Origin of the sequence: Pontibacter roseus DSM 17521, assembly GCF_000373265.1 — a bacterium.
GTDB classification, from domain to species: domain Bacteria; phylum Bacteroidota; class Bacteroidia; order Cytophagales; family Hymenobacteraceae; genus Pontibacter; species Pontibacter roseus.
In genome coordinates this window covers 1-115,343 of record NZ_KB890762.1, presented here as the reverse complement: position 1 = coordinate 115,343, position 115,343 = coordinate 1, and the positions used below count along the sequence as shown (strand labels likewise).

109 protein-coding genes, 1 tRNA gene and 2 other RNA genes (1 of these 112 running past the window's edge) are annotated in these 115,343 nt (G+C 51.5%); 48 read left to right on the top strand and 64 right to left on the bottom strand.

The window, feature by feature from the left end:
* From B051_RS0106975 to B051_RS0106940, 8 genes are all read right to left on the bottom strand, one after another.
* Window positions 1–50: the 5' end (the start) of a HigA family addiction module antitoxin gene (locus B051_RS0106975; RefSeq protein ID WP_018477469.1), read on the bottom strand. 250 nt of this gene lie to the left of the window's left edge; 50 of the gene's 300 nt are visible here — the first part of the coding sequence; the start codon lies at window positions 48–50; its stop codon lies off the left edge, out of view.
* A gap of 10 nt (window positions 51–60) precedes the next feature.
* Entirely contained in the window at window positions 61–342 is a 282-nt protein-coding gene (locus B051_RS0106970) for a type II toxin-antitoxin system RelE/ParE family toxin (RefSeq protein ID WP_018477468.1), read from the bottom strand.
* A 164-nt stretch (window positions 343–506) separates the two neighbouring features.
* A complete protein-coding gene (locus B051_RS0106965; RefSeq protein ID WP_026236237.1) occupies window positions 507–830 on the bottom strand; it encodes a type II toxin-antitoxin system PemK/MazF family toxin in 324 nt (107 codons plus the stop codon).
* On the bottom strand, window positions 821–1,066 hold the full coding sequence (locus B051_RS0106960) for an AbrB/MazE/SpoVT family DNA-binding domain-containing protein (protein WP_018477466.1): 246 nt from the start codon (window positions 1,064–1,066) through the stop codon (window positions 821–823). The genes B051_RS0106965 and B051_RS0106960 overlap by 10 nt, the downstream gene beginning before the upstream one ends.
* A gap of 210 nt (window positions 1,067–1,276) precedes the next feature.
* Complete coding sequence (locus B051_RS21940; RefSeq protein WP_157578671.1) at window positions 1,277–2,113, bottom strand: toxin-antitoxin system YwqK family antitoxin; 837 nt, start codon at window positions 2,111–2,113, stop codon at window positions 1,277–1,279.
* 60 nt (window positions 2,114–2,173) lie between these two features.
* Entirely contained in the window at window positions 2,174–2,725 is a 552-nt protein-coding gene (locus B051_RS0106950; protein WP_018477464.1) for a hypothetical protein, read from the bottom strand.
* A 112-nt stretch (window positions 2,726–2,837) separates the two neighbouring features.
* On the bottom strand, window positions 2,838–3,236 hold the full coding sequence (locus tag B051_RS0106945) for a hypothetical protein (protein WP_018477463.1): 399 nt from the start codon (window positions 3,234–3,236) through the stop codon (window positions 2,838–2,840).
* A gap of 164 nt (window positions 3,237–3,400) precedes the next feature.
* Complete coding sequence (locus B051_RS0106940) at window positions 3,401–4,852, bottom strand: tyrosine-type recombinase/integrase (RefSeq protein ID WP_018477462.1); 1,452 nt, start codon at window positions 4,850–4,852, stop codon at window positions 3,401–3,403.
* A 134-nt stretch (window positions 4,853–4,986) separates the two neighbouring features.
* Between B051_RS0106940 and B051_RS0106935 the strand changes: the two genes are divergently transcribed.
* A complete protein-coding gene (locus B051_RS0106935) occupies window positions 4,987–5,373 on the top strand; it encodes a hypothetical protein (RefSeq protein WP_018477461.1) in 387 nt (128 codons plus the stop codon).
* Between the two features lie 58 nt (window positions 5,374–5,431).
* Here B051_RS0106935 and rpsA read toward each other — a convergent pair whose 3' ends face one another.
* The 6 genes from rpsA to tsaD all read right to left on the bottom strand — a co-directional run bounded on the left by rpsA (window position 5,432) and on the right by tsaD (window position 11,684).
* Window positions 5,432–7,318, bottom strand: coding sequence for a 30S ribosomal protein S1 (gene rpsA / locus B051_RS0106930; protein WP_018477460.1), 1,887 nt, complete (start codon window positions 7,316–7,318; stop codon window positions 5,432–5,434).
* 908 nt (window positions 7,319–8,226) lie between these two features.
* Window positions 8,227–8,733: an HNH endonuclease gene (locus B051_RS0106925; protein ID WP_018477459.1), complete on the bottom strand. Its 507-nt coding sequence runs from the start codon at window positions 8,731–8,733 to the stop codon at window positions 8,227–8,229.
* Window positions 8,734–8,815: 82 nt separating this feature from the next.
* Window positions 8,816–9,592: a C40 family peptidase gene (locus B051_RS0106920; protein WP_245539596.1), complete on the bottom strand. Its 777-nt coding sequence runs from the start codon at window positions 9,590–9,592 to the stop codon at window positions 8,816–8,818.
* A gap of 106 nt (window positions 9,593–9,698) precedes the next feature.
* Window positions 9,699–10,166 (bottom strand): SsrA-binding protein SmpB, encoded by a 468-nt coding sequence (smpB, locus tag B051_RS0106915; protein WP_018477457.1) that lies wholly within the window; start codon window positions 10,164–10,166, stop codon window positions 9,699–9,701.
* A gap of 2 nt (window positions 10,167–10,168) precedes the next feature.
* Entirely contained in the window at window positions 10,169–10,561 is a 393-nt protein-coding gene (locus B051_RS0106910) for a thioesterase family protein (RefSeq protein ID WP_018477456.1), read from the bottom strand.
* Between the two features lie 115 nt (window positions 10,562–10,676).
* Window positions 10,677–11,684, bottom strand: coding sequence for a tRNA (adenosine(37)-N6)-threonylcarbamoyltransferase complex transferase subunit TsaD (gene tsaD / locus B051_RS0106905; RefSeq protein WP_018477455.1), 1,008 nt, complete (start codon window positions 11,682–11,684; stop codon window positions 10,677–10,679).
* A gap of 3 nt (window positions 11,685–11,687) precedes the next feature.
* Between tsaD and B051_RS0106900 the strand changes: the two genes are divergently transcribed.
* From B051_RS0106900 to B051_RS0106860, 9 genes are all read left to right on the top strand, one after another.
* Entirely contained in the window at window positions 11,688–16,226 is a 4,539-nt protein-coding gene (locus B051_RS0106900) for a translocation/assembly module TamB domain-containing protein (protein ID WP_018477454.1), read from the top strand.
* 103 nt (window positions 16,227–16,329) lie between these two features.
* A complete protein-coding gene (locus B051_RS0106895) occupies window positions 16,330–17,229 on the top strand; it encodes a cell division protein FtsX (RefSeq protein WP_018477453.1) in 900 nt (299 codons plus the stop codon).
* Window position 17,230: 1 nt separating this feature from the next.
* Window positions 17,231–17,446: a DUF3098 domain-containing protein gene (locus tag B051_RS0106890; protein ID WP_018477452.1), complete on the top strand. Its 216-nt coding sequence runs from the start codon at window positions 17,231–17,233 to the stop codon at window positions 17,444–17,446.
* 4 nt (window positions 17,447–17,450) lie between these two features.
* Entirely contained in the window at window positions 17,451–18,284 is an 834-nt protein-coding gene (locus B051_RS0106885) for an undecaprenyl-diphosphate phosphatase (protein WP_018477451.1), read from the top strand.
* 1 nt (window position 18,285) lies between these two features.
* Window positions 18,286–18,981: a tRNA pseudouridine(55) synthase TruB gene (gene truB / locus B051_RS0106880; protein ID WP_018477450.1), complete on the top strand. Its 696-nt coding sequence runs from the start codon at window positions 18,286–18,288 to the stop codon at window positions 18,979–18,981.
* Window positions 18,965–19,894: a bifunctional riboflavin kinase/FAD synthetase gene (locus tag B051_RS0106875; RefSeq protein WP_018477449.1), complete on the top strand. Its 930-nt coding sequence runs from the start codon at window positions 18,965–18,967 to the stop codon at window positions 19,892–19,894. Before truB ends, B051_RS0106875 begins: the two co-directional genes overlap by 17 nt.
* Before the next feature lie 172 nt (window positions 19,895–20,066).
* The gene (locus B051_RS0106870; protein ID WP_018477448.1) at window positions 20,067–20,765 is read left to right on the top strand and encodes a CoA transferase subunit A; all 699 of its coding nucleotides are present in this window, start codon (window positions 20,067–20,069) and stop codon (window positions 20,763–20,765) included.
* A gap of 11 nt (window positions 20,766–20,776) precedes the next feature.
* Entirely contained in the window at window positions 20,777–21,433 is a 657-nt protein-coding gene (locus B051_RS0106865; RefSeq protein WP_026236236.1) for a 3-oxoacid CoA-transferase subunit B, read from the top strand.
* A 157-nt stretch (window positions 21,434–21,590) separates the two neighbouring features.
* The gene (locus tag B051_RS0106860) at window positions 21,591–23,141 is read left to right on the top strand and encodes a bifunctional GNAT family N-acetyltransferase/carbon-nitrogen hydrolase family protein (protein ID WP_018477446.1); all 1,551 of its coding nucleotides are present in this window, start codon (window positions 21,591–21,593) and stop codon (window positions 23,139–23,141) included.
* Window positions 23,142–23,222: 81 nt separating this feature from the next.
* Here B051_RS0106860 and B051_RS0106855 read toward each other — a convergent pair whose 3' ends face one another.
* From B051_RS0106855 to B051_RS0106825, 7 genes are all read right to left on the bottom strand, one after another.
* Window positions 23,223–24,140 carry a hypothetical protein gene (locus B051_RS0106855; protein ID WP_018477445.1) on the bottom strand — a complete coding sequence of 306 codons (918 nt, stop codon included), beginning with the start codon at window positions 24,138–24,140 and terminating at the stop codon, window positions 23,223–23,225.
* Between the two features lie 196 nt (window positions 24,141–24,336).
* Window positions 24,337–25,617: an O-antigen ligase family protein gene (locus B051_RS0106850; protein WP_018477444.1), complete on the bottom strand. Its 1,281-nt coding sequence runs from the start codon at window positions 25,615–25,617 to the stop codon at window positions 24,337–24,339.
* A 2-nt stretch (window positions 25,618–25,619) separates the two neighbouring features.
* Window positions 25,620–26,888, bottom strand: a complete 1,269-nt coding sequence (locus B051_RS0106845; RefSeq protein WP_018477443.1) for an O-antigen ligase family protein — start codon at window positions 26,886–26,888, stop codon at window positions 25,620–25,622.
* Window positions 26,881–27,969, bottom strand: coding sequence for a glycosyltransferase family 4 protein (locus B051_RS0106840; protein ID WP_169336203.1), 1,089 nt, complete (start codon window positions 27,967–27,969; stop codon window positions 26,881–26,883). Before B051_RS0106840 ends, B051_RS0106845 begins: the two co-directional genes overlap by 8 nt.
* Before the next feature lie 32 nt (window positions 27,970–28,001).
* The gene (locus tag B051_RS0106835) at window positions 28,002–29,150 is read right to left on the bottom strand and encodes a glycosyltransferase family 4 protein (protein ID WP_157578667.1); all 1,149 of its coding nucleotides are present in this window, start codon (window positions 29,148–29,150) and stop codon (window positions 28,002–28,004) included.
* Window positions 29,134–30,066, bottom strand: coding sequence for a hypothetical protein (locus B051_RS0106830; protein WP_018477440.1), 933 nt, complete (start codon window positions 30,064–30,066; stop codon window positions 29,134–29,136). Before B051_RS0106830 ends, B051_RS0106835 begins: the two co-directional genes overlap by 17 nt.
* A 91-nt stretch (window positions 30,067–30,157) precedes the next feature.
* Complete coding sequence (locus B051_RS0106825; RefSeq protein ID WP_018477439.1) at window positions 30,158–31,438, bottom strand: flippase; 1,281 nt, start codon at window positions 31,436–31,438, stop codon at window positions 30,158–30,160.
* Between the two features lie 394 nt (window positions 31,439–31,832).
* Here B051_RS0106825 and B051_RS0106820 point away from each other — a divergent pair, with 394 nt between their 5' ends.
* From B051_RS0106820 to B051_RS0106785, 8 genes are all read left to right on the top strand, one after another.
* On the top strand, window positions 31,833–32,975 hold the full coding sequence (locus B051_RS0106820) for a glycosyltransferase family 4 protein (protein ID WP_033316753.1): 1,143 nt from the start codon (window positions 31,833–31,835) through the stop codon (window positions 32,973–32,975).
* Between the two features lie 103 nt (window positions 32,976–33,078).
* Window positions 33,079–34,455 (top strand): undecaprenyl-phosphate glucose phosphotransferase, encoded by a 1,377-nt coding sequence (locus tag B051_RS0106815; protein WP_083919432.1) that lies wholly within the window; start codon window positions 33,079–33,081, stop codon window positions 34,453–34,455.
* Window positions 34,456–34,511: 56 nt separating this feature from the next.
* Window positions 34,512–35,912 (top strand): histidine--tRNA ligase, encoded by a 1,401-nt coding sequence (hisS, locus tag B051_RS0106810; RefSeq protein WP_018477436.1) that lies wholly within the window; start codon window positions 34,512–34,514, stop codon window positions 35,910–35,912.
* 6 nt (window positions 35,913–35,918) lie between these two features.
* Entirely contained in the window at window positions 35,919–37,430 is a 1,512-nt protein-coding gene (gene hutH / locus B051_RS0106805) for a histidine ammonia-lyase (RefSeq protein ID WP_018477435.1), read from the top strand.
* 193 nt (window positions 37,431–37,623) lie between these two features.
* Window positions 37,624–39,570, top strand: coding sequence for a T9SS type B sorting domain-containing protein (locus B051_RS0106800; protein ID WP_018477434.1), 1,947 nt, complete (start codon window positions 37,624–37,626; stop codon window positions 39,568–39,570).
* 12 nt (window positions 39,571–39,582) lie between these two features.
* Window positions 39,583–39,957: a nuclear transport factor 2 family protein gene (locus B051_RS0106795; RefSeq protein ID WP_018477433.1), complete on the top strand. Its 375-nt coding sequence runs from the start codon at window positions 39,583–39,585 to the stop codon at window positions 39,955–39,957.
* 151 nt (window positions 39,958–40,108) lie between these two features.
* Complete coding sequence (locus tag B051_RS0106790; protein ID WP_018477432.1) at window positions 40,109–40,444, top strand: YbaB/EbfC family nucleoid-associated protein; 336 nt, start codon at window positions 40,109–40,111, stop codon at window positions 40,442–40,444.
* Window positions 40,434–41,456 (top strand): glycosyltransferase family 2 protein, encoded by a 1,023-nt coding sequence (locus B051_RS0106785; RefSeq protein WP_018477431.1) that lies wholly within the window; start codon window positions 40,434–40,436, stop codon window positions 41,454–41,456. The genes B051_RS0106790 and B051_RS0106785 overlap by 11 nt, the downstream gene beginning before the upstream one ends.
* Here B051_RS0106785 and B051_RS0106780 read toward each other — a convergent pair.
* On the bottom strand, window positions 41,451–41,669 hold the full coding sequence (locus tag B051_RS0106780; protein ID WP_026236233.1) for a PspC domain-containing protein: 219 nt from the start codon (window positions 41,667–41,669) through the stop codon (window positions 41,451–41,453). The two genes, B051_RS0106785 and B051_RS0106780, sit on opposite strands and share 6 nt — an antisense overlap.
* Window positions 41,670–41,800: 131 nt before the next feature.
* Here B051_RS0106780 and B051_RS0106775 point away from each other — a divergent pair, with 131 nt between their 5' ends.
* Window positions 41,801–43,582, top strand: coding sequence for a tetratricopeptide repeat protein (locus B051_RS0106775; protein ID WP_018477429.1), 1,782 nt, complete (start codon window positions 41,801–41,803; stop codon window positions 43,580–43,582).
* Window positions 43,583–43,667: 85 nt separating this feature from the next.
* Window positions 43,668–44,651: a pyruvate dehydrogenase complex E1 component subunit beta gene (locus tag B051_RS0106770; protein WP_026236232.1), complete on the top strand. Its 984-nt coding sequence runs from the start codon at window positions 43,668–43,670 to the stop codon at window positions 44,649–44,651.
* Window positions 44,652–44,737: 86 nt separating this feature from the next.
* On the opposite strand, the gene B051_RS0106765 is transcribed toward B051_RS0106770, so the two are convergent.
* From B051_RS0106765 to B051_RS0106750, 4 genes are all read right to left on the bottom strand, one after another.
* Window positions 44,738–45,226 carry a DUF2231 domain-containing protein gene (locus B051_RS0106765; protein WP_018477427.1) on the bottom strand — a complete coding sequence of 163 codons (489 nt, stop codon included), beginning with the start codon at window positions 45,224–45,226 and terminating at the stop codon, window positions 44,738–44,740.
* 4 nt (window positions 45,227–45,230) lie between these two features.
* Complete coding sequence (locus B051_RS0106760; protein WP_018477426.1) at window positions 45,231–45,545, bottom strand: hypothetical protein; 315 nt, start codon at window positions 45,543–45,545, stop codon at window positions 45,231–45,233.
* Between the two features lie 199 nt (window positions 45,546–45,744).
* Window positions 45,745–46,695 carry a YihY/virulence factor BrkB family protein gene (locus B051_RS0106755; RefSeq protein ID WP_018477425.1) on the bottom strand — a complete coding sequence of 317 codons (951 nt, stop codon included), beginning with the start codon at window positions 46,693–46,695 and terminating at the stop codon, window positions 45,745–45,747.
* 156 nt (window positions 46,696–46,851) lie between these two features.
* Window positions 46,852–47,574 carry a class I SAM-dependent methyltransferase gene (locus B051_RS0106750; RefSeq protein ID WP_018477424.1) on the bottom strand — a complete coding sequence of 241 codons (723 nt, stop codon included), beginning with the start codon at window positions 47,572–47,574 and terminating at the stop codon, window positions 46,852–46,854.
* 211 nt (window positions 47,575–47,785) lie between these two features.
* On the opposite strand from B051_RS0106750, the gene B051_RS0106745 reads away from it, so the two are divergent.
* Window positions 47,786–48,352 carry a DinB family protein gene (locus B051_RS0106745; RefSeq protein ID WP_245539595.1) on the top strand — a complete coding sequence of 189 codons (567 nt, stop codon included), beginning with the start codon at window positions 47,786–47,788 and terminating at the stop codon, window positions 48,350–48,352.
* Between the two features lie 26 nt (window positions 48,353–48,378).
* On the opposite strand, the gene B051_RS0106740 is transcribed toward B051_RS0106745, so the two are convergent.
* From B051_RS0106740 to B051_RS0106730, 3 genes are all read right to left on the bottom strand, one after another.
* A complete protein-coding gene (locus B051_RS0106740; RefSeq protein WP_018477422.1) occupies window positions 48,379–49,284 on the bottom strand; it encodes a PhzF family phenazine biosynthesis protein in 906 nt (301 codons plus the stop codon).
* A gap of 238 nt (window positions 49,285–49,522) precedes the next feature.
* Window positions 49,523–50,131: a hypothetical protein gene (locus B051_RS0106735; protein ID WP_018477421.1), complete on the bottom strand. Its 609-nt coding sequence runs from the start codon at window positions 50,129–50,131 to the stop codon at window positions 49,523–49,525.
* Between the two features lie 362 nt (window positions 50,132–50,493).
* A complete protein-coding gene (locus B051_RS0106730; protein WP_157578663.1) occupies window positions 50,494–50,973 on the bottom strand; it encodes a hypothetical protein in 480 nt (159 codons plus the stop codon).
* A gap of 129 nt (window positions 50,974–51,102) precedes the next feature.
* Here B051_RS0106730 and B051_RS0106725 point away from each other — a divergent pair, with 129 nt between their 5' ends.
* Window positions 51,103–51,579: a nucleoside deaminase gene (locus B051_RS0106725; protein ID WP_018477419.1), complete on the top strand. Its 477-nt coding sequence runs from the start codon at window positions 51,103–51,105 to the stop codon at window positions 51,577–51,579.
* A 693-nt stretch (window positions 51,580–52,272) separates the two neighbouring features.
* Here the strand turns inward: B051_RS0106725 and ffh are convergent.
* On the bottom strand, window positions 52,273–53,610 hold the full coding sequence (gene ffh / locus B051_RS0106720) for a signal recognition particle protein (RefSeq protein ID WP_018477418.1): 1,338 nt from the start codon (window positions 53,608–53,610) through the stop codon (window positions 52,273–52,275).
* A 214-nt stretch (window positions 53,611–53,824) separates the two neighbouring features.
* Here ffh and B051_RS0106715 point away from each other — a divergent pair, with 214 nt between their 5' ends.
* Window positions 53,825–55,147, top strand: coding sequence for a glycosyltransferase family 4 protein (locus B051_RS0106715; protein ID WP_018477417.1), 1,323 nt, complete (start codon window positions 53,825–53,827; stop codon window positions 55,145–55,147).
* A 6-nt stretch (window positions 55,148–55,153) separates the two neighbouring features.
* On the opposite strand, the gene B051_RS0106710 is transcribed toward B051_RS0106715, so the two are convergent.
* From B051_RS0106710 to B051_RS0106690, 5 genes are all read right to left on the bottom strand, one after another.
* Window positions 55,154–55,765 (bottom strand): class I SAM-dependent methyltransferase, encoded by a 612-nt coding sequence (locus B051_RS0106710; RefSeq protein ID WP_018477416.1) that lies wholly within the window; start codon window positions 55,763–55,765, stop codon window positions 55,154–55,156.
* Window positions 55,766–55,881: 116 nt separating this feature from the next.
* Window positions 55,882–56,367 (bottom strand): hypothetical protein, encoded by a 486-nt coding sequence (locus B051_RS0106705; RefSeq protein ID WP_018477415.1) that lies wholly within the window; start codon window positions 56,365–56,367, stop codon window positions 55,882–55,884.
* A 171-nt stretch (window positions 56,368–56,538) separates the two neighbouring features.
* A complete protein-coding gene (locus B051_RS0106700) occupies window positions 56,539–56,880 on the bottom strand; it encodes a zinc ribbon domain-containing protein YjdM (protein ID WP_018477414.1) in 342 nt (113 codons plus the stop codon).
* Between the two features lie 71 nt (window positions 56,881–56,951).
* The gene (locus B051_RS0106695; RefSeq protein WP_033316783.1) at window positions 56,952–57,497 is read right to left on the bottom strand and encodes an RBBP9/YdeN family alpha/beta hydrolase; all 546 of its coding nucleotides are present in this window, start codon (window positions 57,495–57,497) and stop codon (window positions 56,952–56,954) included.
* A gap of 96 nt (window positions 57,498–57,593) precedes the next feature.
* Complete coding sequence (locus tag B051_RS0106690) at window positions 57,594–58,691, bottom strand: glycosyltransferase family 61 protein (protein ID WP_018477412.1); 1,098 nt, start codon at window positions 58,689–58,691, stop codon at window positions 57,594–57,596.
* A gap of 241 nt (window positions 58,692–58,932) precedes the next feature.
* Here B051_RS0106690 and pseB point away from each other — a divergent pair, with 241 nt between their 5' ends.
* The 7 genes from pseB to B051_RS0106655 all read left to right on the top strand — a co-directional run bounded on the left by pseB (window position 58,933) and on the right by B051_RS0106655 (window position 67,416).
* A complete protein-coding gene (gene pseB / locus B051_RS0106685; protein ID WP_018477411.1) occupies window positions 58,933–59,952 on the top strand; it encodes a UDP-N-acetylglucosamine 4,6-dehydratase (inverting) in 1,020 nt (339 codons plus the stop codon).
* A gap of 81 nt (window positions 59,953–60,033) precedes the next feature.
* On the top strand, window positions 60,034–61,233 hold the full coding sequence (gene pseC, locus B051_RS0106680) for a UDP-4-amino-4,6-dideoxy-N-acetyl-beta-L-altrosamine transaminase (RefSeq protein ID WP_018477410.1): 1,200 nt from the start codon (window positions 60,034–60,036) through the stop codon (window positions 61,231–61,233).
* Window positions 61,223–61,960 (top strand): cytidylyltransferase domain-containing protein, encoded by a 738-nt coding sequence (locus tag B051_RS0106675; RefSeq protein ID WP_018477409.1) that lies wholly within the window; start codon window positions 61,223–61,225, stop codon window positions 61,958–61,960. Before pseC ends, B051_RS0106675 begins: the two co-directional genes overlap by 11 nt.
* A gap of 74 nt (window positions 61,961–62,034) precedes the next feature.
* Entirely contained in the window at window positions 62,035–63,516 is a 1,482-nt protein-coding gene (gene pseG / locus B051_RS0106670) for a UDP-2,4-diacetamido-2,4,6-trideoxy-beta-L-altropyranose hydrolase (protein WP_018477408.1), read from the top strand.
* Window positions 63,517–63,534: 18 nt separating this feature from the next.
* Window positions 63,535–64,578 (top strand): pseudaminic acid synthase, encoded by a 1,044-nt coding sequence (gene pseI, locus B051_RS0106665; RefSeq protein ID WP_018477407.1) that lies wholly within the window; start codon window positions 63,535–63,537, stop codon window positions 64,576–64,578.
* Between the two features lie 3 nt (window positions 64,579–64,581).
* The gene (locus B051_RS22810; protein WP_018477406.1) at window positions 64,582–65,895 is read left to right on the top strand and encodes a glycosyltransferase family protein; all 1,314 of its coding nucleotides are present in this window, start codon (window positions 64,582–64,584) and stop codon (window positions 65,893–65,895) included.
* Window positions 65,896–65,940: 45 nt separating this feature from the next.
* On the top strand, window positions 65,941–67,416 hold the full coding sequence (locus B051_RS0106655; protein ID WP_018477405.1) for a lipopolysaccharide biosynthesis protein: 1,476 nt from the start codon (window positions 65,941–65,943) through the stop codon (window positions 67,414–67,416).
* A 435-nt stretch (window positions 67,417–67,851) separates the two neighbouring features.
* Here the strand turns inward: B051_RS0106655 and B051_RS0106650 are convergent, their stop codons facing one another.
* The 4 genes from B051_RS0106650 to ffs all read right to left on the bottom strand — a co-directional run bounded on the left by B051_RS0106650 (window position 67,852) and on the right by ffs (window position 69,866).
* Window positions 67,852–68,565, bottom strand: coding sequence for a cell division ATP-binding protein FtsE (locus tag B051_RS0106650; protein ID WP_018477404.1), 714 nt, complete (start codon window positions 68,563–68,565; stop codon window positions 67,852–67,854).
* Window positions 68,566–68,571: 6 nt separating this feature from the next.
* Window positions 68,572–68,775 carry a hypothetical protein gene (locus B051_RS0106645; RefSeq protein ID WP_018477403.1) on the bottom strand — a complete coding sequence of 68 codons (204 nt, stop codon included), beginning with the start codon at window positions 68,773–68,775 and terminating at the stop codon, window positions 68,572–68,574.
* A gap of 106 nt (window positions 68,776–68,881) precedes the next feature.
* A complete protein-coding gene (gene fsa, locus B051_RS0106640; RefSeq protein WP_018477402.1) occupies window positions 68,882–69,538 on the bottom strand; it encodes a fructose-6-phosphate aldolase in 657 nt (218 codons plus the stop codon).
* 226 nt (window positions 69,539–69,764) lie between these two features.
* An RNA gene (gene ffs / locus B051_RS22155) (signal recognition particle sRNA small type) lies at window positions 69,765–69,866 on the bottom strand.
* 662 nt (window positions 69,867–70,528) lie between these two features.
* Between ffs and guaA the strand changes: the two genes are divergently transcribed.
* The 5 genes from guaA to B051_RS0106610 all read left to right on the top strand — a co-directional run bounded on the left by guaA (window position 70,529) and on the right by B051_RS0106610 (window position 76,637).
* Complete coding sequence (guaA, locus tag B051_RS0106630; RefSeq protein WP_018477400.1) at window positions 70,529–72,058, top strand: glutamine-hydrolyzing GMP synthase; 1,530 nt, start codon at window positions 70,529–70,531, stop codon at window positions 72,056–72,058.
* Between the two features lie 107 nt (window positions 72,059–72,165).
* Entirely contained in the window at window positions 72,166–73,863 is a 1,698-nt protein-coding gene (locus B051_RS0106625; RefSeq protein ID WP_071594859.1) for an ABC transporter substrate-binding protein, read from the top strand.
* Between the two features lie 68 nt (window positions 73,864–73,931).
* A complete protein-coding gene (gene hemL, locus B051_RS0106620; RefSeq protein ID WP_018477398.1) occupies window positions 73,932–75,227 on the top strand; it encodes a glutamate-1-semialdehyde 2,1-aminomutase in 1,296 nt (431 codons plus the stop codon).
* 216 nt (window positions 75,228–75,443) lie between these two features.
* Entirely contained in the window at window positions 75,444–75,980 is a 537-nt protein-coding gene (dcd, locus tag B051_RS0106615; RefSeq protein ID WP_018477397.1) for a dCTP deaminase, read from the top strand.
* 201 nt (window positions 75,981–76,181) lie between these two features.
* Complete coding sequence (locus tag B051_RS0106610; RefSeq protein WP_018477396.1) at window positions 76,182–76,637, top strand: hypothetical protein; 456 nt, start codon at window positions 76,182–76,184, stop codon at window positions 76,635–76,637.
* A gap of 72 nt (window positions 76,638–76,709) precedes the next feature.
* On the opposite strand, the gene gldC is transcribed toward B051_RS0106610, so the two are convergent.
* Entirely contained in the window at window positions 76,710–77,051 is a 342-nt protein-coding gene (gene gldC, locus B051_RS0106605) for a gliding motility protein GldC (protein ID WP_018477395.1), read from the bottom strand.
* Between the two features lie 122 nt (window positions 77,052–77,173).
* Here gldC and B051_RS0106600 point away from each other — a divergent pair, with 122 nt between their 5' ends.
* Window positions 77,174–78,172: an endonuclease/exonuclease/phosphatase family protein gene (locus B051_RS0106600; protein WP_071594874.1), complete on the top strand. Its 999-nt coding sequence runs from the start codon at window positions 77,174–77,176 to the stop codon at window positions 78,170–78,172.
* An 86-nt stretch (window positions 78,173–78,258) separates the two neighbouring features.
* Here the strand turns inward: B051_RS0106600 and dnaN are convergent, their stop codons facing one another.
* The 7 genes from dnaN to B051_RS0106565 all read right to left on the bottom strand — a co-directional run bounded on the left by dnaN (window position 78,259) and on the right by B051_RS0106565 (window position 85,301).
* Window positions 78,259–79,383 (bottom strand): DNA polymerase III subunit beta, encoded by a 1,125-nt coding sequence (dnaN, locus tag B051_RS0106595; RefSeq protein ID WP_018477393.1) that lies wholly within the window; start codon window positions 79,381–79,383, stop codon window positions 78,259–78,261.
* Window positions 79,384–79,489: 106 nt separating this feature from the next.
* A complete protein-coding gene (gene gldG / locus B051_RS0106590; RefSeq protein WP_018477392.1) occupies window positions 79,490–81,190 on the bottom strand; it encodes a gliding motility-associated ABC transporter substrate-binding protein GldG in 1,701 nt (566 codons plus the stop codon).
* Complete coding sequence (gene gldF, locus B051_RS0106585) at window positions 81,184–81,912, bottom strand: gliding motility-associated ABC transporter permease subunit GldF (RefSeq protein WP_018477391.1); 729 nt, start codon at window positions 81,910–81,912, stop codon at window positions 81,184–81,186. Before gldF ends, gldG begins: the two co-directional genes overlap by 7 nt.
* Window positions 81,913–81,993: 81 nt before the next feature.
* Window positions 81,994–82,908: a gliding motility-associated ABC transporter ATP-binding subunit GldA gene (gene gldA / locus B051_RS0106580; protein ID WP_018477390.1), complete on the bottom strand. Its 915-nt coding sequence runs from the start codon at window positions 82,906–82,908 to the stop codon at window positions 81,994–81,996.
* Between the two features lie 120 nt (window positions 82,909–83,028).
* Window positions 83,029–83,733 (bottom strand): SDR family oxidoreductase, encoded by a 705-nt coding sequence (locus tag B051_RS0106575; protein WP_018477389.1) that lies wholly within the window; start codon window positions 83,731–83,733, stop codon window positions 83,029–83,031.
* A 71-nt stretch (window positions 83,734–83,804) separates the two neighbouring features.
* Window positions 83,805–84,521: an outer membrane beta-barrel protein gene (locus B051_RS0106570; protein WP_018477388.1), complete on the bottom strand. Its 717-nt coding sequence runs from the start codon at window positions 84,519–84,521 to the stop codon at window positions 83,805–83,807.
* Window positions 84,522–84,593: 72 nt separating this feature from the next.
* The gene (locus B051_RS0106565; RefSeq protein ID WP_026236229.1) at window positions 84,594–85,301 is read right to left on the bottom strand and encodes an SDR family oxidoreductase; all 708 of its coding nucleotides are present in this window, start codon (window positions 85,299–85,301) and stop codon (window positions 84,594–84,596) included.
* 120 nt (window positions 85,302–85,421) lie between these two features.
* Here B051_RS0106565 and B051_RS0106560 point away from each other — a divergent pair, with 120 nt between their 5' ends.
* Window positions 85,422–86,153 carry an MlaE family ABC transporter permease gene (locus B051_RS0106560; RefSeq protein ID WP_018477386.1) on the top strand — a complete coding sequence of 244 codons (732 nt, stop codon included), beginning with the start codon at window positions 85,422–85,424 and terminating at the stop codon, window positions 86,151–86,153.
* A gap of 67 nt (window positions 86,154–86,220) precedes the next feature.
* Complete coding sequence (locus tag B051_RS0106555) at window positions 86,221–87,042, top strand: ABC transporter ATP-binding protein (RefSeq protein ID WP_018477385.1); 822 nt, start codon at window positions 86,221–86,223, stop codon at window positions 87,040–87,042.
* Between the two features lie 75 nt (window positions 87,043–87,117).
* Here the strand turns inward: B051_RS0106555 and B051_RS0106550 are convergent, their stop codons facing one another.
* From B051_RS0106550 to B051_RS0106535, 4 genes are all read right to left on the bottom strand, one after another.
* Window positions 87,118–88,425 carry a NupC/NupG family nucleoside CNT transporter gene (locus B051_RS0106550; protein ID WP_018477384.1) on the bottom strand — a complete coding sequence of 436 codons (1,308 nt, stop codon included), beginning with the start codon at window positions 88,423–88,425 and terminating at the stop codon, window positions 87,118–87,120.
* A 105-nt stretch (window positions 88,426–88,530) separates the two neighbouring features.
* Window positions 88,531–89,139 carry a bifunctional nuclease family protein gene (locus B051_RS0106545; protein WP_018477383.1) on the bottom strand — a complete coding sequence of 203 codons (609 nt, stop codon included), beginning with the start codon at window positions 89,137–89,139 and terminating at the stop codon, window positions 88,531–88,533.
* An 18-nt stretch (window positions 89,140–89,157) separates the two neighbouring features.
* The gene (locus B051_RS0106540) at window positions 89,158–90,138 is read right to left on the bottom strand and encodes an electron transfer flavoprotein subunit alpha/FixB family protein (protein ID WP_018477382.1); all 981 of its coding nucleotides are present in this window, start codon (window positions 90,136–90,138) and stop codon (window positions 89,158–89,160) included.
* Between the two features lies 1 nt (window position 90,139).
* The gene (locus B051_RS0106535; protein ID WP_018477381.1) at window positions 90,140–90,880 is read right to left on the bottom strand and encodes an electron transfer flavoprotein subunit beta/FixA family protein; all 741 of its coding nucleotides are present in this window, start codon (window positions 90,878–90,880) and stop codon (window positions 90,140–90,142) included.
* A gap of 68 nt (window positions 90,881–90,948) precedes the next feature.
* On the opposite strand from B051_RS0106535, the gene B051_RS0106530 reads away from it, so the two are divergent.
* Window positions 90,949–91,281, top strand: coding sequence for a tetratricopeptide repeat protein (locus tag B051_RS0106530; protein ID WP_018477380.1), 333 nt, complete (start codon window positions 90,949–90,951; stop codon window positions 91,279–91,281).
* 189 nt (window positions 91,282–91,470) lie between these two features.
* Here the strand turns inward: B051_RS0106530 and B051_RS0106525 are convergent, their stop codons facing one another.
* On the bottom strand, window positions 91,471–94,914 hold the full coding sequence (locus tag B051_RS0106525) for a pyruvate carboxylase (protein ID WP_018477379.1): 3,444 nt from the start codon (window positions 94,912–94,914) through the stop codon (window positions 91,471–91,473).
* A gap of 419 nt (window positions 94,915–95,333) precedes the next feature.
* Here B051_RS0106525 and B051_RS0106520 point away from each other — a divergent pair, with 419 nt between their 5' ends.
* The 5 genes from B051_RS0106520 to B051_RS0106510 all read left to right on the top strand — a co-directional run bounded on the left by B051_RS0106520 (window position 95,334) and on the right by B051_RS0106510 (window position 99,758).
* Window positions 95,334–96,251 carry a DUF2279 domain-containing protein gene (locus tag B051_RS0106520; RefSeq protein ID WP_018477378.1) on the top strand — a complete coding sequence of 306 codons (918 nt, stop codon included), beginning with the start codon at window positions 95,334–95,336 and terminating at the stop codon, window positions 96,249–96,251.
* A gap of 223 nt (window positions 96,252–96,474) precedes the next feature.
* A complete protein-coding gene (locus B051_RS0106515) occupies window positions 96,475–97,431 on the top strand; it encodes a Smr/MutS family protein (protein WP_018477377.1) in 957 nt (318 codons plus the stop codon).
* 190 nt (window positions 97,432–97,621) lie between these two features.
* An RNA gene (gene rnpB, locus B051_RS22000) (RNase P RNA component class A) lies at window positions 97,622–98,012 on the top strand.
* A 181-nt stretch (window positions 98,013–98,193) separates the two neighbouring features.
* Window positions 98,194–98,466, top strand: coding sequence for a hypothetical protein (locus B051_RS22695; RefSeq protein WP_211214322.1), 273 nt, complete (start codon window positions 98,194–98,196; stop codon window positions 98,464–98,466).
* 290 nt (window positions 98,467–98,756) lie between these two features.
* Window positions 98,757–99,758 (top strand): hypothetical protein, encoded by a 1,002-nt coding sequence (locus B051_RS0106510; protein WP_018477376.1) that lies wholly within the window; start codon window positions 98,757–98,759, stop codon window positions 99,756–99,758.
* 89 nt (window positions 99,759–99,847) lie between these two features.
* On the opposite strand, the gene B051_RS0106505 is transcribed toward B051_RS0106510, so the two are convergent.
* The 3 genes from B051_RS0106505 to B051_RS0106495 all read right to left on the bottom strand — a co-directional run bounded on the left by B051_RS0106505 (window position 99,848) and on the right by B051_RS0106495 (window position 101,407).
* The gene (locus B051_RS0106505; RefSeq protein WP_018477375.1) at window positions 99,848–100,564 is read right to left on the bottom strand and encodes an SIMPL domain-containing protein; all 717 of its coding nucleotides are present in this window, start codon (window positions 100,562–100,564) and stop codon (window positions 99,848–99,850) included.
* Window positions 100,565–100,730: 166 nt separating this feature from the next.
* Window positions 100,731–101,054 carry a hypothetical protein gene (locus tag B051_RS0106500; protein WP_018477374.1) on the bottom strand — a complete coding sequence of 108 codons (324 nt, stop codon included), beginning with the start codon at window positions 101,052–101,054 and terminating at the stop codon, window positions 100,731–100,733.
* 77 nt (window positions 101,055–101,131) lie between these two features.
* Window positions 101,132–101,407 carry a hypothetical protein gene (locus B051_RS0106495; protein ID WP_018477373.1) on the bottom strand — a complete coding sequence of 92 codons (276 nt, stop codon included), beginning with the start codon at window positions 101,405–101,407 and terminating at the stop codon, window positions 101,132–101,134.
* Window positions 101,408–101,589: 182 nt separating this feature from the next.
* Between B051_RS0106495 and B051_RS0106490 the strand changes: the two genes are divergently transcribed.
* Window positions 101,590–101,661 (top strand) — tRNA-Glu (locus B051_RS0106490).
* A gap of 322 nt (window positions 101,662–101,983) precedes the next feature.
* Here B051_RS0106490 and B051_RS0106485 read toward each other — a convergent pair.
* Window positions 101,984–103,165, bottom strand: coding sequence for a hypothetical protein (locus B051_RS0106485; RefSeq protein WP_018477372.1), 1,182 nt, complete (start codon window positions 103,163–103,165; stop codon window positions 101,984–101,986).
* Between the two features lie 1,089 nt (window positions 103,166–104,254).
* Here B051_RS0106485 and B051_RS0106480 point away from each other — a divergent pair.
* A complete protein-coding gene (locus tag B051_RS0106480) occupies window positions 104,255–107,317 on the top strand; it encodes an Ig-like domain-containing protein (protein ID WP_018477371.1) in 3,063 nt (1,020 codons plus the stop codon).
* A gap of 379 nt (window positions 107,318–107,696) precedes the next feature.
* On the opposite strand, the gene B051_RS0106475 is transcribed toward B051_RS0106480, so the two are convergent.
* The 8 genes from B051_RS0106475 to B051_RS20995 form a co-directional block, all read right to left on the bottom strand.
* Entirely contained in the window at window positions 107,697–108,134 is a 438-nt protein-coding gene (locus B051_RS0106475) for an RrF2 family transcriptional regulator (RefSeq protein ID WP_018477370.1), read from the bottom strand.
* A gap of 152 nt (window positions 108,135–108,286) precedes the next feature.
* Window positions 108,287–108,571, bottom strand: coding sequence for a cupin domain-containing protein (locus B051_RS0106470; RefSeq protein ID WP_018477369.1), 285 nt, complete (start codon window positions 108,569–108,571; stop codon window positions 108,287–108,289).
* Between the two features lie 49 nt (window positions 108,572–108,620).
* Window positions 108,621–109,016, bottom strand: coding sequence for a group III truncated hemoglobin (locus B051_RS0106465; RefSeq protein WP_018477368.1), 396 nt, complete (start codon window positions 109,014–109,016; stop codon window positions 108,621–108,623).
* A gap of 2 nt (window positions 109,017–109,018) precedes the next feature.
* Window positions 109,019–109,420, bottom strand: a complete 402-nt coding sequence (locus tag B051_RS0106460; protein ID WP_018477367.1) for a hypothetical protein — start codon at window positions 109,418–109,420, stop codon at window positions 109,019–109,021.
* Window positions 109,421–109,424: 4 nt separating this feature from the next.
* Window positions 109,425–109,682, bottom strand: coding sequence for a hypothetical protein (locus tag B051_RS0106455; RefSeq protein ID WP_018477366.1), 258 nt, complete (start codon window positions 109,680–109,682; stop codon window positions 109,425–109,427).
* A gap of 14 nt (window positions 109,683–109,696) precedes the next feature.
* Entirely contained in the window at window positions 109,697–109,942 is a 246-nt protein-coding gene (locus B051_RS0106450) for a hexameric tyrosine-coordinated heme protein (protein ID WP_018477365.1), read from the bottom strand.
* Between the two features lie 38 nt (window positions 109,943–109,980).
* Complete coding sequence (locus B051_RS0106445; RefSeq protein ID WP_018477364.1) at window positions 109,981–110,994, bottom strand: cbb3-type cytochrome c oxidase subunit II; 1,014 nt, start codon at window positions 110,992–110,994, stop codon at window positions 109,981–109,983.
* 60 nt (window positions 110,995–111,054) lie between these two features.
* Window positions 111,055–112,929, bottom strand: a complete 1,875-nt coding sequence (locus tag B051_RS20995; protein ID WP_051080645.1) for a cbb3-type cytochrome c oxidase subunit I — start codon at window positions 112,927–112,929, stop codon at window positions 111,055–111,057.
* A gap of 509 nt (window positions 112,930–113,438) precedes the next feature.
* Between B051_RS20995 and B051_RS0106435 the strand changes: the two genes are divergently transcribed.
* Both B051_RS0106435 and B051_RS0106430 read left to right on the top strand, forming a co-directional pair.
* Window positions 113,439–114,311 carry an AraC family transcriptional regulator gene (locus B051_RS0106435; protein WP_026236226.1) on the top strand — a complete coding sequence of 291 codons (873 nt, stop codon included), beginning with the start codon at window positions 113,439–113,441 and terminating at the stop codon, window positions 114,309–114,311.
* Between the two features lie 108 nt (window positions 114,312–114,419).
* Window positions 114,420–115,253 (top strand): MBL fold metallo-hydrolase, encoded by an 834-nt coding sequence (locus B051_RS0106430; RefSeq protein ID WP_018477361.1) that lies wholly within the window; start codon window positions 114,420–114,422, stop codon window positions 115,251–115,253.
* The last annotated feature ends 90 nt before the right edge of the window (window positions 115,254–115,343 follow it).

The window sequence follows — 115,343 nt, the reverse complement described above, 5'->3', positions numbered from 1 at the left end:
AACTCTTCCTGCAGTATTTCTCCTGGATGAATATTGGGTAATCGTTCCATTTGTTTCTTCTTAGTGGTAATCTATAATTTCTACTTCTGATGCTTGGCCATTACTCCATTGGAAGATGATTCTCCACTGGCTGTTTATTCTGATACTGTAGAACTCTTTTAGGTTTCCCGCTAACTTCTCTAGTCTGTTGGAGGGAGGAATGCGAAGGTCAGCAATGTCTTGAGAGTTATGAAGCATTCTTAATTTACGTCTGCCAACTGTCTGGATTTCCATAGGCAGCTTCGCTACCCTTTCCCCATTCCAGATTTTTTCAGTTTCCTTTGACCCGAAAGATATAATCATACTTATTCATTGCGTTACTAACGCCAAAAGTAAGTATTAAGTTTAACACTAAAAAGTTTTGTAATTTTATTCTTTGAAATGCAGCCTAACGGATTTGTGCAGCCGAAGCCCTAAGCATAGCGAAGGGTTACGGCTGCACCGTGTTACCTATGGTGGTTTTTTTATTAGTCCACAAAAGTTTCTTTTATCACACTTTTGCAGGAAGCTACTTCTGAGGGGTTCAGGTTTCCTAACACTTTAACAATGCGGACTTTATCAATAGTCCGTATCTGGTCAATCACTACCCACCCCACTTGGTTGTTGTGCTTCACTTTCACACGGGTAGGATAGTTACGGCTCTTGGTGGTCATCGGCGCGATGACCACTGTTCTTAGGTTATGATTAATCTCATCAGGGGATATCACGACACATGGCCTTGTTTTCTGTATTTCACTTCCTACAGTAGGGTCCAGATTCACCAGGACTATTTCATATTGACTTATTTCCATTCGTCAAAGCTTTCATCGCCAAACACATCATCGAGTAAAAGCTGGTCATCACCGTTCTCGTGCATTTTCCTGAAAGCCTTGTCCCAGCCTTTCCTTGGCTGCTCAACTGGCTTTAGGATAATCTGCCCCTTTTCCAGTATTAGCTCAACTTTATCCTTGATGTTATACCTGTCTAGAATAGACTTAGTCAACCGTAGTCCCTTGGAATTTCCTATTTGAATGATTGATACTTCCATAGCACTTTTTTATTTAATGTAATTACAAAGTTATTACATTAACGCTTATTTACAAGACAAAGTTCTATAGATTACTATGATAGGTAACGGATTAGGACAGGCTGAGAACAAGGCGAAGCCGAGTTTGGAGCCTGTGCCGTGTTATGTGCATTAGTTTTACTTTTTTAGTTGATTTGATTTGGCCTGCTCAGACCTTTACATCTAGAATGGCTACCTCACATAAAACTCTCTTGTAAAGTAGATATAGACACTCTCTGTTACATTTCCTATCTCCTCGGGATTCTCTACTTCCACCTTAAACCTCTTCTTCGCTTCTTCAGCACTTATCTGCTCGACTTTATAGTCCTCCAAACGCCCTTGCACCACATGCTTTCCCTTTTTTTTCGGAAGAACGACAAACTCCGCTGTCAATCCATCACCATTGACTGTATCGGTCGCTGCAGGGTTTATAAGTCTGTACGTCTCGTCAAAGCCACCGATGTGCAGTCGCACCTGACTTTTGCTCCCATAGAAGGGGGCCTCCAATTTGAAGTGCAGTCTTATCTCTTCCCCTAAAGATATAGTATCTCCGTTACTGGAAACTGTCATGTAGTGGCTGCTGTCAGCTATAATTTTTTCAGATTCATCATACCTTATTCTTTGATTGCCTATGTAGTCGTCCTTAAACCTGATATATTCATATGCTGCTTGCTTCTTACCATTCTCCCTGTACTCGTAACCCCATCCAGCTGGCATCCCTTCAGAATAGTATGTTTTCTCTTTCTGTTTACCGTTCGGATAAAAAGCTTTATAAACCCCGTCTAAGACACCATTCCGGTAAACACTTGTTTCTTCAATACTGCCGCTTTCGTAATAGTGAGTAAATTCTCCGTGCTCTTTGCCCTCTTTGAAAAAGCCCCTGGCTCTTACTTTTCCATCCGGATAGTATTCAATCCGTTCTGTTAAACCTGTTTCGCTATTATACCTTTCATCAAACTCTCTGTTACTGTTGCAGGCGACCAACAGCAACAGAAAAGGCAAAAACCGAAACATCGAAGGTAAATTCATCTATTATTCTCTATTGCACATAACGGTTAGTACAGGCTAAGGTAAGGCGTCAGCCGAGACTTAAGCCTGTGCCATGTTATGTGTTTTGCTTTTTCTTCTGTAATACCACAACAATAGTAGAGGGAAAGCACCTATTAAAGTGGTCCATATTAATCCAATAATTCCATCATCCCATGAATAGCTATTGGTATCGTAGCTATCGGTCCACGAATAGTAATACTCCCACCAATCCCCACGCCACACACCTATAGCAAAGTCCTTATCCCAATCAGCTTGTTTAAATTTCTGTAGGTCATCACTGGCTATATCGCTATTATTCCTAATGTACTGTACCCTTCCTAAACCAGCCACTAATGAATCAGCGTCTTGGTTCAGGTCACTTGAATAGTCGTTATAGTAGTCCCTTTCCCAAGTATAAAATTCTCGGTTAGAAGGAAGTCTATTATTTTCTTTCTTGAAGCTTTTCACAAAACTAACAGCTGGTCTTAATTCTTCTTCTACAAAGATTTTATCCTTTTCTATTTGTTCTGGTGTGTAGAGAAACATCCAAAATCCTATGAGAAGCACGAAAGCTGCCCACATTAGAGCCATCACCAACAGTAAAGTTCTCATTAGATTGCCTTCTTTTTTCTATTGTTTAAAGTGACACATAACGGCTCGTATAAACGACGCGCAAGGCCGTCGGCCGAAGGGTGACTTTTATGCATTGTTAGGCGGCGACTTTTTATTTAACACATTCACCAAGTCCATTTTTCCAACTGTAATACAAGCCCTGGTTGCAAATGCTTTTGATATTCACGTGACTTATCCACGGATACAAGGCAGTTAATTCATTTTCAAATTCCGCCTTTAAATCCTTTTCTTTGATTATTTCTCCCTTGTCGGTCAATTTTTCTAAAGTCGCTCTTATTATATTAAATCCAGCCGTTAGGACTTCTTTGCTCTTAATGTTTAATTCATCTAATTCATTTGTTGTCAAGAAAGGAAGCTTTTTAGTTAGCCTTTCTTGAATCGGCTGGTTCCAGTTCTGTCCCCACTCAAGCGCTATGGCAACAGATAGATTGAGAATCTCTTCCTGAGTCATTATTTTCTTTTTTAAAAATCTACTAAAGAGCTGATTCATTTTTCTATAGTTGCCGCCTAACTACCTCGAAAGCGTGAACATACGGTTATTGGCACTATGTGCAAAGGAGGAATTCGCCTTTTTTGGCATCTTCATGCATCCTTTACGACCGACTCTCACTTCTTTCATAGATTAATATTTTCATCAGCTAATATATATTAATTCTACAGACAATCTAGCGGGCTCGTGATTTTATCCAGGGCGTAGCTCGTCACGTGGGTGTAAATCTCGGTGGTCCTGCTGGAGCGGTGCCCGAGCAGCGTCTGGATGTAGCGCAGGTCCGTTCCCTGCTCCAGCAGGTGCGTGGCAAAAGAGTGCCGGAGCGTGTGCGGCGTGGCCTTTGTCTTCACCCCCGCCTTTTCCATGCTGGCCCTGAACACACCGCGGATGCTCTCCACCGTGTACTGCCCGCCCGTCTGCCCCTCAAATAGCCACACCTTGGGGCGGTACTGCTTGTAATAGGCCCTCAGGTTCTCCAGCAGCTTCTGGGAGAGCAGCGTGGTACGGTCCTTCTTGCCCTTGCCGCCCCTGATGAAGAGCAGATTGCGGTCTGACTGCACGTCGCTAATCCTCAGATTGATGACCTCGCTGATGCGAAGCCCGCCCGCGTAGAGCAGCTGCAGCAGGCAGCGGTGCTTCAGGTTTTCGGTGACGGAGAGAATGCGCTGCACCTCCTGCTTGCTGAGCACCTGCGGCAGGCGGCTGGGCTTCTCCGGGCGCTCCACCTCCTCGAGTCGCACGCTGTGGCGGCCCAGCACCCGCTGGAAATAGAACTTGACAGCGTTGATACTCTGGCTCACGGTGGAGTGGGAATACCTCTGGCTCTGCACCATGCCCCGGTGGTAACGGTTGACCTCCTCTGCCGAGAAGGCGTCTATCTGCTGCAGCCCGTTTTCGCTATGCCCGTTGAGGAAGCGCAGCAGCAGCGCGTGGTAGGTGCGGATGGTGTTCATGGAGTAGTTGAGCAGGAAGAGCTTCTCTATGAATGGCAGTGGGCAGGGGATGTAGCCCGTCCCCTTCACATAGCCCTGCTCCCAGAGCCGCGCCTGCAGCGGCAAATCACGAATCTTGAGCGTCTGGGCCAGCCATACCTGCGCCGTGCCCTCCAGCGCGTCCAGCAGCTCGTGGAACACGCGGCTCTCGTTGGGCATGGCAAAACACTTGAGCTCCTTGAGCCAGGTGCAGCCGCCGAAGCGCCAAAGGCAGGTATAGATGTCTTTGCTATACTGGAAGGAGAGCTGGATGAGCGTCCTGCCCTCGTGCTCGAGCGGCTGCAGGCGCACTACGGGCAGGACAGTCATCCGCGGCAGCGGGTCGGAGGCGTGCCCTGCGGCCAGAACGGTGGCTCCCTCAGCAGGGCGGAGCCGCTTGGGCCTGTCCAGGTAGCGGGCGTCCACTTTGGCCAGCCCCTCGAAGTGCTGATGCAGCTTCTCGATGCACTGGTCGGTCCGGTGCATCACGAAGCACTTGTAGGTTTTGCTGAACTTTACCCAATCGGCCTCCTTCAGGCGCCTGGCGATGAAGGGGTTCGCCTTAAACCACAGGCGGATGAAGCGTTTTCCCTCATGCTCAAGGGCGTTCAGGTACAAAGCAGGATGGGAGCTGGCGTTTGTCATGGTACATGGTAGCTGATACAGGCACCAAATTCGGGCATTGGGCGCACTTAAGCGCAGATTGTGCGCATAAGTGCGCTTATAAACGTATATAACGACTTAAAACGTTTACGTGCGTTTACAACAGCATACAGCCTATGGACTACACGAAAAGGAACTGTGAAGCCTGTGACCAGCCGCTGGTGGGCAGGGCCGGGAAACGGTACTGCTCCAACCAGTGCCGGGCGGCGGCCAGCAACCGCCGCCGCTCCGAGGACGCGGGCGAGCGCCTGATGAAGGAGACCAACCTCAAACTGCGGCACAACCGCTTTGTGCTGCAGCGCTTCAGCCCCGAGGGCAAGACCACCCTCAAGCGGGAGGTGCTGCAAGTGGCCGGCTTCGACTTCCGCCACTTCACCCACCTCTACCGCACCAGGCAGGGCAACACCTACCACTTCTGCTACGACTACGGCTACCTGCTGCTCGAGGAGGAGAAGGTGCTCATCGTCAACTGGCAGCCGTACATGGAGAAGAACAAGGTATAGCACAACAAAAAAGGCCCCGGATTGCTCCGGGGCCTTTCATTATAGGACAAGCTTAGTACTAAGCGTTGTTCTCTTCCTCAGAAGACTCTTCGTCAGAACCTTTAGACTTCTTTGCAGCAGCCTCCAGTTTCTTCACGCCAGCTTCTTTCTCATTTTCCATCATCTGCTCTTTCAGGGCAGAAAGGGCATCCAGGTCACCAAGGGTAGAGCGGTCTGCTTCTTTCTGTACTTTAGGAGCTTTCGCTTCTTTCTTCTCTCCACCACCGGCTGGAGCAGCTTTCTTCGTAGCTTTTGCTACGCGGGCAGCGTCTGCCGTCTCCGTGTGAGTAGATGTGTGCGAAAGGATGATTTTACGGTCGTCTTTAGAGAACTCAGTTACTCGGAAGTCAAGCGACTCGCCTGCCTCTACCTGAGAACCGTCTTCTTTCGTCAGACCTTTCGGGAAAGCGAAACCTTCGATGCCGTATGGCAGCTCCAGTGTGGCGCCACGCTCAGATTTCTCCAGAACAGTAGCTCTGTGCACAGAACCGATGTTGAACACGGACTCAAACGTATCCCAAGGGTTCTCCTCCAGTTGCTTGTGACCAAGGGCCAGTCTTCTGTTAGCTACGTCCAGCTCCAGAACAACCACGTCCAGGTTCTCACCAACTTTCACGAACTCAGATGGGTGCTTGATTTTCTTAGTCCAAGACAGGTCAGATACGTGTACCAGACCGTCAACACCTTCTTCCAACTCCAGGAACAGACCGAAGTTTGTCAGGTTACGAACTACGCCTGTGTGCTTAGAGCCTATTGCGTATTTCGTAATCACGTCTTCTTTCGTCCAAGGATCTTCAGTCAGCTGCTTGATGCCAAGTGACATCTTGCGCTCGTCGCGGTCAAGCGTTAACACAACCGCCTCTACTTCGTCGTTCTGCTTGATGAAGTCCTGTGGGTTGCGCAGGTGCTGTGACCAGCTCATTTCAGAAACGTGGATCAGGCCTTCAACACCTGGCATAAGCTCCAGGAATGCGCCGTAATCCGCCACGTTCACGATTCTACCCTTCACGCGTGAGCCAACCTCAATTTCAGCTGGCAATGCATCCCATGGGTGCGGAGTAAGCTGCTTCATGCCAAGAGAGATACGCTTCTTGTCATCGTCGAAGTCAAGCACTACCACGTTCACCTTCTGATCCAGGTTCAATACTTCTTCTGGGTGGTTAATACGTCCCCAAGAGATATCTGTGATGTGAAGCAGACCGTCTACGCCACCAAGATCGATGAACACACCGAAGTTTGTCATGTTCTTGATAACACCTTCCAGAACCTGTCCTTTTTCCAGGTTGTTCAGGATGGCTGCACGCTGCTGCTCGAGGTCTTTCTCGATAAGTACTTTGTGAGATACTACCACGTTGTCGAAAGCGGCGTTGATTTTCACAACTTTCACTTCCATCTTCTTGCCTACGAACACGTCGAAGTCACGGATTGGCTTCACGTCAATCTGAGAACCTGGCAAGAAGGCTTCAACACCGTAGAGGTCCATGATAAGACCACCTTTGGTTCTTCTCTTCACCACGCCTTCCAGAACGTTATCGTTCTCGAGTGCGTCATAGATACGAGCCCAGGCGCTAACGATTTTCGCCTTCTTGCGGGACAAGATAAGCTGACCGTTCGGGTCTTCCTGGTCTTCAATAAACACTTCCACCTCGTCACCCACTTTCAGCTCAGGAAGGTCTCTGAATTCTGAAACTGGCACCAGGCCGTCAGATTTGAAACCGATGTTCAGAATCACGTCACGATCAGTGATGCCTACCACGGTTCCTTTAACAACCTCCTGCTCCTGTACGGTAGTCAGGGTGTCGTCATACATTTTTTCCATTTCAGCGCGCTCGTCTTTGCTGTAGCCGCCACCGAAACCTTGGGATTCAAACTTGTCCCAATCAAAATTGTCTGGAGAATTACTCATATTATTCTGCTGCTCTGGATAGCCACCGACCTAGAGCAATGAGCCGGTTTGGATAGATTTTACATTCCCCGGGTTCAGCCAGGGTCCATTCACTCGAATGAAGGGACAAAAGTAAGGAATACTTTAAACTTATGAAAGCAAACAGTCTATAAGTTTAGCAGACTGCAGCACCCTGTAAGTGACTGTATTAGAGCACCCTTGCCATTCATCTCGTTTGAAGTCGCTATTTGGCTCTTGCTATACCTATTATAAGAAGGTTTTGGGCATAAAGGTAGGTGCTGCCAGGTATAGGTGTGTTAAGCATTCACAAGTCTATAAGGTATAGGTATAGCCGGGTCCAACCACCCCTGCCTCTCCTTGTCTATGGAGGAGAGCCTGTCTTTATTATTCGGCCGGTATAGGCTTTATGGCTGCAGCATTTAGCTATACCTTTTCCTTAACCCACCCCTCATTAGAAATGAATCGGGAACGATTGACATCCCCCTGCCCCCTTCGAAGGGGGACTTTCTGCCGTTACTGTACGTGACATTGAAGCGCTGTAGCACAGGACACTGGCAGGTATAGCAAGACATACTTACAACAGCAACTACGGAGCAGCGGCTTGGGCCAGGTGCACTTGATGGTGCTCCACTGTTCGAGCGGTTAGCGAGTTTGGAGCATCTTGACTTTTTTGCCTACTTTTTGTGTCAAGACAAAAAGTAGGTGCCCGCCGCACAGGCGAGACTATAGAACAATTTAGGTAGAAGAACGGGGAAGCTCTAGCTACAATGTATAGGTAATGGGCATAAAAACTGGAGTAACACCATACAAATACATAATCACACCTTTACTTCATATCAGCAACAAATACCATTTGGTTATAAACCATTTACATAACACAAGCTAAATATTTTAGCAGAAGAATAATACTACTTATTTTTCACGTTGAGGTATAAGCTCCAGTCTTCGTTGTTGGTGTTGAGGTGCAGTTGCAGGAAGGTTAACAGGGAGGGTTTGGATGGTTTTCGGAGGAGCTTCAGACCGGCCTCTTCGGGGGTACGGTCGCCTTTGCGGGAGTTGCACCTGGAGCAGGCCGTCACCAGGTTGAGCCAGTTGGTCTCCCCTCCCCTGGAGCGTGGCAACAGGTGGTCCAGCGTCAGGTTCTTGTTGGTGCCGCAGTACTGGCAAAGGAAGTTGTCGCGGCGGAGCACGTTGTGCCGGCTAAGGGCAATGCCATAGTAGGGCACTTTGACATAGCGCTGCAACCGAATAACTGAAGGTATAGGAAAGGAGGCGCTCACTGTGCGCAATACGGCACCGTTGGCCTTTGACACCATCTCGGCCTTCTGAAGGTACACCAGTAAAAAGGCTTTGTGCACTGTGCAAATGGCAATGGCACTAAAGTCCTGGTTCAATATAAGCACCTTGTCTCTCATAGACTTTCCTCGAACTTATGCTATGCTTCTACGAGATTTAACCGACTCGTTATAGCCTATGTTCGAAGAAAAATGCTGAGAATCAGGAAAAAATACGCTTAATGATGCGGAGATTATGAGAATAACGCTTGCGATCGGCGTTGTATATGCCGTTATGGTCCAGCGTATCAATTCTGACCTCGCCATGGGCGTGCATGATTTGCTGGTTCTCCAGCAGGAGGCCCACATGGGTGATGCGCCCCTCCTCATTGGCAAAGTAAGCTAGGTCGCCGGGCTGTGTCTGGGTCGCGAAATGCACCTCCTCGCCTACCGCCACCTGCTGGCTCGCATCGCGTGGTAGTTGGAAGCCACACAATCCATATACCTGCTGCGTAAAGCCGGAACAGTCGATACCAAACATCGACTTGCCTCCCCATAAGTAGGGCGCCTTAATAAAACCTAGGGCCAGTTTGGTGATTTGTGCGGGGGTAACTGGCATATCAGGGTTCGTAGCCCGACCGGTGTATTGGTAGTTTTCCTCTCCAACCCGGATGCTCATCCCGTCGAAGAAAGGCAGGTATGCCCCAATGCCCACAGGTATGCGCACCTCCGCGTTGCTCACCACCTGCACGATATCAAGCGCTCGTGGGTGCTGCGCCGCTTTCCATTCCTGATAATAGCCAGCCGTCACCGGCTGGTACTGCTTGTAATCTATCCAGCCCTGGTATTCGTCGGTAGCCAGTTGCACCTTTACCCAGTTGCCCTGCCTGCTGATGACCTCCAGGCATTCCCCAAAGAGTACCTGTGTCACCATTTCTGCCTTGTCAGAGGGCTCAGCGCGCATGGGCACCAGGCTGAGCATACATATTCCGTAGTCCACTTTTTTTGAAATTAGAAGATGTGAAGATTGTGAAATTATGGCAAATCAGGAAATGAAATTTTAGTGAGAAGCATACTCAAATCTACAATATCTCTAATCTAGAAATTTAAAAACCGCTCCTGTCCAGCTCGCGTTTCACGTCCTTGGCTTTGATGTCTTCGCGCTTGTCGTGCAGCTTCTTACCACGCGCCAGTGCAACCTCTACTTTAGCAAAGCCCCTGTCGTTGATGAACACCCGGATGGGTATGACCGTAACCCCCTGCTCCTGCAGCCCCTTCTCCAGTTTCTTCAGTTCGCTCTTGTTGAGCAGCAGCTTTCGCGTCCGCATGGGCTCGTGGTTGTAGTGGGTGCCTTCGGTGTAAGTGGAGATGTGCACGTTGTGGAGCCACATCTCTCCGTTGTGGATGACACAGTAGCCGTCCTGCATGTTCACCTTGCCTTCCCTGATGGATTTTATCTCAGTGCCTTTGAGCATGACACCGGCTGTATACTTGTCCAGGAACTGGTATTCAAAAGAAGCCCTGCGGTTCACGATGTTGACGTGCTTCTTGATTCGGTCTTTCTCTTTCGCCATTCTTATTTCGTTGGAGCCAGTATCCTGGCCAGTTTCTCCTTCTTTAAAATCTTCTGCCCCGTCTCGCCTTCCGCCACCAATCGCTCGCTCACATAGGCTTCAAAGCTGCATATTACCTCGTTACCTTTTTGGGACTTGAGATAAGCGGCAATCACCAGCTCCTCCCCTGCAAAAGCAGGCGCTTTATGATTGATACTCAGAAAGGTGCCTATACCTTCTTCATCTTCTTCTTTCATCTCCAGCACAAATAACCGGCCCGCCCACTCCGCCGCCTGTGCCAGCGAGAACGTAGAGCAGACCGCGTGTACCAGCCCATCCTCAAAACGGGCAAAGTCCGCTTCGGTCACCGTTTTGCGGTATACCTTGTAGTCACCAGGTTGGAAGATACGCTTCATGAGTCGCTTTGGTGATTGTTAGCTAGTGGATGGCTTAGTTGCTAGTAGGCTCAACGATCAATCCTCTTCTGGCTTCTAAACCCTTACCTCTTATACTTCCTGACTCCCAAACTCGCTAAAACTTCATCCTTGGGTCAGGGCTGGCGTATTGGTCCGCGAAGTCTCCTTTAAGGTACTGGAAATGAGCCGCCATCGCAATCATACCTGCATTATCGGTGCAATACTGAAAAGCGGGGATATACACGTTCCAGCCATACCTGGTAGCATACTCCTGAAGCGCCTGCCTCAGACCTGAATTGGCCGATACACCTCCGGCTATGGCCACTTCCTTGATGCCTAAGTCCTTCGTGGCCTGCACCACCTTCTTGAGCAAGGTCTTGATTAAGGTATGCTGCACGCTGGCGCAAATATCAGTCAGGTTCTCCTGTACGAAGTTTGGGTTGTTTTTCGTTTTATCTTTCAGGAAGTAAAGCACGGAAGTCTTTATGCCGCTGAACGAGAAGTCGTAGCCGGGCATGTTGCCTACCGGGAAAGCAAAGGCCTCCGGATTGCCCTGAGCGGCCGTTTTGTCCAGCATGGGCCCACCCGGGTATGGCAGGCCTAGCATCTTGGCTGTTTTGTCAAAGGCCTCCCCCACAGCATCGTCTGTGGTTTGGCCTATGATTTCCATGTCCAGATGGTCTTTCACGAGCACAATCTGGGTATGGCCGCCGCTTACTGTGAGGCAGAGGAACGGGAAGGAAGGCTTCGGCTCCTCGATGAAATGCGCCAGAATGTGCGCCTGCATGTGGTTTACCTCTATCAGCGGGATGTTGAGCCCAAGGGCAAAGGACTTAGCGAAAGAGCAGCCAACCAGCAGAGCGCCCAATAGTCCGGGGCCACGGGTAAAAGCCACTGCACTTAACTCATTTTTAGTTACATTTGCTGCACTCAAGGCCTGCGCCACCACCGGTATGATGTTTTGCTGATGGGCTCTGGAAGCCAGCTCCGGCACAACGCCACCATATTGCTCGTGAACGGCCTGAGTAGCAATGATATTCGACAGCACCTTGCCGCCCCGAATGACGGCAGCCGAGGTTTCGTCGCAGGAAGATTCTATCGCTAATATTGTAGGTTCGGTCATCTTTTGGAAAAAGAACAGTCCATAAATTACTTCAAAGTTATAGGAAAAGCCATTCTAAAAATAGTATTGGCCCTAATCCTGTTGCTTTTGGTGGTGTTTGGGGTCTTTTTTGTGGCCATACGCTACCCAGGCGTGCAGACGAAGATGGCCCAGAAAGCGGCCGACTACATCTCCCGCACCATCGGCCACGACGTAACCATCGGGCGCGTGGACATCGAGTTCTTCAGCAACGTGATCCTGGAGCGGGTGCGGGTGCTTGATTATCGGGGTGAGGAGATGTTCTACGTAGGGCGGGCCGAGGCAGACATCAGCGTCTTTTCCATCTTCCAGCCCAACACCCTGAGTATCGCCACCCTGGAACTGCAGGAGCCGCGGGCCAATCTGGTGAAGTACGCCGGCACCGATTCCCTCAACCTGACCACCTTCCTGACCTCGCTCGGGGACCTGATTACCAAAGACACCACCAAGCCCGCTCAACCCTTCAGCTTCTCCATCGAGGAACTGGTCCTGAAAAACGGCAGCTTCACCTACGACGATTTCAACAAGCCCCGTGCGGACTACGGCATCGATTACTTCCACATGGCCATCGACAGTGTCTCTGGGCGCTTCACCGAGTTTGAGCCGGGCGACACGCTGAAGGTACGGGTGACGGACCTGACAGCCAATGAGAAGCCCTCTGGTATTCAGCTTCACAACCTGGACGTGCGCATGACCTACGCTCCTACCTTCTGGGAGTGGGATGAGCTCGACTTAAGGGTCAACCGCAGCAACCTGCAGCACTTCGTCCGCTTTGACTACAGCCGCTTCGGGAACTTCTCTTACTTTATGGACAGCGTGAATGTCACCGCTAACCTCCACGAAACGCAGGTATACTCCAAGGACATCGCCCTCTTTGCCCCTCCCCTCAAAGAATACGACGAGAATGCCTACATCGCCTCGGCGGAGGTAGAGGGGACCGTAGCCGATTTTATAGCTAACAACCTGGACGTTCGTTATGGCCAGCATACCCATATTGTGGGCAATATGTCTGTGGACGGCCTACCCAACTGGGGTGAGGTTTTTGCCAATGTACGTCTACGCCCTTCCACTTTGAGTGCAGAGGACCTAAAGCAGTTCCTACCGAAGGAGGCCTATACCATCGCCGCAAGGCTGGGCACTGTCAAGGTTGACGGCAGGTTCCTGGGCTTCTACAACGACTTTGTGGCCAATGGCAGTTTTGCCACAGCGCTGGGCAACCTGCAATCTGATATCAACATGAAGATTGACAGGACCACCAAAGCCTCCTCCTACCGTGGCCGCCTGAAAACGCAGAACTTCAACCTGGGTCGGCTGGTGGGCAACACAGACCTCGTCAAGACCATCACCATGGATGGCAGCGTGGTGGGCTCTGGATTTAACTTGGGAAGTGCCCGCCTGGATATAAAGGCCGACATCGCCCAACTGCACCTGCTCGACTACAACTACCGCAACATCCGGACAGATGGTACCCTCAGCCGTCAGAAGTTCGTAGGGAAGGTTTCTATCAAAGACCCTAACCTGGTGTTCACCGCAGACGGGGAAGTCAGTCTGGACCAACGCAGCCAAGCCTTCAACATGCGGGCAGACCTGGAGAAGATTGACCTGAAGGCGCTGCGGCTCACAGACAAATCAATCGTGGTGAGCGCCGACGCCGACCTCAACTTCCGGGGCCTCCGCCTCGACGACTTTGAAGGAACCGCCCGCTTCGACAGCGCCACCATTGTGTATGAGGGGCAGCGGGTGGCACTCGATACTATGCTTGTGGAGTCAACTATTGGAGCGGGCCAGCGCAGTCTCCGGTTCAACTCCGATGCATTGGCGCTGGGGGTGCGCGGTGATTTCGATTACTCCGTCCTGCTGGCAGACCTCAAGCAGTTGGTGCAGGAGTATAAACTCAATTTCGAGAGCAACGATGCCGTGACCACAGCTTACTACAACCGCAAACGAGCCTCTCCCGCCCCTGAGTATAGCCTGGACTACGACGTATACCTGCGGCACGTCAACCCGTTGCTGCAACTCTTCGTGCCACAGTTAGCAATCTCAGATTTCTCAAAGCTGGAGGGCTCTTTCCGCCACGGCAATACGGTCATCCTTACGTCCTATGCAAACATTGACACTATCCTGTACGATGATGTGACGCTCTACCAGAACAACCTGGAACTGAGTACCTCTAAGATACAAGATAGCCCTGAGGTGTTGGCAAGTGCCCTTTTCACCTCTGAGAAACAGCTGCTTCCCTCCGTTGGCGAGACGGAACGGCTGCTGCTGGAGGGCATCTGGAACGAGCGCACCATTGCCTTCTATACCAACCTGCTGCAGCCAGCCTATAATAACCAGGCCACTGTGGTCGGGGATATCAACTTCTTGCAGGACCGCCTGCAGGTGGTGTTCGGCAGGTCCAACATCACGCTACGCGAAACTCCCTGGGCCTTTCGCCCTGGCAGTATGGTCTACATCAGCGAGGCTGGCAAACGCCTTGACTTCGAAGAATTCGTCTTCTCCAATCAGAACCAGATTATTCAAATCGATGGCGCCATTGGACAGGACCCAAGCAGCACGCTGCGGGCGAACGTGCAGAATTTTGACCTCCGGAACCTGAACACACTCATGCCACAGACCATCAGTGGCACCCTCAACGCAGAGCTGACGGCACAGGACATCTACAACGATGCCGTGCTCAATGCCTCCATGCGCGTCGACTCCTTTTACATGGACGGCGTCCTGATTGGCAACATCAACGGCAAAGGGGATTGGGTGAATGCCCAGCAGCAGATGGTGGTGAACGTGGACATTGACCGCGGCAACAAGAAAGTATTGACGCTGACTGGCAACTACTACCCCAGAGCTGAGGAAGAACAGTTGGATATGCTGGCTGTGATGGATGAAACGCACATCAAGATTGTGGAGCCCTTGCTGAAGCCCATCATGTCGGAGATGGAGGGGACCATGGAAGGCCGCATCCGGGTGCTGGGCAGGCTGAGCGCCCCTATTCTCACGGGTTCTGTGATGGTGACCGGCGGCCAGTTCCGATTTGACTACCTAGGCACGACCTACCGTTTTTCTGACCGGGTTTACTTTGGCGCCAACAGCATCAGCTTCCGGAATGCACAACTCCGCGACCTGTATGGCAACGTCGGTTACGTGACCGGAGGTATAGCACACGATGGGTTTCAGAACATGGTGCTCGACCTGAACGCCCGTTTCCGTAACCTGATGATTCTCAACACGACCTATGAGCAGAATGAGCTGTACTATGGTACTGCTTTTGGCACCGGCACCGCCAGCGTGCTGGGTCCGGTGGAGAACCTAAAGATAGATGTGAAGGCCCGCAGCAACGCGAACACCCGCATTGTGGTTCCGCTGGACAACCAGACCGACCTGGCCCGAAAGGACTTCATCCGCTTCGTGAACCGCAACGTGTCCGACTCTACAGGTATAGCCGTGGCTGTGGAAGAGCAAAAAGTGGACCTCTCAGGCATCAACCTAAACTTTGACCTGGATGTGACCGACGATGCCTACTTTGAAATCATCATTGATAGGCAGACGGGTGACGTTATCCGGGGTTCGGGCAGCGGGCAGATACAGATGACCATCGACACGCGCGGGGAGTTCAACATGTATGGCAACTTTGAGATTGCCAACGGTGCCTACAACCTGAACCTGCTTGAGGGGGTGGTGTCCAGGGAGTTTCAGGTGGTACCGGGCGGCACGCTCTCCTGGAACGGAGACCCCTTGAATGGCGTGATGGATATCCGGGCTACCTATGTGCAGAACACCGACATCAGTGTGGTGGCCCCCAGCACGTCAGGCAGGTATCCTGTTACCGCCATCGTGGACCTGCAGGGGCCCATCCTGACGCCTGAAATTAGGCTGGGTCTTGACTTTGAAAACATGCCTGCCAGCGCTAGACTGAACCTGGAGCCCTTCATCGCCAATGTGCGCAACGACGAGAACGAGCTGAACAGGCAGGTGTTCAGCCTGCTCGTGCTCCGCAGGCTGGTGACGCCCGGCACCTTTGGTGAGAACGCAGGCGCGGCGGCGGTGGGCGGCAGCTTGGGTAGCCTGCTGACGGGGCAGCTGAGCGGCTTCCTCAACTCCATTGACAGCAACCTGGAAATCGACATCGGTCTGGACGGCATCAGCCAGGACGCCTTGTCCACGCTCCAACTCAGGTTGAGCTATTCCTTCTTCCAGGGCAGGTTGCGCGTGAGCAGCCAGACAGGTATAGGCGGCAACACAACCGCCGGTGGCAGTAACCGGAGTTCCTCCTACCAGGGCAACTGGTCCATTGAGTACTATATAACTAAGAGTGGCGAACTGCGGGGCAGGCTGGAGTACAACACCATACCGGAGACCTATAGGACCCGGGTCACCAACACCCAGCGCGTCAGCTTGCTGCACACCAAACGCTTCGATACGCTTCAGGAACTCTTTGGCAGGGACCGGGAGTCAAGGCGGGAGCGCAGGCGCGAGCAACTGCAGGAGCCCGTCATTCTGGATTCTGACCCACGCCTGAAACTGTAGCGCGAGAAGCCCGGCCCCTGGCAGCCGGGCTTTTCTCTTTCCTAGGGGCTTATTCTTCCCCATTGTTAAATAATATTTCTATTTTTGCGTGGAAGCGACGCGTATGGCAAAAATCAATACCAAGACTGTAAAGAAGAAAAAGCTCGGCAACTACCCGCATGCCATGGTGGTTTTCTCCATTTCCCTGGCCCTCTTCGTGATTGGGCTGTTCGGGATGCTGCTGATTCATGCGGGAAAACTGTCTGAGATTGTGAAGGAGAGCATCGAGATGCAGGTATACCTGCAGCGTGACCTGACACTGGTGCAGCTCGACCGTCTGCAGAAAACCTTTGCCGCCAAAGAGTACATCGCCTACAAGGCAGATACAGCCCAAGTGCGCTATATCTCCAAGGAAGAAGGCGCCAAGGCCTTTCTGGACGAGACCGGGGAAGACTTCATGGCCTTTCTGGGTGACAACCCGCTGCGCGACGCCTACGTGCTTCGTATTGATGCCGAGCATTCTACTTCTGCCCAACTTAAAGGTATAAAAAACGACCTGGAAGGTATAGACGGCGTGTATGAAGTGCAGTATGTCGAGAGCCTGATAGAGTCCATCAATAGCAACATCCAGAAAATCAGCATTTTGCTGCTTGGCTTTGCAGCCATTCTGGTGCTGGTGGTCATCATCCTGATAAACAACACGCTGAAACTGGCGTTATATTCCCAGCGCTTCCTCATCCGGAGCATGCAGCTGGTGGGGGCCACCTCGTTTTTCATTCAGCGTCCGTTCCTGAACCGAGCCGCCTGGCAGGGCATTGTGAGTGGCATCATCGCATCGGCGCTCCTGTTCGGGTTGATGCAGTACGCGTACCACGAGGTGACGGAGCTGAGCCTACTTAAGGATGAGGAACAAATGTACATGTTGATGATAGCCCTGATAGTGATTGGCTGCGTCATCGGCTTCCTGAGCTCCTACCGCGCCATCCGGAAGTACCTGCGCATGTCTTTAGACGAACTATACTAATATGGAAAATAGAAATAAGCTTGCCTTTGGCAGAAAAAACTACATCCTGATGCTGGTGGGCATTGTCCTGCTGGCAGTAGGTTTTATCATCATGACGCTTGACAAGGAGCAGTATGGCTTGGGCTTTATGGGCATTACGCTGGGACCGTTGGTGGTGATGGCCGGCTTTATTGTAGAGCTGTTTGCTATCATGGTGAAGGATAAAACGCAGGAGTAGGTAGATGAACGAATGGCAGGCTATTATTTTAGCCATAGTTGAAGGGTTAACCGAATTTTTGCCTGTATCCTCTACAGGCCACATGATCATAGCCTCGGCCCTGATGGGCATAAACGAGCTGCCCATTACCAAGATATTCGCCGTGAACATACAGTTCGGGGCTATTCTGTCGGTGGTGGTGCTCTATTGGAGGCGCTTTATCAATAGTTTTGCGTTTTACCAGAAGCTGCTCCTAGCCTTTGTACCGGCGGCCATCATTGGCTTTGTGCTCAACGACGTAATCGATGCCATGCTGGGAAGCGTGTTCATTGTGGCCGTGATGCTGGTGTTGGGAGGCGTGGTGCTGCTGTTTGTGGACAAATGGTTCGCCCACGCCAGTGAGGACCGGATAACGTACAAGAACGCAGTCGTCATCGGGTTTTTCCAGTGCATCGCCATGATTCCGGGGGTGTCGCGTTCCGCTGCTTCCATCATCGGGGGCCTGACACAAGGCGTGAACCGCAAGGCAGCCGCTGAATTCTCTTTCTTCCTGGCCGTGCCGACGATGCTGGCGGCCTCCACTTACAAGTTAATCAAAGACCTGCTGAAGCTGGAGATTTCAGACATCGTGAAGTTCGACCTCGTAAAGATTCAGAACAGCCTGGATGTGATTACCGCCGCCGACCTTAGGCTGCTGCTCATTGGCAATGTGGTGGCGTTTATAGTAGCGATGATCGCCATCCGTTTTTTCATCAACTTCTTAACCAAGTATGGCTTCAAGATGTTTGGTTATTACCGCATTGCATTGGGTATAGCGCTGCTGGCCCTGCTGGCGATGGGTGTGGACTTAAAAGTATAAAATGACCTATAACTTTGAAGCAGGCGAAATCCTGTTAGTAGACAAACCACTTACCTGGACGTCGTTCGATGTCGTGAAGAAAGTGCGCAATACATTGCGGGTCAAGAAGATTGGCCACGCTGGCACCCTGGATCCGCTCGCCTCCGGCTTGCTCATCCTGTGCACCGGCAAGTTCACGAAGCGCATCGACGAGATACAGGCGCAGGAGAAGGAGTACACCGGTACTATCACCATCGGCCAGACAACCCCCTCCTATGATTTGGAGACGCCCGTGAGCGAATCGCGCGACATTAGCCACCTGACTGAAGAAGATATTAGAGCCGCCGCCAACAGCTTTGTGGGCACGATACAGCAGATTCCTCCAATCTACTCGGCTGTGATGGTGGATGGCAAAAGAGCCTATGACCTGGCCCGTAAAGGGAAAGAGGCCGAACTCAAGGCGCGTACCGTCACCATCAAGGCTTTTGATATCACAGGTATAGCCGGAGCCGTGGTTTCCTTCAAAGTGATTTGCAGCAAGGGCACCTACATCCGGAGCCTGGCGCATGATTTGGGCCAGCAACTGGGCTGTGGCGCCCACCTCTCCTCCCTTGTACGCACCCGCATTGGGGAGTACAGGCTGGAGGATGCCCTGACCATAGAAGACATACAGGCTATCCGAAAAGCCCAACTGGAAGCGAATGGAAGTAATTCGTGACATAGCGGATTTCCCGAGGCTGAGTTTCCCGGTCGTCACCAGCGGCACTTTCGACGGGGTACACGTAGGCCACCAGAAGATTCTGCAGCGCGTGAAGGAGCGTGCCCGGCAGCACAACGGGCAGAGCGTGGTCATCACCTACTGGCCCCACCCACGGCTCGTGCTCTTCCCCGAAGACAACGACCTCAAACTGCTCTCCACCATTGACGAGCGCACCGAACAGCTGCGCAGCTTCGGCATCGATTACCTGCTCATCATCCCGTTCACAAAAGAGTTCTCCCGCCTCAGTTCCCGCAGTTTCATCTCGGATGTGCTGGTGAAGGCACTGCATACCAAAGTGCTGGTGATTGGGTACGACCACCGTTTTGGGAAGAACCGTGAGGGCAGCTTCGAGCACCTGAAGGCGCGCTCGGCCCAGTACGGCTTTGAGGTGGAGGAGATTCCGCGTCAAGACGTAGACGATATCGGTGTCAGCTCCACTAAAATCAGGAAAGCCCTGGAATCAGGCGACATTCCTACGGCCAACAAGTACCTGGGCCATACCTATACCTTGACCTCGACGGTGGTGGAAGGCAACAAGCTGGGCCGCACCATCGGCTATCCTACCGCCAATCTGGCTATACCTGCCCCGCACAAACTTATACCTGCCAATGGGGTCTATGCTGTATGGGCACGCCTCGGAACGGAACGCTTTCCCGGCATGATGAACATCGGCACGCGGCCTACCGTGGACGGAACCAACCTGACGCTGGAAGTGAACATCCTGGACTTTGACCGCGACATCTACGGCCACACCCTGACCATGGAATTTGTGGAGCAGCTGCGCCAGGAACAGAAGTTTGATGGTCTGGAGGCTTTGAAGGCACAACTCGCCAAGGACAAGGAAGCCACGCAGCGTGTATTGGCAATCTGACCTACTTCACCCTTTATAATCCGTATTTCACCTGAAAACCAAAAGCCATACATTGTATATGGCTTTTTTTATATCTAACTTACCTTCGTATAGTAGCTAAGTTTCACCTTCTGCTTTGCGTGAGGCGCAGGTATAGCACCTAGGTAAAGCAGCCCAAGCTTATTCAACAACTATGATAAATAAAACGGTAAAGAATGTGCAGGAGGCCCTGCAGGGCGTGACGGACGGCATGACGCTCATGCTGGGCGGCTTCGGCCTGTGCGGCATACCTGAGAACGCCATCCAGGAGCTGCTGCGCCTTGGCGTAAAGGACCTGACCTGTATCTCCAACAACGCGGGTGTGGATGACTTTGGCATTGGCCTGTTGCTGCAGAAGCGGCAGGTGAAAAAGATGATAGCGAGCTACGTGGGCGAGAACGCGGAGTTTGAGCGGCAACTGCTGACTGGCGAACTGGAAGTGAACCTGATTCCGCAGGGAACGCTGGCTGAGCGCATCCGTGCCGGCGGTGCCGGTATACCTGCCTTCTTCACCCCTGCCGGCTACGGCACCGAGGTGGGCGAGGGCAAGGAGAGCCGCGAGTTCAACGGCAAAATGTACCTGATGGAAGAGTGGCTCAGGGCGGACTTCGCCTTTGTGAAGGCCTGGAAAGGCGACACGGCCGGCAACCTCGTCTACAAAGGCACGGCCCGCAACTTCAACCCGATGATGGCCGCGGCCGGCAAAATCACTGTGGCAGAGGTGGAAGAACTGGTGCCTGCCGGCGAACTCGACCCGAACATGATACACACACCGGGCATCTATGTGCAGCGCATCTTCCAGGGCGAAAGGTACGAGAAGAGAATTGAGCAACGGACAGTCAGAACCGCTTAAACCAACACGACATGGCTTTAGATAAACACGGAATAGCGAAGCGAATCGCACAAGAAGTAAAGAATGGCATGTATGTGAACCTGGGCATCGGAATACCTACCCTGGTGGCCAACTACATTCCGCATGGCGTGGAGGTGGTGCTGCAGTCTGAGAATGGACTGCTGGGCATGGGCCCCTTCCCTACCGAGGACCAGGTGGACGCGGACCTCATCAACGCCGGCAAACAAACCATTACCACACTACCTGGCTCTTCTATCTTCAACTCCGCCGAGAGCTTTGGCATGATTCGGGGCGAGCACGTGGACCTGACCATCCTGGGTGCCATGGAGGTTTCGGAAAGGGGCGACATCGCCAACTGGAAGATACCCGGCAAAATGGTGAAAGGCATGGGCGGCGCTATGGATTTGGTGGCCTCCGCCAAGAACATCATCGTGGCCATGCAGCACACGGCCCGCGACGGCTCCTCCAAACTCCTGAAAGAGTGCACCCTACCCATAACAGGCCTGCAGTGCGTGAAGAAAATCGTGACCGACCTGGCTGTGCTGGAGGTGACCGAAGACGGTTTCAGGCTGCTGGAGCGCGCGCCGGGCGTGAGCGTGGAGGACATACAGAAAGCCACGGAGGGCCGCCTCCTAGTGGAAGGCGACATACCTGAAGTGCAGGTATAGCAGTAGCACCGGCAAGACTTTGGAAAGCGCAGATAGGCATCTGCGCTTTTTCTTTGTAATTTTGTCAGATGCCCAGGACCTATACCTGGCATTTCAAAATATCATATCAAAACTATACTTGCTTCACGTATACCTGAAGCAAGCAACCAAACGACATATGAGTGAAAAGATAGAAGCGAATTCTGAGCACAGGCTGTTGCTGCGCCAGTTGGAGCTAAAGGATTACAAAGAAGTAAAAGACATCATGGACCTGGTGTACTCCAGCATAGATGGCGCCTGGACCCGCAAAGAGTTCTCCAACCTCCTCAAAAAATTCCCGGAAGGGCAAATCTGCATCGAAGACAAAGGGCAGGTAGTGGCCGTGGCGCTCAGCCTCATTGTGGACTATGCCGTGTATGGCGACAAGCATACCTACGACCAGATTATTGACAAAGGCACCTTCAAGTCCCACGACCCAGAAGGCGATACCCTGTATGGCATTGATGTGTTCGTGCACCCGGATTACCGCAACCTGCGCCTGGGCCGCCGCCTCTACGACGCCCGCAAGGAAATCTGCGAGAACCTGAACCTGCGCGGCATCATTGCCGGTGGCCGCATCCCGGGCTATAAGAACTATGCCGACAAGCTGACACCTGCCAAGTACATCGAGATGGTGCGCAACAAGGAGCTATCGGACCCGGTGCTGTCCTTCCAGCTCAGCAACGGCTTCCACGTGCGCAAGATACTCAAAGGCTACCTCCCAGATGACACTGAATCACGCGCCTATGCCACGCTGCTGGAGTGGATAAACGTGTACTACGAAGAGAAGGAGAAGCTGCTGGGCGGCAAGAAGACCATCGTGCGAATCGGTATTGTACAGTGGCAGATGCGCGCGGTGAAGGACCTGGACGACTTTATGCAGCAGGTGGAGTTCTTCGTGGATACCGTGAGCTCCTACAAATCGGACATGGTGGTGTTCCCGGAGTTCTTCAACGCCCCGCTCATGGCCCTCACTAACGAGGAATCGCCGTCAGAGGCCATCCGGAGTATGGCCGAGTATACCGATGAAATACGGGAGCGCATGATTCACCTGGCCCTCTCCTACAACATCAACATCATTGCCGGCAGCATGCCGGAGTACTACGACAACAAGCTCTACAATGTGAGCTACCTCTGCCGCCGCGACGGCACTTATGACAAGCAGTACAAGCTGCACGTTACGCCAGACGAGTCGCACTACTGGGGTATGCGCGGAGGCCATAAACTGAAGATATTCGATACTGACATCGGAAAGATAGGCATCCTCATCTGCTACGACGTGGAATTTCCGGAGCTGGCCCGTATGCTGTCTGATATGGACATGAAGATTCTGTTTGTGCCTTTCTGGACAGACACGAAGAACGCCTACCTGCGCGTACGTCTCTGCGCCCAGGCCCGCGCTATTGAAAACGAGTGCTATGTGGCCATAACAGGCAGTGTAGGTAACCTCCCGAAGGTAGAAAACATGGACATTCAGTACTCACAGTCCGCGGTGTTCTCCCCTTCCGACTTTGCTTTCCCGCACGACGCCGTGATAGCCGAAGCCACCCCGAACACGGAGATGACGCTGATTGCCGATCTGGATTTGGACCTGCTCAAGGACCTGAACACCGCCGGCAGCGTGCGTAACCTCAAGGACCGCCGCCGAGACCTCTACAACCTGAGCTGGGTGATGCGGCAGGAGGAGTAAAATTTATCCTTCGGATTTACAACTGAAAAGCCCGCTGCCTATGGAAGGCAGCGGGCTTTTCACTAAAATATATACGTCTTCTTACACGGTGGCTGTTTGCTTCCTAGAATCTGCGTTCAGAGCTACCGCCATACCTACCAGAAACGCCAGTGCTCCGCTTATAGCCAGGTACTTCAGCAGGCTCGGACCAGTAGGACGCAACTTGGGCACGAAACCCGTTACAATCTCCACGTTATCCAGTTTCTCCAGGTCAGCCTCCAGTTTCACCTGCTCCTTGTACATGGTGATGCTTTCCCGGTACAAATTCGTCGGGTCAATCGGCTGGCCATAGATGAACCCGTTTACAGGGCCCTGTGGCTCGCTTATGGAGGTCTTCATACTATCGATAGATGATATCTCACCTCTCAACTTAGAGACCATGCTCTCCACCTGGCGTTGCTTAATCCGCTTTTGCTTGGCAAAGTAGCGGTTGTTTTCCAAATAGCTAGTCAGGGCAGGCTCCATGCTCTCAAACAGAGTTCTGTCGTAAAGAGACAGTTCGATGCGGAACGGCGAACCGGTTAGGATGCTGTCCTCCTCCACCTTATCCTGATCCAGGTTAGAGAAATGCATCTCCTTTATACCTGCCGCAGCCGTAGGGCTGATGTCCAGCCTGTCTGCCACCGCCTCGAAGTTTTTCTCCGAAATCATCACCGTCAACTTGTTTAATTGGTCTTCGATGAACTCGTTTCGGATGTTGGCCAGCATCAGGGTCATCGAGGAGGTATAGTAGGGTTTGGTGAGGTAGTAGAGCCCAAACCCAATACCAACTCCCACAGCCACAAAGGCGAGGAGCAGCCCTAGCCGCCTTCGCATCACGCCAAACAGGTAGGCAATGCCGCCTCCTATAGAACGGAAACCACTCCTGATGCCCCCGAAGATGGCATTCAGGTCAATCTCATCGTTGGATACCGGCCGTGGTCTGCCTGTCTCAGAATCAGGGATTCTCTCTTTATACATTCAATAATTGTTATGATTCGTTAATTAGTCACCGTCTCAGAAAAGGTGCTCTACTTTCATCTAGAATTCTACTACTGAAGTAACAACGCAAGATACTATTCAAATCCTGAATCTGCAGTATAAGCCTATATTTCATGCCACAAACTTACTGATTCGAATAAACTCAGTAACACAAGATTCGAACCAGATTTTTTCCTTACGCATGCCGTGTTCTAGCATTTACTTCTTCGATTGTCAGTTCTTCCGAAGAGTTTCCTCTCATACTGCTAAACGCAAACACCGCATTGAAAAGTGAGTAGAACACCACGCCTTTCTGCCTACTCAAGGTGGACTCGGTGAGGCAGCTTATCATAAACACCACCAGGAAAATGGTATAGATGACATGTTTCCTCCTGACAGCCAGCCAGAGTGGGTATAGCAGTGAGGCCAAGAACAGCAGTCCTCCTAGCAGCCCATGCCGCACCGTCTCCTCCAGAAACTCGTTGTGAGCGTTGAGCAGATACCGCTCCCCCCAAAACTTCTCATCGGTATAGCATTGCTGCAAATAGTCTTGCACATCGCCTGTTCCGACCCCTGCTACCCACGCATACTGCTGATTGAGTACTATGAAGCAGCACTTCCATTTTATCAACCTAGGGGTAATGGGGCTATGGACGCCCTTCAGCCTATTAAAATCCTCTATTTTACGTTTGGTGTTCGGTAGGCTAATCACAATCAGTAGCACGGCTACTGAAGCAACTGCTGCCGCTACAAGGTATTTCTTTTTCTTATTGACAATGAGAACATAACCCATGAACAGGAAGAACAGAAAGAAGGAGATGAAAACAGCCGTGCGTGCGGCCAGCATAATCAGAAAAGCATAGAGGAACACAGCCACTATTACAATAACCACCCTCCAACCGCGCTTGAAATCGGCTGCCGCGGCTAGGTATAGCGATGCCGCCACAGCAAAGACCAAGTACATGCCGCTGTAGGCATGGTGAAGGTCAATGGCTTCGTCTATGAACTCAGTCAACCCTATGTCGTTACCCAAGTCGCCATACCCACTTAAAACCCAGTACAAGGACCGGGAGGTCATTAGGAGGCAAGCGACGATGAAGGCCACCAGAATGAGGTGGACGTGCTGCCTGTTGAGCTTATCCGAACTGGCCAAAATCAGAGGAATGATAGCCAGCGCCGCTTTTGCCTCGAGTCGCACCAGACCCTCTTGTATGTTGGAGGTATACAGCAGCCCCACCACCTGCATCAGGAATACACCGAAAAATAACAGGAACAGCTTGTTCGTAAAGGCTCTTCTGAGCTTCTCTAGCAGGTTGCCGGACAAAAGCCAAGACAATGCCAGCAAGCCAATTGCCAGGTTGTTCAGCGGAATGGAGAAAGGCATTGTAAGAGCCACCAGCAGCAGGCTAATCAATTGCAATTTATACCAGAAGGTATAGTCTTCTCTTGAGTATAGATTTTGGATGGTCTGGAACATAATTATTGGGGTGTTGCCTCCGTTGACTTTTCATCTATACCTGCTTCCTCTTGCTTCTTCTGGTAGTTGACGTACAAGAAGTACAACCCCAGCATAATGACAAAAGGCAATGCGTTAGATGGCGTTGTGACACGGTGCTCCGTGAAGCTCATGATGGAGAGGTTGAAGAAAGATATCAGCAGAAAATTCTGGATGACAGGATGTTGCCCATTGTTCTTAAGGAAACGGTACACTGACATCCAGAAGACCAGGAACAGCCCAAGCCCTATAAGCCCCTGCTCTCCCAGGATGTGCAGGTAAGAATGGTGCGCGTGAGAATCATTGTACACTTTCTGCTTCTGCTCATTGGTAGCAATTAGATGGGGGACAACATCCTTATGTTTGCTCGGCACATCATTCAATGAGCCAAATCCTGTACCCACAAGCGGCGACTGCAGAAAACCTTCAACAGCCCTGGGCCAGGTTTCATACATCCGGATGTAGACGTTGTTCAGTTTGGTAGGAACGGACCCAAACTTCTGTGCCACGAACTGGTTGTAGTTCTCATAGATGTTCTTACTAGGGCCCTTTTCGACATATTTCTTGTAGTCCGGGTACGTCTCAAACAACAGGTATACCTGCACTGCAGTCAATAGTACGAATATGAGTGTAATAAGGTATGTTCGTCGGGTATGCAGGAAGTATAAGCACATGACACCAAGCACCAGCCCCAGCATGGAGCCCCTGGAATAGGTAGCGTATAGGAACAGGAGATTCAGGGCAAGAAGGGCAAGGTTGGTATATGTCTTCCTTTCCAGGAAAAACAAGAGCGCCAATGATGCCACGATGCTGTAAAAGCCTCCTGCCCCGTTTGTGGATACAAATAGGCCAATGAAAGCTGGCTCATTGCCCATTTTATACCTGATGTAGGCTATCAGGCTGATACAGGTTGAAAATATCAGGAAACCCTTCAACAACCGGCCAATATCAAATTTAAAGCTCAGGAAAGGCAGAACCAGCAGTGGCAGGTAAGAGATGAAAAAATTGCCATCGTACCGGTAGAAGCCGAAATCCAGAAAAGACCTGGGGTGGTACAGCAGCACGCTGGCTACGGTAAACAATGTAAATAGAAGCAACCAGAAAACCGGCCTCGGAACGCTCTCTTTGTTTATATAGACCAACGGAATCAGCAGCGCCGCCACCAGCGTAGGCAATGGGCTGATGTACACCAGATTGGTCATGGTGCCGAAGAGGCCGAGTATGGTGGCTGCCACCAGTAACTTTTTAAGCATTGTGAGGCGTCCGGCTTAGTGATTCAAGTATTTGTTTCAGCCTCTGAGCCGACTTCTCCCAACTGAACTCCCTGCTTCGGGCAAACCCTTTCTCGACAAGTGACTGCCTCAAGGGAACATCCTCCAGCAGCAGCCTGATGGCATGCGCAATCTCGGCTGGTTGGGTAGGATTTACATAGTAACTGGCGTCTGCGCATACCTCCGGCAAACTGGTTGTGTTGGACACCATTGTCGCACAGCCACAATACATCGCTTCCAGGGGAGGAAGTCCGAAGCCCTCGAACAGCGAGGGGTAAACAAAAAGCTTCGCATGACGATACGCGGCTCTCAGTTCCTCATCAGACAAGTAACCCGTTAGCACGATAGACGGGTTTCCCATAAGCTGTTCCTTAAACTCAGGGTCATTGAATATGCTGGAGGAGCCGCCGGCAATCACCAGCTTCGTATCTTGCAGGCCACTCGCGTTGAAAGCACTAACCAAAGTCTTCAGATTCTTCCTTGGGTCGAGTGAGCCTACGACCAGCACGTAGTTGCCATACTTATTACCCGCTATACCTGTGGCAGAGAAGGTAGCCTCGGAAACGGCGTTGTAGACAACCTCTATCTTGTTCGCAGGTACTGCCAGGTATTCTACGATAGTCCCTTTCGAGTACTCACTGACAGTCAATATCTTTCTGGAGGATTTGGCAACCCTGGGTATGAGCATTTTATAGAAACCGGCGAAGGACTTGGAAAACCAGGATGGGTTCACTAGAAAAGCTAGGTCGTGGATGCACACCACCTTGTTGCTATACAGAATTGGTGCCGTGTTGCACAGGTTCACGAGCAGCGGACTCCCCATCCTCCTTAAAATCAGAGGAAGCTCCAGCTGCTCCCACAGATGTCCAGCCAGTTTTCCCAGCTCCATCACGCCGAGCCGCTCCCCAATTTCAGGATGCACTACCCCACGTGGAGCCACAAACACCACCTCCGGCAGCAGTTCCTTCAAACGCAGGCATAGTTCCACCGCGAAGCGCTGCACTCCGGTAATGGGCTGCGTCAAAAAACGAGCATTGATAACAACAGGGGGCTTCCTGTTCAAAAGCATCGGGTTAATTGTTTTAGCTGTTATTTTCAGGTCAGCAGTGGCTGCGGGGCCATGTGCCGCTCTATGTAATCAGTCAGGTTTTGGATGACGGTATCCCGCTCATATTCCTTCACCCGCATATACCCGGCAGCAATGTAATCCATTCTATTCTGGTCCACCTGAACGATTGCCTCAATCCAGTCGGCCTCTTCCCAGGTTTTCACCGTCTCGCCAGCTCCTTCCACTACCTCTATCATGGCAGAGTTATGCGGCGAAACCACCGGACAGCCACAGGCCATCGCCTCCAGTTGGGGCATTCCAAATCCTTCGTTTAGTGAGGTGGAGACATACACAGAGGCTATGTTATAAATTTGCACCAGTTCTTCACTCGTGACGTAGCCTGCAAAGTGCACCTGCTCCCTTGGGAAGTCTTCTGCCTCTACAATTGCCTTCACCTGCGTGTCGCCCCAGCCTTTGGCTCCGATGACTAACAGGCTATACCCTAACTTGGCCAATGCCGGCATCAGCGACAGCAAAAAACTCAGATTTTTGCGGGGTTCCAAGGTACCAACAAACAAGATGAATTTATCGTGCTGCCCGAACTTAGCCAACAAACTCGTTCTCTGCTGTTCGGAAACCTGAACCGGCCTGAACCTATCCGTGTCGATGAAGAAACCGGAAAAAATATCCCGACAAGCCCTTTCTCTGAAATAGTGCTCCACACCCGCCTTGGTATATTCTGAATTAGTCCATAACATATCAGCCTGTTTGACCGACCTGTCATGCAGCAACTCGAAGAACAGCCGGTTCATGCCAGACATGGTATCTTTGTACTGTTTGAACACCATGTCGTGCACGGTCACGAGCGTCTTCACATTTTTGGGCAGAAAAGGCGGTAGCAAGAAAGCAGGAGCCCAGAATACATCCGGGTCAATTCTTTTCACGATACTCTCAACTTTAGTGAAGTACCAGATAATCGCATAGTTGGGGAGCAGCTTCAAAGGCTCAATGACCTTTATAACATTGTCGCGCTTGACGAGCTTGCTGTCTAGGTCTTCGTTGAAGGTGTCGTTGGCCAGCAGGTATAGCTCCCAGTCCGGCCGCAGTGCTGATATTCCGTTAATGGCTGTCACCACAAAATTAGGTATACCAGAAGGTGAGGTGCGTAGTCCTCTGCAATCAATGGCTAATCTCATCTCTGTAGAGTTCCGAAATGCTGTACTCCCTGCTTTGGTCCAAATCCACCAACACCTTGTCCTTGATTGCCTCCAATCGCTTGCGCCCTCTGAGGAAGTTCAGGTTGCCCTCGCTATCGCGCGACTCCCTGTGTTTTGACTCCACGTAACCCTCTCGACAGCTGTACTTCTTAAAAGGTGCCGACAAATCTTTGCGTACGAAGAAGGCATTGACACCCGAACTGTTAGAGCCAATGAAATCATAGCCCTTGTCTTCAGCGAGTGAGCAGAAGGCTCCTAACGATGCTCCAAAGTAAAGGTTAGAGTGATGTTCCGAGGTTCTGTAGAAACCAGGTTTGTATGGCACGGTCACCCGCTTGTCTCCTCCCAGTATGCTGTTGTATTCGCAGATGACGATGCGCGGGTTGATGACATCGATTGCCTGCCATACCCAATAGTCATTGCCATCAATGTCGACACTCAATAGGCCGATGTCGCCTGACCCGATGTTCTGCTGGATAATTTGGTTGATGTTATCCTTAGTTATAAAGCTGTGGCTGGCCAGCAAATCATTCTTCGCGTAGATGGGGTCGTTCTTGATGAAGTTGATGTGCTTTTCAGACCCATCAATGACCAATCCGGACCAGTTGTCGTTCACCAGCAGGAACCTGGTGTTGGCCTCCTCGTAGTTTTCAACGCCAAATTCCACGAACACCTTGTTAGGTATGTCTATGTTGTGGATGATGTACTGGATGATGCCATCCTCCCCCCATTGGGAGAACACGCGCAGCTCCACTTCCTTCAGTGAGTCAACAGGGCCCTTTACCTTGGTTTTGCCTAGGCACAGGTTGGCCAGCAGCAGCAGGTTTCTCTCCTCTTTCTGACTCAGCCTATGGTAGAACAGGTACCTCAGTTTCTGTTTTATTGAGCTCAACATTATATCATGCTTTTAACTATGAATTTGGCCTCCTGTAATACAATCGACTGTAATATAAATTATTTGAGACATATTAGGTGCCCGTTATCTTCTATTTCACCAAGGAATACTTGGGGTAGAAGCGCTCCAATGTCAGGAGAAAGCCTAAAGTAACAAAGACCTCCGTTAAAATTAAAGCAAAGCTTGTTCCGAGCGCGGAATAATGCTGCACCAGGACGAAATTCAGTATCAGGTTTACCACAGCTGTCAGGAACAGAATCCTCATGTAGCCCTGCTTCTCGTTGTAGGCCAGCAGAATCTGGTAAGGAGGGTTACCAAGCAGCACGATGAAAGGAACAAAACTCAGTACTTTCAGGAAGAAAGACGCCTCCGCGATGTACTCATTTGATATCAAGTAGATAATCTCATCCGAGAATGCGAAAAGCCCAGCGCATACAAGGAAGATGAAGAAGGCGAAAGGCAGAAATACACCTTTGAAAAAGTGCTTCACCTCCTGGTGCGACTGGGTAGCCAGGAAGCATATCTTTGGGTAAATCGCATTGGAAAAAGCCCCATTCACCTGACGCACCGCAAATGTTATCTTTTCAGGTATGCTGTAGTAGCCCACAATCACAGGGTCTGCAAAAAGTCCCAGGATGAACAGGTTGGAGTTGTTGTAGGAGATAATGGAGAAGTTGGAGATAAAGATGTACCACCCGTCCCGCAGTTGCTTACCTATCGCCTTCACGGAAGGTATAGTGAACCTGACCTTAAAGTACAGCACCACCACCAGCAATGCCACTCCTCCCGCCAGCAGGTTGCCTAATGACTGGAACAGAGTAACATAGATATAGTCCTCAGGAGAATTAATGACCACAAAAATCAGGAGCGTGAACAGAATCTTGGAAATCAGGTTGGAGTAGGTGAGGTATTTCATGTTCTCCACTCCCTGAAAGAACCAGATGGGCATCAGGCACTGCCCCACGATGCTGCCAAACATGAAGTAGAAAACCTCCTGCTCCTGTCGGAACTGAGGCACGATGGCCACGACTGATACCAGTATAAAGAAGGAGAGCAGGCAGAGAATCCCCTTTGTAGCCAGTACGGAACTCAAAATTTTAGATACTTTCTTCTTGTTTCTCCGGTGTATGGAAATCTCACGCGTCGCTGACAGGTTAAACCCATACTCAGAAATGATGACCAAGTAGTTTGAAAGTGACTGGGCGATGGCAATGATGCCGTATTTCTCGAAACCCACCACCTTTACTAGATAAGGTATGGTAACCAGGGGCAGAATCAGGTTGGTTAATTGAATCAAACCAAGAGACACAAAACTATTCAATACGGTCTTGTTCTCTTTGGAAAAGAATTTTGTGAAAATATCTGTCTTCAAAAGGTTGTAATATCAAATCTGCTAACGCCACAGGTATGGAGCACCGTATCCTGCCCCTGCTATGACTTTGCAATTTAGCCATGAAACGCAGCAAAAGTAGCGAATAAGTTCTATACAGGTCATGAAATAATTTCACGGCTACCTACAGGCCTCTCTCTACCTGTTCCCAAGTTGAGGTATACCTCCGTCTCATGAGGCAACCTCAGTTTTAGTGTCTATTGCTGCTCGGCTCGAGCGATGATTACTATGCTTGAATTAAAATCACTTGTAGGGCAAACAGTGGCTGCATGCTTCAAACACAGGTCAGGTTTCCTGAAATGTCCCTTAAATCCGCTATATTTACAGCCTTTAAACTTTAGCCTGAAGAAGCACGTGTGCCCCTTATTGACTGACTATGCCGGATAATCTCAAAATTGCTATCGTACACGAGTGGTTCATAGACTTCGCGGGCTCAGAGCGAGTAGTAGAGCAACTTCTTAACTTATACCCTGAAGCAGACCTGTTTGCAGTCGTTGATTTTATGCCCGAGCACCTGCGCAAGCACATGCTCCATAAACAGCCAACCACTACATTTATTCAGAAGCTCCCATTCGCCAGAAAGCATTACCGCAACTACTTAGCATTGATGCCATTGGCGATAGAGCAACTCGATGTTTCGGGCTACGATGTAGTCATCAGCAGCAGCCACGCCATGGCAAAGGGGGTGCTGACACATGCCAACCAGCTGCACATATGCTACTGCCACTCCCCTATCCGTTATGCCTGGGATTTGTATCACCAGTATCTGAGAGAATCCGGCCTCAACAGTGGGCTGAAGGGCTTTGTAGCTAAAATGATGCTGCACTACATCAGAATTTGGGACTATACCACCGCTAACAGAGTAGACTATTTCATTGCCAATTCAGCCTACATTGGCAGGCGCATTCAAAAGGTGTACAACCGTGACGCCACAGTCATTTACCCGCCTGTAGATGTTGAAAGCTTTGAGGTATGCGCCGACAAGGAAGATTTTTATTTGACTGCTTCCCGCATGGTGCCTTACAAAAAGGTGGACATGATAGTAGAGGCCTTTGTGCTGCAGCCCGACAAGAAGCTGATTGTGATAGGCGATGGGCCTGATTTGAAGAAAATAAAAGCGAAGGCAAGCGTCAACGTAACCTTTCTGGGGTACCAGCCTTTTCCGGTGCTGAAAGAGCACTTACAAAAGGCGAAAGCCTTTATTTTCGCTGCTGAAGAAGATTTTGGCATTTTGCCGGTTGAGGCCCAAGCCTGCGGTACGCCTATCATTGCTTTCGGGAAAGGCGGCGCCTGCGAAACCGTGGTAGATGGCAAGACAGGTGTGCTTTACCAACAGCAGACAGTTGCTTCCTTAACGCAGGCCATTCAAAGGTTTGAGACACTGGCAGCAACGTTTGACCCTATCCTAATCCGTGCAAATGCCGAGCAATTCAACATTCAGAATTTCAAAGAGAATCTTTCTGCATTCGTGGATAGCAAGACCAGCCAAATTGTATCTTATAATATGGCAGACATTTAGCGGCCTGATAAATCAATACCCTTCTAAATGAACACTGTACAAGTGAAATCTGATTTGAATCTTATCACATACTAATATTTAAATATATTTGTATTGATTATTTATGCCAGGCTTATACAATAAATATATTAAACCGCTGCATGCATCTGGTGATGCTGCATCGATTATTTTGTCTTCCATTGTAGCGTTCCATCTCACTGATGGTCTGACAGTCGATTACTTCAGTTCCCACCACTTAGAGTTCCTCCTGTTCTCTTTATTGGCCTGGTATATCTGTACCTACCTGCTCGGCACCTATAAGTTTTACAGGATTGTACAAATCAAAAAAGTGGCGGTAGACTTGCTCAAAGCCATGCTACTCTACCTACTACTGATAGAGGCAATCACAAGCATCTTTGCAATCAACATACTCCCACACAAATTCTTGCTTTACCATTATGCCATCTTGGCCGGATGCGTCATTTTTTACCGCTTGATTGTGATACTGGTTCTGCATTATTTCCGAAAAAAGGGCTATAACAAGCGGTTTGTTATTATAGTAGGTATGGGTAAAGCCGGGCAGGAGCTAAAAAAGTTCTTTTACCAGCATCCAGGGTATGGCTATCATTTCATGGGTTACTTCGACGACAAGTCTGTAGGGGAGCCGGATGTGTTAGGTACGATAGATGATTTGGAGGGGTATTTGGAAAACCACCACATCGATGATATCTACTGCTCCTCTTTCGAGCTTAGCCGCAATCAGGTCATACGCATCATGAATTATGCGGATGATCATCTCATCCGGATGAAATTCCTGCCAGAGCCAGGAGCATTCCATCAAAACAGGCTTAAAATCGATTTTTACGACATGCTCCCTGTGTTGGTATCGCGCTCTATCCCATTGGATGATACAGTGAATAAAGCCCTCAAAAGAGCCTTCGATATACTTTTCTCATCTTTGGTTATTGTTTTTTTCCTTTCATGGTTTGTCCCCATTATTGCTATCCTGATAAAGATTGACTCCAAAGGACCTGTGTTCTATGGGCAAGAGCGCTCCGGAATCAACTACAAAACTTTCCGCTGCTGGAAGTTCCGCTCGATGCATGTGAACAGCGAATCGCAGCTAGCGAAACGTGGCGACTCCCGCATAACCAGGATGGGTGCCTTCATCAGGAAGACTAGTCTTGACGAGCTGCCGCAATTCTTCAACGTGTTCATGGGACACATGTCCATCGTGGGGCCTCGTCCTCACCCGCTGTTTGTGAATGAAGAATATGCTTTGGTAGCGGAAAAATACATGGTGCGCCACTTCATCAAGCCAGGTATAACGGGCTTGTCACAGGTGCGCGGCTACCGGGGCGACACCAGCTCCGACTACCAGATACGCGGCCGCGTGAAACTGGACATCTTCTACCTGGAGAACTGGACCTTCTTCCTGGACCTGAAAATCATCTTCTACACCGTTTATAATATGGTGCGGGGCGAGGACAACGCTTTCTGAAAATCAAGCACCGCATTTGCTCCTGTTTTAGTAACTTCGCCAGCAAAGTTGAAAGCATGAGCAAAGAAAAACCATCCATACCAAAAGGAACCCGCGATTTTGGCCCTGCCGTAGTGGTCAAACGCAACTATATATTCGGCGTCATCAAGCGCACCTTCGAGAAGTTCGGCTACCTGCCCCTCGAAACCCCCGCCATGGAGCAGCTCTCCGTGCTCACTGGCAAGTATGGCGACGAGGGCGACCAGCTTATCTTCAAAGTACTCAACTCCGGCGACTTCCTCGCCAAGACCACTGCCTCTGACATGGAGCAAGGCTCCAAACACCTGACGCGCAAGATTTCAGAGAAGGCACTTCGCTACGACCTAACCGTGCCTTTCGCGCGCTTCGTGGTAATGAACCGCAACGAAATCAGCTTTCCGTTCAAGCGTTACCAGATACAGCCGGTATGGCGAGCCGACCGACCGCAGCGCGGCCGTTACCGCGAGTTCTACCAATGTGACGCTGACGTGGTAGGCACCAACTCCTTACTATGCGAGGCCGAGATTGTGCAGATGATAGACGAAGTGCTGAGCACACTCGGCCTAACGGATTTCACCATTAAAATTAACCATAGAGGCGTGTTGGCAGGTATAGCCGAGGCCATCGGGGAGAAAGGACGCGAAGGCGACATCTGTGTAGCTATCGACAAGTTGGACAAGATTGGGGCCGAGGGCGTGCGCAAAGAACTGTTGGAAAGAGGTATAGCTGAGACCGCAGTGGACAAACTCGAGCCGCTTTATAACCTTACGGGTTCGAATGCAGAAATCCTGAACCAGTTGCAGACGTTACTCGGAAGCACGGAGGAAGGCCAGCGCGGCCTGAAGGACCTGAACGAGGTATGGACTTACCTGGAAAATCTGGGCAGTGATGCGTTGATAACTCAGAATCCATCCGGCCAGCCTCGTCTGCAACTTGATGTGACGCTTGCTCGGGGCCTCTCTTACTACACAGGCTGCATTTTCGAGGTGAAGGTGAACAACGTGAACATGGGGAGCATCAGCGGTGGTGGCCGTTACGATAACCTGACAGGTATGTTCGGCATGCCGGGCGTGTCGGGTGTGGGTTTCTCCTTTGGCGTGGACCGCATTTATGATGTATTGGAAGAGCTGCAGCTGTTCCCAGCCAGCAGCGAGGTGGGTACCAAGGTGCTGCTCGTGCAATTCGACAGGGAATCAGAGCTGTACGCGCTGCCGCTGCTGCAGAAGTTGCGCGACGCCGGCATCGCCTCCGAGCTATACCCGGAAGCGGCCAAACTGAAAAAGCAGATGGGCTACGCCGACCAAAAGAACATCCCATTCGTGCTGTTGGTTGGCTCCGAGGAGATAACCTCCGGCAAACTGAAGCTGCGCGACATGCAGACCGGCGAGCAGGACGAGCTTTACATCGACGACATCATTGCCCAGTTGAAACTCAAATAGCATTACATGAGCGACGTACACCACATCTCCAGCCAGCACCTGAGCTTGCAGCAAATCGAGACGATTATCACACGGAAGCATACCTTGGCGCTGTCGCAGGAGGCGGAGGAGCGCATCCGGCATTGCCACGCTTATTTGCACCGCAAGATTGCCGCTTCGGATAAGAGCATCTACGGCATCAACACCGGCTTCGGCTCGCTGTACAAAAAGCAAATCTCGCCGGAGAACCTGGAGCAGCTGCAGCGCAACTTGATGATGTCGCATGCCTGCGGCATGGGCGAAGAGGTTCCGGCCGAGGTGGTAAAGCTCATGCTGTTGCTCAAGATACAGTCGCTCGCTTACGGGCACAGCGGGGTGCAGCTCCAGACCGTGAAGCGCCTCATCGACTTCTACAACCGCGACATCTACCCCATCGTGTACCAACAGGGCTCATTAGGCGCCAGCGGCGATTTAGCACCGCTCGCTCACCTCTGCCTGCCGCTGCTAGGCCTGGGTGAGGTATACTACCAGGGCTATCGGCTGGAAAGTCGCCACGTGCTGGAGATGTTCAGTTGGGAACCCATTGCCTTGCAGGCCAAGGAAGGGCTGGCTTTGCTGAATGGAACGCAGTTCATGAGCGCCTACGGGGTGTACTGTCTGCTGCAGGCCAACCGCCTGTCCCGCGCTGCTGATGTGGTAGGCGCTTTGTCACTGGATGCCTTTGATGGGCGCATTGAGCCCTTCAATCACCTGATTCACCAGGTGAGGCCGCACCGCGGGCAACTACAGACGGCGGAGGCTTTCCGGAACCTGTTGCAAGGCAGCGAGTTGATACAGCAGCACAAGCAGCACGTGCAGGACCCCTACTCCTTCCGTTGCATTCCACAGGTGCATGGCGCTTCCAAGGATGCCATACGCTATGCCGAAGAGGTGTTCCTGACCGAGGTAAATTCCGTGACAGACAACCCCAACATCTTTCCGGATGCCGATGAGATAATCTCCGGCGGCAACTTCCACGGGCAGCCCCTGGCGCTGGCGCTGGACTTCCTGGCGATTGCGCTAGCGGAGCTGGGCAGTATATCCGAACGGCGTACCTACCAACTGATTTCTGGCACGCGCGGCTTGCCTGATTTCCTGGTCGCCGAGCCCGGCCTCAACTCCGGTTTCATGATCACGCAATACACGGCCGCCTCCATCGTGAGCCAGAACAAGCAGCTCTGTACGCCCGCCTCTATCGATACCATCCCCTCGTCTAACGGGCAGGAGGACCATGTGAGCATGGGGGCCAATGCAGCCACCAAGCTATACAAAGTGGTGCAGAACGTGGAGCGCCTGCTGGCGATAGAGCTCTTCAACGCAGCACAGGCGCTGGAATTCCGCAGGCCTAAGCGCACAGCCCCAGTGCTGGAGAAATTGGTGGCCGATTTCCGTAACCATGTCCCGTTCGTTTCTACGGACCGTGTGATGCGCCCCGACATGGAAGCAAGTGTAGGTTTCCTGCGCACCTACAACCTGTCCGCACCTATAGCCGCTGATTAAGTCAACTACACCATAAGCTAAGCCCGCACCAGCTATCGCTACAAGGTATAGCGGTGCGGGTTTGGTGCTTTTGTCAAGTGTTGGCCAATCGAAACTACTGCAACTACTGCCAGGAGCACAAAATCTGGTTCTCTATTTCCTTCCTGTGCCCTGACTTGTTATATTCGTAATATACGCTGTCCATACCTATATCTTGAGACTACTCGTTGTCCTATACCTGCTTCTCTGCGCGCTCCCGGCCTGGTCTCAGGGCTGTTTCAAAGCTATCCAGAATGGCGAGGAGGTGGACGCTATCTGTGCAGGTATACCTGTTTACTTCGTGGATTGCGGTACCAAGACAGACCCGAAGGACATCATATTCTACTATGTGGGCCCCGAAGCCTTCGCTAGCGGCTACGATGCAGGTAAACTCATAGAAAAAGGGGATGATGGCAAATACCAGTATACCTATACCCACCCTGGCACCTACATCATCACCCAGATTATCAACCGGGAAGGTGGCGGGGGCACGAGTCCGCCGTTTCCGCGCACCATTGAGGTGAAGGTCGCGCCTGAACCAGCATTCAGCACCACGATTTGTGCCAACGCCGGCGTGCAGGTCAACATCACCGACACCAACTACGACCTTTTTGACATTGACTATGGCGATGGCACCATACGCCGGGATGTGAAGGCAGGAATACAGTCAAGCTATACCTATACAGGCAGTTCTCCTTCCCAAACCATCACCATCACCGGCAAGTTTAGTGAATCCGCCTGCGAAAACACCAGCCAGCAGACAGTCCAGTTGCTGCCCCGCCTCACAATACCTGTCATTGCCCGGCTGGAGGTGGCACGGCAAGCCACTGACGGGGAACTGCAGCTGAACCTGGGGGGACTGCAGCCGGGGTATACCTATGTAGTGGAGCGCTTCTCCCCTGCCTTGTCAACTTACGTTACCGTTTTCACAACTGGTGTCATCTCACAGAACACTCTGAATAACCTCCGTATTACAGGTATAAACACATCAGAAGCCGCTAATTACCGTGTTCGTCCTATCGACCCCTGCGGTTCGTCGCTCACCATTACCTCCGCCCCCGTGAGCAGCATCAGCCTCAATACACAGGCTGGGAATGAGTTGGCTACACTCACCTGGACCGCCACCAGCACAGATGTACAGCGCTTTGACATCAGCCGCAACGGCGGCAGCCTGCAGCAAGTTGGCCGCGACACCAAGACTTACACAGACCGCAACCTGACCTGCGGGCAGAATTACTGCTATACCGTAAGCAGCGTTTCGTCTGACGGGGCCTCTATGTCGGTATCCGCGCCGCAGTGTATCACGGGTACCTCTACCACCCCCCCGCCGGCCGGCTACCTCTATACCTCCTATAACCAAGATAACCAGGTGGAGCTCCTCTTCGCGGTGCCCCAAGGCCACGAGGCCGTGCAGGTGCAATACCAGCGCAGCCTGGATGGCTCTCCTTATCAGGAATTAGCGACAACTGAAGCAGCCCAATTGACAGATAAGCTACAGAAACCCGCACCTGCCTGCTACCGCGCCACTTATACAAATCCTTGTAAGCTTACCTCTTCACTGAGTAATGTGAGCTGCCCGGTGCTCCTGGTTGTCACCACGCCAGACAATGCGGAGGCCGTCTCCCTCGGCTGGACGGGCTATGTCGGCTTTCCGGATGGTGTGGGTCAGTACTCGGTGGAGCTGCTGGATGAGAACAACCAGGTACAGGCCAGCTACCCGGCCACGGGCAACACCTTCACAGACCGCAACCTGAGCGATGAGGTGCAGGAACTCCGGTATCGCATCAAGGTGACCTCTGGCAGTGGCAGTGCCGTGTCCTACTCCAACACCGAAGTGGTGCGGCAGCCCCTGCAGGTACACCTGCCTACTGCCTTCACGCCCAACAACGACGGGCTCAACGATGTGCTGGAAATCAAAGGCAGGTTTATCAGGGAGTTCCGCATCACCGTATACAACAGCATGGGGCATGTCGTCTTTCAGTCCAATGACCGAACAGATGGTTGGGACGGCACCTACCAGGGAAAGCCACAGCCAGCCGGTGCCTATGCCTACGAAATCAACATTGTGACGACAGCCGGGGAGAAAAAGCGAAGAACCGGTACCGTGACCCTGCTCAGGTAAACACTTTACCAAATGAATAAAAGAGATATCATAACGCGCTACATCCAGGCCTACAATAATTTTGACGTGGCAGGTATGGTGCAGCAGCTGCACCAGGAAATCGTGTTCCGAAATGTGGCAGGCGGAGAAGTCACGCTGGAAACCAAAGGTATAGCTGCCTTTCAGGAGCAGGCCGAACGGGCAGCGGAGCTGTTCAAAGAGCGGACACAGCAAATCACGTCCATCAGCGAGAAGGAGGATGTGGTGGAGGTTTCCATCGCTTACCGCGGGGTGCTGGCTGTTGATTTCTCCGAGAACCTGAAAGCCGGCGACAGCATAGAACTGGAAGGCAAATCCGTTTTCACTTTCCGGGACGGCAAAATCATCTCTATGGAAGATATCAGCTAACGCGCCGTTATCCTCTCAGCTGCTCTCCCTGTGATGCGGTTGGCCCTCTTGCACTGACATGATACCATTCCGAATTATGCTTGTATATTTGTATAGGCCAAAAGGCTTATTGACCGTTACCTCCGTAAAACACTCTAAAAGAAGATAGACTATGTTTGATATGATGGGCATGCTGGGCAAAATGAAAGAAGTCCAGGCCAAACTGAAAGAAGCGCAGGACAACCTGCAGCACGTGACCGTTACCGCTGAATCGGGCGCTGGCCTGGTGAAGGCCACCGTAAACGGACAGCGCAAACTCCTCAAAATTGAGATAGACGAATCTATCATGAACACCAACGACCGCGACATGGTCAACGACTTGGTGGTGGCGGCCGTGAACAACGCCATGCTGACTGCCGGAGAGCGCGCACAGGAAGAAATGAAGAAGCACACAGAGGGCCTGTTACCAAACATCCCAGGATTAGATTTAGGAAACTTTGGCCTCTAGTACCAGCCTCACGGCTATTGTTATACTCAATTGGAACGGGCTCCGCTATCTGCAGGAGTTTCTGCCATCGGTGGTGGCCAACAGCGGTGACTGCGAGGTTGTAGTGGCTGACAACGCCTCCTCCGATGGCTCCATCCCATTTCTGCAAGCGCACTTCCCGCAGGTCCGCATCATCCAGAACAGCGACAACTTCGGCTTCTGCGAGGGCTATAACCTGGCCCTGCGGCAGATTGACGCCAAATACTACGTGCTCCTGAATTCAGATGTGGCCGTGCCCCCGGGGTGGACCGAACCCATCATCCAGTTGATGGAAGCTGAGGAGGACATTGCTGTATGCCAGCCCAAAATCAACGCGCAGCAGCACCCGGAGTTCTTTGAATACGCGGGTGCAGCCGGTGGCCTGCTCGACGCGCTGGGCTACCCCTACTGCCGCGGACGCCTCTTCGAGACACTGGAGGAGGATAATGGGCAGTACAACGACGTATCAGAGGTTTTCTGGGCGACGGGCGCCTGCATGTTCGTGCGGGCGGAGGTTTACCACAAGTTAAGTGGACTGGAACCGGCCTTCTTTGCGCACATGGAGGAAATTGACTTCTGCTGGCGCGCTAAGAATGCCGGGTATCGGGTGATGTACAACGGCCACAGCCAGGTATACCACGTGGGCGGTGGCACGCTGCACAAGTCTAACCCGCGCAAAACCTACCTGAACTTCCGCAATGGATTGGCGCTGCTCTACAAGAACCTGCCTGGTTCTGAGTTGTTTACCACCTTGTTCATCCGGATTCTGCTGGATTGGGTGGCGGCCCTCCGCATGGTGGTGGCTGGGCAGCGCGCCGACGCCAAAGCCGTGTTGGATGCGCACGCAGACGTGTTGCGCAACGGCAAATACTGGCGCAGGCGCAGAAAAGAACAACAACCAAAAGGTAATTTTCCGGCGATGCGTGGCGTTTACAGAGGAAGTATCGTGTGGGAGTATTTTGTGCGGCAGAAGCGGACGGTACGGGATTTATAAATCCCAGACGGAGCTTCGCTCGCGGCGCAAGTGCTTGCTTACATTCATCCAGAAGGCCAGCACGAAATAGAGAATCACCGGCGACCCGAAGGTAAGAAACGAAACATAGATGAAAGACAAGCGAATGCTGCTGGATGCAATACCCAGCTTCTCTCCCAACATGGTGCAAACACCAAAAGCCTGAGATTCGATAAAGTATTGTAGTCTTTTCAAGTTCGTTTTGTTTAAATTTAAAAGTAATAATTAATTCTGCTTCCGTCAAAATTAATTGGTGAAAGCATAGTCACATAACGTAACAGCACGCTCTATCGTGTCTTTTTTACGTGGAACGCACAAAACAGTATATGATGCAAGTGAAAAAATCAATGGGCCGGCTCCTTCCTGTGGCCCTGCTGCTCACCTTGGCCAACACAGGCTGTACCCTCTCCCGCATGGTGAAGCAGGCAAAAAAGCAGGAAATAACAGTGCAACCCAATCCCCTGGCAGCCAGTGGCGAGCAAGTCGAGTTCGAGATGAAGGCTACCCTGCCCAAGAAGATGCTGAAAGATGATTACCGATATAAGATTGATGTGATGTACGAGGCGGAGGGACAAAAGCGCGAGCACGTGGGCGCCCTGAACTTCGATGCGGGTGAATACCTGTACGAGGACGGCAAACCCACCATCACCAAGCAGCTTTCGTTTCCTTATACACCTCAGAAGAACAGAGGCGTGTTGCTGATACAAGGCACTGCCATTGATAAACAAAAGAAGGAACGTGTAAAGTACACGGCGGAGGAACAGGTGGCCGTTGGCCTGAACACCACCCCACTGCTGATGGTGCGCAACAACGAGTTCGGCTACCTGCCCGACACCTACAAGGCCACTGCGGAAGGGCCTGCCACACTGGCTTTTTTCTTTGATGAGAACCAGTACACCACCAAGAGCTACCTGGGCGAGAACCTGCCTGTGCTGGACCAGTACATCATGGACAACGTGGAGCAGCAGTCCATCACCATCACGGGCAGCCAGGCCCCCGACGAGAAGGGCACCGACTTGGCCGCCAAGCGCGCGAAGGCCCTCACCGACTACTACCGCAGCAAATTGAAGGCGCTCGATTACTCGAACAAGAAAGTCGATATTAAAACCTCTGTCATACCGCACAGTTGGGATGCCTTGCTGGAGAAAGTAGGTAAATCCGCCCTGCCCAAGGAACAGAAGCAGGAGGTGACTGCGCTGCTGCAAGGGCCTGGTACCGACAAAGAAAAGCAGCAGGCCCTGCAGAAGACACAGGCCTATGACTATATCGAGCAGTACATCTACCCAGCCATGCGCTACGCCAATGTCGAGATTGACTATAACCGCAGCCGCAAGTCAGACTACGAGCTATACCTGTTGGCCAAAGGTATAGCCGCCGAGACTGTAAGTGCCGACAGGCTCACGGAAGAGGAACTGCAGTATGCCGCCACACTCACCCCCCTGCTGGCGGAGCGCCGTCAGCTGTATGAGGCAGCCGTGAAGACAACCGACAAGTGGCCCGCCTACTATAACTTGGGGAAAGTCTATACCGAGATGGCCCACAAGGATTATCGTCCCAAAGCCAAGCAGGCCCTGCTTGCCAAAGCCATCACCAACCTGAACTATGCCAGTTTCCGTAACCCGACGGCAGAGGTGAACTATGCCCTGGCCAGCGCCCACCACCTGCGCGGCGATAAACTGGAGGCCTTGCAGTTCTACAACTATGCCATCAAACTGGGCGGGTCTGAAGAGATGCTCCACCGCATATTCTCCGACAAAGCCGCACTGGAGATTGAAATCGGGCAGTACGATGACGCCATCGAAAGCCTCACCTACTCCGGTGACAGCTACCAGACCAACATGAACCTGGGCCTGAGCTACCTGTTGAAGGAGAACTATGAGGGCGCCATACGCTACTACGAGAAAGCGTTGGAGCTGAAGCCAGAGGATGCGCTGGCGCATTACTCTCTGGCCATTGTGGGCGCGCGTCAGCAAAACGAGGGCCGCATGACCATTCACCTGCGCCGGGCCATACGCCAGGACCGTAGCTTTATGGAGAAGGCGCTTAGCGACCTGGAATTCAGTAGCTACCGGGGCAAGCCCGCGCTTCTGGAAGCTACCCTGCGCTAAGCCGGGTACTATTCTACCGAAAGCACATTGCAAATTGCCAGACTTATCTTAATTTTACCCACAGAACCGAGATTTAAACATTATTATGCGAAGTATACAGTTTAGAGAGGCCCTTCGGGAAGCCATGTCAGAGGAAATGCGCCGCGACAAGAGCGTGTTCCTAATGGGTGAGGAGGTTGCCGAATACAACGGCGCTTACAAGGTGAGCCAGGGCATGCTGGACGAGTTTGGTCCGGAGCGTGTGATTGATACCCCTATTGCCGAGCTGGGATTTGCCGGTATCGGTGTGGGTGCGTCTATGAATGGCCTGCGCCCTATCGTGGAGTTCATGACATTCAACTTCTCGTTGGTAGCCATTGACCAGGTAATCAACTCCGCGGCCAAAATGATGTCCATGTCTGGTGGACAGTATTCCTGCCCGATGGTTTTCCGTGGCCCGACTGGCAGTGCCGGTATGCTGTCTTCGCAGCACTCTCAGAACTTCGAGAACTGGTATGCGAACACTCCTGGCCTGAAAGTGGTGGTTCCGTCTAACCCATACGACGCCAAAGGCCTGTTGAAGAGCGCCATCCGCGATAATGACCCGGTTATCTTCATGGAGTCAGAGCAGATGTACGGCGACAAAGGCGAGGTGCCTGAAGAAGAATACACCATTCCAATCGGAGTGGCGGACATCAAGCGTGAAGGTACGGATGTGACTATCGTTTCATTTGGCAAGATGATGAAAGTAGCGCTGGCCGCTGCCGAAGAACTGGCCAAAGACGGTATCAACGCTGAGGTCATCGACCTGCGCACCGTTCGCCCGATTGACTACAAGACGCTGATAGAGTCTGTGAAGAAGACCAACCGCATGGTGGTTGTGGAAGAAGCCTGGCCGCTGGCCTCTATCTCCGCTGAACTGGCTTACCACATCCAGAGCAATGCTTTTGATTACATGGATGCGCCTGTGAAGCGCGTGACCTGCCGCGACGTGCCACTTCCTTACGCTCCTACCCTGATTGAGGCATCTCTGCCGAACGTGCAGCGCACAGTGGACGCAGTAAGACAGGTGATGTACAAAAACGCTTAATCCCATACCTGCCAATAGGTAGCATTGATATAAGAAGCGCCCCGGAACTTGACATTCCGGGGCGCTTTGTCGTTATAGGCTATACGTCAGAATCCGGCGCAGTCACTGGAGGGCACATTCACCCCTCCTGCCTGCTCATATACCACGCTGGCGCCCAGGTGGCCGGTATAGACCAGAAAACCGCTTCCTGTCACCATCAGCAAAGCCAGAACTAGGCCAAACAGCCTTGTCTGAACCCGCAGCACATTCAGTAGCATGGCGAGGTCCAACACAGTGGCCGCAGAAAAGAGGTAGGCCATGTTGAAAGCCGCTATTTCATGGTCTTTCAGCACGGTGGGGTCGCACAGCTTTCGGGATACGATGCCATCGGCTAAATCGCCGGTGTAGATGCTGACCCAGGCACCCACGCAACCGGCATAGAGCAGGCAGGAGCCCATCCGGTTCCAGAACACGGAAGCGGTTGGGTTTAGAAGCAAAGCCACTAGTTTTGCCAGCGTGGCAAAGAGCAGCAGTGCCACCGGGAAGTGCACCGTCAAGGGGTGCCATACCTCCGTCCGCCATGCAGTGATGTCCATTGCGTTACTCCAGTATCCGGACCGCCTTGGGGTCCAGGCGCTGGCCTACCTTCTCCACTTCCACCTCCACTCTGGCACCTTGCTTCAGATGCTCAAAGGGGACTGTCTCTCCATTATGAGTCAAGGTGGTGGCTTCCGTGAAGTAAAGTTCCAACGTCTTTCCATCGTCTGTGTTGACATAGATTTCAGTCTTGGCAGGCTCCACCTCTTTGATGGTTCCCTGATAAGTGCCCGACTCTACCACGTCTGTGCCTCCCTGGCAGGAATACAGAAAAGGAATCAGGAACAGGAACATGAATAAAAGCTTCGAATTTTTCATAGAATTGAGATTTGGATAGTTTATATCGTACGCCATAAAATTGCTGCATCACAATAGTGAATCAATAGGATGATGATTTTAAACCAAGGATACAAGCAACCTGCAGAATCTGTATCTTTCCGAGAAAGTTTGCAGCATTTTAGAGAGTACGGAGAAGCACAAAGGACGTTCACCTATTGGAGTTTTACGCCTTCAGCGCCTAGTTCAGGCTGGATTTTGTCTTCACTTCCACCTCACCCGTGTCCTCATCCGTCTCCACCTCCTGCTTTTCCACTTTCACGGCTGTGTCGTTGGGCTGGATGCCGCTGTCATGCTCTTCGGAGTATACTTGGGTGAACTCGGCGCCGAGCAGAAAGATAATGGAGGTATAGTACACCCAGACCAGAATCAGCACCAGCGAGCCGGCAGCGCCGTAGGTATCGGCGAGCGGGTCGTGCTGGAAGTAGATGTTGAGGACGTATTTGCCGAGTGTGAAGAGAATGGCCGTCACGACCGCCCCCACCCATACATTGGACCAACGGGTTTTGGCGTCAGGCAGCACTTTGAAGATGGCCGCGAAAATGATGGTGGCAATCAGGACAGAAACCAACAGATTGCCGATGGTGACCAGGTATACCGCTATACCTGACAGCTCCTGCCGCAGATAGTCATACACGAGCCCCAGCACCACGTCGATGGAAAGCGACACCAGCAGCAGGAATCCGAAGCTCACGACCAAAGCCAGCGACAGTACTCGTCCTACCACCAGCTTCACCCAGCCCTTTTCGGGTTTGGCCTTTACCTTCCACATGGCGTTCAGGGAATCCTGAAGCGCCACGAATACGGTGGTGGCACTGAATGCCATCACCAGAACGCCTACAATAGTACCGATGGTACTGGCCTCAGACTGGTTGGCGTTTTCGATGATGCTCTGCACCTGCTCAGCGCTCTGGTGCCCCACCATACCTCCTACCTGCCTGACCACTTCTCCGCGTACCGCCTCCTGTCCAAAAACGGAACCTGCTATCCGGATGGTGATGATGAGCACGGCAGGCAGCGAAAAGATGGTATAGAACCCAATGATGGCCGCGTAGTCCAGCGGATTGTCATCGATGAATTTCTTGAATGTCTGCTTCGTGATTTCCCAGCTTGATTTCAGTTTTGCTGCCATATACCATGATTTAGTACCAAACCTCAAATCCCTAACCCCTACATACGAAGCAGAGGCCACAGCGATGCTACAGCGGTACAAAACATTGCCTCAGGCAGGCTTCAGCAAGGAACGGGAACAGGTATACTAGAACAGGCGAGAAATCAAGTCGGCCCGTTAAACTGCTTGCAGCTCCAGCCGGGCCAGGTAGTTGCCGTACTCGCCTTCATAGAGCAGCTCAAAGGTATAGCCGTGGTCTTCGGCGTAATCCTGCAGGATGGCGGGGTCAATGAAGAGCCAATCAAATTCACCGGTCTGCTGATCTTTGTAGCGCATATTGTAGCGTACCTCCCCGTAGTAGCCCGCGTTGAGGTCCAGCAGCACCGACCCATCTTCATCTTCAAACATGTAGAGGATATCAGATGACTCCAGCAACAGCTGCCCTCCAGGCTTCAGCAGGTTCTTGGCATGCTCCAGAAAGCGCTCCAGGCCCTCCAGGTTGCCGGCTATACCTATGCCATTCATCAGCAGCAGGAGGGTATCATAACTGGCTTTTCCCTTCAAAGCGAACACATCCCCATGCAGCATCTGTCTCACGCCGCGCTGCTCCATGGCCGCTATCGCTCCCGTTGAAATGTCGAGCGCGGTGACTTCCAGTCCCCGCTCCTGCAGCGCCAGGGTATGGCAACCGGCCCCGGCGCCCACGTCCAGCACGTTCCCGCGGCACTGGTCCAGCGCCAGCAACTCCAGCTCCGGCATCTCCTCCTCGCTTCTGAAAAGGTAAGAGACCGAAATCACATCATCTTCCGTCAGGTTGCTTTCCACCACTATCTCCGCCTGCTTCTCTCCTTGCAGAAAGTCTTGTATGGCGGCACCTACCGGGTCGTTTGTCACTATCATGCTCTACTTGATTTTTGCCCAAAGAAAGCCATATTCCAACTTGAATGAAAACTCTATTTGAACTTATCTAATTATATAACTTATCTTATACTTACTTACATTACTTACTGTCAGCCGCTTACAACCTAAAAACATATGCATATGGTTGTATTTATCAAAAAATTATGTAGATTGGCACTACATTATTCGTCCCATTTCGCCCGTTATACCTATGAACACAGCAGTATTCAGTCACATCCAACTTATGAACCATCGATTAGAAGCGCAATACCTGAAACTGGAAGAGTCGCGGAACCGACTACTCGACGAATTGGAGGGCTTGGATGAAGAGTTGTTGAACATGACCCCGGCTGAGGGCAAATGGTCTATCAATCAAATCATTGCGCACCTGGTACAGGTGGAGCAAGTCACGAATAGTTACATACAGCGCAAAGTGCAGAAACAGGAGACACTGGGGTATGCCTCCATCCGCCACGCTTTCCGCTCGCTGCTGCTCAAGCTGGCCCTGAATTCCGGCATGAAGTTCAAGGCGCCTGAAATGGTGGCTAGCGTCCCTGAACAATCGACGCTCCCTGACCTGCGCACGCAATGGGATAACTGCCGCTTCCGGCTAGAAGATACCCTAACGGAACTGCCGCAGGAACTGATGGACAAGTGCCTGTTCCGGCACCCCTACGCTGGGCCCCTTTCCATCACCCAGACCATGTCCTTCCTGCAGGATCACTTTCACCACCATGCCCGCCAGATAACGCAACTACGCCAGCAACTACTCAACTAGTCTTCACCTAACCCGAGGGCTATACCTTAGGCGTACACCCGGAACTCTCCCAACTCGAGCTGCTTGACGATGATGCCCGCTCCACCGGCGCGCAGGCCAGTGATAGCGCCCTGCTCATCCAACTCCAGCTGCACCTCTATCTGACTTGGGGAGGGATGGTCCATGAGGTAACCCTGGTGAATCAGGAAGTCAGCTTTGTCTATCTTCAGAAAGTCGTGGAGGTAGCAGGCTAGCGGGCCGGCCGCCATACCTGTAGCCGACTCCTCTGCTATGCCGTAACTGGGGGCGAACATGCGCGTAGTGGCATCAGCCCCTGCAATGGCAATAGTGAACACATAGAACCCAACCAAGCCAAGCCGCTCAGAGATTGATTTGATTTGCTCCTGAGAGGGCTGCAGACCGCCAACCGTGGGAATGTCTTGCACCTGCACCAACAGGAACGCTACGCCCGTACTGGCCACCACAGGCATGTGCTCAAAGATGAAATCGGCAGGAAGCCCCAGCGCGAGCGCCACCTCTCCCGGCTCTACACCCGCTTCGGCCAAAGAGGTATAGGATGGAGCGAGCTGCGCCTGGTATACCTTGTTGTTCTCAAAGCTGATTTGCCGTGTCCCTTCTATAGACTCCTTGATGGCGCTTCCGTTTGGCAAGAGCCCCTTTTGCCACAGCAGGCTGAAAGTAGCCACCGTCGCATGCCCGCAGTGGGGAATTTGCCTAACGGGGGTAAAAAACTCCACTTTTACATCTCCTAACTCCGAGGCAGAAACAAAGGCAGTCTCGGAAAGCCCCAGGGTGGCAGCTATTTTCTGCTTGCGGTCCCGTGGGATTCTATCAGCGTATAGCACGACTCCAGCCGCATTGCCTCCGTTGGGTGAATTGGCAAAGGCTTTCATGATGTATAGTTCCGGGGTGTTGTGAATATCAAACGTCATATCAATTCGCTGCTTTCAGGTATAACACGAAAAAAGAGCCTCTGCAGCCGGCCAGCCGAGAAGCGAAGTGGTGGGCGCCTGTGGCCAGAGCCTTCGGCCCCATGCCACGGCATACCCTAAGTGGGTACCCTTACAATACTACGACAGATAACGCAACTTGTCACTACGAAACAGGAAAATTCAATCTGAAGATTACATAGAGGAATGAGCCTTGAAGACTAATCGTTCAGCACCTGTTTCAGTTGCCGCCCAAGTCGTCGCCTGTTTCCAGGGCGGTGAATTCCATCTGCAGCGCCTTTATTTTGACTTCGTCTTCTGTAGAGATGTCACCCTCCACGGCATCTTTACGCTTGTTGAGTTCCTCCAGCACCAGTTTGGCCATTTCCCAGTCCTCGTTGTCCCAGTTGCTGCGCTTGCTTCTCACGTTCTCCAGGAATGTGATGTAGGCCTGCCGGATGTTCCCAGCATTGACGGAGGCGGCATCAGCATAGGTGCCTAGCAGCTCTCGCTCCCACTCCATGCTTTGGGTGCGACGCTCGGCCATTTGATCCCGTTCCCGCTCGCGCTCTTGGAAGTCCTCTTTAATCTGCTGGTAATCGGCTTTAAGCCTATCTGAGAGCTTGTCCTGCTTTTGGTCCAGTTCTGCTGTGCGCTGCCTGAACTCTTCTTTCGTTTGCTTCCAGTCTTCCTCCGTGCGCTCGGACAGGCGGCTGGTCTGCATGTTCACCCACGACCTGAACTCGTTAACCTCGCCCTCCACTTCCTGTTCGCGGGTGGCGGTACAGGAGACAAACACAAACAACAGCAGCGCTATCATGCTGCTAAAATTCAAATACTTCATTTTCATGGTATAGCTATTTGTTAGTTGACTATCGAGATATCAACTGACATCCCTTACTATAATACAAATCTCATAATCAGATACTTCTACACTTGCTACTAAAGCTCTCCGGGACAAGGCTTACTCTTAACAACCTTTCTTAAACTCCCTCCGTAATTATTAAAACACTATAACAATAATACAAAATAAGACCTATATAGTAACAACGATTATTTTGCATGTAAAGATACAGCCAGGCCCGCTTCTTATGAGACCTGTGCTACAGTCGGGATAGCTTACACTACGAGTATGCGTGAAAAGGGCACAAGTGTGGTGGAAGCTATCACTGTTTTTATACCTCTCGAGCTATCCCTGGATTATACCAAAACTCATTTCTTTTTCTCCTCAAAGAGCAGGTACTGCTTCCCAAACCCAGGCCACTTCAGTATCAGCTTTCCCGATTTCATTTGGGCAATCTCCCAGCGGTTCAGCATCGCACTCCGGATGGCCATGCCGTTGGAACGCGTGGTACGCACGCCAATCAATCCTTTTGCGGCATTCAGTCGCCACTCCCCCTCTTCTACTGCCTCCGCTCCTACTATGGCATTGGGCGATTCGTTTTGCTGAACCAGCCGAAAAGTACTGTCAGCAAAAAACGTCAGTTCCACACCACTTGCCTGCAACACGCAGTCCGGTCGCCCTGGGTGAAAGCCAGCCTTTTGCCGTAAAATCCAGGTAGTGGCCAACAATGCGGTTGTGTCCTGCACCTGTACCGTTTCTTCGGGCAAGAGCTCCGGCACAGACAATTCAGATTGCAGAGGGATTATGAACGTTCCCATTGCCATCAACCAAAACAGGACTGTCTTCAAGTAAACAAGCTGTACTAGCATGCGTTATCCGTTTGAGTGTTGTCTATTCAATAGGCCTACGTAAAAATCTCTATCATTTATGAAACCCTAAAGCGATGTCTCCATAAGGAGATTACTATTAAAGATACTATGACGAAACAGAAAGAAGAGTTTATGCGGGAGGCCATCCGGCTATCAATAGAGAAGATGGAAGCCGGTTTTGGAGGCCCCTTTGGGGCGGTGGTGGTCAGGAATGGTGAAATTATAGCCCGCGGCTACAACAACGTGTTGGCCACCAATGACCCGACCGCCCATGCTGAAGTGGACGCCATTCGGAAGGCATGCCAGGCGCTGGGCACTTACCAACTCACCGACTGCGACTTGTACACCAGTTGCGAGCCCTGCCCCATGTGTTTAGGCGCCATCTACTGGGCCAGGCCTCGCAAGGTATACTATGCCAACACCAAAGCCGATGCCGCCAGAATTGACTTTGACGACCAGTTTATCTATGAGGAGTTGGAGAAAGACATGTCAAAGCGCTCCATCCCTATGGAGCAGTTGCTCCGGGAGGAGGCTCTCGAAGGATTTAAGGCATGGGAAATTAAGGTAAATCGGACACAGTATTAGTTTCCGATTATGCGTTTCAATCACACTTGCTCCTCCTAAGGTGGAGAAACGGGGCTGATTAACCCACTCCTGCCCCACTATAGAGAAGGATTTAAACTCTAACTGTCATTCCGACGAAAGGAGGAATCTCACGCCATCTCGGCCACACATCCAGCGCAAGCGCAGATGCGGCTTTATGTGAGGGCGGAGAGGAAGAAACCAGAGGAAAACGCCAGGTGCAGAACGCCCCGCATGTCTCACCGCCGGCTCCCGCTGCGCTCGCACCGGCGGCAGTAATGGTAACAGATTCCTCCTCTCGTCGGAATGACAGAAACGTGATGGCATGATGTGGAAGCGTGAGCAGGTGTAGCAGGCTAAGACTGGGTATAGGTATTGGTTCAGGTATAGCAGACATCCTTGCAACAGCAGCTACGGAGCAAAGACAGCAGCCAGGTGCACTACTTGGCGCTCCACTGTCTGACCGGTTAGCGAGTTTGGAGCGCCTTGATTCATTTGCTTGCTTTGAGGGTAGGGGCCCTCGATTCTCACCAAGGAGAAAAGTAAGCGCCCGCCGCACAGGCTAGGCTATACCACAACTTAGCGCGCAAACAGCAAGAATAGCGGCTACAAAGTGCTCAAAGATTATATCACAAAAAAATGGGGCTATACCTTACAGGAAGGTATAGCCCCATTAAATCATAATAGCGAATTCGTTTAGCGGCGTCCCATCATCTTTGCGATGTTCGCCATACCGCCTTTGGTACCAGCCATCTTGTTCATAGAACGCATCATCTTGCGCATATCGTTGAACTGCTTCATCAGGTTGTTCACCTGTGTGATGTCAGTACCAGAACCCTTAGCAATACGAGCACGGCGGCTGCCGCTTATCATATCCGGGTTCTCGCGCTCCTGCGGCGTCATGGATTTGATGATGGCTTCAATCGGTTTGAAAGCGTTCTCGTCAATCTCCACATCCTTCAGGGCTTTGCCAACACCCGGTATCATACCTACCAGGTCCTTGATGTCACCCATCTTCTTGATTTGCTCCAGCTGCGTCAGGAAGTCGTCGAAGTTGAACTGGTTCTTGCGGATTTTCTTGTTGATACGCTTCGCCTCGTCCTCGTCAAAGGCCTGCTGCGCGCGCTCCACCAGGGAAATCACGTCACCCATACCCAGGATACGCTGGGCCATACGGTCAGGGTAGAACAGGTCGAGCGCCTCCATCTTCTCACCCGTCGAGATGAACTTGATGGGCTTCTCCACCACGGCACGGATGGAAAGGGCCGCACCACCACGGGAGTCACCGTCGAGTTTGGTCAATACCACGCCGTCGAAGTTGATGCGCTCGTTAAAGGTCTTAGCTGTGTTCACCGCATCCTGACCCGTCATGGAGTCTACCACGAACAGCGTCTCGGTGGGCTTCACGGCAGCCTTGATTTCGGCTATCTCTTTCATCATCGCCTCGTCCACGGCCAGACGACCGGCGGTATCGATGATGACTACTTTCTTATTCGTCTTCTTGGCATGCGCAACGGCGTTCAGGGCAATCTGAACCGGGTTCTTGTTCTCGAGTTCGGTATAAGCCTCTACGCCCACCTGCTCGGCCAGCACCTGCAGCTGGTTGATAGCAGCCGGACGGTACACGTCGCAGGCAGCCACCAGCACGCCGCGGCCCTGCTTCTTGATGTAATTAGCCAGTTTGCCCGTGAAGGTGGTTTTACCAGAACCCTGCAGACCCGCAATCAGGATGATAGCCGGGTCGCCTTTCAGGTTGATGTCCTGCTTCTCGCCACCCATCAGCGCCGTCAGCTCCTCGTGCACGATTTTAATCATCAGCTGGCCCGGAGACACGGCGATAAGTACATCGCGGCCCATGGCCTCGTCTTTGATTTTGTCGGTTACAGTCTTGGCTACTTTATAGTTCACGTCAGCATCCACCAGGGCACGGCGTACCTCTTTGATGGTGGCGGCCACGTTGATTTCGGTTATGCTTCCCTGGCCCTTTAGGGTTTTAAAGGCGCGGTCAAGTTTGTTACTTAAATTATCAAACATCTCTCTATTCTGGATTTACCTACAAAACTAATGAATATCAGGAATAGTTGCTATAGTTTGCAAGTATGAGTTATTCAGTTGATAGTTATCGGTAAACTAATTGCGAACAGGAATCTTCATCTGGTATTTACGTATGAACTGTTCATTGATTGCTGTATACTGATTACTGTTAATATTTTCTATATTTGGGAAAGAAGTTACTCTGCTGATTACTTTGAAAGAAACTGACCAAATCAAGTTACTCTATATATCCTATTACTGGCCACCTTCCGGCGGACCGGGAGTGCAGCGTGGCCTGAAGTTCTGTAAGTACCTGCCTCAGTTCGGGGTGCAGCCAGCCGTGCTGACCGTGGACGAGAAGCAAGCCTCCTACCCTTTGCTGGACCCTACGTTTGAGCAGGAGGTGCCGCAAGGTATGGCCGTATATCGCACCGCCACTTCAGAGCCTTTTGAGTACTACAAGAAACTATCGGGTAAAAAGGAAATTCCTTACAGCGGCTTTGCCAACCAAAAGGCGAAAGATTCTTTCCTGGACAAGGTCTTCAAATTCGTGCGCGGCAATCTATTCATTCCGGATGCCCGCGTAGGCTGGAACAAACACGCCCTGAAAAAGGCGGATGAGCTTCTGCAAGACGGCGAGCACAAAGCTATTTTGACGACCAGCCCGCCGCACTCCACCCAGTTGATTGGCCTGAAGCTGAAGGCCAGGTATAAGCTGCCCTGGATTGCCGATTTGCGCGACCCTTGGACGAACATCCATTACTACGACCAGCTTTACCACACGCCCATTGCCAGCCGCATCGACAAGAAATACGAGCTGCAGGTGCTGGAGCAGGCCGATGCCGTCATCGTGACCAGCGAAGACACCAAGCGCCTTTTCCTGAACAAGCCAATCAAGATAAACCCGGACAAGATTCACGTCATCCCAAACGGCTACGATGAGGATGATTTCGTTTATCCGTCGGCCCCACCAGAAGACGTGTTCGTGATAACCTATGCCGGCACCATCACCGAGAATTACAACATCGATGTGTTCCTGAAGGTGATAGCGCACCTACGCTCGGTGCACAACGAGATAAATTACAAGCTGCGCTTCGTGGGTAAAGTGTCGGAGGGTGTGAAGCAGCGGATAGAGAAGTCGGGCGTGCTGGGTATAACTGAATTCATCCCACATGTGCCACACCAAGAGGCGATAAAGTACCTGATGGAGAGCACCGTGCTGCTGATGGCGATTGCCGATGTGCCGAGCGTATACTCCAACGTGCCGGGCAAACTGTTCGAGTACCTGGCTTCTAACAAGCCCATCGTGTGCCTGGGGCCGGTGCACTCTGATACGGACCGCATCATTGATGAGTGCGGAGCAGGCCGGTTGTTCCATTATACCGCCTACGACCTCATGCTCGACCACATGACGCAGATGAGCAAAGCCTGGAAAATCAACCCGAACCTGGACCTGCCCTTTATCAACCACTCCCAATTCTCCAGAAGGTCGCTGACCGAGGAACTGGCCAAAGTGGTGAAGAAGCTAGCAAAATAGGTTATCCTATACCTGAAACTCTCCCAGCTTCCTGGCAATCACATAGACATGCTTCTCATCGGGGTGCTGGTCCAGTTCCAGGTGCAGGCACTGGCAATCGTTTTCTAGCAGTAGCTTCAGGTTCTGGTTGATGCCGATGGTACTGTAGTGGAAGGTATCGTTATGCCATTCGCTGTCGTGTTCGCCGTAGCCGTTCCCGAAGGTGTAGAGCAGGATGCCATTCTGTTGCAGCAGGCTGCAGAGCTTTGCGACGACAGATGCCTGGCTAGAGAGCGGTAGGTGGAAGATGCTGTCCCAGGCGATTATCAGGTCGTACTTGGTTTCTGTTTCCCAGGTGCAGATGTCGTCGTGCTGGAAGGTGACTTCAGGGTGTTGCTCCCGGGCTAGCTTCAGCATTTCGGCCGAGACATCTATACCTGTAACACGGAACCCAGCCTCAAGCAACTTCCGGATAATCCGGCCGCCACTGCCGCAACCTACATCCAGCGCAGACCGCTTTTGTTGAGTATAACGAATGGCTCGCTCGACTTGTGCCACGCCATAGGCCGAGTCTATATGCTGGTCCTGCCACCAGGCGGCTATTTTATCGTACTTTTTGCCGAGTTCGAGCGGGTCCATGTTATGCGGTAGGTGGATAAAGAGGGATGCTGTAGCTTGGGTAAAGTCAACGTCTTGTGCAAAAGGCAAACGAGGCGAAGCCAAGTATGGCTTTTTACCCTGTTGGCAACAGGCTTTTACAAATCGCAGACTTCAAACAGATTGGATTTGCCTGAAAATTTATATGGAGCCAATCTTAGGCCTGATTTAAGAAATTTCTTTTTCTCTTTTCTGGTCAGGTGTGTCAATTCATAACCAGACACCAGGTAATATTTTTCATTAAGGGTAAATTGGTAATTCTCAAAAAAATCAGAAACCCATTCAATTTCCACTTTTGAGTTCTTTCCGACCTTTATGTATTCAGAGTTACTTACTTGATTTAAGTGCTTTGTAGTCTTTCTGGAAATTGTATCTCCGTCCTTTGAGTAAACTCTAAAGGAAAAAGTAAGGAAATTAGGTTTTATCCAATAGTCAGCATCGGTCTGATTCTCAATAATGAAATTTACTCTATTCTCCGTGGATGCATTGACACAAGGCTCTACTTCTAAAGTCATTTCCAACTTTTGAGAGTAACAATAAATCGAGAATGTAAAAGCGACAATGGTCAAAAATAACTCTTTCATACTTTTAGCTTTTTGCCAACTACTAGCTAGCAGGAGTACCTACTCCCACTAGCTGCACTATGTATAGGGTTATTAATTACTCTTCTTTAAGTTAGGCAAACAACTCACACTACATCCATGCTGTTTAGCCGCACACCTAGAGTATGGCTTGTGCGGGCAGTAGCGGTTCCATTACGCCTTTCGCACAAATTCAGATTTGAGACCCATGGAACCGAAACCATCGATTTTGCAGTCAATGTTATGGTCGCCGTCTGTCAATCGAATATTTTTTACTTTGGTCCCGGCCTTGACAGGTTTCGGAGCACCCTTTACAGGTAAATCTTTGATGACAACAACCGTGTCGCCGTCCTGAAGTACGTTGCCGTTAGCATCCAGCACTTTCAGTCCGGCCTCTTCTTCTACCTCATTCGGATTCCACTCATTCCCACACTCGGGACAAGCATAGGTATCTGCACCCATTGCGTAACCGTAAGGCGAACTGCATTTTGGGCATTGTTTCATTTCTTCTGACATCGTGTTATTTGATTATTGGTTTGTTGTGTATGATGTACTGAGCCAAGCGGTTGTTTAGCCGAATCCTAAGGCTATACCTGGACAGCCGTCTGGTTTCTTATACGCGCGATTAGCTCAAGCCCCAGGTCCCATTTCCCGAAACCTGACTTGCTTTCGATGTGGCCGGCGTTTTCTAGTTTTACCAGTTCACTCCCCCAGTCACTGGCAAACTGCCTCGCCCTTTCCAGCTCCACGACGTGGTCGTTTGTACTTGCCACCACCACCGAGGGGAACGGCAGCTTATGCGTAGGCATTGGGTTGAAACCGGTGATATAGCTGGGGTAACTGGGTTTGTCTACATCGCTGGGAGCCACCAGCAGGGCACCTGCTATGCTGTGCCCATACCGCTCAAACCATTTGATAATGGTAACGCACCCAACGCTGTGCCCGATGAGAACGAGCTGCCCGTAATCAAACCGCTTCAGTTCCTCCTCCATTCTAGTGGTCCAGGCATGGCAATCAGGATGCTCCCAATCCTCTTGCACGACCCGATGGAATTGAGTCGGATGCTCCTTCTCCCAGATGGACTGCCAATGGTTTTCGTCAGAGTTGCGGAGCCCCGGTATGTTGATGTTCATGCGATGATTCGATAGGATGATATGGTCGCCTACTCCCAAGCCGATTTAGGCGCTGACTTGGGAATTGCTTTGGTGCGGTAAGTTAGCGAACTATTCTTAAGATTGAATATTCTCCAGCCACCGCTCCACCTCGTGCACATCCNCGGTATAATTCTCCCGTGCGTCTCCTTCGCTACCTACCACCGCGCTATACCTGAACCCAAGCCCTTTGCAGAGCAGGAAATAGTGCGTCTTGATGCGGTCGGCGGGGTGGAACTCCAGCACCCGGCACTGCTCCGAGAACAGCAGGTTGGTCAGTCCGGCGCCGTGGGGGGCCACGACGGCCTCGGCCTCAAAGAACAGCTGTACCTGCTGCTGGTAGCTCAACTCCTCTGCCCGCACCACCTCCACGCCATACCTGGCCAGCAGGGGCAGCAGGTCGGGCTCGTTGAGCACGCGGCGGGTCTTGGCATTGGCCCTACTGATGTAGATGCGCCTCTTGAGGCCGCTTTGCCGCACGCCATACCCACGCCATACCTTGTACCGGAGCCAGGCGGCGGCATCAGGGGGCAGGTAACCACTTTGGGCTTTGGCCAGGAACGAAGGCAGCACAAACCTTTCCATCTGCCATTTCTCATGCTTGCCGATATAGACCACTTCCGCCTGCGGATGGTCTTGCAGCACAAAGCGCAGCGTCTCAAGTTGGTAAGCGGCCATGTCGCGGCGCATGATGATTTGGATGGGCTCCTTTACCGTCTCCAGTACCAGGTATAGCCGCGGCAGGCAATCGAAAAACCAGTGGTAGTTGTTGTTGTCGGCCCAAGGCAGGTGCAGCACCGAGGTATAGACCCCTTTTTTGTGACTAGGAAGCAGCAGGTCTGGCGTCTTGAAGGCATTGGATTTCGCCAGCCGGCTCACCTCCAACACGGACTCTACCACCAGTTTCCCCTCCAAAGCCACGGCGCCGGAGTTGCCCAGTATTTCCGCTTCCTGCAGCCAGACCAGGTACTCCTCCTTCTGTCGGTAGCCCAGGCTGTAGTCTATCGCATAGTTGAAACTGGCTGCCGACTGCTCCAGAAATGCCGTCTCCTGCTCGTCGAAATGCAGCACATAGCTGGGCGACAGGGTTTGCCTGCCCGGGTGGTGCAGCACCGAGGTATAGCGGAAGTAATAGCCAAAGGCGTTCAGCAACCGGAAAAAAGCCTTTTTGAGCATGAGAGAAGTTGGAGCGTTAGATAGTTCAGGCGTTAGAGGGTTTGAAAGGTATAGCAATTAAGACAGATTGTGTCCATCATGTACCAGTCATCAACTTATCACCCCCATAGCAATCAACCATCAGAAATTGACAATTTAATCGTACGGCAATTTATCAATTAACAATCAACAATTAAATATTTAACTTGCAGCCAGGTGTGGGTGACAAATCCGCAGCCGATGTATAAAGCAAAAAATCAGCATGGCATTAGACCTTAACAATAAGTCTATATTGGTGACGGGTGGCACGGGCTCGTTTGGAAAGAAATTCGTGGAGATGGTATACGCCCGCTTCCCGGACGTGAAACGGTTGGTCATTTACTCTCGCGACGAACTTAAGCAGTTCGAAATGTCGCAGGTTTTCCCCAAGAGTAAGTACGACTCGGTGCGCTACTTCATTGGCGACGTGCGCGACGGCGAGCGCTTCAAGCGCGCCTGCGAAGGTATAGACATCATTGTGCATGCCGCCGCCATGAAACAGGTGCCAGCAGCCGAGTATAACCCCATGGAGTGCATCAAGACCAACGTGCTGGGTGCCGAGAACATCATCAACGCTGCCCTGGATGCGGGCGTGAAGGATGTGGTGGCGCTTTCCACGGACAAGGCAGCCGCTCCCATCAACCTCTACGGCGCTACCAAACTGTGCTCGGATAAGCTGTTTGTGGCCGCCAACAACATGAAAGGCAAGCGCGACATCAAGTTCTCGGTGGTACGCTACGGCAACGTAATCGGCTCCCGTGGCTCGGTGGTTCCCTTCTTCCTGAAGAAGCGGGAAGAAGGGGTGCTGCCCATCACACACCCAGAGATGACCCGCTTCAACATTTCACTCGAAGAAGGCGTGGAACTGGTTTTCCATGCGCTGGAGCACCATTGGGGCGGCGAGATTTTCGTACCGAAGATTCCCTCCTACGTCATCACCGATTTGGCTGAGGCCATCGGGCCGAACTGCCAGCAGGAAGTGGTGGGCATACGCCCTGGCGAGAAGCTGCACGAAGAGATGATTACTGAAACCGACTCCCTGAGCACCGTGGAGTTGGACAAGTATTACGTCATCCTGCCTTCCACCCCGGTCTGGAATACGGATGAGTTCATCAAGTCCCACCAGGGCAAAATGGTAGAAATGGGCTTTAAGTACAATTCCGGCACCAACAGCGAGTGGCTCAGCGTGGAGCAGCTGCGCGAGCAGATACGCCAGCACGTGGACCCGAATTTTACTGCGTAAAATCAATTAAGGATTATGAATGCTGAATTAAGAATTGATTTTCATTCATAATTTGTAATTCCTAATTCATAATTCTGACAGATGACTCAGAACTCAAAACTCAGAACTCCCATACCTTACGGCCGTCAGCACATCACGGAGGCCGACATCGCCGCCGTGGTGGAGACGCTGCAGTCGGACTTCCTGACGCAGGGGCCAAAGGTGGCCGAGTTCGAGCAGTCCTTTGCCCGTTACGTGGGAGCCAAATATGCCGTGGCCGTGAGCAATGGCACGGCCGCGCTTCACCTGTGCACCATGGCTCTCGGCGTGAATGAAACCTCACGCGTCATCACCACCCCCATCACCTTCGTGGCCTCGGCCAACTGCGTGCGCTACTGCGGCGGCACGGTGGAGTTCGCCGACATCGACCCGGCAACGGCGTTGATAGACATCGACAAGGTGCGGCAGATGCTGGAAAGTAAGCCGAAGGGCTACTACGCCGGCATCATCCCGGTGGACTTTGCGGGCAATCCGGTGAACCTGGAGGCGCTTCGGCAGCTGGCTGACGAGCACGGCCTCTGGATTATCGAGGACGCCTGCCACGCGCCCGGCGGCTACTTCACCGACAGCCATGGCGAGAAACAGCTGTGCGGCAACGGCAGGTATGCCGACCTGGCCATCTTCTCCTTCCACCCTGTCAAGCACATCGCCACGGGCGAGGGCGGCATGGTGACCACCAACGACGAGGAACTCTACAGGAAGCTGCTGCTCTACCGCACCCACGGCATCACGCGCGAGGCGGACCTGCTGGAGGAGAACCACGGCGGCTGGTACATGGAGATGCAGGCGCTGGGCTACAACTACCGAATCCCCGACATGCTCTGCGCCCTGGGCCTCTCCCAACTCAGCCGAGCCGACGAAGGCCTGGCCAGAAGAAGAGAAATAGCCCAGGTATACGATGCGGCTTTCGCCGGATTCCAAGGTATAGACAGACTGGTAACCACCCCAGAGGCGCTGGCTGCCGGCACGGGCCACGCCTACCACCTCTACGTGGTGCAGGTGGCCGACCGCAAAGGGCTGTACGATTACCTGCGCGAGCACAACATCTTCGCCCAAGTGCACTACATCCCGGCCCATACCATGCCCTACTACCGCAACCTGGGGTATAAAAAAGGAGACTTCCCGGAGGCCGAGCACTACTACGACCGCTGCCTGAGCCTACCCATGTACCCGACTCTGACCGAGGAGGAACAGCAATTTGTGATTGAGAAAGTGAAGGAGTTCGTAGCCAATGGCCGCTAAGAAAGTAGGCGTCATCTCGCAGGCCCGCATGACGAGCACCCGACTGCCGGGCAAGGTCCTACTCCAGGCTGGTGGCAAGGCTATGCTGCAACACCACATCGACAGGCTGCAGGCTGCGGGGCTTCAGGTATACCTGGCCACTACAACCAATGCGACTGACAACCCCATCGCTGCCTTTTCGGCCGAGGCGAGTATACCTTGCTTCAGAGGCGATGAACAGAATGTGCTGAGTCGCTTTTACGGCTGTGCTGTAGAGCATGCTTTGGACATCATTGTACGCGTCACTTCTGACTGTCCGCTTATTGATGGGCAGTTGGTGGCGGATGCCGTGCAGCAATACCTGGAACTCGATGATGAGCATGTATACCTCTCCAACGCGCTGGTGCGGACATTTCCGCGCGGCTTTGACTTTGAGGTATTCTCTTTCAGCCTGTTGCAGGAAGCCTATGAAAGGGCGACAAGGGAGGAGGAACTGGAGCACGTGACGCCTTACATCAACCAGAACCGGAGCGGACACGTGCAGCTGCAGCACTATACCCGTGACCAGGACGCCAGCCAGTTCCGCATCACCCTCGACACACCGGAAGATTTGGAACTCATCACGGTTCTCATCGAGCAGTATCAGGCACAGCAGATGGACGGGGAACAGCTCATCCAACTGCTGGAAAGCCATCCGGAGCTACCAAAAATAAATGCGCACGTAGAGCAGAAGAAACTGGGTGAATAACCCCTGATGCGGGGCGGGTGATGGGTTGTCACCAATCGACGCTTTTACCGCATCAGCCAAATGCCAAGCAAGCCATGGAACAGAAGCGCCGCATCATTTTCAGAGCAGACGGGAACAGCCGCATCGGTTTGGGGCATGTGACACGCTCGCTGGCCCTGGTGCACATGCTCCGCCAGGACTTCGAGTGTGTATTCGCCATACAGGCACCTGACCAGGCTTTGCAGGAGCGCATCCGGGAGGTATGCCAGGGTATCATTATACTCCCTCCCTCCGATTCCGCCGAGCAACGCTTTACCCATGAGCTTTCCGCCTATATATCTGATGAAGAAATCGTGGTGCTGGATGGCTATCACTTCGACACGGCCTACCAACAGAACATCAAAGACAAGGGCGCCGCGCTGGTCTGCCTGGACGACATCCACGCGTATCCCTTTGTAGCAGATGCCGTCCTCAACCAAGCGGGAGGCATACAGCCGGAGCAGTACCAGACCGCATCCTATACCCGCCTGCTGCTGGGGCCGGCCTATGCCTTGCTTCGCCCTGCCTTTCTGGAGGCTGCGCGCGCCAAAAGAGCGTTGCCTGGGGGCGAACTGCGCGTACTGGTCTGCATGGGAGGCGCTGACCCGGACAACCAAACCCTGCAGGCGCTGGAGGATTTGCAGTCGGTAGGTGGTGTGCAACATGTGGATGTGGTGGTAGGCAGTGCCTACGCCCGGCTACAGGAACTGAAGGACTGGAAGAAACACAAACCAAACATTCACCTGCACCACGACCTCTCTGCCCAAGGCCTGCGCCGGCTGATGGGTAAATGCGCAGCCGCCATCACCTCCGCCAGCGGCATCTCCTACGAATACGCCTCCGTTGGAGGGCTGCTCTTTGTCAAGCAAACCGCCGACAACCAATTAGGCATCCACCGATTTCTAACGACAGAAGGTATAGCCTGGGATTATGAGGCACTGCAGGAGCAGTTAGCAGCAGGTATAACAGAAGTGAATTTCAAGGCTTGCCTGCAGGCGCAACGGCGGCACTTCGATGGCAAAAGCGACGAACGGCTCAGGCGATTCTTCTATACCTTGCACCTAAATGCCAGCCTGACGCTTCGCGAGGCCGGGCAAGAGGATTTGATGCTGCTCTTTGAATGGGCCAATGACCCGGAGGTGCGCAGTCGCTCGTTCAACCCGCAGCCCATCCCGTTGGAAGACCACACCCGCTGGTTCCGCTCCAAGCTTGAAAACCCCGACACGAAACTCTATATTGCTGAGGTGAACGGAGAACCCGCCGCCCATATCCGGTTTGAAGTCGAGGATAACACAGCCACCATCAGCTACCTGATAAGAGATGGTTTCCGGGGCAAAGGGCTGGGGCACGCAGTACTCCAAAAAGGTATTCAGCGGCTCCTGCAACAAAGGCCGGATGTGCGGTTAGTAGAGGGGCTGGTGCAACAAGAGAATGTAGCCTCCATCCGTTCATTTGAGAAGGCCGGCTTCTCCTACGCAAAGCCGGATGGTCATCACCCGCAGGCACACCGTTTCGTGCTCGTTCGAGATGGAAACTAAAGATTAGGAACAAGACAGATGATTAACGATATCAGTATCGCTGGCCGGATGGTCGGCAAGGGCCACAAGCCTTTCATCATCGCGGAGATGTCTGGCAACCACAACCAGTCATTGGAGCGGGCCTTGGCCATTGTGGACGCCGCCGCCGCCTCCGGCGCCGATGCCATCAAGCTGCAGACCTACACCGCCGACACGATGACCCTGCCCGGCGCCTTCACCATCAAGGACGAGGGCTCGCTTTGGAAGGGCCGAGAGCTCTACGATCTCTATCAGGAGGCCTACACCCCCTGGGAGTGGCACCAGCCCATCTTCGACAGGGCGCGGGAGCGCGGCATCATCGCTTTCTCCTCCCCCTTTGATGAGACAGCCGTGGAGTTCCTGGAAAGCCTGGAGGCGCCCGTTTACAAGATAGCCTCCTTCGAAAACACCGACCACCCGCTGCTGCGCAAGGTGGCCGCCACGGGCAAGCCCGTCATCATGAGCACCGGTGCCGCCACCGTGCAGGAAGTGGCTGAGGCCGTGCAAGTGCTGCGTGAGGAGGGCTGCCTGGAGCTTATCCTGCTCAAGTGCACCTCCACCTACCCGGCCTCGCCCGAGAACACCAACCTGCGCACCATCCCACACCTGCGGGAGCTGTACGGGGTGCAGGTGGGACTTTCAGACCATACCATGGGCGTGGGTGCCTCCGTGGCCGCCGTGGCGCTGGGTGCCACCGTCATCGAGAAGCACTTCACCCTCAGCCGCGCCGACGGCGGCGTAGACTCGGCCTTCTCGCTGGAGCCACAGGAACTGAATTTGCTTGTTGTGGAGTCGGAACGGGCCTGGCAGGCGCTGGGACACGTGCAGTATGGCGTGCAGCGGGACGAGGAGAAGAGCCGCCTCTTCAAGCGCTCCGTCTATGCTGCCCGGGACATCAAAGCCGGGGAAGCGTTGACAAAAGAGAACATCCGCGTCATCCGACCGGGGCTGGGGCTGGCGCCGAAACATTACGAGGAACTCTTGGGCATGACCGCCAAGAAGGACATTCCGGCTGGTACGCCGTTCAGCTGGGACCTGGTGTAGCGCATGAAAGACTGGTACGCTCTTTACGCCAACATCCTATACCTGCATTTTTCGGAAGGCTTCTATAGACTTCCGGAGAGTGCCAAGAACGCCGCTTCGCCTGGCAATCCGCTGCTGCGCCTGCTCCGCATGGGTGGCTATACCTTGGTGCGCCTTATCGGTAATCTATTTCAGAAGGTGGAAAAGCCTGAAAAACTGCAAGGTAAGGTTTGGCTGTATGTGGTGAGCCAAAACAATTACGACAGCCTGCATTTCCTGCAGGCAGGTATACCGGACGCCGTGCTGGTAGCCGGCCAGAGCAAGGCCATTGGCAGGTATAACGACACAATCGCCCGGATATCATTGCGCAAAAAACTGCTTTACTACTACAAGTTCCCGTCCCTTTTCCTGCGGTTCCTCTCCCACCGCAGGAAGAGCACGCTGCGCTTCGCGGATTTGCTCTACGACGCCATTGGGTTCTATGAGGTATACCTGCAAAAGCTGCGAAAATACAGACCTCAGGCCATCGTGTTTGCAAACGACCACAACGCCGATGCACGCGCTCTGCTGCTGGCAGCCAGTACATTGGGTATAAAAACAGCCTATGTACAGCACTCAAGTATCAGCCACCTTTTTCCGCCGCTCTCCTTTGACCTGAGCCTGCTGGAGGGGCAGGACTCGCTCGACAAGTACAGGCAATGCGGTCCGGTGGAGGGACGGGTGGAACTGGTGGGCATGCCGAAGGCGGATGGGTTCACCAAACTCCGCAACAACAGCCGTAGGGTGCAAACCATAGGTATAGCCTGCAACCTGATGGACCTGACCGAGGAATTGAAAGCCTTGCTGGTGAACATCACCCGCGATTTTCCTTCGTTTCGGATAGTCCTCCGCCCCCACCCACGCGACAGACGGGATTTCAGTTTCATCCGCACCATCAGTCCCAGCATCAAATTGTCGGACAGCGGGCAGCAGCGTGTGTTTGAGTACTTACAGGGTCTGGATATGCTTATCAGTGGCAACTCCGGCGTGCACCTGGAGGCGGTATTGCTGAACGTGTGGTCGGTTTACTTCAACTTCAATCCCAAAGAGGAACTGCACGACTACTATGGTTATGTGGCGCATGGCCTGGTGGACGCCGCTAGCTCCTATCAGGAACTGAAGCCGATGCTGCAGCAGGGAATGAGCCAGAAGCCGGAGGTATACCTGCGGGCCAGGTACTACAACGCCACTGTCGGTACGGAATTTGACGGCCGTAGCGGCGAGTTGGCTTTGAAGCACCTGCAGAACTTCCTTGGCTATACCCCGCAAGCTAAAAATTCCTCCACAACGCATCTATAGAATAATACTATATTTGCCCCCTGTACCTAAGCACGCACCCGACTAATGCCCAATCTCCAGCGCGAGGGAATCTGGAACACCATCATCTCATATGCCGGCATCCTGATTGGCTATGTGAACACGATTTTGCTGTTCCCCAACTACCTGGAGGAGGAAGAGGTGGGCCTCACACGCCTGCTGATTCAGATTTCAGTGATGTTCGCGCAGTTCTCGGCCCTTGGTTTCGTGAACATGAGCGTGCGCTATTTCCCCTACTTCCGGGATAAGGAGCGGCAGCACCATGGTTTCCTTTTCCTGCTGCTGGCGGTACCATTGCTGGGCTTTGCAATTGTAGCGGGTCTCTTCCTGCTGTTCAAGCCAGTGGTGGTGGAGTATTACATCGAGAACTCCCCCCTGCTGCTCGACTATTACTATTACGTCATTCCGCTCGCCTTCTTCACGCTGCTCTTCAACCTGCTGACGGCCTACCTGCGCTCGCTGTTCAAGACGATTATCTCTTCCTTTGCTCAGGATTTCCTGCTGCGCATCCTCACCACGCTGCTCATCGGACTATATGCTCTGGATTGGATTAACTTTCGGGAGTTTGTGCTGTTCTACATCGTCATCAACTCGGTGATTACGCTGTCGCTGGTGGTGTATGCGCTCTGGCTGAGGCAGCTGTTCCTGCGCCCTTCTTGGTCGGCGCTGCGCATCGTGCCGCTGCGGGAGATGCTTTACTACGGCTTTTTCACCTTCCTGGGCAATATATCGGTCACCATCATCACGACCGTAGACCAAATCATGATCAGCTCCTACAGCCTGGGGGACAACGGCATCTACACCACCGCCTTCTTCATCACCAGCGCCATCATGGTGCCGGCCCGCTCCATCTTTAAAATTGCCTTCCCGCAGGTGGCGGAGTTCTGGAAGGACAGGGATATGGAAGGTATGGGTAGGCTGTACAAGCAAATCACGCTCATCAACCTGATTATCGGGCTGCTGCTCTTCATTGGCATCTGGGCGAACATCGACAACCTGTATTCCTTCATGCCGGAAACCTACCGGGCCGGCAAGTACGTGGTGCTGTTCTTGTCGGTGGCTCGCATCGTAGACCTGGCTACCGGTCTGAACGGCATCATCCTGGCTACTTCAGAGAAGTACCGCTGGGATTTGCTCTTCAACGTGGTGCTGGCCGGCCTCACCATCTGGACCAACCTGATTTTCATCCCGCTCTACGGCATCGAAGGCGCCGCCCTGGCTTCCATGATTTCCTATGTCACCATCAACCTGCTGCGCCTGTTCTTCGTGCAGTGGCTCTACAAGATGCAACCATTCGCCTGGAGCTCGGTTTGGGTCACAGCCATAGCCGCTGCCGCGCTGGGCGCCTCCTACCTCCTCCCCTTCCTGGGCAACCTCTTCATGGATATTCTGGTGCGTTCGCTGCTCATCACAGTCATCTACATGGGGCTGCTGCTGAGCCTGCGGGTATACCCAGAAATGAACCAGTGGTTGCTAGGGATGATGCGGAAATATGTGAAGTAGTATTACCAGATAAAGCGCGCATTGAGCCACCTGCCTCTCCTGGTAGTAGAACCGGGAAAGCTTGGCATCCCCTGCCCCCTTCGAAGGGGGAATTCTGCCGCTGCTCTCCATCACTTAAAAGCGTTGTTGCATAAAAAGCTGCAGGTATAGCCTTAACACCCCTCTGACTCCCCTCAAGGGGAGACTTTCCACAGCAGCTACAAAGCAGCAGCATCAGCCAAGTGCATCGATGACGATTTTTTGTTCGAGCGGTCAGCGAGTTCAAAATCGTCTTGATTTTTTTGCCTACTTTTTTCATCAAGGAAAAAAGTAGGTGCCCGCCGCACAGGCAAAGCTATACAACATAGCAGCGGGCAATCAGCAATAGCCGTCGCCTCGAAGTCTGAAGAGCTTCAATCAAATCAATTAAGAAACCTAGGGATAAATAGGAAAGGACTAATATCCTGTCGTCAAGGCGAAGGACTCTACTTTGGAATCCAACACTTTGCCACTCTCGCACTTCAACACACGCTGTGGATAACGGTTGATGATGTCGTAGTTGTGTGTGGCCATGAGCACGGCGGTACCGCTGTTATTGATTTCCATGAACAGCTTCATGATACCATCCGCCACAATCGGGTCGAGGTTACCGGTCGGTTCGTCGGCCAGTAGGATGACCGGTTCATTGAGGAGTGCGCGGGCTACCACGATGCGCTGCTGCTCGCCACCGGAAAGCTGGTGCGGCAGTTTGTTGGCGGCGGCGTCTAGTCCGACCCTCATGAGCACTTCTGAGATGCGCTGCTTGCGCTTTGATTTGTCTTTCCAGCCGGTGGCTTTCAGCACGAAGGCAAGATTCTCGGCCACGGTGCGGTCGAAAAGGAGCTGGAAATCCTGGAAGATGATGCCGATTTTCCTGCGGAGATAAGGGATTTGCTTACGGGGCAGTTTGTTTAGTCTGAAATCAGCGATGGCGGCCGTGCCGGTGAGCAGCGGCAGGTCACTATAAAGAGTTTTGAGAAGAGAGCTTTTCCCGCTTCCGGTGCGCCCAACCAGGTATACGAACTCGCCTTTGTCAATGTCAAAGTTCACATTGCTCAGCACTGTGTTCACATCCTGGTAGATTGCCACATCGCGTAGCGAAACCACGGGTGAGGAAGAAGAAAAACTCATAATACTTTAAATATCTAATTGCTGTAGTTTGCCGAATTCGAGGGACTCAATGAGCGCCGCCAGCGCCTCCTCTTTGCCCTCCAGGCCATAGCGGTCCAGGTTCTTGAGAGGCCTGTCAGCCCTAAAATAGGCTATGAGCACGAAGTTGTTGTCGCGGAGCTGTATGTAATCCGGAATCTTGGCTTTACCCTTTACCTTGATGATGTACATCTTTGAAGGATTACGAATCTGAAATTATGGGTTATGAATCACAAAAGGGTAAAAGAGCTGGTGCCCTTTCCCATTAGTAATCCATAACCCATCATTCATAATTATGTTATTTGTTTCCTTTGGCGTGGTCAGCCAGGAACTTCTGCAGACCGATGTCGGTGAGCGGGTGGTTCAGCAGGCCCGTGATTACGGAAAGCGGGCAGGTCACCACATCAGCGCCCAGCTCGGCACACTGCACCAGGTGCATCACGTGGCGCACCGAAGCGGCCAGCACCTGCGTCTGGTAACCGTAGTTGCCATAGATGTGCACAATCTGCTCAATCAGCTGCAAGCCGTCGGTAGACACATCGTCTAGACGACCCACAAAGGGAGATACATAGGTTGCTCCAGCCTTGGCAGCCAGTATAGCCTGACCGGCAGAGAATACCAGCGTACAATTGGTCTTGATGCCGCGCTCGCTGAAATGACGGATGGCTTTCACGCCCTCACGCGTCATAGGAACCTTCACCACGATGTTCGGGTGAAGCTCTGCCAGCAGTTCGCCTTCGCGCACCATGCCTTCGAAATCGGTAGCGATGACCTCAGCGCTGATGTCGCCATCCACAATCTCGCAAATCTGCTTGTAGTGCGCCATCACGTTGTCGTGGCCGAAGATGCCCTCCTTCGCCATCAGCGATGGGTTGGTTGTCACACCGTCAAGCACACCAAGGTCGTGTGCTTCTTGAATTTCCTGCAGGTTTGCAGTATCAACAAAGAATTTCATAATGCTGGGGATGTAGATTTGCCTACAAATCTAACGCAATAAGTACTAAGACAAAAGACATTGGTGAAAAGATGCAGGACAAATTGGGAAATGGTGCAGGTGGCTCCGTGAATGGTGCCAGTGTGGGCGTAGTGTGCAGCTTCGTGCTGTTAAAGAACCAGCCGGAAAGGTAAAGAATCCAAAAAGGGAAGTATGAAGAAGCGGCTTTCGCTGAGGTATGGGCAAAAAAAAGTGGCAAACCAACATCGCGCCGCTACAACCATCTACCCTTGCTGCCTTCCGGCCCTGGGGGAGTTCGACGGGAGCTGGCCGTGCCGATTTGCCATTGCAAAGGTACGAAGATAATCTTTCAGCGCAAGCTTATTCTCTATTAAAATTCCCTTGAAGGTGTAGAATGGTGTGAGACAGCACGTTTTCTGGCAAATATGGTCTTATTCGTACTCCGCTAAACCTATACCTATACCTATACCTATACCTGCTTCCCCTCTCAAGATGGACAGGGGTGATTGGACCCGGTAAGGGGGCAGGAAAGTTATACCTGTACACAATTGACACACCCCTACCCTCTTTAGATGGAGATTCTCCACAGCCATAAACATCCCCCTGCCCCCTTCGAAGGGGGAATTTCCGCCATTACCAGAGTTAGAAATAAGTCCTGTCGTTACTTTCACGCGCCACTGGCAGGTATAGCAGACATACTTACAACAGCAGCTACGGAGGTATAGCATCAGCCCAGTGCACCTTTCGACGCTCCACTGTTCGAGCGGTCAGCGAGTTTGGAGCGTCTTGACCTTTTTGCCTACTTTTTGTGTCAAGACAAAAAGTAGGTGCCCGCCGTACAGGCGAAGCTACAGAGCAACTCAACGAGCAAGCAGCTAAAGCCGCAGCTACAAAGCACATGCAGCTATATCATCTGCTCAGGAAGTGCTATCCATAACATATATTCCCGCTATTTTTGGCATATACTATAAAACCGCCTTACCTTTGCGCATGCCAGAAAAAATACTGATTCTCGACTTTGGCTCCCAGTATACCCAGTTGATTGCAAGACGGGTGCGCGAGCTTAATGTATATTGTGAGATTTACCCTTACAATAATGTTCCCCAACTCACAGAAGATGTAAAAGGCGTTATCCTCTCGGGCAGCCCTTGCTCTGTACGCGACCAGGAACATCCAACCATCGATTTAGACCAGTACATGGGCAAGCTCCCGTTGCTGGGGGTGTGCTATGGCGCGCAGCTCATTGCCTACGAAAGCCAGGGTGAAGTGATGCCATCCACCATTCGGGAGTATGGACGTGCCAGACTTTCAGAGCTCCACACCGCCAACCGCCTCATGAAGGAACTTACCCCAGGCTCCGTGGTTTGGATGTCACATGGCGACACCATCAAAGAAATACCAGATAATTTTGAAGTCATAGCCAGCACAGAGACCGTGCGCGTGGCCGCTTACAAGCTGCGCGACCAGGAAACCTATGGCATACAGTTCCACCCGGAAGTAACCCACTCCGACGAGGGCAAGACCCTGCTGCGTAACTTTGTCGTGCACATCTGCGGCTGTCAGCAGGATTGGACTTCAGAGCAGTTCGTAGAGGCCACCGTGGCCGACCTGCAGCAGACGCTGGGCAATGACAAAGTGGTACTGGGACTGTCAGGAGGCGTAGACTCCAGCGTGGCGGCCATGCTCATCCACCAGGCCATCGGCAAAAACCTCTACTGCATTTTCGTGGACAACGGGCTGCTGCGCAAAGATGAGTTCGAAACCGTACTGGACTCCTACAAGCACATGGGTCTCAACGTGAAGGGCGTAGACGCCAAAGACAGGTTCTATACCGCTTTGGCCGGCATTTCGGACCCGGAAGGCAAGCGCAAGGCCATCGGCCGCGTTTTCATTGAGGTGTTCGATGACGAGGCACACAAGATTGAGGACGTGAAGTGGCTGGCACAAGGCACTATCTATCCGGACGTAATCGAGTCGATGAGCGTGAAAGGACCATCTGCCACCATCAAGTCGCACCACAACGTGGGCGGCCTGCCTGACTTCATGAAACTGAAAGTGGTGGAGCCACTCAAGGCGCTCTTCAAAGACGAAGTGCGCCTGGTAGGCAAAACACTTAAAATAGACGATGCCATTTTGGGTCGCCACCCTTTCCCAGGACCTGGTCTGGCTATCCGCATATTGGGCGACATCACCCCAGAGAAGGTGAGCGTACTGCAGCAGGTAGACCACATCTTCATCAGCAACCTCAAAAAATCAGGCCTGTATGACGAGGTATGGCAGGCAGGGGCTATCCTGACGCCGGTGCAGTCAGTGGGTGTAATGGGCGATGAACGTACTTACGAGAACGTGGTGGCGCTCCGTGCTGTTACTTCCGTAGACGGCATGACGGCGGACTGGAGCCGTTTGCCGTATGAGTTCCTGGCCGATGTGTCTAACGAAATCATCAACAAAGTGAAAGGCGTGAACCGCGTGGTGTACGACATCAGCTCCAAGCCGCCGGCCACTATCGAATGGGAATAGTTTGAATAAGTGGATGAGCGAATGAGTGAATTTAAGAGGCGAAGTTTTTGAGAATCAAAGCAAAATTCACCCAATCACTCATTCGCTCTTTCTAAATTATACTGAACATGAAAGGAAGCTTTTTAAAGCGGCTAGCAGGGATACTGCTTGTGGGTGCCCTGGCACTGCCGGCGCAGGCGCAGCAGGATTACGGCACCACGTATAACAACGGCAAAATATTGCTAGACCAACAGCAGTATGCCAAGGCCATGGCAGAGCTCCTGCCCATCACCAGCGCCAGTACCCCCTACGCACCAGAAGCATCCTACCTGTACTCCCTCGCAGCACTCAAATCTGGTAAATTGACGGAGGCGCAGCGCATGCTGCAGCAACTCAAGCAGCAACACCCCCAATGGCCAAGTCAGGAAGAAGCCAGCTACCTGTTGGCTAACGTGCTCTTTGAGCAAGGAAATCACGAGCAGGCACTAGCCCAACTGAACGACATCCGGTCTTCCCGCATCACGTCTGACGCAGAAGGCCTGAAGCGCTTTTACTTGAGTGGACTGGCAGACAGAGCCACGTTTGAGCGGCTCCTGCAGCTTTACCCTGACGACAAGGTACTGGCCCAGGCATTTGCCGATAAGCTGCTGGCAGGTTGGTACAGGCCTCAGGACAGGGCTACATTAGAGAGCATAGTTTCCAGACACAAGCTGGACCGGGACCGCTACCTGAGTGCAAATGTCATGCGCAAACAGGCCTACAGCGTGGCAGCCCTTATGCCTTTCCAACTGAACCAGGACCTGGGGCAGTCTGCCAGAAAGAACCAGTTCGCCACCGACCTGTACGCAGGCATGAAGATGGCGCAGGACTCCTTAAAGCGACAAGGCATCCACATCAACTTGTATGCCTACGATGCCGGTGCTGACACCACCGCCGTGAAGCGCATCCTTGATACACCCGAGTTACGGCAGATGGACCTGATAATTGGTCCGGTTTACAAATCGTCCGCCAAAATAGCAGCTCGTTTTGCAGCCGAGCACAATGTGAACGTGGTAAACCCGCTGTCTCAGGACCTGGAAGTGGCAGGCAGTAACCCGAACCTGTTCTTGTTCGAGTCTTCCATCGCTACACAGGCGCAACAGGCTGCTACTTTCGCTTTCAACAGCTTTCCTACCAAAACAGCCATCATCCTGTTTGAGCGCGACAAAGACGACACCACCTACGCCTTCCATTACAGACAGCAGTTCGTGAAGTTGGGGGGCAAAGTGAAAACCTACAAAAAGCTGAATTCGAGCCAGGGCTCTGCCACAGCCACTATTTTCAAAAATCTGAACCTGGACGATGTAGGGCACCTGGCCGTGTTCTCAGACAAGATGACCGCTGCCGTGAACGCCATCAGCACGCTGCAGGCAAGGGCCTCTACCCTACCCCTGATGACCTACGAGAACTGGTTGGGTATTGGGCAAATCACCCTGCGCCAGCTTGACAACCTGGAGGTATACTTCGTGAGTCCCAAATATGTGGACCAATTGAACCCAGCTGTCAACCGATTCAAGCGTAAATACGCTGCCAGGTATAACATGCCGCCCTCCATTTATGCCTACGCTGGTTTCGAGATGCTCTACTATTTCGGAACGCTGCTGCAAAACTACGGCCCGCGCTTCAACCAGGCACTGGCCACCGATGGGCTGAAGTCGGGCGTGTTTTACCCGGGTATAGGCTACGCAGACAAAGCTGCGCGCCAGGAGGTGAAGCGCGATAACCAGTACATCCCTATCACCAAGCTAGAGAACCTGCAGCTCACAGTTGTGAACCCGGTATTCTAATCCGGTAGAGGAAAAGCCTACCCGCTATACCTGATTTATGGAATCTATAATAACCAAGCATCTATACAATGAAAATAGCACCAATAAGCGAAGAACTGTTCCAGCGTGCCCAGCACTCCATACCTGGCGGGGTAAACTCGCCTGTCCGCGCTTTCAGAGCTGTAGGGGGTAACCCTCGTTTCATGGTCTCGGCCAAGGGAGCGTACATGTTCGATGAAGATGGCAACCGCTACATAGAGCTCATCAATTCATGGGGACCCATGATTCTGGGCCATGCTGCTGATATCGTGCAGGAAGCCGTGCAGAAAGCCATACCTGATTCGCTCTCATTCGGAGCGCCAACCCGTAAGGAAATCGAGATTGCAGAGCTGATTGTCGACCTGGTTCCTTCCATTGAGAAGGTGCGCATGGTGAACTCAGGCACTGAGGCCACCATGTCGGCTATACGCGTGGCCCGGGGGTATACCGGGCGCAACAAGATGATTAAGTTCGAAGGCTGCTACCACGGTCACGGCGACTCTTTTTTGATTGCGGCCGGCAGCGGTGCCATTACCTTAGGCGTGCCTGATAGCCCCGGCGTGACGCAGGGCGTGGCCGCTGATACACTCACTGCCCCGTTCAACGACCTAGAGGCAGTGAAGACATTGGTGGAGGCAAACAAAAATCAGATAGCCGCCATCATTCTGGAGCCTGTGGCTGGCAACATGGGGCTGGTACTTCCTGCTCCCGGATTCCTGCAGGGCCTGCGTGACCTGTGCACCAAAGAGGGCATTGTCCTCATTTTTGATGAGGTGATGACTGGCTTCCGGCTTGCGCCAGGCGGTGCGCAGCAGCTTTACGGCGTGACTCCGGACATGACAACTCTCGGCAAAATCATCGGTGGAGGTATGCCGGTTGGTGCCTACGGTGGCAAAAAAGAAATTATGGATTTTGTGGCACCGGCTGGTCCGGTATACCAGGCAGGCACTTTGTCCGGTAACCCCATTGCGATGTCAGCAGGCATGGCCATGCTGCAGTACCTGCAAAGCCACCGGGAGGTATACACCAACCTGGAGCAGACGACGAGCAGCATGGTGACTGGCATGCGGGAGAACATGCAGCAACTGGGCCTGAACTACACCATCAACCACGTTGGCTCCATGTTCAGCATTTTCTTCACGGAGCAGCCTGTGACTGACTTCGAAAGCGCCAAGACGTCCGACACGGCGCAATTCGGGCGGTACTTTAACAGCATGTTGCAGCGCGGCATCTATTTGGCGCCTTCCCAATACGAGTCCCTTTTTGTGTCCACGGCCATCACCGATGACCTGGTGCAGGAGTACCTGCAGGCAAACCGCGAGGCACTGGAAGAAGCAGCCAGATAATTCGGCATACCTGTTTATGAATTGCAAGCGGCGGCTCCTGGCAGGGGCTGCCGCTTTTGTTTTTGCTCATTCCTATACCTACAATCAAAATAGGCTCCTATAGACTGTAAGGCTGCTCGACTGGCAGATGGCACATCGCTGTCGTAACAATTCACTGACAACAAATTAGCAATTCATCCTTTTTGCTTACTTTTACACTCATAACTGTGCACCCCCATGATATTAACTGATAAGCAGATTTTAGAGGAGATTGAGAAAGGAACCATTCTGATTGAACCGTTCAGGCGCTCTGGCCTCGGGACTAATTCCTACGACGTACACTTGGGTCGCTACCTGGCCACCTACCGCAATGAGGTGCTGGATGCGCGCCACCACAACGAGATTGACGTGTTCGAGATTCCGGAGGAGGGTTTTGTGCTGCAGCCGGGCACGCTATACCTGGGTGTTACATTGGAGTATACAGAAACGCATGCGCACGTTCCTTTCCTAGAGGGTAAGTCCAGCGTAGGCCGCTTGGGTATAGACATACACGCCACTGCCGGCAAAGGCGATGTAGGCTTCTGCAACACCTGGACGCTGGAGATTTCAGTGACGCAATCAGTACGGGTGTACTATGGCATGCCAATTGGCCAGCTCATCTATTTTGAGGTGAAAGGGGGCATCGAAAACTACTACAACACAAAAGAAGGCGCTAAGTATAATAACCGCACCATGCGTCCGGTGGAGTCAATGATGTGGAAAAACAACTGGTAAATACTGCCAGCTATTTATCGAAAAAGGCCAAATAATTCTCTTATTTGGCCTTTTTTGGCATTATTTCTGCAGTAAATCACATGTAAACATTTTTGAGGTATAGCGGAATCATTTCACAACTTCAACCGTTTTACTACTACTTCCGCTTCTAAAAGAGCAGGAAGAGCACAAAGAAACACACACAGACAAAACACTACGATTATGAAAAAGCTACTGGTAATGACATTTATGGTTTTCGGAATAGCCTTTGGAGCGGCTGCTACAGGTAACACTGCCCTGATTGCAGAGAAACGCGCCAATCACTTATCTGAACAGATGATCCGGGAGCTTCGCCTGAACAACTACCAGGCAAACAGGGTAAGAGCCATCAACATGGATGTGGCAGCTCAGATTACTGAGATTGAGCAAAAATATAACGGCAACCAGCAGCTGATTGACGAGCAGTGCAAGGCCGTTCTGGCAACCCGAGACATAGAGCTGGAAGATGTTCTGAGCACTGTGCAGTACAACGACTACTTCGGTGACCGTAAGGTATATTCTAAGGTTGACAAAGAGTTCATGGCAAGCATCACAGAGCAGGGTTCTGAGAACCTGGCCTCTAATGAGAAAGCCAATAGAAAAGCCTCTGCAGGCTCTTTGGCCTCTGCTGGCAACTAGCACACCGCAAAAACTTAACTTGTGATAATGAAAAAGCCGCCCATTCAGGCGGCTTTTTTTATTTATTAGCGATTAGTTATTCTGCTGCTTGCGTTCCTCTTCTACATGGCTCATGAGCTCTTCGCAGAGCGCACGCATCTTATCAGCCATTACTTTGTCGCTGGTAGCAGTGGCAATGCTCTGGGCCATGGCACCAATGGTATCTATGTAGAAATACTTCATCTCGTCTATGGGCATGTCTTTGGTCCACAGGTCAATCTTCATGGTGCCTGCCTCGTCGCGGTCCCACAAGGAGATGTTGATGGCCTTGGCAAAGTGTATTTTCTCGCCTGCGTCGGTGGCGCGCCAGCTGATGACTTCCGGCACACGCTGCTCATCCAATGCTATACTAAAGTATATCTCTGACTTCTTCATTTTCGCTTCTTTTAAACTTTGTGCTATATATGTCTCGTACTATGCTTGAATACTAAAACCAAGTACAAAGTTACGCGATGCGCCACGGAATAAAAACCTTCTTTTTTCTTTTTACTCTAGCCATGCTCTCTGGATGCGCCAGAATAGCCCCTACCCTGCAGCGGACTCCCAAGCTACATACGGTAGCCTTCTACAACACCGAGAACCTGTACGATACCCGCAACGACCCGAAAGCAGACGATGATGGCTTCACACCAGATGGGCTCATGCAATGGGACGAAGACCGGTACAAGACTAAAATCAAGAACCTAGCTACAGTTATTGAGTCGATTGGTGGGAAGGACAGTCCACCTGTACTCCTGGGCCTGTGTGAGGTGGAAAACCGCCAGGTGCTGGAAGATTTGGTGGCCTCCTCGCCCCTGCGGAAGCGGCGCTACGACATCATCCACTACGACTCCCCTGACCCGGAGGGACTGGATGTAGCGCTGCTCTACAACCCCAGGGTGTTCAAACCCACGGCACAGACTAGCCTGCCCATCAAATTTCAGGAGAAAGGATTTGCTTCCCGCGATATCCTGCAGGTGAAGGGCATGTTGCAGGGGCAGCCGGTGACTGTTTACGTGAACCACTGGCCTGAGGACAGAGGCAGTGCCAGCCTGGGTGACTCCCGCCGCCTCGCTGCTGCTGCCGCGCTGCGCGGGCACATTGACACCCAACTGAAGGCCGACAAGAACGCGCATATCCTGGTTTTGGGAGACTTTGCCGATGAACCCAAGTCAACTACAATGGAACGTGTTCTCCGTGCCACAGGACGCCCCAATCCGGCTTATCAGAATGAATTGTTCAATACCTTCTATCTGTGGTACATCCAAGGCAGAGGTAGCTTCCATACCCGCAACGACAACCAGATGCTAGACCAGATTCTCATTTCAAAATCGTTCCTGAGCGGCAGCGGTCTGGAATTCGTACGTGGTTCTGCCACCATACACGACCCGGAGTTCTCTAAATTCACGTTTGGCAAGTATAAAGACACACCACGCCGCAGCTACTCCGGTTCCTTGTACCTGGGCGGTTACAGCGACCACTTCCCGGTTTACATCAAGCTACAGCAGGTGAAGTAAGGAATGGTATAGGTATAGGTTTAGGTATAGAAACAGGAAAGGCGGCCCAAATGGGCCGCCTTTCTGCATTAGGAGAAATTATATACTTATACGTAATTGTTCAGCATAACAGGCATCACCAGCATCAGAACATTCTCATTGTCCTCATTGGCGAGCGGCATCAGCAGACCAGCACGGTTCGGCGTAGACAGCTCAAAAGAGATTTCATCTGAGTCTATGTTGTTGAGCATCTCAATCAGGAACTTGGCGTTGAAGCCGATTTCCATGTCCTCGCCGTCGTACTGGCAAGTCAGGCGCTCGTTCGCTTCATTGGAGAAGTCCAAATCCTCGGCAGACACCTGCATCTCAGAACCAGAAAGTTTCAGGCGAATCTGGTGCGTGGTTTTGTTGGAGTAGATGGAGATACGACGCACAGAGCTCAGCAGAGAGGCACGGTCGATCACCAGTTTGTTCGGGTTCTGGGCCGGAATCACGTTCTCGTAATCCGGGTAGCGCTCGTCAATCAGGCGGCAAATCATGCGGATGTTGTCGAAGCTGAAGAAAGCGTTGGACTGGTTGAACTCCATACGAACAGCCGTCGCCTCGGATGGCAGCGTGGACTTCAGCAACGTGAAGGCCTTGCGTGGAATAATCAGGGAAGCCTCCTGGCCAGTTCCCAGGTCCGTGCGGCGGAAACGCAGCAGACGGTGCCCATCAGTGGCCACAAACGTCACATTGTTAGAGCGCAGCTGCACGAATATACCTGTCATGGCCGGGCGCAGCTCATCGTTGCTCACCGCGAAGATGGTCTTGTTGATAGCACGGGCCAACACGTTGGATGGTATCTCAATCGCGCTGCCGCCTTTCACCACTGGTACACGTGGGAAATCGGTTGCGTTCTCGCCAGACAGCTTGTAGCGGCCATTGGCAGAGCTGATTTCAATGGTATAGGTCTCTTCGTCAATGGTAAAGGTAACCGGCTGATCGGGCAGGTTCTTCAGCGTCTCTATTAGAATCTTGGCAGGAGCGGCAATGCGGCCACTCTCCTTCGCCTCCACCTGCAATTCTGTAATCATGGATGTCTCCAGGTCACTGGCGGTGATGGTCAGCGTGCTGTCGTTGATTTCGAACAGAAAGTTTTCAAGGATGGGCACCACCGGGTTGTTGGTCACCACACCGTTTATGCTGGCTAACTGCTTCAGGAGAGCAGAAGAAGAGACGATGAATTTCATTATGTATAGCTATAATGTTATTTGGACAAAGTTAAAAATATTTCGCATTTATACTATTCGTATCAGCGCTGCTTTTTCACTATTTCTTAATATAAAAACAAAAAAATCAGAAGCGCTCATACCTGCGCTTTCGCAAATAGTATCGAGTAACGCCAAAAAGGGCCAGCAGCACGATGGGCGCCACCAGGTTCAGCAGTTGCCAGTAGGTACGCTCCTCCTTCACCCGCACTTTGTCCAATGGCCGGAGCTGTATTTCCTTGCTCCGCACGTTTATCAGTCCTTCGGAGTCTAGCAGGTAGTGGATGGTGTTCATGGCCAGTTCCTTGTTGGCGAACTTCACGTTGTTGTAGCGGTCGAAGCCTAACTCATAGGCCTGCCCGGTGCGGGGGTTCACATCGTTGCGTACCAGGTCGCCATCTGAGAAAACTGCAATTTTGGTGGGAACGCCTGTTTCTTTTACCTGCGTGTTCTCCGCACCTTGTGGGGCTCGTCTGTTTTTGAAAAGCGACGTGAAAGCGCCTTCCAATAAATAGCCCACCGGTTGCTGCCCTGCCTGATACTGCTCCGGCTTCACCTCCATACGTGCCTCTTCCAGGGTGAGCGGCACCGGCGCCTGCATCACGCGGGAGTAGGTTGAAGTATAGAGGAGCGGCGTCTTGCGTATGCCATCGGCTTTGACCGTGTCAATGGTGCCAATGAAGCGGGAATAGACCGCATCGATGTTGCGGGTGATGGGGTGCTTGGCGAAATTGTTGAGCAGCGGGTAGAAACGCCAGTTTATCATCTCGGTCTGTGGCCGCTCGCCTGCATAACCGGTCACCATTGGGACAAAACCAGAGTTAAGGTCCATGACCATGGTCGGGTTGAGGCGCACACCATAGCGGAACAGCAAGTCGTCGAGGTTGAGGTTGTACGGCATCGCAAACATGCCGCCTGCCCCTACGCTGTCCATGTTGGCGTTAAGGGCATCCACGAAGAACACCGCTTTGCCCCCATTCATGATGAACTGGTCAATTTTATACTTGTCGGCTTCTGTGAAAGCAGCCTCCGGTTTGGCCACTATAATCAGGTCGAGGCCCTGCAGCGATGGAATCTCTGGCAGCTCGCCCCGTGCCACGCGGTAGAACTCCTGCAGCGAGCCTAACAGATCGGTCACCTGCTGCATCTCCAGCTCGCCATGCCCGCTGATGTAGCCGATGGTACGGCTGCCGGGGAAGGCCATTTTGCGTATGGCCGTGGCCAGTTCATACTCCACCCCTTCTACCGACTGGTTCAGGCGCTCATCGGCTGAGGCCGCCAAGTTGCCCTTGAGCAGCGTTACAGAAGTTTCTTTGCCCTTGTACATCACCCGCGCACCCGGGAACACGAGGCGCTCCACCTGCTTGCCGCCTTCAGTGGCGCGCAAGTTGGTCGGCTGTATGCCTTTCTCGGCCAGCTGCTGGAAGAACGCCACCCGCTCCTTTTCATCCGTTATTGCGTTGGGGTCAATAAACTCGTATTGCACATTACCACCCGCGTAGATTCGGAACTCGTCCAGCGTCTCGCGGACCGATTGCTGCAGGCGCTTGAACCCCGCCGGGAAATCGCCTTCCAGGTATACCTCCACATAAACCGGCTCCGGTAGTTCCTGCAGCAATTGCTTGGTGACAGGCGAGATGGTATAGCGTTTGTCCTCGGTCAGGTCCAGGCGGAAGAAGAAATTAGCGGCCAAGATGTTCAGCAGCACGACGCCTGCTATACCTACCAGGTAGCGGGTCAGGTCGCGGCTGCGGCGGCTTTTGTGTGTCTGCACTTGCTCGGTTACCATTTTCTGCTGCTCAAAACAAGTTTAGTTGATAGAACCATGATGGCGATGACACTCAGGAAGTAGAGCACATCACGCGAATCGATGAGCCCTTTGCTGATGGCCGTATAGTGGTAGGAAATGCCCAATTGGCTGATGAGGTAGCCGTAGCTGCCCCAAACAGGTATAGAGGCAATCAGCTCGAAGCCGGCATAGATGATGTAGCACAGGAAAATGGCAATCACAAAGGAGATAATCTGGTTATCAGACACGGAGGAGGCAAACACTCCGATAGCCGCAAACACACCTGCCAGAAAAATCAGCCCCAGGTAGGAACCGACCACTGCGGCGGAATCCACGTTGCCTTGCGGGTTGCCGAGCTCATACACGGTGTAGTAGTACAACAGCGTAGGGATGAGCGCGAACAGCGCCAGCAGTAGGGCCGCGAAGTATTTACCCAGGATGAGTTGCAGGTCTGAGATGGGCTTGGTGAGCAGCAGCTCGATGGTGCCCTCACGCTTCTCCTCGGCAAAGGTACGCATGGTGATAGCCGGAATCAGGAACAGAAACAGCCAGGGAGCCATATTGAAAAGCGTCTGCATGTCGGCAAAGCCGTAGTCCATCACGTTCGTCTCGGGGAAGACCCACATGAACATGCCTATAGCCACCAGGAACACCATGATGACGATGTACGCAATCAGGGTGTTGAGGAAGCCGTTAAATTCTTTCTTAAGTATAGCGAGCATTATATTTCAATTATGAATGCTGAATGATGAATTAGGATGGGCTTGACAGGCTCACAATCATAAATTCATAATCCATTATTTCTAATTCTTGGTCAGCTGTTGGAATATCTTCTCGAGTGAGTTCTCTTCGTGGCGCAGGCCTACGAGCGGCCAGTTGCGCTCTGCGGCAATGCGGAAAATGTTGGCCCGGATGTCGGTGTCGCGGCGTGAGGTGACGCGGTAGGTGGTACCCTGTGCTAAGGTAGCGTTCAAAACGCCTGGGACCTGCTCCAGCGCCTCTACCGGCACGGGCTGTTCAAACTCTACCAGCGTGATTTTCTCGTTTCGCTCCCCTGCCTGCAAGCTCGCCACATCACTGTCAGCTACGAGTTTGCCCCGGTTGATGATGACCACGCGGTCGCAGATGGCCGTTACCTCCTGCATGATGTGCGTAGAGAAGATAACAGTCTTGTCCCGCCCGATGCGCTTGATGAGGGCGCGTATCTCTACAATCTGGTTAGGGTCGAGTCCGGTGGTAGGCTCGTCGAGGATGAGCACCTGTGGGTCGTGCACCAGCGCCTGCGCCAGTCCTACCCGCTGACGGTAGCCTTTGGAGAGTGCGCCAATCTTCTTGCCCTGTTCCAGCGTCAGGCCACATAGTTCCACCATCTCCTGTACCCGTTCCTTGGACCGACGGCCGTTCAGGCCATACACAGAGGCTACGAACTGCAGGTACTCGTGCACGTACATGTCCAGGTATAGGGGGTTGTGCTCCGGCAGGTAGCCTACGTTACGGCGCACGGCCATGGGGTCCTGCACCACATCGTAGCCATTGACCAGCACGGTACCGGAGCTTGGTGGCAGGTAACAGGTAGCAATCTTCATGGTGGTGGACTTGCCGGCACCGTTAGGCCCCAGAAAGCCCAGGATTTGCCCCTGCCCCACCGAAAAGGATATTTCATCTACGGCACGTTGCGTACCGAAAATCTTTGTAAGGTTCTTTACTTCAACAGACATCTATTGACAGGCGCTAATTTGTAGCGGTTAAAAAAATCAGGCGTATACCCTGAGAACCAGGTATGCGGCTGTATGGCACACGTTTCCCTGCAAAGCTACAAAAGCCACGCCATACTATGGTTATTTCCTGCGCTTACCTTTTGGCATGAGCGGACGCACCTCAATATCCACGTGGTGGTAGTTGGGGTGAGACTCCAGCGCGTGCAGGATGGTGGAGGCGATGTCCTCGGGGCGCATCATGTTCTCGTTCACCGTCACGCTGTCGATGTTGTCGAAGAAGTTGGTCTGCACGGAGCCGGGATAAATGCAGGTCACTTTCACGCCATACTCCCGCACCTCTTTGTAGAGCGAATGTGAGATACCGCGCACGGCATGCTTGGTGGCGCAATACCCGGCCATCTCCTCTATACCTGTCGTGCCGGCAATGGACGAAATGTTGATAATGTGGCCTTCCTCCATCTCCTTCATACCAGGCACGACCAGGCGGGTGCAGTAGAAAAGTCCGTTCACGTTGGTGTCGAACATCAGGTGCCAGTCGTCGAGGCTCTGCTCCTCCAGTTTGGCCGTGCGCCCCAGTCCTGCATTGTTGACCAGTATGTTGATGTGGCCGCCCAGTTGCTCCACCGTCTGCTTATAAGCCAGCTGTACCGAGTCAGCCCGGCGCACGTCGCAGTCAAAGAAGGTGAAGTTCTCATGCTGCAGTTCTGGAGCCGTTCTGCCCCAACCCGCCACTTTCACGCCTTTCTCTAATAATGCCTCTACGGTAGCCAGGCCAATGCCCCGGCTCACGCCCGTTATTACGGCAATTTTATCTTTCAATTCCATCGTTCTTCTTAATTCTATACCTTGGATACTTTAACGGCTTATTCGGCTTTACCTACACGAGTACATTAAATTTATAGCCTGTAGTGCAGTCCCATCCGGAGCGCGCGCATGTACACCTTTGAGTTGAGACCATCGAGGTTTCCTTGGTAATTCGTCAGGCCATAAGCGTAGCTGACTGAGGCTCCTAGATTTCCTTTGTAAACAGCAGCCCCTATCCTAGGGCGGAAATCTATACCTGCCTTGTCATATTCCCGGTCTGCTCTGAAGGTGGTACCATCTTGTATTGTGGCTTTCCCTTTCTCAGCCATCTTCTGGTTTAATCCAACGTCAGTACCCATAGTGAGGTCTACATCCAGCTTGTCGTTGCCCATGACGCGCCAGCCCAGGTATGGCTGCAGATTGACGAAATTCGCCTTCATCTGAGAAGCCCCATCCGCCGCATGGGATGTAGAAGAGCTCCAGGTCCATTGCCCATGCACCACATCAATCTCAACGCGGCTCCGCAGCTGCTCAAAACTGACCTGCGTGCCTAATAGGAAGCCCTTGGAGGCGACCAACTGCACCTGCAGGCCGCCGCCATAGGTAAGCGCAAACCTACTGCCATAGGGGTTGTTGTTGTAATATGTTGGTGTTCCTGAACTGTATATCGAGACAGAGGTCGTCTTGTCTGCTGATTCACCTCCAAACCTGGAAAGTCCGGAATTCAGGAAAACGCTGGTCTCCACTTTCTGCCCGTAGGCGATGGAGCCACAGCAAAGGCCCAGCATTAACAGGTACAGCTTTTTCATACAGGCATCTATTTACTTCCATCCCTGCTACTCCTCCTCTCTCAAAATTTCAGACTTCCTAAACGCTCTGTATTATATATCTCCCAGCTGCGGCCGGATGAGGATTTCCTCCACCACGCTGTTGGGTGACATGGTATAGGCACCATAAATGGCCATAGCAACATCGTCGGCCCGCATGAAGCGCTCCGGCGGCAGGTCTACCCCTTCCCAGCTGGCGGTGAGCGTGGCGCCCGGCAGAATGGCCGTCACGCGCACGTTGTGCTCCTTCATCTCCTCGCGCAGCACTTTTGTCATGCCAAGCAGGGCATATTTAGAAATACAATATGAACCGCCATTCGTGTACGGGGTGATGCTGGCCGTGGAACACATGTTGAAGATATGCCCGCTCCGGCGCTTTTTCATATCCAGCACAACGGCTTTGCTGATGTAGTAGGCACTGTAAAGGTTCGTGCTGATCATCATCGGAAGGGCGCTGTCGTCTTCCTCGTGTACTTTGCCGGGTATAAAGAGGCCGCTGTTGTTGACCAGCACATCCACTTTCACCTGCAGGCCATGCACGTATTTAAGGAAGCTGTCGAGGGAGCCTTTGTCGCTCAGGTCGGCCTCCTGGTAAAATACTTTGGAGAAGGTATAGCGCTCCTCTATCTCCAGCTTCAACTTTTGCAGGTCCTTTTCGTTTCGGGAACAGGTTATGATGTGAAAGCCCTCTTTCGCGAATTGCTCAATCACGGCTCTTCCAATTCCTTTTGTGCCGCCTGTAACCAAAATATGTCGTTGCATGCCGTCTATATAGATATAGGTGAATGTCTTTTCAAATTTTACCGTAATATAGGTATTTAAACAGTATTTTTGGTTAGAAACACGTTTAATACCTTGGTTTAACTCCTACAACAACACTATATGTTGCAAGCCCTAGGCAAATATTTACTCTTCCTCTCGAGCCTGTTCACCCGCAGGGAATCAGCTCGCATACTGTTCGGCAGAACCATTGATGAAGCTATTCTTATCGGTATTAACTCCATCGCCATCGTGGCCATCGTCTCTACCTTCATTGGGGCAGTGACCTGCGTGCAGGTGGCCTACAACCTCGACAACGCCTTCATTCCACGCTCCACTATCGGTTTCATGGTGCGCGAGATGACGATACTGGAGCTCGCCCCTACCATCACCTCTATCGTGCTGGCGGGCAAAGTGGGCTCCAGCATTGCAGGAGGCCTGGGCACCATGCAGATTACGGAGCAGGTGGACGCGCTGGAGGTGATGGGCATCAACTCCTCTTCTTACCTGGTGCTGCCCAAGGTGCTGGCGGCCCTGTTGGTCTTCCCGATGCTCGTGATTCTGGCTATGTTCCTGTCCATAGCGGGCGGCTACCTGGCTGGCACTTTATCCGGTGAGATTACGGCGCAGGAATACATCACAGGTATACGCGACCAGTTTATCCCCTATAACATCGTCTTTGCTCTGATTAAATCAGTAGTATTTGCTTTCCTGATTTCATCCATCTCCTCTTTCAGAGGGTATAATACCTCAGGGGGAGCATTGGAGGTAGGCGCAGCGAGCACGGCGGCTGTAACTAACAGTGTGATTGCCATACTGATAGGAGACTTCGTGTTGGCATACCTGCTGCTGTAGTCACCCATCCCTATTTAAACAAAGTCCGGCAGGATGAGTTAATGCTACCGGAGTCTTTCACGACAACATGATTGAGATACACAACATACATAAGGCCTTCAATGGCAAAAAGGTGCTGGATGGCGTCAGCGGGGTCTTTGAGACCGGCAAGACCAACCTGCTGCTGGGCGCCAGCGGCACTGGCAAAAGCGTGCTGCTGAAATGCATCGTCGGGCTGATAAAACCAGACCTGGGCAGCGTCACCTTTGATGGCACCTACTTCACGAACAACAAACTGGACATCCGCCAGGAGATAAGACGCAAGATAGGTATGCTCTTCCAGGGATCCGCCCTCTTCGACTCCATGACGGTGGAGGAGAATGTGGAGTTTCCGCTCAAGATGCTGACTGACATGAGTAAGGAGGAGCGCATGGAGCGCGTGAACTTCTGCCTGAAGCGCGTGGGCCTGGAAGGCGCCAACAAAAAGATGCCCTCCGAGATAAGCGGGGGTATGAAGAAGCGCGTAGGTATAGCCCGCGCCATCGCCCCGAATTGTACCTACCTTTTCTGCGATGAACCTAACTCGGGCCTGGATCCGCAGACGGCCCTCAAGATTGACGAACTCATCAAGGAGATAACAGAGGAGTACAACATCACGACCATCATCGTCACGCACGATATGAACTCCGTGATTGAAATCGGGGACAAAATCATGTTCCTGTACGAGGGCAAGAAGCTCTGGGAAGGCACTCGCGACGAAATCATGGACACGGATATCAAAGAGCTCAACGACTTCATATTCGCAAACCGGCTGATGCGCGACGCCAAGAAGGTGGAAGAGGAAGAGCGCGAGGAGGAACGGAACCACGAGCACTCTGACGCCGCTGGCAGCCAGGAACTGAAGAAGTAATCAGTCCCTGTAAACGTGAAAAGGCCACCTGCACAGCAAGCGCAGGTGGCCTTTTCAATTAATTCAGGTATAGGATTAGAAGTTCAGGCTGAACAGCATACCTGCTACCGTGGCTGACATCATACAGGCTATAGAAGCTCCCAGCAGCGACAGCAGTCCCAACCTGGAAATGTTGCCCTGCTGGTTAGGAGCCATGCCGCCTATACCTCCCACCTGTATGGCGATGGAGCTGAAGTTGGAGAACCCGCAGAGCGCATAGGTCGCCATGATGATTGACTTCGTGGAGAGGGTTCCGGCTTCCTTCATGTTGGCAAGGTCCAGGTAGGCCACAAACTCATTGATGGCTGTTTTCTGACCGAGTAAGCTACCCACCTGTAGCGTGTCCACCCAAGGCACACCCATCACAAAGGCAAATACCCGGAAAATCTGACCCAGGATGTACTGGAATGAGAAACCGTTGAAGCGGCCGTCTGTACTGGAAACCACCAACTCATTCAAACCGGTTACGCCGCCAATTTTCAAAAGTATATAGTTCAGCAGACCAATAACAGCGATAAAGGCCAGCAACATACCGCCCACGTTGGCAGCAAGTCTCAAACCATCAGCCGCACCCTTTGATATGGCATCTATCAGGTTTACGCCAAGCTGCTCTTCGTTCACCTCCAGGTTCGTATTGATTTTATGCTGTTCCGTCTCTGGCACCAGCATTTTAGCCAGGACAATACCGGCTGGAGCGTTCATGATGGAGGCTGTAAGTAAGTGAGCCGCGAAAATCGCCTGTTGCGCAGGGTCGCCGCCCCCTAGAAAAGATACGTAGGCCGCTAACACGCCGCCGGCCAGTGTCGCCATACCTCCGGTCATTAAACACATCAGCTCTGACTTCGTCATGCGGGAGATGAAGGGCCTCACCAGCAGCGGGGCCTCTGTCTGCCCCATAAAGATGTTGCCGGCGGCAGAGAGGCTCTCTGCGCCTGACAGACGCATACCCTTCGACATGACCCATGCAATGACGAAAACGATTTTCTGCAACACTCCCAAGTAATAGAGGCCCGAAGAAACAGCTGAGAAGAAGATGATGGTCGGCAGTACAGAGAAGGCGAAGATAAATCCGAGGCCACCGTTTTGGGCTGGGTCAGCCAGGTTACCGAACAGGAACATGGCCCCCTCGTTGGAGAAGCTCAAGAGTTTGACGAAGGCTTTGCTGACAAAGGCGAATCCATCGGCTACCAGCGGCACTTTTGTTACCAGCACACCGAACAGGAGCTGCAGAAACACGCCATAGGCAACCAGTTTCCAGTCAATTGCCTTCCTTTTGGTGGAAAACAGATAACCGATTGATAACAGGACAACTAGGCCTATTATACCTCTAAAAACATCAAACATACTTTGGCTAAAAATTTGCCAAAAGTAAGCCGAATATATCATAAAACAAAAAGTCCTGCCCCTTTGCGAGGCAGGACTTTTCCGTTAGTATACGTGGTGTTACAATCAGTTTCGCTTATTCAGCTCGTCCCGGATTTTGGCGGCACGCTCATAGTCCTCTTTTTCCAGTGCCTCGTTGAGCATCTTGTTCAACTCCTCGATTGAGGTCTGGTTCAGCGGCTCCTTTGCGCTTGATGAAGAAGAAGTGGACGAAGCGCTGCTCTTTACAGCCATCTCATCGTTCTCCTCGTCCTCGTCCTCCAGGTCGCTCAGGATGATGCCTGCCTCTGACAGCACGCTCTCCACCGTATAGATAGGAACCCCAAAACGCAGCCCTATCGCGATGGCGTCAGATGGTCGTGCGTCCAGTTCGAAGTCCTTCTCCCCATCGGTGCACATGATTTTGGAATAGAACACCCCTTCCTTCAGGTCCGAAATCAGGATTTCGGTAATGTTCACGTTCACCTGCTCGGCAAATGTCTTGAACAGGTCGTGCGTGAGCGGTCGGTTGGGGTTTATCTTCTCTATCTGTATCGCGATGGATTGGGCCTCAAACATGCCTATGATGATAGGCAGTCTTCTGTTGCCATCTCTCTCCCCTAACACCAAGGCAAACGACCCCGTCTGCGATTGGCTGGATGAGAGCCCGAGTATCTCTAACTGAATTTTTTTCACAATTAAGCTCTTCTAAGTCTATTTGTCTAAAGCTTTGGCAGCTTCTATCAATTTAGGAACCACCTCCAGCGCATCGCCAACTATGCCATAATCAGCGGCTTTGAAGAACGGCGCTTCCGGATCCTTATTAATAACGACAATCACTTTAGAAGAGTTAACCCCGGCCAGGTGCTGGATGGCACCCGATATACCTACTGCGATGTACAGGTTAGGGCTCACGGTTATACCTGTCTGGCCCACGTGTTCGTGGTGCGGACGCCAGCCGATGTCGGACACAGGCTTGGAGCAGGCAGTAGCTGCACCCAGTTCGCGGGCGAGCTCCTCAATCAGGTGCCAGTTCTCAGGGCCTTTCAGACCGCGTCCACCAGACACCACGATTTCCGCCTCCGGCAGCAATACGCCGCCATCGGTATCCTGCATCACGGTCTCCTTTGGAGCAGCCGCGAAATCAGCCTCAGCCAGGTCGGCAGAAAGTTTTTCTACCGTAGCTGTGCCACCACCATTGCTGATGATATCCGTGCTGTTTTTCTTTACCGCGATGATTTTCACATCGGAGGAAAGGTTCACGTCGGCAAAGGCTTTGCCTGAGAACACACCGCGACGCACCGTGAAGCTGCCGCCCTCTATTTTAGGGAGCTCCGTCACGTTGGTAGCGAGCGAGCCGTTCAAACGGACAGCCAACTTGGAGCCTACGGCCGCACCGATGTTGGAATTGGAGAAAACCAGCACCTTAGCGTTTTCCTGCTGGGCCGCCTTCGCGATTACTTTCACGTAGGCATCGGCCACAAACTGCTTCAGGCGGTCATCTGCATCATACAACACTTTGCTGATGCCCTGCTCTCCCAGCTTCGCTAACGCCTCTTCGTGCACATCGCCGATGGCCACTGCCGTAGCCGTGGTACCCATGGCTTGGGCCACTTGGCTGCCATATGATGCTGCCTCCAGCGAGGACTTCTTGATTTCTCCGTTCAGACCTTCTACAAATACTAATACTGACATATTATAGTACTTTAGCTTCGTTTCTTAACAATTTGATTAATTCACCGGCGTTGTCCGCGTCTATCATCTTCACGCCGCTTTTCTTCTCCGGCTTGCTGTAGTTCACGTACTCCGATTTCGCCTCTCCGCCCACGGGCTCTACCACTTTCAGAGGCTTGGTGCGGGCAGTCATGATGCCACGCATGTTCGGGATGCGGGGCTCGCACATCGGCTGTTGGGCGCTGGCTACGAAAGGAAGTTTTACCTCCACCACTTCTTTGCCGCCTTCAATCTCACGCTCCAGACGGGCTGTGCTGTCATCCACCATGTCCAACTTGAAGGCAGGCGTAACCGACGGTATACCTAGCATCTCGCCTACCATGTTGTGCACCTGGAAGCCGTTGTAGTCGATGGACTCCTTGCCCATTAGTATCATGTCGTAGCCGCCTTCTTTGGCCACGGCAGTAATCTGCTGTGCCACGAAGTAAGCATCCTTTGGGTGTGCGTTCACGCGTATGGCGTCGTCGGCACCGATGGCCAGCGCCTTGCGGATGTTAGGCTCCGCGTCGGCTTCGCCCACGTTGAGAACCGTAACCGAACCGCCTTTGGCTTCTTTCAGCTCGATGGCGCGTGTCAAAGCATACTCGTCCCATGGGTTAATCACGAACTGTACGCCGTTTTTGTCGAATTCCTTATTATCGCCAGTAAAGTTGATTTTGGATGTCGTATCCGGAACGTTACTGATGCAAACTAATATTTTCATGGTTAGAAATGTTAGCTTATTAAAAGTTAAATTTGTTGCGAAGTTAGTTAAAATATAGCCAAATAGAAATGTCTCAGAATAGATTAGAACAACTCCTCCAGTTTCTGAAAGATGACCCGAACGATGCGTTCACGCTCTATGCTATCGCCACCGAACTGCGCGCCACGGACCCACAGCAGGCGATGGAATACTATGAGAAACTGCTGGCTGAGCACGAGCGATACGTAGGCACCTACTACCATGCCGCCAGCCTTTACGCCGAGTTGGGCCAAAACGAACAGGCCGAGCAGACCTACAAGAAAGGCATGCTCATCAGCCGGCAGGAAGGCAACATGCACGCCTTTGCAGAGCTGCAGCAGGCCTACAACAAGTTTGCGGGCCTGGACTACGAAGACGAATAGCGCCAGCCACGCTATGAATCAAAAATAGTATGCATGCAGTATATCTGCAAGAATAAAACCCGCTTTTCCGCGAAATGTTTTCTGTTGGCTTCTGTAGGTTACTAGATATGGGGGCCGAAGGTTTGATATAATACAAGAAAGCCACTGCCTTATAAGGTGCAGTGGCTTTCTTGTCAGGTATGACACTTATCAGGACAGGCTCAACACCAAATCATCGGTATTCACTAAGGAGCCCTCCGACAAGTGGATGTCTGACACTTTCGTCTCTTCTGAAGCGGTGATAGTAGTCTCCATCTTCATGGCTTCAATCACGAACAGCGGCGTGTTCTTTTTCACGGTCTGCTCCTTCTCCACCAGAATCTTCGACAGCAGGCCCTGAAGCGGCGCCCCGATGTGCTTCGGATTGGCTTTGTCCACCTTCTGGTGCTGCACGCGCTCCACCTTCACCGACTTGTCGCGCACTTCAATGTTACGGGTTTGGCCGTTGAGCTTGAAGAACACCGTGCGCATACCGTCCTCGTCCACGTGCCCCAGCGACTGGTACTTGATGACAATGGACTTGCCCCGAGCAATGTCGATGATGGCCTCCTCGCCGGGTTTCATGCCGTAGAAGAACAAACGCGTCGGGATTTTGGAGACGTTGCCATACTGCTCGTAGTGCTTGTGGAAGCCCTCGTATACCTTGGGGTATAGCTGGTACGACAGGAAATCGGTGAACTTGGTATGCGCCCCGAACTTCTCCTGGAACTCCCGGAACTCTTTATCAAAATCCACCGGCTCCAGGTGCTCGTTGGGTCTGCCCTCGAAAGGCTTCTCGTCCTTTAGGATGATGGACTGCAGCTTTTTAGGGAAGCCGCCAGCCGGCTGGCCCAGGTCACCGCGGAAGAGCGACTGCACCGACTCCGGGAAGGAAATCTGGTCGCCGCGCTCCAGCACGTCCACCGTGGTCAGGCCGTTGGATACCAGGTATAGCGCCATGTCGCCTACCACTTTAGAGCTTGGTGTCACCTTCACCAGGTCGCCGAACAACTGATTCACCTCCGCGAACGTCTCCTTGATGAGCTCCCACTTATCCCCCAAACCCAAGGCATTGGCCTGTGGGCGCAGGTTGGAGTATTGCCCACCCGGAATCTCGTGGCGGTATACCTCTGCCGTACCGGCTTTCAGGCCAGACTCAAACGGATAGTAGTATTCGCGCACCGTCTCCCAATAGTTGGAGTGGCGGTTGAGGCTCTTCTGGTCGAACTCGCGGTGCCGCTCCTGGAAGCGCATCATCTCCACGATGGAGTTGAAGTTAGGCTGCGAGGTAAGACCAGACATGGAGCCAAGGGCTACGTCTACCACGTTCACGCCTGCCTCTATCGCCTTCAGGTATGTGGCGGACTGTATGGATGAAGTATCGTGGGTATGCAGGTGGATGGGCAGTTTAACGGTATCGCGCAGCGCCTCCACCAGCACCGTGGCAGCGTATGGCTTCAGCAGACCGGCCATGTCTTTGATGGCCAGGATGTGCGCCCCGGCATCTTCCAGTTGCTTGGCCAGCTGCAGGTAGTAGTCCAGATTGTACTTGGTCTTCTTCGGGTTCAGGATGTCGCCTGTATAGCAGATGGCACCTTCGGCCAAACCACCCGTACGCTTGCGCACGAAGTTGATGCAAGGCTCCATGCTCTTCATCCAGTTCAGGGAATCAAAGATGCGGAAAATATCCACGCCCGTCTCCCAGGATTTCTCCACGAAAGCCTCAATCAGGTTGTCGGGGTAGGCCTTGTACCCTACCCCGTTGGAACCGCGGATGAGCATCTGCAGCAGGATGTTAGGTATAGCCTCGCGTATCTCGGCCAGCCGGCGCCACGGGTCCTCGTGCAGGAAGCGCAGGCACACGTCGAAGGTCGCGCCGCCCCATACCTCCATGCTGAAGGTCTGCGGATGGTCCTTGGCGTAGGCCTCGGCTATTTTGAGCAGGTCGAAGGAGCGCATGCGGGTGGCCAGCAGCGACTGGTGCGCGTCCCGGAAGGTGGTGTCGGTGTAGTGTATCTGCTTCTCGTTGCGCAGCCATTTGGAAAATTCCTCTGGTCCCAGCTTTGTCAGCAGGTCCTTGGTGCCCGGCTCATAGGGCTTGTTCAAATTGAAGCCATGGAAATCTGGTTTAGAGAGCACCTTGTTCGGGTCCGGGTTCTTCACATCTGGGTGGCCGTTCACTATCACATCGGCCAGAAAGCTCAGCAGTTTGGTTGCGCGGTCTTTGCTTTTCTTGAACACGAACAACTCGGAGTGGTTCTTCACGAAATCCACGGTGGCGTCGCCGGAGATGAAAGTTGGGTGCGTGATGATGTTCTGAAGGAACTGGATGTTCTGCTTCACACCCCGGATACGAAACTCGTCCAGCGTACGCGACATCTTCATGGCCGCATGGCGTAAAGTAGGTGCCTGCGCCGATACCTTTACCAGCAGCGAATCAAAAAAAGGACTGATTTTAGCGCCTTGGTAAACGCTGCCCTGATCGAGGCGTATGCCGAAGCCGCCCGCACTGCGGTAAGCGATGATGGTGCCATAATCGGGTTTGAAATCGTTTTCCGGGTCCTCGGTGGTGATGCGGCACTGGATGGCCACGCCGTTTGCCCGCACGGTATGCTGGGGACCCAGCAGCACCTCCTCGTGGTCCAGGGTATAGCCGTCGGCAATGAATATCTGTGTTTTGATGAGGTCTATACCCGTAATCATCTCTGTCACAGTATGTTCCACCTGAATCCGTGGGTTCACCTCGATGAAGTAGATGTTGTTATTGTGCGGTTCCACCAGAAACTCCACCGTGCCCACGTTGTTGTAATTCACGGCTTTGCAGATGCGGATGGCATAGTCATACAACTGCTGGCGCACCTCCTCGTTCAGGCTGATGGCCGGAGCCACCTCCACCACTTTCTGGAAACGGCGCTGCACAGAGCAGTCGCGCTCGAAGAGGTGGGTGATGTTGCCATAGTTGTCGGCTACAATCTGCACCTCGATGTGCTTCGGGTTCTCCACGTACTTCTCCAGGAACAGTGTATCGTCCCCAAAAGCCTTCAAGGCTTCGTTTTTGGCCTCGAAGAAACCTTTCTCCAACTGCTCGTCGTCCCGAATCACGCGCATGCCCCGTCCGCCGCCGCCTGCGGCTGCCTTCAGCATGAGCGGATAGCCGATGCGGTGCGCTTCTTCCAGCGCGGTATCATAAGTGTTCAGGTCAAGGTCGTTACTTTGTATGATGGGTACTTCGCAGCTCACAGCCACCTTCTTTGCCGATACCTTATCGCCTAGCGCGCCCATCACCTCCGGCCGCGGCCCGATGAAAATAATGCCGTTCTCGGCGCATTTGCGGGAAAAATGCTGGTTTTCGGACAGGAATCCATACCCTGGGTGAATCGCATCCACGCCATTATCCTTCGCAATGGCAATAATGCCGTCAATGTCGAGGTAGGGCTGCAAGGGCTGGTTATCTTTGCCTATTTGATAGGCCTCGTCGGCTTTGTAGCGGTGGAGCGAGTAGCGGTCCTCGTAGGTATAGATGGCCACCGTCTGGATGTTGAGCTCTGTACAGGCCCTAAGTACACGGATGGCGATTTCGCCGCGGTTAGCGACAAGTACTTTTTTGATTTTCATATAAGGTGAGATGTAGGGTATAGCTGCTTAACATGTTTCATTTCAAGTGCGGCCGAACGGGAGTGCCCGGCATGCCATGTGTTATTCGTTAGCTAATCTATTAAATATAGTCTAGGAAATGGGTATGCTTGCAGGCCAGGAAAGCGGGTGCCTGCTGTTTTCAAAACACCTGTTAATACAGCGTTTTTCTAAATTAGGTTATAATTCAATTTCGGTAGCGCAAGGAGGCTCTGTTGACTAGCACGAATCTTTGATTCCCGACAGCAACAGCAGCCTAACATACAGTCAGTTAAGGATTACCAGCCTCCCTTAGAACTGAGGATGGTGGCTAGAAAAACAATAGAAAGCTGGAACTAGCATACTTCTGAAGCCGGCGGGGGCCATGTCCGCATTTGCATTGGGTTGTGTATCTTTGGGGGATGCCTCGAAAATCGTTTTTACTGACCATTGGATTCTGCTGCCTGCTGTCGCTGCAGCCTGTCCGAGGTATAGCCGCCGCCACCGCGAGTGATTCCACGACAGCCCCCCTCAACAAACAGCGGCTGCTGCTTCTGGGCTCAGGTTTCACGGCCGGCTATACCGCTTTGCTGCTCTCGCTGAACAACGCCTGGTACCAGGACCAGGAACGCATCGGTTTTCATTTCTTCAACGATAACCGCCAGTGGAAGCAGATGGACAAAGCTGGCCATTTCTGGGGCGCCTTCCACCAAAGCCGTGCAGGTATAGACCTGTTGCGTTGGGCCGGCGTGCCTGACAAGAAAGCGATAATTTACGGTGGGCTGGTAGGTATAGCCCTGCAGACCCCAATTGAGATTTTCGATGGCTACCAGGCAGATTACGGCGCCTCTGTGGGCGATGCAATTGCCAATACCGTGGGCTCGGCTGCCGTCGTGGCGCAGGAACTGGCCTGGCGGGAGGTGCGCTTTATGCCTAAGTACTCCTTCCATACCACCCGCTATGCCGGAGAACGCCCCTATGTGCTGGGAAGCAGCCTAGGGGAGCAGGCCCTGAAAGACTATAACGGACAGACCTACTGGCTGTCGGTGAACGTGGGTGATTTTCTGAAGGAGGAAAGCCGGTATCCGAAATGGCTGAGTATAGCAGTCGGGTATGGCGGCGAAGGGATGGTGTACAACGACGAAGAGCTGAACCAGGTGCGCGGATTTGATGCCCGCCGCCAGTACTACCTCAGCCCCGACCTGAACCTGATGCACTTCAAAGGCCGCAATAAGGTTGTGAACACGGCGCTCTATGTGTTGAGTATCGTCAAAATACCGGCTCCGGCCCTGGAATACAACCGGCGGGACGGCTTCCGGCTACACCCACTCTACTTTTAATAGAGCAGCCAACTCTGAATTGCAAGTCGTATCTTTGTAAAGGGTCAGTCTTGTTAGCTATACCTCTTCCTGCTGTTGGGGACTTCTATGTTATAGGAAAACCCGAGTAACGAAGAATCCCGATGGGCATACCTGGAGGAGGCGCTAGCGTAGACAGACAAACAGGTATAGCCCATTAGCAGCGGCGCATACCGGCTGAACATACATATCAAACCTTAGAACTATGAACGTAGGAGACCGCGTGCGCCTGATGTCTGGCAGAGAAGAAGGCATCATTACACGCATACTCGATAATAATATCGTGGAAGTCGCCATCGACAACGACTTCACCATACCTGTTTCGCGCCGGGAGATTGTGCTGATTGCCCCAGAGGAGGCAAAAGCCTTCCGAAATGCGGAGCCGGACATCGCCCGGCCTGCTGCCCGAAAAGAGCCTCCCGCACCCGTTCTGGCCGAAAAAGGGATTTACCTGGGCATGGTGCACCAGTCGGAGGAGCTGCTGGCGGCCACCGTCATCAACAACACCGACTACGACATCCTCTTTACTTGCGGCGAAGAGCGCAACAACCAATACCGTGGCCTGCAGAACGATAAACTGCCCCCCAAAGCGACCCGGGTGGTGGGACATTACCACCTGAAGGATTTTGAGAAATGGCCTACCCTGATTGTGCAGTTTCTGCAGCACCGCAATGGCAGCCCTTCCCTTTTTGAGCCTGTCACCAAGAAAGTGCAGTTTCGGGCTAACTCCTTCTACAAGAGCAAGAAAACAGCCCCTGTTGTGAACAAAGAGGCCTATCTGTTCCAGCTGGATACCAAACCTGTGGCCGTGGACACCGATAAGATAAAGGAGCAGCTCTCAGAAAAGCCTGCCGCACAGCAGAACGCAAAGGTGCAGGCGCCGGAACATGAGGTAGACCTGCACATCGAGAAGCTGGTAGAGGACTACAGCGACATGAGCAACAGCGCCATGCTCAAGCTGCAGCTGGAGCGCTTCCAGGATGCCCTAGAACGCGCCATGGCCGCCAACATGCACGAAATCATCTTCATACACGGCACCGGCAACGGCGTGCTCCGCAAGGAAATCCAGAAGTTATTGAGCCGCACCCCTGGCATACGCTTCTTCGAGGATGCCCGCAAAGAGAAGTTCGGCTACGGCGCCACGCTGGTGAGGCTGCGATAAGTTTGAGGGTTTAGAAGTTTTAAGCCATGCCTAATTGCTATACCTCACCGCCCCGTTGCAAATAGGTATAGCTCATAAGGTTTGTGCATGACCTGTCTCCTATTATTGAGGGAACTTATAGCTGCTTTCAACGCTTGAACAATCAAGCAATCCAACAATTTACTATACCTTTGCAGGTATCGAAGAATTAACAGCAAGCCGTCTTATCGCCGCTCCACCTGGAGGGGAGGAAAGTCCGGGCAACGCAGAGCATCCTACTTCCTAACGGGAAGGGGCCTTTCGGGAGACTGGAGGGCTACAGCCAGTGCCACAGAAAAGTACCGCCACGTGCAAGCGTGGTAAGGGTGAAAAGGTGCGGTAAGAGCGCACCAGTGGGCAGGTGACTGTCCCAGCTGGGTAAACCTTAGGAGTTGAAAGACCAAATAGGCTGACAGCGCTCCGCTTTGGCGGGGCTAAGGGCTGCTCGTCCGATGTCAGTGGGTAGGTCGATGGAGCCTGTGCGTGAGTGCAGGCCTAGATAAATGATAAGACGTCAGGCTTCGGTCTGATGACAAAACCCGGCTTATAGGCTTGCTGTTATCTCTTCTTCTCACTTTTTTCTCAATAGTGCCGGTTCCGGCGCCTGCTCCTTTGTAGCTACTGTTTTTGCATCTTTCATCCTGAATTTTTTCATAGCTTCGCCTAGCCGGCGGGGCCTCACTTTTCTACTTGATGAGAATCGAGGGGCCCTACCCCCAAACAAGCAAAAAAGTCAGGACGTTTTTGAACTCGCTGACGCTTAGACACAAAATCGTCATCATTGCACCAGGCTCCGGCCGTTGCTCTGTGGCTGCTGTGGAAGCTCTCCCCTTGAGGGGAGTCAGAGGGGTGTCAAGGCTATACCTAAACCTGCTCTTCGCCTGCTATACCTGCTCACGTTCCAGTAATGCTTTGTTTGTCATTCCGACGAAAGGAGGAATCTGTTACGCTACCCACCGCCGGTTCGAGCGCAGCGGGAACGGTGGTGAGACATTCGAGCAGTCTGCAACCGGCTGATGCTATACCTTCGTGGCTGCTGTGGTAAGGATGCTTGGCTATTCCTGCCAGTGTTCTGTAATGCAGCGCCTATACCTTATGAGGAGTAAGGCAGAAAGACCCCCTTCAAAGGGGGCAGGGGGATGTCCATGGCTGAGTAGGGTTACCTTTTGAGAGGGACAGGAGTGTGGCAATCGTTCTCGACTCCTACCCCCATAAATGTCAAGGCGGCAATAGCCCAAACTACCTCCGCTCCAACCGCTGACCAATCCCTCCTGATTTAGTATCTTTGCAGCCAAATCAACCTGAACATGACGGACGAACTCAAGCTATACGACCCATTCCAGAAAATGCAGTTCAGCGACGAAAACTGCTTTCTGTGTGGCACAGACATAACCATAGAACAACGCACTCCTGTATTTGGGACATGGCTGCAGGAGAAGTACGGTCTTCAGCACAAGGAACTGCTCCTGCTCGACAAAAGCGTGGCCACCTTTGGCGAACTGACCATCCCCTGCTGCGACAGCTGCCATACCCAATATGTCATACCCTTGGAAAAAGAAGTAGAGCAAGCCGCAGCGCTAGGTATGGTTGGCCTGCAGCAGCTAGATCAGAAGAGGCTGTTTCAGTGGATTGGCAAGATGTATTACGGCACCCTGGTAACGGAGCTTATCAAGGAGACTGACCCGCTCATCATGCCGCAGAACCCCATCAGCGAAAACAACAAAATGCTGGGTAAATTCCGGGAATTTTTCAAGGTGCTGCAGTCGCTGCGGGTGCCTATGGTTTTCTCCGACTTCCTCCCCTGCTCCCTGTTCCTATTAGAGGTCAGCCCCACAGAGGATGAGTTGCCGTTCGAGTACCAGGATGAACTGACTACCATGGCCTTCAGCATCAAGCTCGGCTCCGTGTCCGTGGTATGCACGCTCCTGGACAACGGCATTATCGGCAAGGCCTTAGGCAGACTGTACCGCCTCACGCAGGGGCAGCAACTGCACCCGATACAGGTAGCCGAATTTAAGGCGCGTGTGTTTTACGCAGCCTACATCTTCAATGCGGTCCCAGAGTACTTTGAGCGCCCACTCAAGCCCGAAGACAGGTACATCACAATGGATACCATTATTGATGATGTCACCAACGAAGTGTTCAACCCCTGGGTCCTGACCGCCTATGCCCACATGCTGGAGGAAATGCTGAAACCCTGGGGTATTCGGGAGAAAGAAATATTGGCCAATCCACAGCAACCAATTAGCTTTCTGGTGAATGAGCAGGCTGGCTTTAACCCGATGGAACGCTTTAAGAGGCTAAATTGAGCGGCTGCTGGAATAGCCGGATATACCTTAAAATGAGAAGCGCCTGCTACTGTATAGTAGCAGGCGCTTCTCATAACAATAAATATTTATTACTGCTCTATCACGAAGCTTACGCCCACGTGTGAGGTGATGGTCACCTCTCCGCCGGCAATGCTAGGGCCACCGTCTTGGGCCATGTCTGCTTCCATCATAGCTGACTTGGCATACGCAATGCGCGGGCCACCATTGATAGGAGTGCTTTCGTTGATGGCGTAAACCTTCCCTACCTTCGCCCCTAACTCAGAGGTCATGGCATTGGCTTTTTGTTTAGCATCCGCAAGAGCACGCTTACGCGCTTCGGCTTTGTGCTTCTCCACATCCTTCACCCGAAAATGGATGCCATCAATGCGGTTCACGCCGTTGTCATACAAACCCGACAGCAGTTCATCGAACCGGTTCAGCTTCCTGATGACGATGGTCATGGATTTCTGGGCGAGGTAGAAATCAGGATTGGCCTTGCCATATTCTCCACTTGTGTAGATGGGCTGCAGGTTCACATAGGAGGTCTGTATGTCTTTGGCATCCACCCCCTGTTTACGCAGGTAAGCAATAATGGCCGCTGCCTTACTGTCCGTCTGCTTGCGTGCCTGCTCCAGCGTTTTTTCGCGCATCTCCACTCCCAGGTTGATAACTACCTCATCGGGTTGTAGCTTCACTTCCCCTATCCCGTTCACATTGACAAGTGGGGGCTGAATTTGCTGTTGTGCCTGTACCTGCAGTACGCTTACGAGCAGTAGCAAGAGGGCAATCCAGGATGTCTTTTTCATAATTTTTGGCTTAGGTGGTTGATTGGTTAGTTGACTAAACATATAGCCCAATGCTATATAGCCGCATAATTACAAATCTTATACCAGAAAACCCGCTGTTAGGCTTTCTACAAAAAAAGACCCCAGGCAGTGTATACCTGGGGTCTTCTATGTCAAGCGGTTAGGCTTAGTCAATGAGGTCAAAATCTTCGTCGGCTACGTACTTAGCTATCAGCACAGCGCCTAGGGTAACAGCACCTGCAGCCAAAATGAGCTGGGTAGTCGACATCCTACGAGCACCCTGTAGTACAAGTGTTCCCACATCGTGCAGTAGCTCAGGAAGTTTTTCGCGACGGCCCTGAAACACGTGCATAGCCGACTCTACTGTCTTAGACATATCGTGTGGCTGCACCAGTTTCAAGGCACTAGAACCACCTCCACCAGACTGCTTCTTGTTCTGGTTTTGTCCGCTGCCACCGTTGTTCTGGTTGCCCTTGTTATCGTTTTCCATAGTTATATTTTCGGTTTCGTTATATATGTATTAAACAAGTGGTTTCTTATACGGAGTTATTGGTGCAAAGGCTTGATTTAGGCCTCTGATTTGCCTCCATACTGTGCAATCATTTGGTCCATGCGTTGCACCAGGCTATCGGCGTTAATCATCATGCTGGCCGGGAAGCCAACGGACAAATCATCAATCTCCAGCGACTGAGCTTCCGCGTTGTAGGTATAGTTCGCGTTCACTCCTTTCTCATTGATTCTGCCGCTATCGCCCTGCAGCGACAGGCCCATAGATTGCAATTTGCTTTTCAATTCATTATAAGCGTCAGGGGTTACGCCGGTGTAGTATGCTCTTCGTGCCATGTTATAAACAGTTTTTACTTGATAAGGTATAACGCACAAGATAATACTTGGTTTGGAAAAAGCTTTCTACTTCTTTTGACTATTGAAATCACAGATTAACGGCTGTAAGAGTGCCAAAAATCTAGAAATAGTTTTGCACTATAACTTACAAGTTGTATATTTGCATCCTCAAATCACTTGATGGTCCGTTCGTCTAGGGGTTAGGACTCCAGATTTTCATTCTGGCAACAGGGGTTCGATTCCCCTACGGACTACTAAGAAGCCGCTTCAGGTAAAACTGAAGCGGCTTTTCTTTTTGCCCAAGCTTTAGTACTCTGGTTTTTATATTCTTCAGACTCCCCTTTACAATCGTAGATTTGACATAGCAATTAATAAACCTATAATTGTAATCAATAACTACCTACATTGGTATCATGTTAAAAAAAACAGGCTTTGTGCTTATAGCACAAAGCCTGTTCTGAAAGGCAAGCGAAATACCCGGCAACACTGCTTAGAAAATTTCAATCTGAGTGACCTTCCCTATTTCGACTTGTACTCTAACTCTAGGATTACATATAGCTAAAGTCCAGTCTACGGTTATATGTAATGCTTTGACACCACCAAAATCCTACCTTTCACTCCGTCTAGCACATAGATATATTTATCGTCAGGATTTGTAGACGTCTCCAGCTCTCCAGCTTGGAACACAGTCGTCCTATCCATATGCTCCATGAAGATTTCCTGATTCGTAGTTTTAGGCGGTGGTGGGATGATGTTCACTTCTTTATGAAATCCATTCAATTCCTTCCTGGTGCCATCGGTTGCAAACAAATAGTCATTGTCTACACAGAAGTCCCCGGCCTGTGCTCCGCCCCAAACAGCTTTTATCGTGTAGAAGAGGGAAAGTGTTTTATTGCCTTCATTGAGTTTCAACACTTTATTCTGGTATTGGAAAAAGGTAGCATTGTTTGAGAATCTGAATTTGATTTTGTAGGAGTACAAGTCCCACTGGGCATCATAATATTCACTTAAATCATAGGTTGTATGCCCAGATTCCGGATTTATCACAAACAGTTTTCTCTCCGTTGGAGAGATGGCATACAAGCCTTCATTGTTTGATGCAGCATATAGCAACTCTCCCTTGGCTACTATCCTGCTTACTTGGTCATAAGAATTACCGACTTTTCTTTTGATGATGTGTACATTTTTATCATCAGTCATATACTCGCTTTGAAAGAGGGCCCACTCAGCACCCTTGCCATCCTTGATGATTTCTCCATAGTTTCTATATTTCCCTCCACTGGGGTCGAGAAACTCATGCCAAGGAGCTTCTATCTCCTGTATCACTTTGCCGCTCAACATGTTCACAATTTTGAAAACTGGGATTTTGCCAGGAGTGGCACTGGGATATATCATTACTTCTTGATTACCATGAAGCTCGGACTTTTTATTCAATGGCATGAAGTAATCGAAATAACTATCATGCTTGTAAGAAATCCATTTCCCTTTCAGGATATCGCTTTGTACCAGCGTATATCTGTAAACAGACTCTACGTCTTTGTCATCATCAATAGTACTCATTCCAAAGTACAGGCCATTGTCTGTTGCTATAAAATTATAAGCAGCATGGCTGAATGGTACATGATTGGGTATATCTACATACTCTCCAAAGCGGCTACTTATGGGGTCAGCGTCTACCACGTCCTCTTTACAAGATGTGACGAAGAGCGTTGTCACTAACAAGAGAATACCGGTTGATTTCTTAAAGTTGAAATACATGTGAATCTAATTTTAGCTTTTGTAATGTACAGTAGTCAAACAAATAAGGAACTCATTTTCAAGTTATCAAGCTAAGCATGTCTGCCTGTGTTGATTACAAAAACGTATGATTGGGTACAATATAGATAGGTTAATTACTCAATCGACTGCAATCATGTAAGCTTGATAACTCTTAAATAAGTTATTATAAATACAAAACTACTATAAAATATTAATATATACATATACTTAGTAGTGGGTATTTGTGTAGTGAAAACGAAAGCGAATCATTACTGATAATAGAAAAATAGTTATTGGTTTAGGAGACTAATCCTAAAAAACCGCATTATCAAACCCATCAAGTTTTACAAAATATAGTGAAAGGTGGGCTCTGACGTTTAAAATTAATTAAACACTTGTTTTATTGATAAAAATGGTGTCATCGTTCCTGTTCCACCTCCAAATAATTACACACGAGCATTAAATCACTGTGGATAAGGTTCGATAATTCGATACTGAGGTCTACATGAAAGCCTCTCAGTTAACGCTGAGAGGCTTTTTTCATGCACTTCGGACACTATTCGGACACTAAAGCAGTTTCTCCCCTACTGCTGAGCTTGAGCCCCCCCTCTAAACAGCGTTAGTATATCATGAATACTTAACTGCTCTTATATACTGTTCTTACTTCTATTGCCTCATGAAAGGAAATGTGCTGGCCCACACAGCCCGATAATTTTCTAAGAAAAATTGTGTGCCGTTTGTAATAATACTTACCTGGCTGTAGAGTATCAATTGAGCCATGTTCTTAACCCCTACCCTTGTGGCAACACATTTATATCTTCCATTTACACTAACTTCCCTACCGTTCCAGTCAGGGAGCTTACAAAGGGCAGAATCATCAGCACTAACAGTAACCGCCATTCGTACTAAGCAGTTTTTTTACAACCTGGCTGTTTCTTTTCGCAATGTTGCATGAGACTCACTAACTCCTCCACACTCAATTAGAAATTTGAAAAATAAGATAACATAGGATGATTATTTAGTAAACGTCACAAGCTATATACTTATATAATTATATATTTGCAAAATTTACATAAAGACCTATACTCCATGATAAAAGCTTTACGCGCTTTACTGACCTTCTCTCTTTCGCTTGTTTTCCTATTCGCCTGCAACCCTGACTCTCCAGACCCAGCACCAGCCAGCGAAATCCCGCAACTAAAGGCTATAGCCCAAAAAACAGAGTTAGTCCCTTACGAAATATACAAGGTTATCGTAAAGGAAAAGCCCCTCAAGTCTGACACTTACGCAGCAAAGTTCGGGGAACTGGATGTCACCCTGAAAAAGGTGAATGACACACTGCTTGTCGGCGGTGTGCCTGCCATCGCGCCGGGTACCACCCACCTGAAGGGTACCGTGGAGAATAGCCTACTCGACATCAAGCTTCAGGTGCTACCTAACCAGGATATACCAGAACCAATCGCCTATTTGGAAGCCTTTGTGAATGCGACAGATTTAAGCAAATACAAAATCACTTTGGATTCCCTGGTAAAGGTTGGGACCATGTCTGCGGAACAGGCGAAATCTGAGCTCGACGCAGCAAAAGACGCCCAAGCAGAGCACATACAAATGATAGCTGCCGCCAGTCCAGAGGATCAGAGGATAGCCGCAGCCTTCATATCTGCGAACCGCTATCACTTTGATAAAGTACAAGCCTCCCTCAACGCGCTTCGACTAGCCAGCTCCCAATCCACCATTTCAGATGTGAGAGCCAAAATTGGGACTATAAAGCTTGCAATAGCAGAAATAGGGCTAATGGTCGCTGGCCCGGCACTAATCGCCAGCTCTGTATCGGTCTTCGTACCTGGACAGGCAACCTTAGTAAATTATTGGGCTACTGCCGGTGCTGTGTTAGGAGCTCGCATCTTCGAAAATAAAATCATAGAGCAGAAAAATATCATAGTGGCCACTGCTCTGAGTATTTTCGATGATGCCATGGTAGCTGTTTCGAACAGCTTTGGCGCAGATTTCCAGCAGCGCATTGCCGCAACTGAGCAGACTTTCATCAACAAAGTCGCCTACAAGGCCAATATGACTGTCAGACTAAGAAACCTGCAGCCAAACGATGCTTTTTCGGGAGAGCCTGTACTGAAAAGCTTTGTAGGCCTGTACCTCGGTTTCCGACAATTATGGCAGGAGTACATGGCTGATTTCGGTGCCCTCCCGGACCTGCTGCCTTTGAAAGAAAAGGAAGTGGCAGTTGATTATACCAAAGTGAACGTGCAAATCACTGAAAATACGAACGTGAGCGGCGGCCTGATCAAGGAAAACGACATCTATAAAGTCAGATTTTCCACAGAGGAACTGACAGACCAGAAATTCAAGTTTACCTACACCTATACGCTGCCTGACGTACCGGCCTTCAAACAGGAGGTTTATGGAACGTTGACTATTCCAAACTTTAAGGTGCTAAAAACTAAGGGGGATAATCAGACGGCGGCCCCCAAGGAGATACTGCCGGATTCTTTGATCATTAAAGTACTTGATGGACTCAACAAGCCTGTGGAAGGGTATCAGGTCAGCTGGAACGTAGTTGCCGGAGGTGGTAGCGTTACAGGTAACGCCATTACCAACAAACAAGGCTTCGCAAGGGCGAAATGGACCCTGGGAACCGCAGAAATAGAGAACAAAGTAGAGGCTGTTGTAAAGGACAGAAGCGGAAATGCGATTAAAGACGGCAAAGCAGTTTTCACCGCCATTGCCAAGAACAGCTTCTCTCTCAAATATGTGCTCGGCAATAACCAAAGCGCCTCCTTCGGGGAGACTCTGCCCAACGATCTTATTGTACGCTTGGTAGACCACAGGCAGTTGCCAGTGAAGGATCAGAAAGTATGGTGGTCGGTAACGGAAGGCGGTGGTACTGTGACCTCTACTTCATCCTTCACGGACCAAAACGGGGAAGCGAAAGTCAAATGGAAGTTAGGGCCGGCTGGTATGCAGAAAATGATTGCCTTTTTTAAAGATAAAGACAATAATGATGTACCCGGTAGTCCAGTCACGTTTACCGCTTCACCCGCCAGCTATACGCTCCACTATATTTCTGGGGCTGATCAAACTACCAATGCAGGGCAAAGGATAGCACAACCTCTGAAAGTGCGAGTGACTGACCAGAATAACAACGGAGTGCGAAATGCAACAATTGACTGGGAGATATTAAACACTGGCGGTGGCACGCTCAGCAATACGACCAGCGTAACAGACGCCGATGGTTACGCTTCGACCTTCTATACGCCTGAATCTGTCGGTACAAAACAAATCCGTGCTGTTGGCTCGCTCATTGGGGGCAAGGTAAACAACAGTGTTACTTTCCCTATTTACAGCAAGTTGGGCTATAAGATTATTGTATCAGGAGGGCAGCCTAAGATTTTTGTGGGACATAAAACAGGTGGTAAACCTTTCACATTCCTGCTTACCGATGCGGAAAATAGGCCAATTGCCAATGCCACCTTACATGTTAATCCATATGGCAGTATGCCGGCAAATGTAATTCCAGTTAATGTAGGTCAGAATATCACCTATTCTTCTGCTAATTATGATTTAAAAACTGACGCAGAAGGGAAAGCGACAATAGAAATTAATATAGAGTTTATTGCCGGTGATTATACTTTTAAAGTAGATCATATTCAATACGATGCTAATTTCAACAGTCAGATAACAGAAAACTACTTTAATTTAAGAGCTGATTATCCTTTCACACTAGTTTCTCCTATATTAGGTATAACTACGGTCCCTAATTGTCCAGAAAATGTTATGGAACTGAAATCCAGCTTTACTAATCCTTATAACCTGATCAATGTCAGTTCAAGTGAGTATGTTAAAATCAACTCAAGATACGCTTACAAAGATTCATCTGGAGCGGAAAAGATAAATGGCAACCGTCCACTCAAGGGTAATGTGTTAGAACTAATTGAAACTCAAGAATACCCAAAATGTCCAATAGTGAAATATTCTTTTAATAAAAGCACTTCAACCTTTATAATGCAATCGGGGACAGAATATGATGATAATGGAGCGGTATCGGCACGATATTACGACTTCTATTTTGAAATTATCCAAGGAGAAAGAATTTATCGCTCTAATTTTATAAAGTCAACCAATAGTTTGAATTTTTAAGAGTGTAATAACCATCAAAAGCCTGGTATAACTTAGAAGTTATACCAGGCTTTTGATTCATTTAAGTTAGTGTTTTTTATATCACGCATAACTTTACTTAATTTAGATCAAAGTAACCAGATAAGAACTTTTTATTTATGAATTTTCAGCAGCAATAAATATTCTCTCACAGCCTCCAAATCACTGTGGATAAAGTTCGATAATTCAATCCTTTGGTCTACAAAAGCTGCTCCAGTTAAAACTGGAGCAGCTTTTTTTGTGCTCTTTGGGCACTATTCGGATGCTAAAGCAGTTTCTTCTCTCGTTAAGCTTCACGCAACCTGTAAGTATAGTCACCTTAATAAGGCACCGGCAAGTTTAACTTCTATAAGGGAGTGCGTTACGTAAGGTTCTTGATAAAGGAAGTGCCTTCCTTCAGTTCCTTTGCCAGTTGCTCGATGGTAGTATTCTGAAACACATCACGCAGGGACTCACGTGCCACTTTAAATTTGTCGTGCATGGGGCATGGATGGGTCTCAGAGCATTTTTTCAAACCAAGTCCGCATTCCCAAAAAACGGCCATGCCGTCAATAGCATTAACGATATTGATAACAGGTTGCTCCAGCTGGTATTCGTCAATAAAAAATCCACCATATGGTCCTTTCAAAGAAGTAATGATTCGGTGTTTGTTGAGGATTTGAAGGATCTTCGCTGTAAAAGCCTCAGGTGCATCTACCTCTCTAGCGATGTCTTTCACATTCAGCTTAACCCCTTCTCCAGCTTTCGAGGCTATATAAACTGCTGCCCTGATGCCATATTTGCACGACTTGGAAATCATATTCTGTCCCCATTTTTAAAATCCTGCTACAAACATAAAGTATAACTACCTAACATAGGACAGAAAACTTTATGCACCGGCTTTTGGCTCTATGCTATACCTGATCGTATTGCTTCAACAGCCATTAGAGGTATGTAATCATTACTCCCGTTTTACTGGCTGTTGATGAAATTTATCTGCGCACCAGCAGCTAATACAACTGCGGCAGCAAAGTCTTCCAAAACATGCAGGCTGTGCGGCTCATTGGCCGGAATAAGCAAAGTAAAACCTGATTCCAGTGTGACTTCTCTTTCCTGAAGTTTCAGCACTGCTTTGCCTTCTCTGACAAACAGGAACGCATCTGACGAGGCATAATGCCGTGGCATCTCCTCTCCTTTAGCTAAGTTAACGTTCAACACTTTGTAGGAAGAATTGGCATGAATCTCTTTCATTTCCATTTCAACTTCATTAGATCAATTACAAAAAACTAACCTTAGTTGCAGTCATTTAAACCAGCGTAACCGTATCAGTTCCCTTCAGCCCATCGATACGCCTTTCGAAGTTCGTTGCCATTATCAAGGCTCTTTTCTTCGCCTCCTCAGCCATCGGGCCTTCAAAGTAAGTATCAACGGTGCCGATAAAAAGGGAGAGCCAGCGCTCGAAGTGTTCTCCATCTACGGGCATAGTCGCATGCTTTGCAAAAGGATTACCGGTATAGCCTTTTACCCCGAACAGCGCAGCGTTCCAGAAGGTATACATCTTTTCCAGGTGCGGCTTCCAGTAGGTATTGAGTCTGAAAAGAAAAATGGGCGCCAGCAGTTCATCATTCCGGACCAGGGTATAGAACTCATCTACCAATACTTTAATGTCTTCCAGTCCGTTTATATCGTGTTTTTGTGTCATCTTTAAATTGCAAATTGTGTAATAAGGTAATATAATGCCCAGCCGCCAAAAAGGATGTGCAATATCCATACCCAGTTGGGTATACTCCGTGGCGTTTCACTGCCTTCTATCAGGAACACTTTCTGATCGCCTTTGCCGTAGGCACTCACCATGATGGGTAGCACACCGTCTACCACCTCGTTCTCAGAAATGCCTTCCACGTTGATGTCGGGCCCGTTACGCACAACAAACGGAATTTTGCGGATGCCTTCCTTGCCGGACGGGTCTTTACTGACGATGCGCAGGGTATGTTCTCCGTCCACCAGTTTCCGGGTATCCAGCTCGAAGTTAATGGGCGATTTGAAGGAGCCTACCGGCTGCGGATCATCATCCACAAAAATTATTACAGAGCTCTTGTCTTCCATTCTGTCAAAATTCTAATACAGTTCTTTTGATGTGGTCCCTACTTTCTTCACCCGGACGGACCAGCCATTTTATGCTAAAAAACAAACAAGCCACCACAATAACCACTGTGGCCCACACAAGGATATAGTCCCAGTCACTTTGCGGGCCGGCCCCGTGGCTGATGCCCTGCAGCACCTTTGGCTGCTGTTTTTCACATACCGGGCAGGCATAGGCTACCAAGCTGAAGAGTATGCCGAGAACCGTTAGCAGGAATGTTTTCATAGGTAAGTGCTTCTTTAATCTTTTGTTCGCCAGTAATTGTTAGCCTGTGCAATCGTTTGAAATTCTACCGCTATTACCTGAGCCGATGCAATCAACTGCGCTGTATCAGATGCGTAAGCAGCACGCAGCTGCTGCCGTACACCAGCATCCGGCTGTATAGCGCCAATTGATTTCCGGGACAACTTTATGGCAAGTTGCCGTCCTTCAAAAGGCGTGGCAGTAATCAAACTTGGCAGGTAATCTTCTTCCTGGTTTTGCATAGGTATAGTTTTGCTGTTGATTTAAATTTTATATTTCCTTATTTCTTGGCTGTCTGTCCGAGCATATCCATGATTTTCTGAACTTCTTCTACCGGCACTTTGCGCGCGCTGTTGCCCCAGCTGGTGCGCTCGTGATTGATGATGGCGGCTACTTCCGCAGCTGATAACTTCATATTCGTTCCAATGGCCGGCATAGACGCAAACTCAGGCCGGGCATCGTAACCGTTCATCACCACATCAATCAGCACCTCGGGGTTATCGTCCAGTACAATCTGGCTTCCTTTCAGGGGCGGAAAAGCTCCTTTCAGGCCCTCGCCGCTGGCCTGGTGGCAGCTCTGGCAGTTGGCCGCGTAAAGCGCAGCGCCATCCAGTCCCAGGTCTTCGCCTCCACTTGCATCCGCCTTAGCTTTTTCTTCCCGCTTGTACAGGAACTCCGGCGCGGCCATGGAGCCGGGCAGCTCCGCCTGCTTCAGCGACTGCAGGTAGGCCACCAGATTCAGGGCGTCTTTGGTTGCTACAATCTTACCTTTCACTCCCTTCCGGAAAGCATCAGGCACGGGAACCTCCACGTCACCTTCCTCCAACTCAGCTTTCTCTTCGAACAACCACGGGTAGGCCGGCATAATCGACTCCGCTACCACCGCGCGTGGCTGATACAGGTGCAACAGGTTCCATTCAGCACTGGGTTGGCGGTTGCCTACATCGGCTAAGTCAGGGCCGGTGCGCTCAGTCCCCATCAGGGTGGCGGTATTCCGCCACAAATCGGTGCGTTGTTCATCAGCATAATCGGCCGCTATGCTGGGGCGCTTGCCCCATACTTTGTCCATATCGAGGTTGCGCACCTGCTGGGTATGGCAGGCCACACAGCCGTTGGCCACATAAAGCGCCTTGCCTTCCAGGGCGGCGGCACTCAGGGCCTCTTCGGTTGGCAGCGGGCTGTTGTTGTTCTGGTTGCTGATGGCGGGCATGATGGCAACCAGTATGGTGAGCAGGACAAACAAGCCGAGTGACGTAAGGTATAGTTTCCTGTAGTCGTTAAAAAAGTCCATCATATGCTTTGTGTGCTAAAGAGCAACTGTTAGGAATTTAATGGGTGCTATTGTCTGCTGCTTTTATTTATCGAGGATGTCCACCAATTCATAATCGTTCGCATGGAGCTTCTTGATGGCCTCGTCGTTAATGTTCACCGTTTTGCGCGGATTTATCATCCTGTACATGTTATAGGCGAACACCAGGTGCGATACCCACATCAGCGAACCGCCAATTGCACGCCACAACCAGTAAGGCGCCATCATGGTCACACTTTCAATAAAAGGGAGCCCTTCCATCCACATCAGACCGCGCATAGTGCCACCCCACATAAGCGGTATAGTATAGAACATCATCCCGATAAAAGCCATCCAGAAGTGAATGCCCACCGTGATTTGTGGTGGCTCCTGGCGCGTAAGCCGCGGCACGATGGCGTAGATGCCACCCCACAGGAAGAAAGCAATGATACCGTACATGGTCAGGTGCGAGTGCGCCACCGTGAAGTCCGTGAAGTGCCACATCAGGTTAGTGCTGCGGAAAGCCTCTGCCGTGCCCTGCAACGAACCCGTGAAATAGAAGATGATGCCCACAATGAAGAAAGGCAAGGTATAGCTACCGGCCACTTTATGCCAGGCGCCCCGGAAGGTCATTATAAAGTTGGTAGTGCCAGACACGACAGGTATAACCATGCCAGCACTGCCCACAATCGCTACTGTCTGCAGCGACCAAGGTATAGCGCTGAACACAAAATGGTGCGTTCCGATTAAGGTATAGAAGAATATCTGCGACCAGAAAGCAAGGATGCCGAGGCTGTAGGAATAGATAGGTTTGTTGAGCTGCTGGGGCAGGTAATAGTAGACCAAACCGAGCGTGAAGAGCATAAACCACATGCCTACGCCCTGATGCATATAATAGCCTTGAATGATGGTTTCACCGAGTCCGTTTTGAAAGTTTGGCACATAGGCTACTATGGAGATCACAATCGCAAACATCACCGCCGCCACAATGTACCAGTTCGACACATAAATCTCTGTCGTTTTCCTGCGCGCTACGGTCCTCAGGTAATTGACTAATGTTATGACCAGGCCGATGCCGAACAGCAACTGGATGGGCCAGATGTACTCGCGGTACTCGCCGCCACCGTTGTTAATACCTGCCATCAGCGCGATGGTGCCCAACACAACGGATGCATTGATGAGGATGAGCGACCACCAGCCGGACTTCAGGCTGTGTATCTGGATGTTGCTTACCCGTGGCACGACGTAATACCCCAGCCCGAGCATAGCCAGCGACGACCAGCCCCAGAACACGGCGTTGGTATGCACCGGACGCAACCTGCCAAAGCTCAGCCAGCTTACCTGGTCCACATCCGGAGTCACGAACTTAATGCCGACATATTCCCCCACCGATGTACCGAAGACAAGCCAGAAAGTGGCAGTACCCAAAAACCAAAGGATAAGCCTCGCAAGTGCCGGGTCGATGCCGGGCCGTACGATGGCTTTGCGTTTGGCCTCTATGAATCGGATGTTGGCCCGCTCGTTGATGCTGCTTAAAAGACCCTTGGAGTCTTCCGGTGAAAAAGGCCCTGATAGCTCCTGGTTATTTAAGTGGTAATCCTGGTGGTGCCTGTCGTTTTGCAGCGCTTCCAGCTGCTCCACATTCAACGTCTTCAGGTATGTGGCGAAACGTGTGGCCTCCTCGGAGTCTTTTCTGTTCTGAATATTCTTGAAGAGCGCGTTTGCCTTCACTACCAGTAGAAAAATGGCAGCGACAACAGGTACAATCAGAAGGGTGATGGTGATAAGGATGCCCGGCAAACTGAACAGACCGCTGTCAGCTGTGCTCCCAGATTGGGCGAAGGTGGCAGTTGGAAGAAGGCTAGAAGTTGTTAGCAGTATGACGTAAAAGAGCTTTGAACGGTTTTGTGGAATTGTATTGTCACTTTTTTGTTTCGTCATGTCAGCAGGTTTTTATAATGCATAGGTTCTAAAGGTACGTAAATAATCTATAAAAGATAATCTTATCCTTTATAGATTAATTTAATTGTATACTCCCTCTCTAATCCTTTAATAGGTACCAATCGCTGCTAAATCCCTGTGGATAAGGTTCGATAATTCAATCCTACGGGCTACTACAGCAAAAAAGCCGCTCCACGTATATTAGGGCGGCTTTTTTGGTTCGATAATTTCCCCCCTTCGGTTGATTCTGAGGTTGCTCGCCTCAAAATTCTACTTCTACACTACAGCTAAGGAGTGTGCCAGGTGAGTATTTTGCTAAAAAAGGCTCCGACCTAGGTCTCACCTTTCCCATACGAAAGCCAAAAACGTACCTCTCGCCCAATGCTGCTAACTGCTTACCTGCACTTAAGAAGAACAGTTTATCCGTTATGTTTGGAGTGCATCAGGGCTGATAGTGCCTACACGTCGTATTACCTGATAACTGAAAGCTAATACAGCAAGCGCAGAAATTGAGAACCATAAAATTCGATAAAACCAAGTGCGGTGTAGAGGTCTTGCTAAGGGTGGGATCAGGAGATGAAATAAAAGAAGCGTATACCAATACAGAGGTGTACAATACCGACTATTTTGAGATCCTGATTTTCAGAAAAGCGAAAGGGCATCTCGAACTGAACCAGCGAAAGATCGACTTGGTCGACAATACCATTGTCTACATTTCTCCATTTCAGAAGAGGCAATGGAAATTGGACCCAAACCACCTGGACTTCACTTTCCTTATTTTCCAGGAAGGCTTCCTCAACGACTTCTTTTCCGACAAGCTGTTCACCTACCGGCTTCTTTATTTTTACCAGCTGGATTACCCGCTGAACATGAGAGTCACAGCGGGGTATATCCAGAAAGCCTGCAGCACACTCACTGAAATTCACACCGAACTGAAGGAGACGAAACCAGACAGCGAACATCTTATCCGCTCCCTTCTCTATTATTTGCTGTTGAAACTCAACAGGGATTATGCCCAGCAAAACAACCTGCCACTCGATAAGCCGGAGAACAACTATGCCTATCAGTTTAAAAGGTTACTTGAGCTACACATCAAGGAAAAGCAGCGGATTGGAGAGTACGCGGAGCTTTTAGGCATCAGTAGAATCACGCTGAACAAAGCGGTACAGGCCCAATTCAACGTGACGGCCACCCATTTACTTAAACAAAGGCTGCTCTTTGAAATCAAGAACTACCTGATCCATTCTGGTCTGACTGTAGCCGAGATAGCGCACGAACTCCACTTCTCGGAGCCTAACCACTTGATGCGGTTTTTCAAGGCGCAAACCGGCCAGACTACCACCGTCTTCCTTGCCGATTATCAAAATGGTAGCATAGCATAAGGCTTTGGTAGGCTGCAAGCATTCCGCTATTCCGACCTTTGCGTCGGGTTCATTACTTCACAAATGTTGTAAGGGATGAAACACGGACCATAACAAAACAGAACGATTATGAAAAGAGTATTTTTACTGGTAGCGTTAACTTTATCTGCTACCTTTTCTTTTGCACAAGGCAAAGCAGACACGAAGGCTAGTCTTCAGCTAGTCAGAAACGCCACTTTGATTATAGAGTATGCCGGGCAGAAAATTTTAGTTGACCCGATGCTTTCTCCAAAGGGAGGCTTTCAGTCTTTCGCTGGAATCGAGCGGAACCCTACGGTCGAATTGAAGATGCCGGTAAGTGAAATCACCAAGGGCCTTGATTTGGTCATGGTGACGCATAGCCATCCCGATCACTTCGATGAGGCCGCAAGCAAGACCCTGGATAAATCTGTACAACTGATAAACCAGCCTGCTGACAGAGATTTTTTCAAGAAGGAAGGGTTCATCAACGCAGAAACCCTGGATAACAGCAGGGTATGGAATGATATAAGCGTTCACCGGGTAGAGGCACAGCATGGAACCGGCGAGGTACTGAAGATGATGGGCAAGACCTCGGGTTTTGTGCTCAAGGCCAAAAACCAGCCTACTATCTACATCGTCGGGGATGCTATCTGGACAGAGGAAATCAAAAAGACCATCAAGGAATATAAGCCTGACTATATCATCGTCAACTCCGGGGGTGCAGTTGTGCCTGGCTTTGAGAAGACCCCTATCCTGATGGATGAGGACCAAACGATGGCGTTGGTAAAGGAAAGTGGAAAGGCAAAGGTCATCGCAGTGCATATGAATGCGCTGGACCATTGTCGCACCACAAGAGAGTCACTTCGTCAAAAAGCAGAAAGTTTGAATATCGGAGTAGATAAACTGATTATTCCGCAGGATGGCGAGGTAGTGAAGTTATAAATCTGAATATTTGACTATTGCTTCAAAAACTCCCTTAAATCTACTAAATCCCTGTGGATAAAGTTCGATAATTCAATCATACGGGCTACT

Coding starts and splice junctions, on each gene's coding strand:
- B051_RS0106935 (WP_018477461.1), top strand. CDS start 4,987: ATGGACTACACGAAAAGGAACTGTGAAGCCTGTGACCAGCCGCTGGTG.
- B051_RS0106895 (WP_018477453.1), top strand. CDS start 16,330: ATGGCAAAAATCAATACCAAGACTGTAAAGAAGAAAAAGCTCGGCAAC.
- B051_RS0106795 (WP_018477433.1), top strand. CDS start 39,583: ATGAATAAAAGAGATATCATAACGCGCTACATCCAGGCCTACAATAAT.
- B051_RS0106555 (WP_018477385.1), top strand. CDS start 86,221: ATGATTGAGATACACAACATACATAAGGCCTTCAATGGCAAAAAGGTG.
- B051_RS0106495 (WP_018477373.1), bottom strand. CDS start 101,407: ATGGCACGAAGAGCATACTACACCGGCGTAACCCCTGACGCTTATAAT.
- B051_RS0106645 (WP_018477403.1), bottom strand. CDS start 68,775: ATGTACATCATCAAGGTAAAGGGTAAAGCCAAGATTCCGGATTACATA.
- tsaD (WP_018477455.1), bottom strand. CDS start 11,684: ATGACCGAACCTACAATATTAGCGATAGAATCTTCCTGCGACGAAACC.
- gldC (WP_018477395.1), bottom strand. CDS start 77,051: ATGAAGAAGTCAGAGATATACTTTAGTATAGCATTGGATGAGCAGCGT.
- B051_RS0106505 (WP_018477375.1), bottom strand. CDS start 100,564: ATGAAAAAGACATCCTGGATTGCCCTCTTGCTACTGCTCGTAAGCGTA.
- B051_RS0106830 (WP_018477440.1), bottom strand. CDS start 30,066: ATGTTGAGCTCAATAAAACAGAAACTGAGGTACCTGTTCTACCATAGG.
- B051_RS0106735 (WP_018477421.1), bottom strand. CDS start 50,131: ATGAAAATGAAGTATTTGAATTTTAGCAGCATGATAGCGCTGCTGTTG.
- B051_RS0106740 (WP_018477422.1), bottom strand. CDS start 49,284: ATGACGTTTGATATTCACAACACCCCGGAACTATACATCATGAAAGCC.
- truB (WP_018477450.1), top strand. CDS start 18,286: ATGACCTATAACTTTGAAGCAGGCGAAATCCTGTTAGTAGACAAACCA.
- B051_RS0106700 (WP_018477414.1), bottom strand. CDS start 56,880: ATGTCAGAAGAAATGAAACAATGCCCAAAATGCAGTTCGCCTTACGGT.
- B051_RS0106550 (WP_018477384.1), bottom strand. CDS start 88,425: ATGTTTGATGTTTTTAGAGGTATAATAGGCCTAGTTGTCCTGTTATCA.
- B051_RS0106655 (WP_018477405.1), top strand. CDS start 65,941: ATGCCCAATCTCCAGCGCGAGGGAATCTGGAACACCATCATCTCATAT.
- B051_RS0106760 (WP_018477426.1), bottom strand. CDS start 45,545: ATGAAAAATTCGAAGCTTTTATTCATGTTCCTGTTCCTGATTCCTTTT.
- B051_RS0106525 (WP_018477379.1), bottom strand. CDS start 94,914: ATGAAAATCAAAAAAGTACTTGTCGCTAACCGCGGCGAAATCGCCATC.
- ffh (WP_018477418.1), bottom strand. CDS start 53,610: ATGTTTGATAATTTAAGTAACAAACTTGACCGCGCCTTTAAAACCCTA.
- B051_RS0106510 (WP_018477376.1), top strand. CDS start 98,757: ATGACGGACGAACTCAAGCTATACGACCCATTCCAGAAAATGCAGTTC.
- hisS (WP_018477436.1), top strand. CDS start 34,512: ATGAGCAAAGAAAAACCATCCATACCAAAAGGAACCCGCGATTTTGGC.
- dcd (WP_018477397.1), top strand. CDS start 75,444: ATGATATTAACTGATAAGCAGATTTTAGAGGAGATTGAGAAAGGAACC.
- B051_RS0106540 (WP_018477382.1), bottom strand. CDS start 90,138: ATGTCAGTATTAGTATTTGTAGAAGGTCTGAACGGAGAAATCAAGAAG.
- B051_RS0106725 (WP_018477419.1), top strand. CDS start 51,103: ATGACGAAACAGAAAGAAGAGTTTATGCGGGAGGCCATCCGGCTATCA.
- B051_RS0106790 (WP_018477432.1), top strand. CDS start 40,109: ATGTTTGATATGATGGGCATGCTGGGCAAAATGAAAGAAGTCCAGGCC.
- rpsA (WP_018477460.1), bottom strand. CDS start 7,318: ATGAGTAATTCTCCAGACAATTTTGATTGGGACAAGTTTGAATCCCAA.
- B051_RS0106575 (WP_018477389.1), bottom strand. CDS start 83,733: ATGGAATTGAAAGATAAAATTGCCGTAATAACGGGCGTGAGCCGGGGC.
- gldG (WP_018477392.1), bottom strand. CDS start 81,190: ATGGTAACCGAGCAAGTGCAGACACACAAAAGCCGCCGCAGCCGCGAC.
- B051_RS0106860 (WP_018477446.1), top strand. CDS start 21,591: ATGAGTGAAAAGATAGAAGCGAATTCTGAGCACAGGCTGTTGCTGCGC.
- B051_RS0106650 (WP_018477404.1), bottom strand. CDS start 68,565: ATGAGTTTTTCTTCTTCCTCACCCGTGGTTTCGCTACGCGATGTGGCA.
- B051_RS22810 (WP_018477406.1), top strand. CDS start 64,582: ATGAAAGACTGGTACGCTCTTTACGCCAACATCCTATACCTGCATTTT.
- B051_RS0106765 (WP_018477427.1), bottom strand. CDS start 45,226: ATGGACATCACTGCATGGCGGACGGAGGTATGGCACCCCTTGACGGTG.
- B051_RS0106745 (WP_245539595.1), top strand. CDS start 47,786: ATGAACACAGCAGTATTCAGTCACATCCAACTTATGAACCATCGATTA.
- B051_RS0106475 (WP_018477370.1), bottom strand. CDS start 108,134: ATGATTTCCAAGTCGTGCAAATATGGCATCAGGGCAGCAGTTTATATA.
- B051_RS0106890 (WP_018477452.1), top strand. CDS start 17,231: ATGGAAAATAGAAATAAGCTTGCCTTTGGCAGAAAAAACTACATCCTG.
- B051_RS0106535 (WP_018477381.1), bottom strand. CDS start 90,880: ATGAAAATATTAGTTTGCATCAGTAACGTTCCGGATACGACATCCAAA.
- pseB (WP_018477411.1), top strand. CDS start 58,933: ATGGCATTAGACCTTAACAATAAGTCTATATTGGTGACGGGTGGCACG.
- B051_RS0106965 (WP_026236237.1), bottom strand. CDS start 830: ATGGAAATAAGTCAATATGAAATAGTCCTGGTGAATCTGGACCCTACT.
- B051_RS0106925 (WP_018477459.1), bottom strand. CDS start 8,733: ATGAGAGACAAGGTGCTTATATTGAACCAGGACTTTAGTGCCATTGCC.
- B051_RS0106910 (WP_018477456.1), bottom strand. CDS start 10,561: ATGAAGCGTATCTTCCAACCTGGTGACTACAAGGTATACCGCAAAACG.
- B051_RS0106460 (WP_018477367.1), bottom strand. CDS start 109,420: ATGGAAGACAAGAGCTCTGTAATAATTTTTGTGGATGATGATCCGCAG.
- B051_RS0106600 (WP_071594874.1), top strand. CDS start 77,174: ATGCTCTCTGGATGCGCCAGAATAGCCCCTACCCTGCAGCGGACTCCC.
- B051_RS0106530 (WP_018477380.1), top strand. CDS start 90,949: ATGTCTCAGAATAGATTAGAACAACTCCTCCAGTTTCTGAAAGATGAC.
- B051_RS0106855 (WP_018477445.1), bottom strand. CDS start 24,140: ATGTATAAAGAGAGAATCCCTGATTCTGAGACAGGCAGACCACGGCCG.
- B051_RS0106875 (WP_018477449.1), top strand. CDS start 18,965: ATGGAAGTAATTCGTGACATAGCGGATTTCCCGAGGCTGAGTTTCCCG.
- B051_RS0106960 (WP_018477466.1), bottom strand. CDS start 1,066: ATGGAAGTATCAATCATTCAAATAGGAAATTCCAAGGGACTACGGTTG.
- B051_RS0106750 (WP_018477424.1), bottom strand. CDS start 47,574: ATGATAGTGACAAACGACCCGGTAGGTGCCGCCATACAAGACTTTCTG.
- B051_RS0106560 (WP_018477386.1), top strand. CDS start 85,422: ATGTTGCAAGCCCTAGGCAAATATTTACTCTTCCTCTCGAGCCTGTTC.
- B051_RS0106610 (WP_018477396.1), top strand. CDS start 76,182: ATGAAAAAGCTACTGGTAATGACATTTATGGTTTTCGGAATAGCCTTT.
- guaA (WP_018477400.1), top strand. CDS start 70,529: ATGCCAGAAAAAATACTGATTCTCGACTTTGGCTCCCAGTATACCCAG.
- gldF (WP_018477391.1), bottom strand. CDS start 81,912: ATGCTCGCTATACTTAAGAAAGAATTTAACGGCTTCCTCAACACCCTG.
- B051_RS0106850 (WP_018477444.1), bottom strand. CDS start 25,617: ATGTTCCAGACCATCCAAAATCTATACTCAAGAGAAGACTATACCTTC.
- B051_RS0106710 (WP_018477416.1), bottom strand. CDS start 55,765: ATGGACCCGCTCGAACTCGGCAAAAAGTACGATAAAATAGCCGCCTGG.
- B051_RS0106565 (WP_026236229.1), bottom strand. CDS start 85,301: ATGCAACGACATATTTTGGTTACAGGCGGCACAAAAGGAATTGGAAGA.
- B051_RS0106430 (WP_018477361.1), top strand. CDS start 114,420: ATGAAAAGAGTATTTTTACTGGTAGCGTTAACTTTATCTGCTACCTTT.
- B051_RS0106865 (WP_026236236.1), top strand. CDS start 20,777: ATGGCTTTAGATAAACACGGAATAGCGAAGCGAATCGCACAAGAAGTA.
- B051_RS0106445 (WP_018477364.1), bottom strand. CDS start 110,994: ATGATGGACTTTTTTAACGACTACAGGAAACTATACCTTACGTCACTC.
- hemL (WP_018477398.1), top strand. CDS start 73,932: ATGAAAATAGCACCAATAAGCGAAGAACTGTTCCAGCGTGCCCAGCAC.
- B051_RS0106470 (WP_018477369.1), bottom strand. CDS start 108,571: ATGGAAATGAAAGAGATTCATGCCAATTCTTCCTACAAAGTGTTGAAC.
- B051_RS0106500 (WP_018477374.1), bottom strand. CDS start 101,054: ATGGAAAACGATAACAAGGGCAACCAGAACAACGGTGGCAGCGGACAA.
- pseG (WP_018477408.1), top strand. CDS start 62,035: ATGGAACAGAAGCGCCGCATCATTTTCAGAGCAGACGGGAACAGCCGC.
- B051_RS0106755 (WP_018477425.1), bottom strand. CDS start 46,695: ATGGCAGCAAAACTGAAATCAAGCTGGGAAATCACGAAGCAGACATTC.
- B051_RS0106835 (WP_157578667.1), bottom strand. CDS start 29,150: ATGAGATTAGCCATTGATTGCAGAGGACTACGCACCTCACCTTCTGGT.
- B051_RS0106515 (WP_018477377.1), top strand. CDS start 96,475: ATGAACGTAGGAGACCGCGTGCGCCTGATGTCTGGCAGAGAAGAAGGC.
- B051_RS0106695 (WP_033316783.1), bottom strand. CDS start 57,497: ATGAACATCAACATACCGGGGCTCCGCAACTCTGACGAAAACCATTGG.
- B051_RS0106625 (WP_071594859.1), top strand. CDS start 72,166: ATGAAAGGAAGCTTTTTAAAGCGGCTAGCAGGGATACTGCTTGTGGGT.
- B051_RS0106770 (WP_026236232.1), top strand. CDS start 43,668: ATGCGAAGTATACAGTTTAGAGAGGCCCTTCGGGAAGCCATGTCAGAG.
- B051_RS0106675 (WP_018477409.1), top strand. CDS start 61,223: ATGGCCGCTAAGAAAGTAGGCGTCATCTCGCAGGCCCGCATGACGAGC.
- B051_RS0106870 (WP_018477448.1), top strand. CDS start 20,067: ATGATAAATAAAACGGTAAAGAATGTGCAGGAGGCCCTGCAGGGCGTG.
- hutH (WP_018477435.1), top strand. CDS start 35,919: ATGAGCGACGTACACCACATCTCCAGCCAGCACCTGAGCTTGCAGCAA.
- pseI (WP_018477407.1), top strand. CDS start 63,535: ATGATTAACGATATCAGTATCGCTGGCCGGATGGTCGGCAAGGGCCAC.
- B051_RS0106520 (WP_018477378.1), top strand. CDS start 95,334: ATGCCTCGAAAATCGTTTTTACTGACCATTGGATTCTGCTGCCTGCTG.
- B051_RS0106815 (WP_083919432.1), top strand. CDS start 33,079: ATGCCAGGCTTATACAATAAATATATTAAACCGCTGCATGCATCTGGT.
- B051_RS0106465 (WP_018477368.1), bottom strand. CDS start 109,016: ATGACACAAAAACACGATATAAACGGACTGGAAGACATTAAAGTATTG.
- smpB (WP_018477457.1), bottom strand. CDS start 10,166: ATGGCGAAAGAGAAAGACCGAATCAAGAAGCACGTCAACATCGTGAAC.
- B051_RS0106455 (WP_018477366.1), bottom strand. CDS start 109,682: ATGAAAACATTCCTGCTAACGGTTCTCGGCATACTCTTCAGCTTGGTA.
- B051_RS0106820 (WP_033316753.1), top strand. CDS start 31,833: ATGCCGGATAATCTCAAAATTGCTATCGTACACGAGTGGTTCATAGAC.
- B051_RS0106485 (WP_018477372.1), bottom strand. CDS start 103,165: ATGTATTTCAACTTTAAGAAATCAACCGGTATTCTCTTGTTAGTGACA.
- gldA (WP_018477390.1), bottom strand. CDS start 82,908: ATGTCTGTTGAAGTAAAGAACCTTACAAAGATTTTCGGTACGCAACGT.
- dnaN (WP_018477393.1), bottom strand. CDS start 79,383: ATGAAATTCATCGTCTCTTCTTCTGCTCTCCTGAAGCAGTTAGCCAGC.
- B051_RS0106570 (WP_018477388.1), bottom strand. CDS start 84,521: ATGAAAAAGCTGTACCTGTTAATGCTGGGCCTTTGCTGTGGCTCCATC.
- B051_RS0106845 (WP_018477443.1), bottom strand. CDS start 26,888: ATGCTTAAAAAGTTACTGGTGGCAGCCACCATACTCGGCCTCTTCGGC.
- B051_RS0106945 (WP_018477463.1), bottom strand. CDS start 3,236: ATGAATCAGCTCTTTAGTAGATTTTTAAAAAAGAAAATAATGACTCAG.
- B051_RS0106480 (WP_018477371.1), top strand. CDS start 104,255: ATGATAAAAGCTTTACGCGCTTTACTGACCTTCTCTCTTTCGCTTGTT.
- pseC (WP_018477410.1), top strand. CDS start 60,034: ATGACTCAGAACTCAAAACTCAGAACTCCCATACCTTACGGCCGTCAG.
- fsa (WP_018477402.1), bottom strand. CDS start 69,538: ATGAAATTCTTTGTTGATACTGCAAACCTGCAGGAAATTCAAGAAGCA.
- B051_RS21940 (WP_157578671.1), bottom strand. CDS start 2,113: ATGAATTTACCTTCGATGTTTCGGTTTTTGCCTTTTCTGTTGCTGTTG.
- B051_RS0106885 (WP_018477451.1), top strand. CDS start 17,451: ATGAACGAATGGCAGGCTATTATTTTAGCCATAGTTGAAGGGTTAACC.
- B051_RS0106705 (WP_018477415.1), bottom strand. CDS start 56,367: ATGAAAGAGTTATTTTTGACCATTGTCGCTTTTACATTCTCGATTTAT.
- B051_RS20995 (WP_051080645.1), bottom strand. CDS start 112,929: ATGACGAAACAAAAAAGTGACAATACAATTCCACAAAACCGTTCAAAG.
- B051_RS0106970 (WP_018477468.1), bottom strand. CDS start 342: ATGATTATATCTTTCGGGTCAAAGGAAACTGAAAAAATCTGGAATGGG.
- B051_RS0106450 (WP_018477365.1), bottom strand. CDS start 109,942: ATGCAAAACCAGGAAGAAGATTACCTGCCAAGTTTGATTACTGCCACG.
- B051_RS0106940 (WP_018477462.1), bottom strand. CDS start 4,852: ATGACAAACGCCAGCTCCCATCCTGCTTTGTACCTGAACGCCCTTGAG.
- B051_RS0106950 (WP_018477464.1), bottom strand. CDS start 2,725: ATGAGAACTTTACTGTTGGTGATGGCTCTAATGTGGGCAGCTTTCGTG.
- B051_RS0106775 (WP_018477429.1), top strand. CDS start 41,801: ATGATGCAAGTGAAAAAATCAATGGGCCGGCTCCTTCCTGTGGCCCTG.